This is a genomic window from Clostridium akagii DSM 12554 (assembly GCF_000686725.1).
GTDB lineage: Bacteria > Bacillota > Clostridia > Clostridiales > Clostridiaceae > Clostridium_I > Clostridium_I akagii.
Genome location: NZ_JMLK01000008.1, coordinates 57672 through 173014, shown reverse-complemented (window position 1 = coordinate 173014; position 115343 = coordinate 57672). Strand labels below are relative to the sequence as shown.

General features: G+C 32.0%; 114 protein-coding genes, 2 pseudogenes, 3 riboswitches and 2 other annotated features (2 of these 121 cut by a window edge). Of the genes and pseudogenes, 80 read left to right on the top strand and 36 right to left on the bottom strand.

What is annotated here, in order from left to right; genetic code table 11:
* Positions 1-84: a binding site (T-box leader), on the bottom strand (it extends 182 nt beyond the left edge of the window).
* 216 nt (positions 85-300) lie between these two features.
* The 6 genes and pseudogenes from BR66_RS0104905 to ribH all read left to right on the top strand — a co-directional run bounded on the left by BR66_RS0104905 (position 301) and on the right by ribH (position 5305).
* Complete coding sequence (locus BR66_RS0104905; RefSeq protein ID WP_051624105.1) at positions 301-1002, top strand: HAD-IA family hydrolase; 702 nt, start codon at positions 301-303, stop codon at positions 1000-1002.
* Positions 1003-1077: 75 nt separating this feature from the next.
* Positions 1078-2148 carry a bifunctional diaminohydroxyphosphoribosylaminopyrimidine deaminase/5-amino-6-(5-phosphoribosylamino)uracil reductase RibD gene (gene ribD, locus BR66_RS0104900; protein WP_051624104.1) on the top strand — a complete coding sequence of 357 codons (1071 nt, stop codon included), beginning with the start codon at positions 1078-1080 and terminating at the stop codon, positions 2146-2148.
* A 55-nt stretch (positions 2149-2203) separates the two neighbouring features.
* Positions 2204-2318: riboswitch (FMN riboswitch) on the top strand.
* Positions 2319-2482: 164 nt separating this feature from the next.
* Positions 2483-2917 (top strand): annotated as a pseudogene (gene ribD, locus BR66_RS23125) (bifunctional diaminohydroxyphosphoribosylaminopyrimidine deaminase/5-amino-6-(5-phosphoribosylamino)uracil reductase RibD); the annotation flags it as partial.
* A gap of 14 nt (positions 2918-2931) precedes the next feature.
* Positions 2932-3588 carry a riboflavin synthase gene (locus tag BR66_RS0104890; protein WP_026881912.1) on the top strand — a complete coding sequence of 219 codons (657 nt, stop codon included), beginning with the start codon at positions 2932-2934 and terminating at the stop codon, positions 3586-3588.
* Positions 3589-3602: 14 nt separating this feature from the next.
* A complete protein-coding gene (locus BR66_RS0104885; RefSeq protein WP_026881911.1) occupies positions 3603-4796 on the top strand; it encodes a bifunctional 3,4-dihydroxy-2-butanone-4-phosphate synthase/GTP cyclohydrolase II in 1194 nt (397 codons plus the stop codon).
* A gap of 47 nt (positions 4797-4843) precedes the next feature.
* Positions 4844-5305 carry a 6,7-dimethyl-8-ribityllumazine synthase gene (gene ribH / locus BR66_RS0104880; protein WP_026881910.1) on the top strand — a complete coding sequence of 154 codons (462 nt, stop codon included), beginning with the start codon at positions 4844-4846 and terminating at the stop codon, positions 5303-5305.
* A 63-nt stretch (positions 5306-5368) separates the two neighbouring features.
* Here ribH and BR66_RS0104875 read toward each other — a convergent pair whose 3' ends face one another.
* Entirely contained in the window at positions 5369-6238 is an 870-nt protein-coding gene (locus tag BR66_RS0104875) for an alpha/beta hydrolase (protein WP_026881909.1), read from the bottom strand.
* A gap of 188 nt (positions 6239-6426) precedes the next feature.
* Between BR66_RS0104875 and BR66_RS0104870 the strand changes: the two genes are divergently transcribed.
* The 6 genes from BR66_RS0104870 (at position 6427) to sufU (ending at position 12554) form a co-directional block, all read left to right on the top strand.
* Entirely contained in the window at positions 6427-7401 is a 975-nt protein-coding gene (locus BR66_RS0104870; protein ID WP_026881908.1) for a 2-hydroxyacid dehydrogenase, read from the top strand.
* A 189-nt stretch (positions 7402-7590) separates the two neighbouring features.
* Positions 7591-8346, top strand: coding sequence for a Fe-S cluster assembly ATPase SufC (gene sufC / locus BR66_RS0104865; RefSeq protein WP_026881907.1), 756 nt, complete (start codon positions 7591-7593; stop codon positions 8344-8346).
* 13 nt (positions 8347-8359) lie between these two features.
* Positions 8360-9766 (top strand): Fe-S cluster assembly protein SufB, encoded by a 1407-nt coding sequence (gene sufB, locus BR66_RS0104860; protein ID WP_026881906.1) that lies wholly within the window; start codon positions 8360-8362, stop codon positions 9764-9766.
* An 11-nt stretch (positions 9767-9777) separates the two neighbouring features.
* Positions 9778-10887 (top strand): Fe-S cluster assembly protein SufD, encoded by a 1110-nt coding sequence (gene sufD / locus BR66_RS0104855; protein ID WP_026881905.1) that lies wholly within the window; start codon positions 9778-9780, stop codon positions 10885-10887.
* A complete protein-coding gene (locus BR66_RS0104850) occupies positions 10880-12109 on the top strand; it encodes a cysteine desulfurase (RefSeq protein WP_026881904.1) in 1230 nt (409 codons plus the stop codon). The genes sufD and BR66_RS0104850 overlap by 8 nt, the downstream gene beginning before the upstream one ends.
* A complete protein-coding gene (sufU, locus tag BR66_RS0104845) occupies positions 12096-12554 on the top strand; it encodes a Fe-S cluster assembly sulfur transfer protein SufU (RefSeq protein WP_026881903.1) in 459 nt (152 codons plus the stop codon). Before BR66_RS0104850 ends, sufU begins: the two co-directional genes overlap by 14 nt.
* Before the next feature lie 45 nt (positions 12555-12599).
* On the opposite strand, the gene BR66_RS0104840 is transcribed toward sufU, so the two are convergent.
* The gene (locus BR66_RS0104840; RefSeq protein ID WP_035795504.1) at positions 12600-13658 is read right to left on the bottom strand and encodes a lactonase family protein; all 1059 of its coding nucleotides are present in this window, start codon (positions 13656-13658) and stop codon (positions 12600-12602) included.
* Between the two features lie 194 nt (positions 13659-13852).
* Here BR66_RS0104840 and BR66_RS0104835 point away from each other — a divergent pair, with 194 nt between their 5' ends.
* The 33 genes from BR66_RS0104835 (at position 13853) to BR66_RS0104660 (ending at position 50746) form a co-directional block, all read left to right on the top strand.
* Positions 13853-14491: a GntR family transcriptional regulator gene (locus BR66_RS0104835; protein WP_026881901.1), complete on the top strand. Its 639-nt coding sequence runs from the start codon at positions 13853-13855 to the stop codon at positions 14489-14491.
* 321 nt (positions 14492-14812) lie between these two features.
* Positions 14813-15943 (top strand): betaine/proline/choline family ABC transporter ATP-binding protein, encoded by a 1131-nt coding sequence (locus BR66_RS0104830; RefSeq protein ID WP_026881900.1) that lies wholly within the window; start codon positions 14813-14815, stop codon positions 15941-15943.
* The gene (locus BR66_RS0104825; RefSeq protein ID WP_026881899.1) at positions 15943-17526 is read left to right on the top strand and encodes an ABC transporter permease/substrate-binding protein; all 1584 of its coding nucleotides are present in this window, start codon (positions 15943-15945) and stop codon (positions 17524-17526) included. Before BR66_RS0104830 ends, BR66_RS0104825 begins: the two co-directional genes overlap by 1 nt.
* Positions 17527-17623: 97 nt before the next feature.
* Positions 17624-18787, top strand: coding sequence for an iron-containing alcohol dehydrogenase (locus BR66_RS0104820; protein ID WP_026881898.1), 1164 nt, complete (start codon positions 17624-17626; stop codon positions 18785-18787).
* A 147-nt stretch (positions 18788-18934) separates the two neighbouring features.
* Positions 18935-21073, top strand: a complete 2139-nt coding sequence (locus BR66_RS0104810; protein WP_026881897.1) for a sodium-translocating pyrophosphatase — start codon at positions 18935-18937, stop codon at positions 21071-21073.
* 235 nt (positions 21074-21308) lie between these two features.
* On the top strand, positions 21309-22055 hold the full coding sequence (locus BR66_RS0104805) for a nitroreductase family protein (RefSeq protein ID WP_026881896.1): 747 nt from the start codon (positions 21309-21311) through the stop codon (positions 22053-22055).
* 294 nt (positions 22056-22349) lie between these two features.
* Positions 22350-22457: riboswitch (SAM riboswitch) on the top strand.
* Positions 22458-22583: 126 nt separating this feature from the next.
* Positions 22584-22943 (top strand): NifB/NifX family molybdenum-iron cluster-binding protein, encoded by a 360-nt coding sequence (locus BR66_RS0104800; RefSeq protein ID WP_026881895.1) that lies wholly within the window; start codon positions 22584-22586, stop codon positions 22941-22943.
* 68 nt (positions 22944-23011) lie between these two features.
* Entirely contained in the window at positions 23012-23833 is an 822-nt protein-coding gene (gene nifH / locus BR66_RS0104795; protein ID WP_026881894.1) for a nitrogenase iron protein, read from the top strand.
* A gap of 94 nt (positions 23834-23927) precedes the next feature.
* Positions 23928-24920 (top strand): ABC transporter substrate-binding protein, encoded by a 993-nt coding sequence (locus BR66_RS0104790; RefSeq protein ID WP_026881893.1) that lies wholly within the window; start codon positions 23928-23930, stop codon positions 24918-24920.
* 30 nt (positions 24921-24950) lie between these two features.
* A complete protein-coding gene (locus tag BR66_RS0104785) occupies positions 24951-25733 on the top strand; it encodes an ABC transporter permease subunit (RefSeq protein WP_026881892.1) in 783 nt (260 codons plus the stop codon).
* Positions 25734-25750: 17 nt separating this feature from the next.
* Positions 25751-26527 (top strand): ATP-binding cassette domain-containing protein, encoded by a 777-nt coding sequence (locus tag BR66_RS0104780; RefSeq protein ID WP_026881891.1) that lies wholly within the window; start codon positions 25751-25753, stop codon positions 26525-26527.
* Between the two features lie 32 nt (positions 26528-26559).
* The gene (gene hisC / locus BR66_RS0104775; protein ID WP_026881890.1) at positions 26560-27654 is read left to right on the top strand and encodes a histidinol-phosphate transaminase; all 1095 of its coding nucleotides are present in this window, start codon (positions 26560-26562) and stop codon (positions 27652-27654) included.
* 67 nt (positions 27655-27721) lie between these two features.
* Entirely contained in the window at positions 27722-28810 is a 1089-nt protein-coding gene (locus BR66_RS0104770; protein WP_026881889.1) for an iron-containing alcohol dehydrogenase family protein, read from the top strand.
* 316 nt (positions 28811-29126) lie between these two features.
* Positions 29127-29234, top strand: a riboswitch (SAM riboswitch).
* A gap of 133 nt (positions 29235-29367) precedes the next feature.
* A complete protein-coding gene (locus BR66_RS0104765) occupies positions 29368-30180 on the top strand; it encodes a transporter substrate-binding domain-containing protein (RefSeq protein WP_035795502.1) in 813 nt (270 codons plus the stop codon).
* Positions 30181-30215: 35 nt separating this feature from the next.
* The gene (locus BR66_RS0104760) at positions 30216-31397 is read left to right on the top strand and encodes a M20 metallopeptidase family protein (RefSeq protein ID WP_026881887.1); all 1182 of its coding nucleotides are present in this window, start codon (positions 30216-30218) and stop codon (positions 31395-31397) included.
* 43 nt (positions 31398-31440) lie between these two features.
* On the top strand, positions 31441-32256 hold the full coding sequence (locus BR66_RS0104755; protein WP_026881886.1) for a transporter substrate-binding domain-containing protein: 816 nt from the start codon (positions 31441-31443) through the stop codon (positions 32254-32256).
* Positions 32257-32279: 23 nt separating this feature from the next.
* On the top strand, positions 32280-32966 hold the full coding sequence (locus BR66_RS0104750) for an amino acid ABC transporter permease (RefSeq protein ID WP_026881885.1): 687 nt from the start codon (positions 32280-32282) through the stop codon (positions 32964-32966).
* 17 nt (positions 32967-32983) lie between these two features.
* Positions 32984-33694 (top strand): amino acid ABC transporter permease, encoded by a 711-nt coding sequence (locus tag BR66_RS0104745; protein WP_026881884.1) that lies wholly within the window; start codon positions 32984-32986, stop codon positions 33692-33694.
* 5 nt (positions 33695-33699) lie between these two features.
* Positions 33700-34452, top strand: coding sequence for an amino acid ABC transporter ATP-binding protein (locus BR66_RS0104740; protein WP_026881883.1), 753 nt, complete (start codon positions 33700-33702; stop codon positions 34450-34452).
* Between the two features lie 24 nt (positions 34453-34476).
* A complete protein-coding gene (locus tag BR66_RS0104735; protein ID WP_026881882.1) occupies positions 34477-35928 on the top strand; it encodes a nitrogenase component 1 in 1452 nt (483 codons plus the stop codon).
* 2 nt (positions 35929-35930) lie between these two features.
* Positions 35931-37193 (top strand): nitrogenase component 1, encoded by a 1263-nt coding sequence (locus tag BR66_RS0104730; RefSeq protein ID WP_026881881.1) that lies wholly within the window; start codon positions 35931-35933, stop codon positions 37191-37193.
* Between the two features lie 74 nt (positions 37194-37267).
* Complete coding sequence (locus BR66_RS0104725) at positions 37268-38734, top strand: nitrogenase component 1 (RefSeq protein WP_026881880.1); 1467 nt, start codon at positions 37268-37270, stop codon at positions 38732-38734.
* Positions 38734-40032 (top strand): nitrogenase component 1, encoded by a 1299-nt coding sequence (locus BR66_RS0104720; RefSeq protein WP_026881879.1) that lies wholly within the window; start codon positions 38734-38736, stop codon positions 40030-40032. Before BR66_RS0104725 ends, BR66_RS0104720 begins: the two co-directional genes overlap by 1 nt.
* 17 nt (positions 40033-40049) lie before the next feature.
* Positions 40050-40946, top strand: a complete 897-nt coding sequence (locus BR66_RS0104715) for a radical SAM protein (RefSeq protein ID WP_051624102.1) — start codon at positions 40050-40052, stop codon at positions 40944-40946.
* 193 nt (positions 40947-41139) lie between these two features.
* Positions 41140-41310, top strand: a complete 171-nt coding sequence (locus BR66_RS25090) for a YezD family protein (protein ID WP_084156338.1) — start codon at positions 41140-41142, stop codon at positions 41308-41310.
* Between the two features lie 244 nt (positions 41311-41554).
* A complete protein-coding gene (locus BR66_RS0104705; RefSeq protein WP_026881877.1) occupies positions 41555-41875 on the top strand; it encodes a cupin domain-containing protein in 321 nt (106 codons plus the stop codon).
* Between the two features lie 175 nt (positions 41876-42050).
* Entirely contained in the window at positions 42051-42590 is a 540-nt protein-coding gene (locus BR66_RS23120; protein ID WP_051624101.1) for an HTH domain-containing protein, read from the top strand.
* Positions 42591-42710: 120 nt separating this feature from the next.
* Complete coding sequence (locus BR66_RS0104695) at positions 42711-44918, top strand: DNA topoisomerase III (protein ID WP_026881876.1); 2208 nt, start codon at positions 42711-42713, stop codon at positions 44916-44918.
* A gap of 401 nt (positions 44919-45319) precedes the next feature.
* A complete protein-coding gene (locus BR66_RS0104680; RefSeq protein WP_026881875.1) occupies positions 45320-45997 on the top strand; it encodes a response regulator transcription factor in 678 nt (225 codons plus the stop codon).
* Complete coding sequence (locus BR66_RS0104675; RefSeq protein ID WP_026881874.1) at positions 45994-47364, top strand: HAMP domain-containing sensor histidine kinase; 1371 nt, start codon at positions 45994-45996, stop codon at positions 47362-47364. Before BR66_RS0104680 ends, BR66_RS0104675 begins: the two co-directional genes overlap by 4 nt.
* 179 nt (positions 47365-47543) lie before the next feature.
* Complete coding sequence (locus tag BR66_RS0104670) at positions 47544-48515, top strand: glycosyltransferase family 2 protein (RefSeq protein ID WP_026881873.1); 972 nt, start codon at positions 47544-47546, stop codon at positions 48513-48515.
* A gap of 209 nt (positions 48516-48724) precedes the next feature.
* Positions 48725-49759 (top strand): FIST signal transduction protein, encoded by a 1035-nt coding sequence (locus tag BR66_RS0104665; protein WP_026881872.1) that lies wholly within the window; start codon positions 48725-48727, stop codon positions 49757-49759.
* Positions 49760-49780: 21 nt separating this feature from the next.
* Positions 49781-50746, top strand: coding sequence for a methyl-accepting chemotaxis protein (locus BR66_RS0104660; RefSeq protein WP_026881871.1), 966 nt, complete (start codon positions 49781-49783; stop codon positions 50744-50746).
* A gap of 121 nt (positions 50747-50867) precedes the next feature.
* Here BR66_RS0104660 and BR66_RS0104655 read toward each other — a convergent pair whose 3' ends face one another.
* Complete coding sequence (locus BR66_RS0104655; protein WP_026881870.1) at positions 50868-52640, bottom strand: helicase-related protein; 1773 nt, start codon at positions 52638-52640, stop codon at positions 50868-50870.
* A 6-nt stretch (positions 52641-52646) separates the two neighbouring features.
* A complete protein-coding gene (locus tag BR66_RS0104650; protein ID WP_026881869.1) occupies positions 52647-55334 on the bottom strand; it encodes a sigma-54-dependent transcriptional regulator in 2688 nt (895 codons plus the stop codon).
* A 290-nt stretch (positions 55335-55624) separates the two neighbouring features.
* Here BR66_RS0104650 and BR66_RS0104645 point away from each other — a divergent pair, with 290 nt between their 5' ends.
* From BR66_RS0104645 to BR66_RS0104620, 6 genes are all read left to right on the top strand, one after another.
* Entirely contained in the window at positions 55625-55945 is a 321-nt protein-coding gene (locus tag BR66_RS0104645; RefSeq protein ID WP_026881868.1) for a PTS lactose/cellobiose transporter subunit IIA, read from the top strand.
* Between the two features lie 250 nt (positions 55946-56195).
* On the top strand, positions 56196-56525 hold the full coding sequence (locus BR66_RS0104640) for a PTS lactose/cellobiose transporter subunit IIA (protein ID WP_026881867.1): 330 nt from the start codon (positions 56196-56198) through the stop codon (positions 56523-56525).
* Between the two features lie 12 nt (positions 56526-56537).
* On the top strand, positions 56538-56846 hold the full coding sequence (locus BR66_RS0104635; protein WP_026881866.1) for a PTS sugar transporter subunit IIB: 309 nt from the start codon (positions 56538-56540) through the stop codon (positions 56844-56846).
* 39 nt (positions 56847-56885) lie between these two features.
* Positions 56886-58286 carry a glycoside hydrolase family 1 protein gene (locus BR66_RS0104630; RefSeq protein WP_026881865.1) on the top strand — a complete coding sequence of 467 codons (1401 nt, stop codon included), beginning with the start codon at positions 56886-56888 and terminating at the stop codon, positions 58284-58286.
* 140 nt (positions 58287-58426) lie between these two features.
* Positions 58427-59809 (top strand): PTS sugar transporter subunit IIC, encoded by a 1383-nt coding sequence (locus BR66_RS0104625; RefSeq protein WP_026881864.1) that lies wholly within the window; start codon positions 58427-58429, stop codon positions 59807-59809.
* 112 nt (positions 59810-59921) lie between these two features.
* Positions 59922-60206, top strand: a complete 285-nt coding sequence (locus BR66_RS0104620) for a hypothetical protein (RefSeq protein WP_026881863.1) — start codon at positions 59922-59924, stop codon at positions 60204-60206.
* A gap of 89 nt (positions 60207-60295) precedes the next feature.
* Here the strand turns inward: BR66_RS0104620 and aroQ are convergent, their stop codons facing one another.
* From aroQ to BR66_RS0104555, 13 genes are all read right to left on the bottom strand, one after another.
* Positions 60296-60730 carry a type II 3-dehydroquinate dehydratase gene (aroQ, locus tag BR66_RS0104615; protein WP_026881862.1) on the bottom strand — a complete coding sequence of 145 codons (435 nt, stop codon included), beginning with the start codon at positions 60728-60730 and terminating at the stop codon, positions 60296-60298.
* A gap of 12 nt (positions 60731-60742) precedes the next feature.
* Positions 60743-61237, bottom strand: a complete 495-nt coding sequence (locus tag BR66_RS0104610) for a shikimate kinase (RefSeq protein WP_026881861.1) — start codon at positions 61235-61237, stop codon at positions 60743-60745.
* Between the two features lie 240 nt (positions 61238-61477).
* A complete protein-coding gene (aroE, locus tag BR66_RS0104605) occupies positions 61478-62290 on the bottom strand; it encodes a shikimate dehydrogenase (protein ID WP_026881860.1) in 813 nt (270 codons plus the stop codon).
* Between the two features lie 35 nt (positions 62291-62325).
* Positions 62326-63486 carry a chorismate mutase gene (locus BR66_RS0104600; protein WP_026881859.1) on the bottom strand — a complete coding sequence of 387 codons (1161 nt, stop codon included), beginning with the start codon at positions 63484-63486 and terminating at the stop codon, positions 62326-62328.
* A gap of 26 nt (positions 63487-63512) precedes the next feature.
* Positions 63513-64601, bottom strand: coding sequence for a chorismate synthase (gene aroC, locus BR66_RS0104595; RefSeq protein ID WP_026881858.1), 1089 nt, complete (start codon positions 64599-64601; stop codon positions 63513-63515).
* Entirely contained in the window at positions 64582-65874 is a 1293-nt protein-coding gene (aroA, locus tag BR66_RS0104590) for a 3-phosphoshikimate 1-carboxyvinyltransferase (RefSeq protein ID WP_026881857.1), read from the bottom strand. The genes aroC and aroA overlap by 20 nt, the downstream gene beginning before the upstream one ends.
* A 16-nt stretch (positions 65875-65890) precedes the next feature.
* Positions 65891-66952 (bottom strand): 3-dehydroquinate synthase, encoded by a 1062-nt coding sequence (gene aroB / locus BR66_RS0104585; RefSeq protein ID WP_026881856.1) that lies wholly within the window; start codon positions 66950-66952, stop codon positions 65891-65893.
* Complete coding sequence (locus BR66_RS0104580) at positions 66945-67802, bottom strand: prephenate dehydrogenase (RefSeq protein WP_026881855.1); 858 nt, start codon at positions 67800-67802, stop codon at positions 66945-66947. Before BR66_RS0104580 ends, aroB begins: the two co-directional genes overlap by 8 nt.
* Positions 67786-68817, bottom strand: a complete 1032-nt coding sequence (aroF, locus tag BR66_RS0104575; RefSeq protein WP_026881854.1) for a 3-deoxy-7-phosphoheptulonate synthase — start codon at positions 68815-68817, stop codon at positions 67786-67788. Before aroF ends, BR66_RS0104580 begins: the two co-directional genes overlap by 17 nt.
* A gap of 627 nt (positions 68818-69444) precedes the next feature.
* The gene (locus BR66_RS0104570; RefSeq protein WP_026881853.1) at positions 69445-71457 is read right to left on the bottom strand and encodes an ABC transporter ATP-binding protein; all 2013 of its coding nucleotides are present in this window, start codon (positions 71455-71457) and stop codon (positions 69445-69447) included.
* The gene (locus tag BR66_RS0104565; protein WP_026881852.1) at positions 71454-73229 is read right to left on the bottom strand and encodes an ABC transporter ATP-binding protein; all 1776 of its coding nucleotides are present in this window, start codon (positions 73227-73229) and stop codon (positions 71454-71456) included. Before BR66_RS0104565 ends, BR66_RS0104570 begins: the two co-directional genes overlap by 4 nt.
* A gap of 29 nt (positions 73230-73258) precedes the next feature.
* Positions 73259-73699, bottom strand: coding sequence for a MarR family winged helix-turn-helix transcriptional regulator (locus tag BR66_RS0104560; protein WP_026881851.1), 441 nt, complete (start codon positions 73697-73699; stop codon positions 73259-73261).
* 187 nt (positions 73700-73886) lie between these two features.
* Entirely contained in the window at positions 73887-74771 is an 885-nt protein-coding gene (locus BR66_RS0104555) for an AraC family transcriptional regulator (RefSeq protein ID WP_026881850.1), read from the bottom strand.
* A gap of 173 nt (positions 74772-74944) precedes the next feature.
* Between BR66_RS0104555 and BR66_RS0104550 the strand changes: the two genes are divergently transcribed.
* Together BR66_RS0104550 and BR66_RS0104545 are read left to right on the top strand one after the other, a co-directional pair.
* Positions 74945-75571, top strand: a complete 627-nt coding sequence (locus tag BR66_RS0104550; RefSeq protein ID WP_035795496.1) for a nitroreductase family protein — start codon at positions 74945-74947, stop codon at positions 75569-75571.
* 119 nt (positions 75572-75690) lie between these two features.
* Positions 75691-76386, top strand: a complete 696-nt coding sequence (locus tag BR66_RS0104545) for a response regulator transcription factor (protein ID WP_026881848.1) — start codon at positions 75691-75693, stop codon at positions 76384-76386.
* 118 nt (positions 76387-76504) lie between these two features.
* On the opposite strand, the gene BR66_RS0104540 is transcribed toward BR66_RS0104545, so the two are convergent.
* From BR66_RS0104540 to BR66_RS23115, 3 genes are read right to left on the bottom strand one after another with little or no spacing between them, the layout of a single operon-like run.
* The gene (locus BR66_RS0104540; RefSeq protein ID WP_026881847.1) at positions 76505-77077 is read right to left on the bottom strand and encodes a manganese catalase family protein; all 573 of its coding nucleotides are present in this window, start codon (positions 77075-77077) and stop codon (positions 76505-76507) included.
* A 13-nt stretch (positions 77078-77090) separates the two neighbouring features.
* A complete protein-coding gene (locus tag BR66_RS0104535; RefSeq protein WP_026881846.1) occupies positions 77091-77360 on the bottom strand; it encodes a spore coat protein CotJB in 270 nt (89 codons plus the stop codon).
* 19 nt (positions 77361-77379) lie between these two features.
* Positions 77380-77565: a spore coat associated protein CotJA gene (locus BR66_RS23115; protein ID WP_035795494.1), complete on the bottom strand. Its 186-nt coding sequence runs from the start codon at positions 77563-77565 to the stop codon at positions 77380-77382.
* 350 nt (positions 77566-77915) lie between these two features.
* Here BR66_RS23115 and BR66_RS0104525 point away from each other — a divergent pair, with 350 nt between their 5' ends.
* From BR66_RS0104525 to BR66_RS23110, 5 genes are all read left to right on the top strand, one after another.
* Positions 77916-78845 carry an NAD(P)/FAD-dependent oxidoreductase gene (locus tag BR66_RS0104525; RefSeq protein ID WP_026881845.1) on the top strand — a complete coding sequence of 310 codons (930 nt, stop codon included), beginning with the start codon at positions 77916-77918 and terminating at the stop codon, positions 78843-78845.
* A 2-nt stretch (positions 78846-78847) separates the two neighbouring features.
* Positions 78848-79087 carry a glutaredoxin domain-containing protein gene (locus BR66_RS0104520; protein WP_026881844.1) on the top strand — a complete coding sequence of 80 codons (240 nt, stop codon included), beginning with the start codon at positions 78848-78850 and terminating at the stop codon, positions 79085-79087.
* Positions 79088-79164: 77 nt separating this feature from the next.
* Positions 79165-79701 (top strand): peroxiredoxin, encoded by a 537-nt coding sequence (locus tag BR66_RS0104515; RefSeq protein ID WP_026881843.1) that lies wholly within the window; start codon positions 79165-79167, stop codon positions 79699-79701.
* An 81-nt stretch (positions 79702-79782) separates the two neighbouring features.
* The gene (rd, locus tag BR66_RS25085; protein WP_084156336.1) at positions 79783-79944 is read left to right on the top strand and encodes a rubredoxin; all 162 of its coding nucleotides are present in this window, start codon (positions 79783-79785) and stop codon (positions 79942-79944) included.
* A gap of 236 nt (positions 79945-80180) precedes the next feature.
* Positions 80181-80858, top strand: a complete 678-nt coding sequence (locus BR66_RS23110; protein WP_051624100.1) for an HD-GYP domain-containing protein — start codon at positions 80181-80183, stop codon at positions 80856-80858.
* Positions 80859-80986: 128 nt separating this feature from the next.
* Here the strand turns inward: BR66_RS23110 and asnB are convergent, their stop codons facing one another.
* Positions 80987-82828, bottom strand: coding sequence for an asparagine synthase (glutamine-hydrolyzing) (asnB, locus tag BR66_RS0104500; protein WP_026881842.1), 1842 nt, complete (start codon positions 82826-82828; stop codon positions 80987-80989).
* Between the two features lie 443 nt (positions 82829-83271).
* On the opposite strand from asnB, the gene asnS reads away from it, so the two are divergent.
* From asnS to BR66_RS0104485, 3 genes are all read left to right on the top strand, one after another.
* Positions 83272-84666 carry an asparagine--tRNA ligase gene (asnS, locus tag BR66_RS0104495; protein ID WP_026881841.1) on the top strand — a complete coding sequence of 465 codons (1395 nt, stop codon included), beginning with the start codon at positions 83272-83274 and terminating at the stop codon, positions 84664-84666.
* Between the two features lie 231 nt (positions 84667-84897).
* Positions 84898-85155: a binding site (T-box leader), on the top strand.
* Positions 85156-85237: 82 nt separating this feature from the next.
* The gene (gene ilvA / locus BR66_RS0104490) at positions 85238-86476 is read left to right on the top strand and encodes a threonine ammonia-lyase (RefSeq protein ID WP_026881840.1); all 1239 of its coding nucleotides are present in this window, start codon (positions 85238-85240) and stop codon (positions 86474-86476) included.
* 278 nt (positions 86477-86754) lie between these two features.
* Positions 86755-87342, top strand: a complete 588-nt coding sequence (locus BR66_RS0104485; protein ID WP_156946229.1) for a TetR/AcrR family transcriptional regulator — start codon at positions 86755-86757, stop codon at positions 87340-87342.
* A 332-nt stretch (positions 87343-87674) separates the two neighbouring features.
* Here BR66_RS0104485 and BR66_RS0104480 read toward each other — a convergent pair whose 3' ends face one another.
* On the bottom strand, positions 87675-88439 hold the full coding sequence (locus BR66_RS0104480; RefSeq protein ID WP_026881838.1) for an EFR1 family ferrodoxin: 765 nt from the start codon (positions 88437-88439) through the stop codon (positions 87675-87677).
* A 392-nt stretch (positions 88440-88831) separates the two neighbouring features.
* Between BR66_RS0104480 and BR66_RS0104475 the strand changes: the two genes are divergently transcribed.
* A complete protein-coding gene (locus BR66_RS0104475) occupies positions 88832-89416 on the top strand; it encodes a TetR/AcrR family transcriptional regulator (RefSeq protein ID WP_026881837.1) in 585 nt (194 codons plus the stop codon).
* 424 nt (positions 89417-89840) lie between these two features.
* Here the strand turns inward: BR66_RS0104475 and BR66_RS0104465 are convergent, their stop codons facing one another.
* From BR66_RS0104465 to proB, 4 genes are all read right to left on the bottom strand, one after another.
* On the bottom strand, positions 89841-90344 hold the full coding sequence (locus tag BR66_RS0104465; RefSeq protein ID WP_026881836.1) for a GNAT family N-acetyltransferase: 504 nt from the start codon (positions 90342-90344) through the stop codon (positions 89841-89843).
* 17 nt (positions 90345-90361) lie between these two features.
* Entirely contained in the window at positions 90362-91024 is a 663-nt protein-coding gene (locus tag BR66_RS0104460; RefSeq protein WP_026881835.1) for a YczE/YyaS/YitT family protein, read from the bottom strand.
* 157 nt (positions 91025-91181) lie between these two features.
* Positions 91182-92444 (bottom strand): glutamate-5-semialdehyde dehydrogenase, encoded by a 1263-nt coding sequence (locus BR66_RS0104455; RefSeq protein ID WP_026881834.1) that lies wholly within the window; start codon positions 92442-92444, stop codon positions 91182-91184.
* A gap of 29 nt (positions 92445-92473) precedes the next feature.
* Positions 92474-93289 (bottom strand): glutamate 5-kinase, encoded by an 816-nt coding sequence (gene proB / locus BR66_RS0104450; protein WP_026881833.1) that lies wholly within the window; start codon positions 93287-93289, stop codon positions 92474-92476.
* Positions 93290-93531: 242 nt separating this feature from the next.
* Here proB and proC point away from each other — a divergent pair, with 242 nt between their 5' ends.
* The 9 genes from proC to BR66_RS0104410 all read left to right on the top strand — a co-directional run bounded on the left by proC (position 93532) and on the right by BR66_RS0104410 (position 100231).
* Positions 93532-94341 carry a pyrroline-5-carboxylate reductase gene (gene proC / locus BR66_RS0104445; protein ID WP_026881832.1) on the top strand — a complete coding sequence of 270 codons (810 nt, stop codon included), beginning with the start codon at positions 93532-93534 and terminating at the stop codon, positions 94339-94341.
* Positions 94342-94430: 89 nt separating this feature from the next.
* Positions 94431-95294: an AraC family transcriptional regulator gene (locus tag BR66_RS0104440; protein ID WP_026881831.1), complete on the top strand. Its 864-nt coding sequence runs from the start codon at positions 94431-94433 to the stop codon at positions 95292-95294.
* Positions 95295-95429: 135 nt separating this feature from the next.
* On the top strand, positions 95430-96797 hold the full coding sequence (locus BR66_RS0104435; protein WP_026881830.1) for an MATE family efflux transporter: 1368 nt from the start codon (positions 95430-95432) through the stop codon (positions 96795-96797).
* A gap of 49 nt (positions 96798-96846) precedes the next feature.
* Positions 96847-97509 carry an HD domain-containing protein gene (locus BR66_RS0104430; protein ID WP_026881829.1) on the top strand — a complete coding sequence of 221 codons (663 nt, stop codon included), beginning with the start codon at positions 96847-96849 and terminating at the stop codon, positions 97507-97509.
* 29 nt (positions 97510-97538) lie between these two features.
* A complete protein-coding gene (locus tag BR66_RS0104425) occupies positions 97539-97934 on the top strand; it encodes a thioesterase family protein (protein WP_026881828.1) in 396 nt (131 codons plus the stop codon).
* 57 nt (positions 97935-97991) lie between these two features.
* A complete protein-coding gene (locus tag BR66_RS0104420) occupies positions 97992-98537 on the top strand; it encodes a DUF1697 domain-containing protein (RefSeq protein ID WP_035795489.1) in 546 nt (181 codons plus the stop codon).
* A 172-nt stretch (positions 98538-98709) separates the two neighbouring features.
* Positions 98710-98877, top strand: coding sequence for a hypothetical protein (locus BR66_RS26215; protein WP_207641231.1), 168 nt, complete (start codon positions 98710-98712; stop codon positions 98875-98877).
* Positions 98878-99055: 178 nt separating this feature from the next.
* Positions 99056-99721, top strand: coding sequence for a chromate transporter (locus tag BR66_RS0104415; protein ID WP_242841110.1), 666 nt, complete (start codon positions 99056-99058; stop codon positions 99719-99721).
* A gap of 3 nt (positions 99722-99724) precedes the next feature.
* Positions 99725-100231 carry a chromate transporter gene (locus tag BR66_RS0104410; RefSeq protein ID WP_026881825.1) on the top strand — a complete coding sequence of 169 codons (507 nt, stop codon included), beginning with the start codon at positions 99725-99727 and terminating at the stop codon, positions 100229-100231.
* A gap of 232 nt (positions 100232-100463) precedes the next feature.
* Here BR66_RS0104410 and BR66_RS0104405 read toward each other — a convergent pair whose 3' ends face one another.
* Positions 100464-100994 carry a nitroreductase family protein gene (locus tag BR66_RS0104405; RefSeq protein WP_026881824.1) on the bottom strand — a complete coding sequence of 177 codons (531 nt, stop codon included), beginning with the start codon at positions 100992-100994 and terminating at the stop codon, positions 100464-100466.
* A 138-nt stretch (positions 100995-101132) separates the two neighbouring features.
* On the opposite strand from BR66_RS0104405, the gene BR66_RS0104400 reads away from it, so the two are divergent.
* From BR66_RS0104400 to BR66_RS0104390, 3 genes are all read left to right on the top strand, one after another.
* A complete protein-coding gene (locus tag BR66_RS0104400; protein WP_026881823.1) occupies positions 101133-101498 on the top strand; it encodes a winged helix-turn-helix transcriptional regulator in 366 nt (121 codons plus the stop codon).
* Positions 101499-101827: 329 nt separating this feature from the next.
* The gene (locus tag BR66_RS0104395; RefSeq protein ID WP_026881822.1) at positions 101828-102703 is read left to right on the top strand and encodes an SPL family radical SAM protein; all 876 of its coding nucleotides are present in this window, start codon (positions 101828-101830) and stop codon (positions 102701-102703) included.
* A gap of 78 nt (positions 102704-102781) precedes the next feature.
* The gene (locus BR66_RS0104390; RefSeq protein ID WP_026881821.1) at positions 102782-103309 is read left to right on the top strand and encodes a GNAT family N-acetyltransferase; all 528 of its coding nucleotides are present in this window, start codon (positions 102782-102784) and stop codon (positions 103307-103309) included.
* Positions 103310-103328: 19 nt separating this feature from the next.
* Here BR66_RS0104390 and BR66_RS23105 read toward each other — a convergent pair whose 3' ends face one another.
* Together BR66_RS23105 and BR66_RS25080 are read right to left on the bottom strand one after the other, a co-directional pair.
* Complete coding sequence (locus tag BR66_RS23105; RefSeq protein WP_084156334.1) at positions 103329-104651, bottom strand: MATE family efflux transporter; 1323 nt, start codon at positions 104649-104651, stop codon at positions 103329-103331.
* A 295-nt stretch (positions 104652-104946) separates the two neighbouring features.
* Positions 104947-105186: pseudogene (locus tag BR66_RS25080) on the bottom strand (stage II sporulation protein P); the annotation flags it as partial.
* A 124-nt stretch (positions 105187-105310) separates the two neighbouring features.
* On the opposite strand from BR66_RS25080, the gene BR66_RS0104375 reads away from it, so the two are divergent.
* The 3 genes from BR66_RS0104375 to BR66_RS0104365 all read left to right on the top strand — a co-directional run bounded on the left by BR66_RS0104375 (position 105311) and on the right by BR66_RS0104365 (position 107438).
* Positions 105311-105547: a helix-turn-helix transcriptional regulator gene (locus BR66_RS0104375; RefSeq protein ID WP_026881820.1), complete on the top strand. Its 237-nt coding sequence runs from the start codon at positions 105311-105313 to the stop codon at positions 105545-105547.
* Entirely contained in the window at positions 105548-106018 is a 471-nt protein-coding gene (gene def, locus BR66_RS0104370; protein WP_026881819.1) for a peptide deformylase, read from the top strand.
* 211 nt (positions 106019-106229) lie between these two features.
* Positions 106230-107438, top strand: coding sequence for an alpha/beta hydrolase family protein (locus BR66_RS0104365; RefSeq protein WP_026881818.1), 1209 nt, complete (start codon positions 106230-106232; stop codon positions 107436-107438).
* Between the two features lie 120 nt (positions 107439-107558).
* On the opposite strand, the gene BR66_RS0104360 is transcribed toward BR66_RS0104365, so the two are convergent.
* Positions 107559-107927 carry an HsmA family protein gene (locus BR66_RS0104360; RefSeq protein WP_026881817.1) on the bottom strand — a complete coding sequence of 123 codons (369 nt, stop codon included), beginning with the start codon at positions 107925-107927 and terminating at the stop codon, positions 107559-107561.
* Between the two features lie 121 nt (positions 107928-108048).
* Positions 108049-108603 carry a TetR/AcrR family transcriptional regulator gene (locus BR66_RS0104355; protein ID WP_026881816.1) on the bottom strand — a complete coding sequence of 185 codons (555 nt, stop codon included), beginning with the start codon at positions 108601-108603 and terminating at the stop codon, positions 108049-108051.
* Between the two features lie 282 nt (positions 108604-108885).
* Between BR66_RS0104355 and BR66_RS0104350 the strand changes: the two genes are divergently transcribed.
* From BR66_RS0104350 to BR66_RS0104340, 3 genes are all read left to right on the top strand, one after another.
* The gene (locus BR66_RS0104350) at positions 108886-109314 is read left to right on the top strand and encodes an EamA family transporter (RefSeq protein WP_026881815.1); all 429 of its coding nucleotides are present in this window, start codon (positions 108886-108888) and stop codon (positions 109312-109314) included.
* A gap of 57 nt (positions 109315-109371) precedes the next feature.
* Positions 109372-110124, top strand: coding sequence for an ABC transporter ATP-binding protein (locus BR66_RS23100; protein ID WP_207641230.1), 753 nt, complete (start codon positions 109372-109374; stop codon positions 110122-110124).
* 335 nt (positions 110125-110459) lie between these two features.
* A complete protein-coding gene (locus tag BR66_RS0104340; RefSeq protein ID WP_026881814.1) occupies positions 110460-110768 on the top strand; it encodes a 2Fe-2S ferredoxin in 309 nt (102 codons plus the stop codon).
* A gap of 108 nt (positions 110769-110876) precedes the next feature.
* Here the strand turns inward: BR66_RS0104340 and BR66_RS0104335 are convergent, their stop codons facing one another.
* The 5 genes from BR66_RS0104335 to potA all read right to left on the bottom strand — a co-directional run.
* Positions 110877-111533 carry an MgtC/SapB family protein gene (locus BR66_RS0104335; RefSeq protein ID WP_242841109.1) on the bottom strand — a complete coding sequence of 219 codons (657 nt, stop codon included), beginning with the start codon at positions 111531-111533 and terminating at the stop codon, positions 110877-110879.
* A 100-nt stretch (positions 111534-111633) separates the two neighbouring features.
* Complete coding sequence (locus BR66_RS0104330) at positions 111634-112716, bottom strand: ABC transporter substrate-binding protein (RefSeq protein WP_026881812.1); 1083 nt, start codon at positions 112714-112716, stop codon at positions 111634-111636.
* Positions 112703-113497, bottom strand: coding sequence for an ABC transporter permease (locus tag BR66_RS0104325; RefSeq protein ID WP_026881811.1), 795 nt, complete (start codon positions 113495-113497; stop codon positions 112703-112705). Before BR66_RS0104325 ends, BR66_RS0104330 begins: the two co-directional genes overlap by 14 nt.
* The gene (locus BR66_RS0104320) at positions 113491-114318 is read right to left on the bottom strand and encodes an ABC transporter permease (protein ID WP_026881810.1); all 828 of its coding nucleotides are present in this window, start codon (positions 114316-114318) and stop codon (positions 113491-113493) included. Before BR66_RS0104320 ends, BR66_RS0104325 begins: the two co-directional genes overlap by 7 nt.
* Positions 114319-114320: 2 nt before the next feature.
* A protein-coding gene (potA, locus tag BR66_RS0104315) for a spermidine/putrescine ABC transporter ATP-binding protein (RefSeq protein WP_026881809.1) crosses the window boundary here: on the bottom strand, positions 114321-115343 show its 3' portion. It continues 24 nt past the right edge of the window; 1023 of the gene's 1047 nt are visible here — the last part of the coding sequence; its start codon lies beyond the right edge, outside the window; its stop codon occupies positions 114321-114323.

Sequence of the window (115343 nt, the reverse complement as noted above, 5' to 3'; positions counted from 1 at the left end):
TTCAACGTCGCTTTGCATCTCTCACCAACCGATAACTCTCTTTTAAGCTAAGTAGAATTTACTTATTCTCTTCAATGCTTTAATTTTATTATATAATAGGTTATTATAATTGAGAAACAATAAAATGTCAATGACTAGGGGTTACATGAGCATAAAAAAATTTAAGAAAAAAATCTATGATATATGCGTAAATCTAGTAAATAAATAAAAAATAATTTTAGGAAAATGTATCCAAAAATCTCATTTTGTGTTAATCTAAGAGATAATAATAGATGAACTATACTATGGGGGTTTGTGAATATGAAAATAAAAGCAATTTTATTTGATTCTGGTCGTGTACTTAATCATCCAAGAACGGGCAACTGGTTTATTCCACCTAATTTTAATAATATTGTAAACGTTAAGAATATTAAAATATCAAATTATATCTTAATATTAAAAGCTATTAAAAAGGCCAGCAAATATCTTGATGAGCAGAAAATTGTTCTAACGGAAGAAGAAGAATTTAAACACTTTCTTCAGTTTTATAAAATTATAGCAGAAGAACCGATAGGTATAAATTTAACGGAGCAGCAGATATTCGAAATAGCAAAGGATACTGTGTATAATGACCGGAAGTTTTTATTTCCAAATGAAGTGTTCCAAATCATCCCAAAGCTAAGCGAGAACTATAAGCTGGGAATAGTATCTGACACTTGGCCATCATTAGAACGAGTATTTAGAAATGCAGGATTAAGACGTTATTTCTCATCATTTGTCATGTCTTCAAAATTAGGAGTAAATAAGCCTAATAAATTAATGTTTACCACAGCACTTGAAGAGCTAAAGATAAAACCAGAAGAGGCTATTTTTATTGATGACAACGAAAAAAATGTTGAAGGAGCAAAAGTTCTTGGAATAGAAGGGATTTTGATGTCAAAACAAATGTACTCAAGAGCAAATGAAAATATTTTTAGTATAAGAAATCTAAATGAAATTGAAGCTATTTTGAAAGATGCCTAGATAAGGCATCTAAAAAATGACATATAAATTTTGGACTTTGTATGTTTAATCTGAAAACTAAGGTGGTAATGAGACTTGACTGAACAATATATGCATAGAGTGATTCACCTTGCTGAATTTGGATCAGGATTTGTAAATCCAGGTCCACTAGTTGGAGCGGTATTAGTAAAAGAACAAAATATAATTGGTGAAGGTTATCTTAAAACTTATGGAGCAGAAAACGCAGAAATAGTGGCAATTAGAAGTGCTAAGGGAGAAACTTATGGAGCAGAACTTTATTTGAACATGGAGCCATCCTTAGATAAAGGTGGTATGGAATTAATACTGAAAGCAGGAATAAAAAAGATTAATGTAGGCATAATTAATCCGAAATTTCAAGGCGAAAATCTAAGTGTTTTAAGGGGAAAAGGCATAGAAATAGAACTTGGTCTTTTAAAAGAGAAGTGTGAGGAGTTAAATGAGATTTATATACATTTTATAACCAAAGGTACACCATTTGTATTTACAAAATGGGCAATGACCTTAGATGGAAAACTTGCTACTAGAACTGGGGATTCAAAGTGGATTAGTAGCGAGGAAAGCCTAAATTTCGTTCACAAATTAAGACAAAGAGTGGCTTCAATATTGGTTGGTGAAAATACAGTAAAAATAGATAATCCTATGCTTACAACAAGACTAAGGGTAGATAAAATATCAAATCCACTAAGAGTGATTGTTTCTAAATATGGAAATATACCAGATGATTCTAATGTTTTAAGTGTTGATAAAAATACAAAAACCTTGATTATTTCTTCAAAACATATATCTGAGGACCGCGAGAGCTATTTTTTAAATAGAAAAGTAGATGTATTAAAACTAGAAGAAAAAAATGGGCATATTGATTTTAAAGATATAGTTAGATCCTTAGGTGAAAGAGGGATTGACTCTCTCTACATAGAAGGAGGAAGCAGCATTTTAGGTTCTGCTTTTGATAGTGGAGTTGTTAATGTAGTATATGCTGCAGTTTCACCAAAAATTGTAGGCGGAAAATCTGCGATAACCACAGTGGGTGGTAGAGGAATAGAAAAGATGAGAGATGCTATCGTGCTAAAAAAGGTAACTCACAGAATAGTAGGTAACGATGTAATTTTTAAAGGTTATGTATAATAAAGGTACTTGACAAGCCTATATTATTGTTGTAAATTAGAGATATAATTTAATAACAACTCTTCGGGGCAGGGTGAAATTCCCTATCGGCGGTAAAGCCCGCGAGCCATTTTGGCAGATTCGGTTAAATTCCGAAGCCGACAGTATAGTCTGGATAAAAGAAGATAGAATTGGCGATATTTATATTGCTGTATTTTTGATTTTAAAGCTCTGAAATTTTATATTTCAGAGCTTTTATTTTCAAAAATCACACTTTAATTTAAGTGTTAATTTATTGTGCCCTGGGTATAGCTTTTTATATCTAGGGTATTTTAGTTTTTTGAGGGGTGAAGATATGGATGAATTTTTCATGAAAAGAGCATTAGAACTAGCTAGAAATGGAAGCGAAAGGGTAAAACCTAACCCTATGGTTGGGGCAATAATTGTTAAAGATGAGAAAGTAATAGGGGAAGGGTATCACGAATTTTATGGTGGACCTCATGCAGAAGTCAATGCATTTAGAAGCCTAAATGGAAGTGCAGAAGGATGCACTATATACGTTACCTTAGAACCCTGTTGTCATTATGGAAAAACACCACCTTGTGTAAATGCAATTATTGAAAATAAAATAAAAAGAGTGGTAATTGGTAGCATTGATCCAAATCCAATTGTATCAGGTAGAAGTGTAAACATTCTTAAGGAAAAAGGGATTGAGGTAACAACTGGTGTTTTAGAAAAGGAATGTACTGATTTAAATAAAGAATTCAACAAATATATTTCGGAAAAACAGGGAAAGGAGTAAAAATGTTTACAGGATTAATTGAAGAGATAGGAACAGTTCAGGTTATTGAAACAAATAAAAAATCATCTCGAATAACTGTAAAAGGAAAAAGTATTATTGAAGGAGCAAAGGTTGGAGATAGTATAAGTACAAATGGAGTTTGCCTTACAATTGAAGAACTGCGCCCATCTTCCTTTACGGCAGATGTTATGGCAGAAACCATGAGCAGAAGCAATCTTAGTAACCTAAAAACAGGTCAAACAGTAAATCTTGAAAGATCAGTAAAAGTAGGAGATAGATTAGGTGGTCACATTGTATCTGGGCATATTGATGGAACCGGCATAATAACTAGCTATGCAAAAGATGACAATGCTTTTTGGATAACAATAGGTACTAATGATAAAATCTTAAAATATGTAGTTGAAAAAGGATCGGTAGCCTTGGATGGCGTTAGTTTAACTGTTGCATATGTGGATCATGATTGTTTTAAAGTGTCCATAATACCACATACCTCACAGGAAACTACACTTTTAAAAAAATCCTTGGGCTATAAGATGAATATTGAGTGTGATGTTATTGGCAAGTATGTAGAAAAACTTCTGGGCATCCAAAAGGAGCCGGAAGAAAAAAAACAAAATGTAATAAACTCTGATTTTTTAACAGAAAACGGATTTATATAGGAGGAGAGGAAAATATGTTTAATAAAATTGAAGAAGCAATCCAAGATATAAAAGAAGGCAAAATGGTAATTGTAGTAGACGATGAGAATAGGGAAAATGAAGGTGACCTTATAATGGCCGCTGAAAAGGTAACAGGGGAAGCGATAAACTTCATGGCAAAGTACGCAAGAGGCCTTATATGTATGCCTATGGACGGGGAAATACTTGAAAGGCTAAATATAGAGCCTATGGTAGCAAATAACACAGATAATCATGAAACTGCTTTTACGGAATCAATAGATTATGCAGAGACAACTACCGGGATATCTGCATTTGAAAGAGCTCTAACTATTCAAAAGGTTATAGAAACAGGCGCAAAACCAGAGGATTTTAGAAGACCAGGACATATATTTCCATTAAAGGCACTAGAAGGAGGAGTTCTAAAAAGAATAGGTCACACTGAGGCCTCCGTTGATTTGGCTAAACTTGCAGGACTAAAGGGTGCAGGAGTTATATGCGAAATAATGAAGGAAGATGGCACCATGGCAAGAGTTCCAGATCTATTTATATATGCAAAAGAACACGATTTAAAAATCATAACTGTTGCAGATATTATTCAATATAGAAGGAAACATGAGAATTTAGTGGAGAGAGTTGTTTGTACTAAACTACCTACAAAGTATGGTGATTTCAAAATATATGGATATGTAAATAAGATAAATGGAGAACATCATGTGGCTCTTGTAATGGGTAGCATTGAGAAAGATGAACCCATTATGGTGAGAGTCCACTCAGAATGTCTTACAGGCGATGCACTGGGATCTAAAAGATGCGATTGTGGAGAGCAATATGAAGCTGCAATGAAAAGAATAGGTAAAGAAGGTACTGGAGTTTTATTGTATATGAGGCAGGAAGGTAGAGGTATTGGTCTTATAAACAAGCTTAAAGCTTACGCCCTTCAAGATGAAGGCATGGATACCGTAGAGGCAAACTTGTCCTTGGGATTTAAAGCAGATTTAAGAGAGTACAATATAGCAGCTGATATGCTTAATGATTTGGGAGTGACAAAGGTAAAACTCATGACCAATAATCCTGATAAAATTGAGAAACTAACTGCCCTAGGAATAAACATAGTGGAGAGGGTATCGCTACAAATTGATTATAATAAAAATAATGAATTCTATTTGAAAACAAAAAAAAGTAAACTAGGTCATTTATTAAATTATTAAATTATTAAATTATTAAAACAATAAAAATATATATTGGAGGAATAAAAATGAAGATTTATGAAGGAAAATTAGTTGCTGATGGATTAAGATTTGGTATAGTTGTGGGAAGGTTTAATGAATTTATAGTATCAAAGCTTTTGTCCGGTGCACTTGATGGTTTAAAAAGACATGGAGTAAAGGAAGAGGAAATTGAAGTTGCGTGGGTTCCTGGTGCATTTGAAATACCTCTTATAGCCAATAAAATGGCGAGTTCAGATAAATACGACGTAATAATATGTTTAGGTGCAGTTATAAAGGGATCAACTCCACATTTTGATTTTGTCAGTTCAGAGGTTTCTAAAGGGGTGGCAAATGTAGGGCTGAATTCTGGAAAACCGGTTATATTTGGAGTTTTAACTACGGATTCTATTGAACAAGCAATCGAAAGAGCAGGAACTAAGTCAGGGAATAAGGGATATGATGCTGCAGTTTCTGCTATTGAAATGGGAAACCTTGTTAAAAACTTTTAGAAAAAAGTGGCAAGTTAAGGAGAAAACCTCCTTTTAACTTGTCACTGAATAATGTTGTTTTTCTCATTTTAATAAATATTTTCTAAGTCCATCTATAATCATTTTGTAGGCTTCTTTACTTTGAGCTAACTCTGGATGGGCAATTGTAAAGCCATGTCTTACCCCATAAAATCGTTTTGCAGTTGTTTCAACCCCAGCTTTTACTAATTTTTGCGCATAATTTTCACCTTCATATCTAAGAGAATCCATTTCAGCGGTTATGACTATTGCTGGTGGTAAATTTCTAAGCTCATCATTGGTTGCAGAGACTGGTGAACAATACGGATTCTTAGCATAGGCTTCAGTTGTGTAACATCTGTTAAACAAGTTGGCTGTTTCAACTGGAATGGCACCTTCTATGTAGAATTTTTTCTCAGCAGCTGTAAATAGGTCAAGTGGTGGATAATCGAGGACTTCACATTTAAAAGAGAATTTATTCTCTTTTTTTGCCATCATACATACTACTGTTGAAATATTTGCACCAGCACTATGCCCTCCAATTGCCATATTATTAGCATCTATTCCAAACTCATCACTGTGAGAACTTACGTAACTTATAACATCATAAACACCATTTTTATCTGTTGGGCATTTATATTCAGGGGCAAGTTTGTAATCAATTGAAATAACAGTTATATCTAGGGTATTGCTCACTGCAGAGCAAAAATAATCATCATTTTCTGGTAGTCCTCTTATAAAACCACCACCGTGAAGGTCAAAAAACACCGGTGTTATGGTGTTTATATTTTTAGATCTATAAAATAAAGCACGAGTTTCCCCATTCACTGTAGGAATAAAAATCTCTTTTCCTATTATATCTGATTTTTGTGATTTTAATAAACTTTCTTTTCTCATGTTTTTTACAACTTCAAAAGTTTCCTCATCATTATGCATAAATTAAACTACTCCTTTCAATGATTATAAAATAGTTGCTTCCATATATAGAGTATCTTCAATAATGGATTAATGCAAATGCATTTTAGTACAATCTTTGACTTGTAAGATATTTTTTTATATACTTTTTTGTACATGGAAATGATATAATTTAATAAGAGAAAATCATACAAAAGGGGATGACAAATATGGGAAGATCAAAGGTTTTTGTCGCAAAAAGTGTCAGTGACAGGGTAATAGAATATATTAGTAAATATTGTGATTGCGAAGTGTGGGACAATGAAAAAAGTATTCCTAGGGATGTATTGATTGAAAAGATGAAGGATGTAGATGGATTAATAATAACTCCTGGAATAAAGGTGGATAAAGAATTATTAAATAACTCACCCAAATTAAAAGTGGTAAGTAATATGGCAGTGGGATATGATAACTTTGATATAAGTGCTATGAAAGAAAAAGGTATTATTGGAACGAATACACCCAATATATTAGATGACTCCGTGGCGGATTTGATTTTTGCTCTAGTTTTAAGTACAGCTAGAAGGGTAGCTGAAATGGACAGATATGTTAGGGCAAATAAATGGAAAGCAAGCGACGAAAAAGAATTATTTGGAATAGATGTACACCATAAAACTATGGGAATAATAGGTATGGGTAGAATTGGTGAAGCTGTTGCCAAGAGAGCAAGGCTTGGGTTTGATATGAATGTAATGTATTACAACAGGCATAGAAAACTAGAAGTAGAAGAAAAACTAGACATTAAGTATGCCGGACTAGAAACAATTTTGAAAAAATCTGATTTTGTTGTTTTAATGACTCCTCTTACAAAGGAGACATACAGACTTATGGATCATCATGAATTTGAGACTATGAAAGACACTGGGATTTTTATCAATGCATCCAGAGGTCAAACTGTAAATGAAATGGCACTTATTGGAGCACTGAAAAATGGAGATATTAGGGCAGCGGGCTTAGATGTATTTGAAAATGAGCCAATAAAAAAAGATAATCCACTTTTAGATCTTGAAAATGTAGTCCTTCTTCCACATTTAGGTTCGGCAACTGAAGAAACACGTTTTAACATGGCTATGATGTGTGCTGAAAGTGTAATAAAAGTATTACAAGGTGAAGAAGTTAAAAATATTATTCCTGAATTTAAATAATAGAGAATAAGCATAACCAGTGAGGCTATGCTTATCCTTTTTTTATATAAGTTACATTTAAATGCCTATGTAACCTATATAAAATTAAAACTGTAAATAATAATTATTGACAAATAATAATATGAGCTATAAAATATAATATATCAGAGTGAAATGCTCGGGATTAAAAAAGGTTTAGGAGAGAGTGCGATGATGAAGAAACTTTTGGAAATAAAGGATATATATGCTGAAGCAGAAGGAAATGAAATACTAAAAGGGCTTAGCTTAACAGTTAACAAAGGTGAGGTACACGTAATTATGGGACCAAATGGTGCCGGAAAATCTACTTTGGTTAATGTGGTAATGGGGCATCCTAAATATAAGGTGACTGGTGGAGATATATACTTTGAAGGTGAAAAAATCACGGATTTAAAAACAGATGAGAGAGCTAGAAAAGGATTGTTTCTATCTTTCCAGTCACCAGAAGAAGTTCCTGGAATAACTGTAGAAGGACTCTTAAGAAGTGCAAGATCTGCAGCTACTGGAAAGCCTTTAAAGCTTATGGCATTTAGAAAAGAACTTAAAGAGAAACTAGAACTTTTACAGTTTGATGAAAGTTATGCTACAAGGTATTTAAATGTAGGTTTTTCAGGTGGAGAAAAGAAAAAAAATGAAATAATTCAAATGATGATGTTAAATCCCAAACTTGCTATACTTGACGAAACAGATTCAGGACTTGATGTGGATGCTGTTAAAATAGTTTCAAGCGGTGTAAATAAATTTAAAAATCCAGAAAATGCAGTGCTTATTATAACCCATAATACAAAAATATTAGAGGATTTGAAGCCTGATTTTGTTCATATAGTATTAGACGGCAAAATTGTAAAAACTGGAGATGCTTCCTTAGTTGAAGAAGTAAATAAATATGGATTCGCTGAATTTAAAGACATAGCGATAAATTCATAAGGGGGCTTTAGTTGTGGAAAAGAAAAAGACTGTAGTAGAAGATTCTGATAGAGGAATTTATGATATTAAAAATAAAGATAATTTTAGTTATAAGTCACAAAAAGGTTTAACAAGAGAAATAATATTGGATATTTCAAAAAGAAAAAATGAACCAGAATGGATGAGGGATTTAAGGCTTAAATCTCTTGAAGTATATAATAAAACAGAGCTACCAACTTGGGGTCCATCGCTGGCTGAACTTGATATGGATAATATAGTTACCTATGTTAAACCTAAAACTGATATGAAGGGCGATTGGAATCAAGTACCTGATGATATCAAGGATACTTTTGAAAAACTCGGTATTCCAAAGGCAGAGAGAGAATCACTAGCTGGAGTTGGAGCTCAGTATGATTCTGAAGTCGTATATCACAGTATTAAAGAAGAGCTTGTAAAGCAAGGCGTTGTTTATACGGATATGGAAACAGCAATCAATGAGTATGAAGATATTGTAAAACAGTATTTCATGAAGCTTGTACCTCCTGAGGATCATAAATTTGTAGCACTTCATGGGGCAGTTTGGTCAGGCGGTTCATTCGTCTACGTTCCAGAAGGTGTTGATGTGGAAATACCACTTCAATCATATTTTAGATTAAATTCACCTGGGGCAGGTCAATTTGAACATACACTTATAATTGTAGAAAAAGGAGCTAAACTTCATTTTATAGAAGGATGTTCCGCACCAAAATATAATGTTACAAATTTACATGCTGGATGTGTAGAGCTCTTTGTTAAAGAAGGAGCTACATTAAGATATTCCACAATAGAAAACTGGTCTAAAAATATGCTTAATTTAAATACTAAAAGAGCATTAGTTGAAAAAAATGGTTCCATTGAATGGATTTCAGGATCTTTTGGGTCTAAGATATCAATGCTTTATCCTATGAGTATATTAAAAGGTGAGGGTTCAAAAGCAGAATTCACAGGTATAACTTTTGCTGGAAAAGGACAACATCTTGATACTGGAACAAAAGTAGTTCATGCAGCACCATATACATCCTCAACTGTACATACTAAGTCCATATCAAAAAGTGGGGGCACTGCAGTATATAGAGGGGCAGTTAAGGTAATGCCTAATGCACATCATACAAAATCGTCTATATCTTGTGAATCTTTAATGCTTGATGATATTTCTCGTTCAGATACAATTCCTGTACTTGATATACAAAATGATGAAGTTGATATTGGTCATGAAGCTAAGATAGGAAGAATAAGCGATGAGTCTATTTTTTATCTTATGACTAGAGGTATAAGTGAAGAGGAAGCTAAGGCAATGATCGTAAGAGGTTTTGCTGAACCAATTGCCAAGGAACTTCCACTAGAGTATGCAGTGGAAATGAACAATCTTATTAGGTTAGAACTTGAAGGAAGCATAGGGTAGGGGTGGAGAAAATGAGTGAAAATGCATTAAAAAATATAAATAACATTCCAGTGAGAACCTGGAGATGGCTTGGAGTAAACAATATATCTTTAGATAGCACCATTCCAGAGGTAAAGCCATATAAACTTGATATTATTAAAGATAACAGTCAAGAAGGTTTAAGTGTAATTAGCATGGATAAAAAAAATTCTAATTCGCTTAGATTACTTCATGCTATGGATTATGATGGTGTAGGAAAAGAATTAACTGATCAGGTTAAAAATAGTTATAATTCTGGGTTTTTTATAGAAACTGCACCTCACAAGAAGTTCGAAGTTCCAGTAATTATAAATTATGACTTTGATGCTGAAAACAATGTTGTGGTTGATGATAATATAATAATTGCTGAACAAGGTAGCGAGATAACCGTAGTAGTTAGATATAACTCTAAGGATAACCTTCAGTTTTTTCACAATGGGTTTACTAGAATATATTGTAAAAAAGGTGCTACTGTAAATATTGTTAAAATCCAGACTCTTTCAGGTGAAAGTACTCATCTAGATGCAAATATTGCAAAGGTTGAAGAAGGTGGAACTATAAATTATGTTCTTATCGAACTTGGAGCAAAGGATAGTATAACTAATTTTAGAACGGATTTAGAAGGATATAAGAGTGTAGCAAACATGCATAATGTTTACATTGGTGATAAAGAAAGAAATATAGATATAAATTATCTTATAAATCATTATGGCAAAGAAACCAAAAGTTCAATTGAAGCAAGAGGTGCTTTGATGGATAATAGTAAAAAAATATTTAAAGGGACTCTTGATTTTAAAAAAGGAGCTTCTAAATCTAAAGGTAAAGAAGTTGAATATACAGTATTGTTAAGTCCAAAGGTAAGAAATCGTTCAGTACCAGTACTTTTATGTACTGAAGATGATGTTGAGGGACAACATGCTGCAAGTGCAGGAAAAATAGATGAAAATAAACTTTTTTATCTTATGACACGAGGTTTTACTGAAAAGGAAGCGAAAAAGCTTATAATAGAAGCTTCTATAGGACCTATTATTGACATGATACCTGAAAAAACTGCAAAAGAAGAAATTTATGAATATATTAGGAGGAAGCTAATAAATGAATAATAAATATGTTATAGATTTCCCTGCAATAAACCAGCAGGTGAATGGTCACAGACTTGCGTATTTAGATAGTGCAGCAACAACGCAGAAGCCAGCGTCTGTAATTAAAGCAGTAAATGATTATTATAATCTATTCAATGCTAACCCACATAGAGGGGCTTATTATCTAAGTGTTAAAGCAACTGAAATGTATGAAAATGCAAGAGAAGTTGTAAAGGACTTTATTGGTGCAGATAAAAGCAAAGAAATAGTATTTGTGAAAAACGCAACGGAAGGTTTTAATTTACTAGCGTATTCATATGGAATGAATTTTATTAGCGAAGGTGATGAGATAGTTATATCCATCGCAGAGCATCACTCTAACCTAGTTCCATGGCAACAAGTTGCTAAGGCAAGAGGTGCGGTGCTTAAATATATGTATCTTAATGAGGATGGAATAATATCAGATGATGAGATAGAGAACAAAATAACAGAAAAAACTAAAATTGTGTCCGTTACACATGTATCAAATGTGCTTGGAACAATAAATCCAGTTAAAAAAATAATTGAAAAAGCACATAGTGTTGGTGCTATAGCAATTTTGGATGGCGCGCAAAGTATACCACATATGAAGGTGAACGTTAAAGATCTTGATGCGGATTTTGTTGTGTTCTCCGGTCATAAAATGCTTTCACCAATGGGTATAGGTGTAGTGTATGGTAAGGAAAAACTTTTAGAAAAAATGCCTCCATTTATGTTCGGAGGAGATATGATTGAATATGTATGGGAACAGGAAGCAACCTTTGCTGAAGTGCCATTTAAATTTGAAGGCGGAACACAAAATGTTGGCGGAGCAGTAGGACTAACAGCAGCCATTAAGTATTTAAATGAAGTAGGTATGCAAAATGTAGAAGAGCATGAAAAGGAACTTGTAAGTTATGCTATAGAAAAGTTAAGTGAAATACCTCATGTTACTATTTATGGAACAAAAGATATAGACAAAAAGGCAGGAGTATTATCCTTTAATGTTGATGAAGTACATCCACATGATGTTTCAACTATATTGGATTCTTATGGAATTGCCATAAGAGCAGGACATCATTGTGCTAATCCACTTATGAGACATATGAAGATAAATGCAACATGTAGAGCAAGTTTTTATATATACAATACTAAAGAAGATATAGATGCATTAGCAGAAGCATTAAAAAACACAAGGAAGTGGTTAGGATATGGATCTAAATAACTTATATTCAGAAATTATAACTGAGCACAACTCATCAAAACATAATAAGAGGCATGTTATGGGAGCCGATGTGGTAGAACAAGGGCATAACCCAAGTTGTGGGGATGAAATAGAATTAGAATTAAAGATAGAGAATGGAATAATAGAAGATGCTGGATTTACGGGGGTTGGATGTGCCATATCTCAAGCGTCTACTTCAATAATGATAGATTTAATAAAAGGAAAGTCAGTAGAGGAAGCAAAACATATTTTAGAGACCTTTTTAGGTATGATTAAAAGGGAAATAACTGATGAGAAAGAGCTAGAGATACTAGAAGATGCATTGGCACTTAAAAACATATCCAATATGCCTGCTAGAGTTAAGTGTGCAGTACTTGCTTGGCACACTCTTGATCAATCATTGGAAAAATCAAAAATTAATGATTTTAAAAAAACGACTAGCTAATAAGCTAGTCTATTTTTTATTAATAGTGGAAGATTTTGTGATGCCTTAGTCTAAAAATTTAATGCAAACAGGATTTGGGATATACTCAGATATGTTTAAATCGGTTAACTTTCCTGTTGTTTTATCAACTGAATATAATTCTAGATTGTTACTGTCTTGGTTTACCACAAGCAAAGAGTTACCAGAAGGTGATAGTGAAAAATCACGGGGACTCTTTCCTTTAAGTTTTGTATTGCACAAAAATTCAAGTTTCCCTGAAATAGTATCTATTTTAAAAACTGTTATACTATCATAACCACGATTGGAAGCATATAAAAAGTTTCCATCAGAAGATAAATGCACTGCACCTCCGCCACTTTGAACTAAGCAATCTGAAGGAAGTGAGGATATGTATTGTATTTCCTTAAAAGAACAGGTAATTTTGTTATATTCTAAGGTTATTATTTCTGAACTGAGTTCAGTGATAATATATGAAAAATTACCATTTGGATGAAAAGCCATATGCCTTGGACCTGATCCTGGCTTAAGATACAAACCTTTATCTATATCCTCTTTGATTTTTCCATCTTTGAATTTATATACAGATAACTTATCTAAGCCTAAATCTATTGTGTATAAATATTTTTTATCTGGTGTAAAATCTACAAAGTGGATGTGAGCAGCATCCTGTCTTAATTTATTAGGGCCAAATCCTTTGTGAGTTATCTTATCCGAAGCATCTAGAAGATTTCCATCAGGAGATAATGGATAAGAGATAAGTTCTGCTTTGTGATAATTTGCAGAAAAAACATAATCATTTTCATCATTTAAAATAACATGACAGGGTGACTTTCCAGAAGTAAGTTTAATATTTAAAGGTTTAAGTTCATGATTGGAAGCATCTATTTCAAAGGCTGCAAGGCCACCATTATCATCGTCTTTTACAACAGAATAGAGATGCTTATTATTTTTACTTATTGCTAAATAAGTAGGAAAACTAGCCGCAATAGCTAGATTTATATCTTCAATTTTATGTTCAGTTTCATTAAGAGTAAATTTATAAATACCTTTACTATCACCATAAGTGTAAGTTCCCACATAAGCTATATATTTTATACTTTCCATAATATCATTACCTCCAAATTTATAAATTCATACTGTTATTTAATATTATAACATCAAACTTTAAATTATATGGCAAATAACAGAAACTAGTTATTTACACTTAATTGATAATATTCTATACTGAGGTTGATAAGAAATATAAATCAGCGAGGGAGGGAAACACAAAAAGCTAAAATTAGCTCTTGTGTGTCTAAATGCTTAGTGAATCTAGAGAAAAACCAATTTATCAGAAGATAGCAATTGATATTGCTAATAGGATAATTCAGGGTGACTTTTCCCTTGACCAGAAATTATATGGACGTTCAGTTCTTTCAAGTCACTATAATGTATCGCCAGAAACTATCAGGAAGGCTATGCTGTTACTAAATGAAATGGATATAGTAGAAGTAACAAAAGGAAGTGGAATTGTAATTAAATCTGTTGATAATTGCTTGAAGTTCGTGGATAAATTTAAGGATATACAATCTATTAATTCAATGAAAAAAAGTATAATTAATTTAATGAATCAAAGGAGTAATATAGAAAAAAATCTTGATGAAGAAATAAATAACTTGATGGATTACACAAATAGATTTAACAAGAGTAACCCGTTCATGCCTTATGAATTTGAAATAGGGGATGGGTGCAAAGTTATAGGTAAAACTGTTTCTGAAACAAATTTTTGGCAAAGTACCAAAGCAACTATTATAGGTATAAGGCGTAATGGAAAATTAATGCTTTCTCCAGGGCCATATGCAGTTTTTCAAAGTGGAGATATATATATTTCAATTGGTGACGAGGAGAGTTATTATAGAGTTAAAGATTTTCTTTCTGTAAAAGCCGATGAAGAGTAGTATATAGTAAGTAAAAGGAAACAATATACTGATTAGTTGTTTTTCACATGTCAAAGAAAACCAATATTTAAAGTTAGTTATACGCCAGTAAATTTTACTGGCGTTTATTTTTTTGCATTCTACCATACTAGATTGCCGTGAATAATGCGGGTATTTTTGCAAATAATAATTACTAAGAAGAACCATGGAAACTATATATTTTACAATAATATACAATTTAAAACTAATGTGTAAATTGTAACATAAAGTACTACATTCTTTACCAAGTAACAACTTTGTGTTATAATAAAGTTGTTACTTGTATCAGAAGGAGTGAAGTTTATGATAGAGTTCAAAAATGTTAGTAAAGTGGTAGCCGGTGGCAAGACACTACTAAAGGATATTAATTTAAATATAGAAAAAGGTGAACTTGTAGTATTAATAGGACCAAGTGGATGTGGGAAAACAACCACATTAAAACTTATAAACAAGTTAATTACAGCAAGTTCCGGTGAAATTTTAATTGATGGTAAAAACATTGAAAATGAAGACAAGATAAAACTTAGAAGAAATATGGGATATGTTATACAACAAACAGGTCTTTTACCACATTTTACTGTTAAAGAAAATATAGAACTAATACCGTCTGTTGAAAAAATGGATTCCCAAAAGATATCAGCTAGAACTTTAGAATTATTGAAGATGGTAGATATGGAGCCAGAGGAATATATGGATAAGTATCCAAATCAGTTAAGTGGTGGTCAACAGCAAAGGGTTGGAATTGCAAGAGCTTTTGCAATGGATCCTGAAATAATATTATTAGACGAACCTTTTAGTGCATTGGATCCAATAACTAGGAATCAACTTCAAGATGCAGTATTTAATATACAGCAGAATTTGAAAAAGACAATAGTGTTTGTAACTCATGATATGGATGAAGCTTTAAAGCTGGCTGATAAGATTTGTTTTATTGAAGAGGGACAGATAGTTCAATTTGACACTCCTGAAAACATATTAAAAACGCCAGCTAATGACTTTGTTAAAAATTTCATAGGTGAAGATAGAATATGGAATCAGCCAGAGTTTATAAAAGCAAAAGACATAATGATAAAAAATCCAATAAAAGCAAGTGAAGAGAGAACAATTCTTCAAGCAACTGAGATTATGAAAACAAATTTAGTGGATAGTGTATTAATAGTAGATAAGGAAAATAAACTTAATGGAATAATTACATTAAGGGAACTTAGACATAGTGATGATAAAAAAATGAAATTGAAAGAAATAATGAAAAAAGATATTATTACAGCTTCTGAAGATGATTCAATTGTAGATGTAATAGCTAAGATAGAAAAGGAAAATATTAGTTATATACCTGTGGTTGATAAAAACTTTAAACTAGTAGGGCTTATTACTAAAAGTAGTTTACTATCAGTACTAAGTAATCAGTTTATAAGCAAGGAAGTGAATATATAATGGGTAGTATAAATAGCTTTATAAGCTTTGTAATAGATAGAAAAGGTCAAATAGGTGATCTTCTTTTGCAACATATTGAATTGACACTATTAGCAGTGGCAATTTCTATAATAATAGGAGTACCATTAGGTATATTCATTGTAGGAAGAAAAAAAATATCTACATTCGTACTTGGATTAGCCAGTGTAATGCAGTCTATCCCAAGTATAGCCTTATTAGGATTTTTAATTCCCGTATTTGGAATTGGAAGTAAACCTGCCATAGTAATGGTAGTAGTATATTCATTACTACCAATTATAAAAAACACGTTTACTGGCCTTAATAATATAGATGAAGCAATAATAGAAGCTGGAGAAGGACTTGGTTTAACTAAAAGTCAAATTTTACTCAAAGTAAGATTCCCACTTGCTATGCCTGTTATTATGTCAGGAATAAGAATTTCTGCTGTTACAGCAGTTGGACTTATGACCATAGCAGCTTTCGTTGGAGCAGGTGGCCTTGGATATTTGGTATTCTCAGGTATTCAAACACTTAGCAATAATATGATTTTAGCAGGTGCAATTCCAGCATGTATACTTGCACTAGTTCTTGATTTTGTTTTAGGGAAAGTAGAAGAGGTAGTACTTCCTAGGGGAATGTCCGAAGCTAGCAGTACAAGAAAGAGAAAACCAAATAAAGTTTTAATTTTAGCTAAAAAATATAGAATTGCATTGATTGCATTGATTGTTATAGTTATTGCATCATCAATTGGATATAATTACTATAATAATAGAAATACCATAGTAATAGGCTCAAAAAACTTTAATGAGCAACTGATACTTGGTAATATACTTGGAACGCTTATAGAAGATAATACAGATTATAAAGTTAAAGAAACATTAAATCTAGGTGGAACAAGTGTTGTATTTAATGCACTTAAAGCAGGGGATGTTGATTTGTATGTTGAATATACAGGAACAGGTCTTGTGGATATAATGAAAGAAAAATCAATAGGTGATGCAGATAAGGTATATGATAAGGTGCAAACATATTTTAACAAAGAATATGGCATAGAGTGGTTAAAACCTCTTGGATTTAATAATACTTATGTATTAGCAATGAAAAAAGGAGAAGCAAGTAAATATAATATAAATTCCATTTCTGATCTAGCAAAAGTAAGTAATCAGCTAACTATTGGAAGTACCATGGAATTTTTAAATAGGGTGGACGGATATCCGGGTCTTCAAAAAATCTATGGTCTGAATTTTAAAGCATCTAAGGGACTCGATAGTGGATTAAGATATTCAGCATTAGCTAGTAATGAAACTCAGGTTGCTGATGCATTTTCTACAGATGGGATACTTCAAAAAATGGATCTTAAAACTTTAACAGATGATAAACATTTTTTCCCACCATATTATGCAGTACCAATTGTAAAACAAAGTACCTTAGAGAAATTTCCTAAGATAAAACCACTAATTGAAAAACTTCAAGGAAAGATAACCGATGAAGATATGAGAAAAATGAACTTAAAGGTTGATAATGGAGCGGATCCTAAAGTTGTTGGCGATGCTTATCTTAGGAGTATAAAAATGATTAAATAGTATGTTTTTAATTAGTATACGTAAAAAGCATGTATTTGCTTTTTACGTATACTATAGTAAAATTGTAGTTGTAAAATAATAATTAAGAGGTGAATGCATGTTAAATTTTGATTATTCCATTCCAACTAAAGTATTTTTTGGTAAAGGTAAAGTCAGTGTGTTACCTGAACAAATAAAAGAATATGGTTCAAAAGTACTTCTTGTATATGGAGGAGGTAGCATAAAGAGAAATGGTCTTTATGATGATATAGTTAAAGGATTAAAGACGAATTCCATTGAATTTTGGGAACTTTCAGGTGTAGAGCCAAATCCAAGAATCACAACTGTAAGAAAAGGCGTAGAGATTTGTAGAGAAAATAAAATTGATCTTGTACTTGCTGTTGGTGGGGGAAGTACCATCGATTGTGCAAAGGTCATTGCAGGGGCATTCTACTATGAAGGAGATGCTTGGGATATAGTTAAAAACCCAAGTAAAATATCTAAAGTACTTCCAATTGCCACGGTACTAACACTAGCTGCCACGGGTTCGGAAATGGATGTTTTTGCGGTTATTACAGATGTAGATGCAAATGAAAAACTAGGAACTGGGCATCCTGATATGGCACCAAGGTTTTCAGTACTAGATCCCACATATACTTTTTCAGTACCACAGAATCAAACTGCTGCAGGAACAGCAGACATAATGAGCCATACTTTTGAGGCATATTTTAGTAGTACAAAAGAGGCTTTTCTGCAAGATAGAATGGCTGAGGCAATTCTCAAAACTTGTATAAATTATGGCAGGAAAGCTATGGAAGAACCTGAAAATTATGAAGCGAGATCAAACCTGATGTGGGCTTCAAGTCTTGCAATAAATGGACTACTAAGTTTCGGAAAAGATAAAAACTGGGTTGTTCACCCAATGGAACATGAGCTAAGTGCTTATTATGACATTACACATGGGGTTGGTCTTGCAATTCTAACTCCAAATTGGATGAAATATATTTTGGATGATAACACCGTAGAAAAGTTTGCTGAATTTGGAGTTAATGTATGGGATATTCCTAGAGATGGAGACAAATACGTTATTGCAAATACTGCAATTGCTAAAACTAGAGAATATTTTGTGTCACTTGGAATTCCTACAAAATTAAGTGAAGTTGGAATTGGTGAAGATAAATTAGAGGAAATGGCTAAAAAATCTGTAAGACATGGTAAGATTGGTAGCTTAAAACCTATAGATCATGAGGATGTTTTAAATATATTTAAAGCCTCTTTATAATTGAAAATTAAGATAAGGTGTTGTGCTGAAAATGATTTTAATCATATTCAGCACAACACTTTTTTTGTATAAAAATAACTATATTAATACCAGTTATGAATATTCTCTAGAAAAAGAAAATATATATTTTATGAAGGGGATGATATTATGACAGTATATTTTGGTATTATCTATGGTGTTATTGCAATTGCACTAGTGGTTATTTTTTATCTTGTTAACTATGTATTTAAACAGGATAAAGGAAGCCATGAAATGCAGGAAATATCTAATGCAATTAGAGAAGGTGCTATGGCATTCATAAAGAGACAGTATAGGACCATTGCGGTAATGGCAATTGTGGTGCTGATTATAATCGTTGTTGCAGATTATTTTGCGAATGTAGGTAGTAAAGGATCTTCTGATGCAATAAGCATAGCGTGGTATACAGGTTTTGCATTTATAACTGGAGCAATTTGCTCTGCAGGTGCTGGATATATAGGTATGTATATGGCAGTTAACTGTAATATAAGAACTGCACAGGGTGCAAAAAAAGGATTAAATAATGCACTGAAGATAGCTTTTAGAGGTGGTGCAGTAACAGGACTAGCAGTAACTGGGCTCTCACTACTAGGCATAACAACCTTATTTCTTGTATTTGGCGGAGGAAGTGGAAGTGATGTATTAGTAAAAGATGCACCATCATTGATTATCGGATTTGGATTCGGAGCATCTTTTGTAGCTTTATTTGCACAACTTGGTGGAGGAATTTATACAAAAGCAGCAGATGTTGGAGCTGATCTTGTTGGCAAGGTTGAGGCCGGAATACCAGAGGATGACCCAAGAAACCCAGCTGTTATTGCAGATTTAGTGGGTGATAATGTTGGCGATTGTGCAGGAAGAGGAGCAGATCTATTTGAATCAACTGCCGCTGAAAATATAGGGGCTATGATACTTGGAGTGGCGCTTTATCCGGTATTTGGATTAAAGGGAATATTATTTCCTCTAGTCTGTTGTGCCTTAGGTATAATTGCATCTATTGTAGGGGTATATACTGTAAACGTTAAAGATAAAAATAAAGATCCAATGCTGGCACTAAATAGGGGATATATAATCACTACGGTAATAGTATTGGTACTTTTGTTTTTTAATGTCAAATACATGTTTGGAGATATGCTGATAAATGGCATCAAGGTAAACTATGGACTTTTGTATGGTTGCGTTGTTACTGGAGTGGCATTGGGATTTGCTTTTGTAGTAATTACCAATTATTATACATCATTAAATTCTAGACCTGTTAAGGCGATAGCAAAATCTTGCGAAACTGGAGCAGGAACAAATATAATAACTGGAGTGGCTATGGGAATGGAATCCACAGCTTTGCCCGTCATATTTATAGCTGTAGCTATTTTTATTTCGTATAAACTAGGAGGAGCTGCACTTAATAATATTCCTAATGCAGGCTTATATGGTACGGCCATAGCAACTATGGGCATGCTTTCAACTTGTGCATATATATTAGCAATGGATACTTTTGGACCAATTACAGATAATGCAGGTGGCATTATTGAAATGTCTAATGCTGATGATGCAGTAAGAGTTGTAACGGACAGATTGGATGCTTGCGGAAACACAACAAAGGCTCTTACCAAAGGATATGCAGTAGGTTCAGCTTCACTTGCGGCCTTCCTTCTGTTTTCTGCATATCTAAATCAAGTTAAGACTATTCTTGGAAAGCCATTGAATTCCTGGTATAGTGTTGATGTTGGTAAGCCAGAAGTGTTCATTGCCGGATTTATAGGTGTAATGCTTGTATTTGTATTTAGTTCTACGGCAATAAGAGCTGTGGGAAGAGCTGCTCAATATGTAATTATGGAAGTGAGAACACAGTTTAAAGAAATACCTGGAATCATGGAAGGTACTGCAAAACCTAATTACGCAAGATGTGTTGATATCGTAACTAAAGGTGCATTAAAAGAGATGATTTTACCAGGAATATTAGTTATAACTGTGCCCATACTTGTAGGAATACTTCTTGGAAAAGAAGCTGCAGCAGGGTTTCTAATGATAACAACTGTGGCAGGGGTTGTAATGGCACTGTTTCTTAATAATAGTGGTGGAGCTTGGGATAATGCTAAAAAACTAATAGAACTTGGTCAATATGGTGGTAAAAATTCAGAGGCACACAAAGCTAGCGTAGTAGGTGATACTGTGGGAGATCCTTTTAAAGATACAGCAGGTCCTTCACTTCATGTGTTGATAAAACTAATAAGTACAATAACATTGGTTTTTGTTGCACTGTTTAGATAATAAATATAACTAGCAAGTATTTTAATTTATAGTATATATTATGTAGGGGCTATCTCATAATGATTGGAAAATTATTTTATGAGATATGCCCTTTATTGATAAACATTTAAAATTTTGTTATAATATTTCGTATAATTTCATTTCTGAGTAAGTCATCTCATTACTTTTAAATCTTCTAGTAAGAAATATAAATATTATTAAAAAATAGAGTCTGAAATGAAAGGAGAGAAATACTATGAATGAGGTTTTAGAACAAATAAAGAATAGAAAATCTATAAGAATATTTGAAGATAAGTTAATCGAGGATAACATAAAAAAAGAAATATTCAACGCTGCATTTGAAGCTCCCACTGCAGGTGGAATGATGCTTTATAGCATAATTAATGTTACTGAGGAAATATTAAAAAACAAGCTATCATTGATATGTGATGATCAATCGTTTATTGCCAAAGCACCTTTAGTTCTTATATTTTTAGCGGATTATCAAAGATGGTATGATTCTTTTGAATTTGAAGGCTGTAAACCAAGAAAGCCAGGACAGGGCGATATTCTACTGGCATATTCTGATGCAGTTATAGCTGCCCAGAATACTGTGGTAGCTGCAGAGTCTTTAGGAATTGGTTCATGCTATATTGGTGATATTATTGAAAAATGTGAAGATCTTACAGAATTATTGGATCTTCCTGAGTATGTTATACCGGCCGCTATGGTAGTTTATGGTTACCCTACTGAAGCTCAAAAGAATAGGAAAAAACCAGCTCGTTTTCAAGAACAATATATGGTATTTGAAAATAAATATCATAGTCTATCAAGAGAAGAACATATACAAATGCATGGGGAAAGAAATAAAAAAGCAGGTTTCCCTAATAAAAATATTAGTAAAAATATTATGGAACTTTGTAAACGTAAATATATGTCGGATTTTTCATTGGAAATGAACAGATCAGCGGCAGGGTATCTAAAAAAATTTAATATGAAGTAACTATCTATATCATTATAATAGATTAAAATCCATATAAAATTTAAAAATGGATATAATAAAAGTATCAAATTATTGCCACTACAATAATAAATTCATAATATAAACATGTATTTTATATTAAAATATGAATATATACAAAAAATAATTGACAAAAATAAATTTTGCAATTACAATAAATAAAACAAATAAGAATACTTGGATATATATGCAGAGTTGACTAGAAAAACTAGAGACTATGTTTACCACTATTATAATAGGGTAAATATGGTCTTTTTTTTCATTAAAATTTAATATTTCTTATCTAGAGAAATGGAGGGAATGGCCCAATGAAGTTTCAGCAACCCGTATGTTTCATTTGCATGCATGGTGCTAAATCCAACAGGTATACCTGAAAGATAAGACTAAAGGATTAACAATCTTCATTTAGTCTTATCTAGATGAAGATTGTTAATTTTAGTTAAAGGTTATTTCAATATAAATATATTTAAGTTCAATTTCTAAACATAACTAAAAAAGGAGTGATAAATTATGAGTTATAGAATAGCGGTAGGAAGTGGTGATGGTGTATTTGTAGATCAACATTTTGCTACTGCACTGCAATTTCTTATATATGAAGTAGATGGACAGGAATATGATTTTGTTGAAGCAAGAAAAAATAGGTTAGATTGTGAGTGTAGTGAATATCATAAAAATAAATTTTTACCTCTTACAGAAAAAATCAACGACTGTAGAGCGGTATTAGTGGGGAAAATAGGACCTGGTGCGCAAAATGCACTTAAGGAGTATGGAATAGATGCTTTTGATATTCATGAATCTATTGATGTAGCTTTAGAAAAATTAATTGGTTATTACACTAAAACAGATAGTAAGGCATCATCAAAGAAATAACAAGTCTTTAGACTAGTATTTTTATCCGAGTACTATCATTATATAACATAATTTAGGGGGAATATAAAATGAGACAAATAGCTATTTATGGAAAAGGTGGAATTGGAAAATCAACTACAACACAAAATCTTACAGCAGGCCTTGCGCAAATGGGAAAACAAATTATGGTGGTTGGATGTGATCCAAAGGCTGATTCCACAAGACTTCTATTAGGAGGACTTTCTCAGAGAAGTGTACTGGATACACTAAGGGAAGAGGGCGAGGAAGTTGATCTAAATTCAATATTAAAACCTGGCTTTGGGAATATCAGATGTGTTGAATCAGGTGGACCTGAACCTGGTGTTGGTTGTGCAGGAAGAGGGATAATAACTTCTATCAATATGCTTGAACAATTAGGTGCGTACACAGATGATTTAGATTATGTATTTTATGATGTGCTTGGGGATGTTGTGTGCGGAGGGTTTGCTATGCCAATGCGTGAAGGAAAAGCACAAGAAATATATATAGTTGCCAGTGGTGAAATGATGGCATTATATGCAGCAAACAATATAGCAAAAGGTGTACTTAAATATGCCAATAGTAGTGGAATTAGATTAGGTGGTATCATTTGTAACTCAAGAAATGTTGATAAAGAAATAGATCTTTTAAAAGCCTTTGCTACAGAACTTGGTAGTCAGTTAATATATTTTGTACCACGTGATAATATGGTTCAAAGAGCTGAAATACACAAACAAACAGTAATACAATTTGATCCAGAGCAAGCTCAGGCACAGGAATATAGAAATCTTGCTAAAGCAATTGATGATAATAAGTTGTTTGTAATTCCAAAACCTATGGCACAAGAAAGATTAGAAGAAATATTAATGGAATTTGGTCTTGCGGATATATAAAACTGAGCATTATTGTATTTTTTAAATTAAGGTGTGAAATGGAGTTATAAAATATCAAGTTTTCATAAATTAATAAGTAAAGGGGTAAAAGATGATGAAAAAAATTAAAACTTTATTGGCAGTAATATTGGTATCAGGATTATTAGCAGGCTGTGGTAGTAATTCAAATGTTAAAACTGATAACAAAAAATCATCAGTAGATCTAAGTAAAGTAACATTAAGGGTATCTGAAACTGGTTGGGCCAACCTAGATCTTGGGTTTAAAGCGGCAGAGATTGATAATACGCCATACAAAGTAGAATATAGTGTATTTCAAGGTGGAAATTTAGTTTTAGAAGCTATGGCTGGTAACCATGTTGATTTAGGACTTACAAGTGAGATACCGCCACTTTTTGGAGACAATAGTAATTATAAAATAATTGCTGTAGAACAGGCTAATACGCTTCTACAAGAATTGGTTATTCCTAAAGGTTCTAGTATTAAGACTGTGGCAGATTTAAAAGGTAAAAAAGTTGCTTATATAAGTGGGACAACAGCACAGTATTTTTTATCAAAAATACTAGAAAAAGGAGGCTTAAGCTGGAAAGATATAAATTCAGTGCAAATGACTACATCGGATGGCTTGACAGCTTTAATTGGAGGAAAGATAGATGCTCTAGCCAGTTACGGAAATGGAATAATAACAGCACATCAAAATGGATCTACAACACTTGAAAGTGGTGAAAAAATTTTATCAGGTAACTTTCCATTAGAGGCAACAAATGATGCAATAAAAGATCCAGCTAAACATGCTACAATTACTGATTATCTAAAAAGATTAAATAAGTTTTATGAGTGGACCAGAAAAAATCCAGATAAATGGGCACAGATTACAGCGGACAATACGCATCAAGATAAAGCTCAGGCTTTAGATACCTTCGAAAAAGGCGAAAAAGAAAGACCATCGAAAATAGTAGCGAATTCAACAAAAGCAATAGCATCACAACAGGATATTGCAGATTCATTTGAAAAACTTGGTTTATTTAAAGAAAAACTTGATGTTAAGACAATTTGGAGTGATTCATTTACAAAGGAATTAAATAAATAATATAAAAAAATTATTAATTGAGGTGATTAAATGAACATTAGGAGTATTAATTCTCTTAAAGATAAGCTGTTACCTTTTATATTACCAATTGTTTTGATTGCTTTATGGCAGATATTAACAAGTACTGGGCTAGTGTCAGGGAAGATACTACCGAGACCTTCACAAGTTGTAAAAGTAACAATAACTTTGATTTCCAGTGGTGATTTAGTGAAATATATCGGAACAAGTGCAAGACGTGCAATATTAGGGTTTCTTATCGGTGGAGGTATTGGATTTGTATTGGGATTAATTAATGGATTATCCCATAATGCAGAGCTATTATTAGATTCCACAATACAAATGGTACGAAATGTTCCTCTATTTGCAATATTATCATTAGTAATATTATGGTTTGGTATAGGTGAGGAGCCAAAAATAATATTAATTTCTCTAGGTGTGTTTTTTCCAATATATTTAAATACATACCACGGTATACGTTCCATAGATAAAGGTATTTTAGAGATGGCAAAGGTGTATGAATTAAAGCGGAGTTCTTTATTTTTTAATGTTATTTTACCTGGGGCGCTGCCTTCCATCTTGGTTGGAATTAGATATTCTTTAGGAATTATGTGGCTTACATTAATAGTAGCAGAAACCATAGCTGCTGACTCGGGAATCGGTTATATGATTAATAATGCAAGAGATTTTATGCAGATGGACGTTATTGTGCTTGGAGTTATTATTTATGCATTGCTAGGTAAGCTTTCTGATACTATTGCCAGAATACTGGAAAAATCACTACTGAAATGGAATCCAAACTATATAAAAGAATAAATGTAAGGAGGTTCATTATGCAAATTGTTAAAGAAAAAACTTATATAAGAATTGATAAACTCTTTAAAAAGTATGGTGCCTGTGAGATATTGAATGATATAGAGTTAAATATAGAACAGGGAGAATTTGTAGCAGTAGTAGGTAGAAGTGGATGTGGAAAAAGTACTTTGCTTAGATTAATAGCAGGTCTTGAAAAACCTTCTAGTGGGACAATATATGTTAATGAGGGAGAGGTAAGCGGTATTAATAAAGATACAAGAGTCTTATTTCAAGAGGCACGATTATTGCCGTGGAAACCAGTGCTGAAAAATGTGGAGGTAGGGGTTGGAAATAAGCATAAGGAAGTTGCAAAGCAAGCATTGGAAAGTGTAGGGCTTGGTGATAGAGGAAATGAATGGCCTTATGTTCTGTCTGGAGGGCAAAAGCAAAGAGTGGCTTTAGCACGGGCAATATCAGCAAAACCAAAATTATTATTACTAGACGAGCCACTTGGAGCACTTGATGCATTAACGAGGATAGAAATGCAACAACTTATTGAAAAATTATGGTTTGAACAAGGATTTACAGCTATATTAGTAACACATGATGTCAGTGAAGCGGTTGCATTAGCCGATAGGGTTATCCTAATTGATGAAGGAAAAATTGCTATGAACACGAAAATTACATTAGCTCGCCCAAGACAAAGAAACAACGATTTCATCTATTTTGAAAAACTTATACTTGATAGAGTAATGAAGAAAACAGAAAGTAGCAAAATACCATGTCAGTCAGATAAGCTAGAGTACCATATCTAGAGCAAATTGAATCTTTGAAAGGAATGATTAAAATGCCCGAAGTTAGCTGTAGAAAATCATTAAAAAATATCCAATCATATGCTCCGGCAAAAACTCTTGAAGCAATACAGGAAGAGTTAGGAATTAGTAATATTTTGAGGCTTGCTGCAAATGAGAATACTATGGGATCATCACCACTGGTAGAAATAGCAATTCAAAAGACAATTAGGAATTTATATCTTTATCCAGATGGAATGTGCACTGAGCTAAGGAAAAAACTAGCAGACACTTATAAATTAAATAGTGAACAGCTCATATTCAGTAATGGATCATTTGAACTTATTAGTTTAATTGCACAGGCATACATTAGTGAGCAGGATGAATCTATTATACCTGTACCCACCTTTGGATGGTACAAGGTTGTAACATTAGCTATGGGAGGAAATGTTGTAGAAGTTCCATTAAAAAATCATTCCATAAATTTAGAGTATGTAAAAAATAATATAAATAACAAGACAAAGGTTATATGGTTATGTAATCCCAATAATCCCACCGGAACAATCTTTGATAAAACGCAACTAACAAATTTTTTAAAATCCATACCTAAAAATATATTGGTAGTATTAGATGAAGCATATTATGAGTATGCTACAAGTGAAAATTATCCGGAAACTTCAGATTTATTAGAGTTGTATTCTAATATAATAATTCTTAGAACTTTTTCTAAGGTATATGGATTAGCCGCATTAAGAGTGGGATATGGAATTACTAGTAAGAAAATAATTACAGAATTAAATAAAGTAAGATTACCTATGAACGTAAATGGACTAGCACAAGTTGCGGCCTTAGCAAGTCTTGAAGATCAAAACTTCAGAAAATTATGCGTTGAAAACAATAATAGGGGTAAAGAGTATTATTATAATGTTTTTAAAGAGATGAATTTTGAATATATACCAACATATACAAATTTTATCATGGTTAATATTAAAGAAGATAGCATCCAAGTAGCAAATGAAATTTTAAAAAGAGGTATATCTGTTAGGGCTGGAGTGGAATTTAATATGCCAACTTGGCTTAGAATTACAATTGGAAGAGCAGAAGAAAACATACGATTAGTGGAAGTGTTAAAAGATGTGTTATTAAATTGAATCAGAATCTTTGACTTGTTAGTTCCTTTCAGATGCCTTAAATAACAATATGGAAAGGGTGGATAAAATGATAAGTATTAAAACTCCAGATAAGTACATAAGTGAAGAAAATATTTTAGAAAATGCTGGTGAATACATAAAACAAATTGGAGATTATGCTCTAGTAATTGGGGGTGAAACAGCATTATCAGTTGCAGGAGGAAAATTCTCGAATAGTTTGGATTTGGAGAAAATAAGATATAGTACAGAGAAATTTAGAGGATATTGCACTTATAAAAACATAGATAACTACGCTTTAATAGCTAAGGAGCTAGGAGTAAATGTAATAATAGGAATAGGTGGAGGTCGCGTGCTTGATTTAGTAAAGGCAGTTGGTGAAAAATTAAAATTGCCTGTTATAACTATACCTACTATAGTTGCAACTTGTGCTGCTTGGTCAGCACTGTCAGTTATATATGATGATGAAGGAAGACATAAAGATTTTTTACTACTAGAAAATTCACCTAAACTTATATTAGCAGATATTAAAATAATTTATGATTCACCAAGAAGATATCTACATGCAGGGATAGGTGACACTATAGTTAAGTGGTATGAGGCATTTCCACATAAAACGGTTAAAAAAGATATAACACTTAGAATTGGACTTCAAACATCAAAACTAGCACTTGATATATTGGAAAATTATACTGATTCAATAGAGAAGTCAGAGGAAGTAGCACTTGATGAAAAGTTTCGAGATGTTGTGGATTCTATCATAGTACTAGCAGGTTTAGTTGGTAGTATAAATGGTGGAAACCATATAGCAGCGATTGCACATACGTTACATGATAGTTTAACCCATATATTAGATACAAGGGAAACTTTACATGGAGAAAAGGTTGCCTTTGGATTGATTGTGCAATTTATTTTAGAGGGCAGAGATAAAGAAGAAGTTAAAAAGCTTATTAAAAGATTAAACATATTAGAGATTCCCACTACATTAGTACAGTTAGGAATAAAAGATGATATAGATAATAAAGTACTTAATATTATAGATGATATAAACTTTACAACTGAGCAAAAGAATGATCTCATATTTAAAGTAGATGGAGGATTAATTAAGGAAGCAATTATAAAAGCTGATGAATTTGGAAATGAAGTTTTGGAAGCATAAAGGCCAAAAAATAATGGAACTTTTATATTCTTATCATTTTAAGCTAAACACAATGTAATAGAAAATAACAGAAAAGAAGTATTGTAAATGATAAAGTATTAATTTAAATATGAAATTTTTATCAAATTTATAAAGAAATCAGAATACAGTTGACAAAATAGTATGAGGCTATTATAATAGCAATAACAACAAAACAAGTATGAATACTTGGATATATAATAATAGTTGACTAGAAAAACTAGAGACTATGTTTAACAATGTTTTTTAATAAAGCATTGCTGGGCATGGTCGTTTTTTTATACTAAAATTTAATATTTTCTTATCTAGAGAAATGGAGGGAATGGCCCAATGAAGTTTCAGCAACCAGTTTGTTTCATTTGCATACATGGTGCTAAGTCCAGCAGGTTTTCCTGAGAGATAAGACTAAAAGAGATAAAATCTTCGCTTAGTCTTATATTGGTGAAGATTTTATTTTTTTATAAGTAATTCTGGACAATTAAAAAATATGTAAAAGTGATTAGTTGTCACAGGATGAATAAAAAATGGGGGTAATATTTATGAGCAAAATCAAACTCATCAAACTATTTGCAGTAGGTTTAGCAGTTGCAATTTCGGTTACCGGTTGTGGCTCAAAATCGAGTAGTGATAGCAAATCAAGTACATCAAAACCAAAAACAATAATAGTAGGAACAGGAAATGCATTTAAGCCGTATTGCTATTTAGATGCCAGTGGTAAACCAACAGGGTATGAGGTAGGTGTTTTGCAAGAAGTTAATAAAAGACTTCCACAGTATAAATTTGAATATCAAGCAATGGATTTTTCAAATGTTTTAATTAGCTTACAGTCTGGAAAGGTTGATATTGGTTCACATCAATACGCTAAGAATGCAGAGCGTGAAAAAAACTATCTTTTTGGTAAAGAAGGCTATGCAAATGATATTGTAAAGCTAACAGTTCTAAAATCAAGAAATGATATAAAATCAATTAAAGATTTAAATAATAAGAATGTTCAAGTTAGTACAGGATCTAATTCTGCTAATTATTTGGAGAATTATAATAAAGAGCATGGAACGAAGATTAATCTTATTTACGGATCTCCGGATACCGCTACTTTAATTAAATCAATGGAAGACGGCAAAATCGATGCTTTTTTTTCTTGGGCACAGCAGGTAGATATGTATAATAAAGCTTTTGGAAATGTTTTAACGTTAGAAGGCACACCTATATATAATACCGATGTTTATCAAGTATATAGAAAAAATGAAACAAAGTTGCAGAGTGAAGTAGATAGTGCATTAAAAGATATGAAAAAGGATGGAACATTAGCAAAAATTTCTGTGAAATATTTGGGAGCAGATTATACAAAATAGGATTTATGAATATTAGAAAAAGAAGGTTAGCGGATATGTCAATAAAACAATTGGCTTACGAAGTAGAAAATGAAATTATAGGGATTAGGAGAAAAATACACAAAAATCCAGAACTTGCTATACGTGAATTTGAAACATCAAAACTTGTTGCTGAAAAACTTAAAGAACTAGGGCTTGATGTTACAGAAAATGTTGGCAAGACTGGAGTGGTAGGATTATTGAAAGGAAAAAATAACGGTAAAACAGTTGCGTTAAGAGCTGATATGGATGCACTTCCAATAGAGGAAGAAAATGATTTGGAATTTAGGTCCCTTAACAAAAATATAATGCATGCATGTGGACATGATGCACATACGGCAATGCTTTTAGGTGTAGCTGCAGTATTATCTAAAAGCAAAGATTCTATAAACGGTAACGTTAAATTTATTTTTCAACCTAGTGAGGAAAGTGCATTAGGAGGAGCAGAAGAAATGATAAATGAGGGCGTTTTGGATAATCCAAGGGTAGATGCTGTATTTGGATTACATGTTGATCCCAATCTTTTATCGGGAAGTATTGGATATCGTTCAGGAGAATTTTATGCTTCTGGTGGAGGATTCCAAATAGATATTATTGGAAAAGCAGGACACGGAGCTTTACCACACAAAGCTACAGATGCAATTTTGGTAGCCGCGGAATTAATATTGTCATTACAAACAATTAAATCTTCAAGGATAGATCCATTAGAGCCATTTGTATTGACTATAGGAACAATAAATGGGGGTAATCAAGCAAATATCATAGCTAATAAAGTTACATTAACAGGAACGCTTAGATTATTCAATAAAGAAATAAATGAAAATATTGGTGAAATAATGGAGAATATAATTCAATCTATTACTCATGCATATGGAGCAACTTATAATTTCAAATTAATGCTCGGTGGGACGCCACTAACTAATGATAAAAATATGACAGAAATTGTGAAAAAATCAGCCATAAAAATTGTTGGTGAAGAAAATGTTAGATTGGTGCCAAAAACATTATTAGGAGAGGATTTTGCATGTTATACAAGAATTGTACCCTCAGCATTTGTGTCTTTAGGAGTTGGTTTCAGAGATAAAAAGAATTTTTCACTGCATAGTTCTAAATTTGATATTGATGAAGCATCACTACCAATTGGAACTGCATTATTAGCAGAATCTGCTATAGAATTTTTAAATAAGAATAATAACTAGGATTGAAATATAAAAGAAATAAAGAATACGGGGGTAATTATTTATGAAAAAAATCAAACTTATCAAACTATTTACACTAGGACTAGTGGCGGCAATTTCCTTGACAGCTTGTGGAACAACCACCAGCAGTTCAGAACCAACCAAAGATAAGCCAAAAACTATAGTGATTGGAACAGGAAATGCATTTAAGCCGTATTGCTATTTAGATGCTAAGGGGAAACCAGTGGGTTATGAAGAAAATGTTTTAAAAGAAGTAAACAAAAGATTACCGCAATACAAATTTCAATTTCAATCAATGGATTTTACAAATGTATTACTAAGTCTACAATCTGAAAAGGTTGATATTGGTGCACATCAGTTTGAAAAGAATCCAGAGAGAGAACAAAAATTTCTTTTCTCTAAAGAGAGCTATACAACATTTATTTTAAGGATAACTGTTTCAAAGAACAAAACAGATATTAATTCGATTGATGATTTAAAGGGTAAGAATGTACAAGTGAGCAAAGGTAGTAATGATGCATATGTTCTAGAGCAATATAACAAAACTCATGGAAATGCTATTAATCTCGTATATTCATCAGCGGATATATCAACAACTATAAAAAGCATAGAAGCTGGAAATATAGATGCATTTATATCAATTAAAAGATTGGTGGATCAATATAATAAAACTTTTGGAGATAAACTTAAAACAGTAGGAACGCCTATATCAAGTTCAAACACTTACTATTTATATAGAAAATCAGATACTAAACTTCAAGAGGATATAGATAAAGCATTAAAAGCCATGAAAGCAGATGGAACATTAGCGAAAATTTCAATACAAACATTAGGTGGAGATTATACACATAATGATTAAATAAGCAAAAGGAGGAATGTATAGTGGCTCAGTATTTTGATGGTAAGTTGGTATTTGAGTATCTACCGGAACTGTTATCAAGAATTCATATCACATTGCTACTTGTTTTTACAGCAACTGTATTTGGAATGATTTTCGGATCTGTATTAGCACTAATTCGTATTCACAAAATTTTAATATTAAATCAACTTGTAGCAATATACATATCCTTTGTAAGAGGCACTCCAATAATAGTCCAGATGTTTATAGTTTATTATGGATTTCCAGCCATACTTATGAACTTTGGGATCGACATAAATAGATGGGATAAGCTTATATTCGTAATAATAACTTATGGATTAAATACATCAGCTTTTATGTCAGAAATTATTAGATCAGCAATAACTAGTGTTTCAATAGGTCAGTCTGAAGCTTCATATTCTGTAGGGCTTACTAAAATTCAAACATTTTATAGGATTATAGGTCCACAAGCATTAAAGACTGCTTTGCCAAGCATATCAACCACCATTGTGGGGCTTCTCCAGGATTCAGCTATAGCATTTTCATTAGGAATAGTTGATGTTATGGGGGAAGTACAAGTTTTAGGTGCAAGAACTTATCATACTATTGAAGGATATGTGGCAGCTGGAATTATATTTTTCGTATTAGGCGCAATTGTTGAAAAAGTGAGTGGTTGTATTGAGAAAAATACTTTGTTTAGCAAATTATAGATTAGGTGGGTGCTTAAATGGGGAATCAATTTGATATAAATTTTATGGTTACAATAGCCCTGAAAGCTGCAATAAGGTATGTACCAATCACATTAGAGCTAGCATTAGTACCGTTCGTTATTGGTACCATTTTAGGAACAATAATTGCTCTTGTAAGATTGTATAATATAAAATACATATCAAAAATATTGCAGGTTATTGTAGTGATTATTAAAGGTGTTCCAGTAGTTCTGCAACTTCTAATTGTATATTTTGCGGTGCTACAATGTTTTGATAGCGTGGCTAAAACTTTACATTTATCCATACGTGCAAAAAATATAAATTCTGTTTATATAGGACTAGTAGCCCTAAGCTTTTTCGCAACAGCATATATTTCAGAAGCTATACGAGGAGCACTTACAGCAGTAAAAAAAGGACAATATGAAGCGGGGTACTCTGTAGGGCTTACCAAAGTACAAACGTTAAGACAAATTATATTGCCACAGGCCATTCCAGTTGCTATGCCTATGCTCTGCAGTAACTTAATAGGGCTGGTAAAAGGTTCATCTTTGGTGTTTATGATTTCCGTGACTGATCTTTTAAATGGAGCATTAATAACTGCAAATTCAAACTATAAATTTCTTGAAGCTTATGTAGCAGCGGCAATAGTATATTGGATTTTATGTATAGTAATTGAAAAAATATCTTATGTTTTAGAAAGAAAATTTTATTCATTTAATGGAAGGTGATTTAATTGATAGAACTAAAGGGAATACACAAAGCTTTTGGAAAAAATCAAGTTTTAAAAGGTGTTGACATAAAGATTGAAAAAGGTGATGTGGTTGTAATAATAGGACCAAGTGGTTCAGGAAAAACTACATTGTTACGATGCTTGAATTTTTTAGAAAAAGCAGATGATGGTGAGCTAACCATAGGAGAGACACATGTTGATTTAAAACATTCATCTAAGCAGGATATACTTAAAGTACGAAGGCAAACTGCCATGGTTTTTCAAAGCTATAACCTTTTTAATAACAAAACAGCCATTGGAAACGTAATGGAAGGTCTGGTGACTGGAAGAAAAGTTCCCAAAAAAGAAGCAGAAGAAATTAGTAAAAAAGTACTTGATAAAGTAGGTCTTTCGGATAAATATGATTTTTATCCATGCCACCTTTCAGGAGGTCAGCAGCAACGAGTAGGTATAGCTCGCGCACTTGCTTTAAATCCAGAAGTAATTTTGTTTGATGAACCAACTTCAGCACTTGATCCGGAACTTGTTGGAGATGTACTTGGAGTAATGAAGAAGGTAGCAGAAGAAGGCATAACAATGATAGTTGTTACTCATGAAATGTCTTTTGCCTATGATATAGCCAGCAAAGTTATATTTATGGAGGGGGGAGTTATAGTGGAGCAAGGAACCCCAAAAGATATATTTACAAATGCTAAAGAAGAGAGGACAAAAAAGTTTTTAAAGAGAATAGTTCCAGAGTGGAGTTATACAATTTAATGAGTAAAAAGACGAGGTGGTTAAATGAGCAGTATTATAGCAAAAAATCGTGAAGATAGACCTTATGCCCTTACTGATGGTGGAGGAACTAGTAAAGAACTTTCAAGCAATTTTAAAAAGAGATGTTTAAAAAATGCAGATAGAACTTTTGCACAGGCAACTCAATGTCAAGAAACCAACAGTATTTCAGCACTGCTTTCCATGCAAGATTCGGCATTTGTTGTGCATGCACCAAATGGATGTGTAGGTTGTGTTTCATTTATGAATGATAATTTTAAAGTTGGTCAGTTTCATAGAGGAGTTAAAAATATAAGAAATGCCAGATATATAGTTACTAATGTAGATGAAAAAGATGTAGTACTAGGGGGAGAGAAAAAGGTAAGAGAAGCAATTCTAGAGCTTGAGAAGAGATATAAACCTAATATAATATTTGTATTTACGTCCTGTGCTTCTGGGATTATTGGTGATGATGTTGATGCTGTAGCAAGTACAGTTCAAAAAGAAGTCAATGCAATTGTGGTTCCAATTCATTGCGAAGGCTTCAAATCAAAGGTGCCAGCCACTGGTTTTGATACGGTATTTAGAGCAATTCAAAATTATATAATTAAAGGTGAAAGAATGCAAAAGGAAAAGGGATTAATAAATGTATTTGCAACAACATCTATTGGATATAAGGATCAACTCGAACTGGAAGGACTACTTTCAGTACTGGGTTTGCATGTTAACTATATACCTTTTTACTCGAATGTTGAAAAGCTAAAAAGAATACCGGGAGCAGAATATTCTGTGGCTGTATGCCAAGTATTTGCAGATGAATTTATGGAATACCTTAAAAATGAGTATGATATCCCATATTCAAAAACAGGAATGCCCATAGGAATAAGAAGTACAGATGAATGGTTTCTAAGTGTTGCGAGGCTTGTTGGAAAAGAAGAGGTGGCTTTAAAACACATTGAAAAAGAGCATAGAAGAGTACTTCCTGAAATTGCAAAGATAAGAGAGCGTATTGGAGGAAAAAGGGTATTTATATGTGCAGGTACTGGAAGAGGTGTTGCAGCGGCTACTTTAATAGAAGATTTTGGAATGAAGCTTGTAGGGATACAGACACCCACTTACGAGGAAGCTTTAATTGAAAATTTTGATCAGCTTCAGAAAATTCATGGTGGAGAATTTATTATTGATATTGCAAATATGCAGCCTTTTGAACAATCAAATCTTGTAAATAAATTGAAGCCAGAGTTATTTATTGGAATGTCCACATGGGTAGCAAAATTAGGAATACCATCAACTCATATATTGGAATCTAAAAGGCCCACGTTTGGTTACAATGGATTGTTATATTTAGCTAGAAAAATAGAGAATGCAGTTGAAAATCCAAGTTTTAATATAAAGCTTGCAAAACATAAGAAGCTACCATATAAAGAGTCATGGTATTCAGAAAATGTTTTTAAATATTTCAAGGAAGTAGGTAACTAAAGATGGGTAGATGTATTGAGAATCCAAGAACATCTTGTGCACTAGGAGGAGCTTTAGGGGTAGCATCAGGTATAGAAAGAGTAATTCCTATTTTCCATGCAGGACCTGGTTGTGGACTTCAGGTGTCAATTGGTCAGAAAACTGGATATATAGGTGGAATAGGATGCCCAAGTACAAATATGTTTGAAAAAGAAGTAGTATTTGGAGGAACACAGAGACTTAGAGAAACAATTGAGGGATCTTTAGAAGTTATGGATGGAGATTTATATGTTGTTTTAACAGGATGTACTTCCGGAATCATAGGGGATGATGTTGAAAGCATTGTTAATGAATTTAAAAGAAAAGGGGTTCCTATATTAAATGTTGAAACATCAGGGTTTAAGGGCGACACATATTATGGATATGAGGCTACTTTGGAGGCTATAGTAAATGATGTAGTAAAAGAGGCTCCCAAGGAAGAAAAAACAGTGAATCTTTTTGGAATAGTGCCTCATCAAGATGCTTTCTGGCAAGGCAATTTTGAGGAAATAATACGAATACTAAATAAGTTAGGGCTTAGTGTAAATACATTTTTTACAGAACATCAAGGTATTGAAACTGTAAAAAAATCTTCAGCTGCTGCTCTTAACATTATTTTATCACCTTGGTTATTAAAGAAATTTTCTGCTATTTATAAAGAAAAGCTTGGAGTGGATACATTTAGGTATTCAGGTCTTCCTATAGGGCCAACAGCAACTTCTAATTTTATTAGAGAATTATCACAAAAGTTGAATTTAGATAGAGATTTTGTTGAAAAGGTAATTGAGGAAGAAGAAGATTATGTTTACAGCCATTTTGAAAAAAACATAGGTGTAGTTTCAAATTATAGATTTATCATTGTAGGTGACGCAAATACTGTAATAGGAATAACAAAGTTTTTGGTTAATGATTATAGTCAAGTACCTTTACTTGCAGTTATAACAGATGATATTCCTAAAGTTTATCACGAGAAAATAGAAAATGAAGTTAAAAATTTGGAATATGGTAGAAAACCTAAGGTGATTTTTGAAATAGATAAATGGAAAATAGGTGAACTTGTAAGAGAGTATGAAGATGAAGCTACTCTTCTTATGGGAAGTAGCTTTGAAAAGGAAATAGGTGATGAACTAGATATATTTACAACCCTAGTAAGTAGTCCAATAACAGGATCCTTTATTATCAATAAGGGATATGCAGGGTACAGAGGATGTTTAACATTTCTTGAGGACTTATACAATAATAATTAAGAAAGGTCAGCCATTATACAAAATCACCAAGAGAAATCACTGAGAATGTTTAAAATATAGAGGAGGAATTTTTAATGGCAATCAATATAGATATACCTGATGTTGGAACAAGGGAAAGTAGGCTAGGATCTATTACTGGCTATAATGGTGATCTTCACGATTTAGTGAATAAATCCCAGTGTGGAGGATTAAAAAATCGAGATAGATGTTTCAGTCAGTCAAGTAGTTGTAATGCAGGATGTGCATTAGGGCAGCTTTCAGGGATAAGAGACATAGCAATAATAAATCATGCTCCATCAGGATGTTCAGCCATAGCACCAGACGTAAATGTAGCAAATGCACAACTTTCTGCAAAAAGAGGAGTAACTAATAGCACTGTTTTTATAGGGACAGATATGAATGAAAAGGATACAGTTTTTGGAGCTACAAAAAGTCTTAGAGATATAGTAATCGAAACATATAAAAGGTATAAACCTAAGGCAGTATTTATAGGAACATCTTGCGTTACTGGTATTATAGGTGAAGATGTGGACAGTGTTGTGGAGGAATTAAAGAAGGAACTCCCAATCCCAATAGCAGCAGTACATTGTGAAGGATTCAGGTCTAGAATATGGGCTTCTGGATTTGATGAATGTGATCATGCTGTTCTTTCAACTATTGTAAAACCAGCTAAAACTAAAAGAAATGTTATAAATTTTAAAAACTTCTTTGAGAGTGCGAGAGAAGAAATAATTGATATATTTAAAAATTTTGATGTTGAGCCTTTCTTTTTATATCAAAACTCAACTGTAGAAGAGCTTTCAAGACTTTCAGAATCACTGGCTACTGTATGCATATGTGGAACACTTGGAACATATCTAGGTAATGGTTTAGAAGAAAAATTTGGAGTACCTTACGTAAGAACAATAAATCCACTAGGAATAGCCGGTTTTGAAACTTGGCTTAGGGAGATTGGAAATGTAATAAATAAAGGGACAGAAGTTGAAGATTATATAGCAAGAGAAAGGGAAATATATATACCTCAAATTGACGCTATAAAAAAAGAACTAAAAGGTCTTAGAGCAGTACTTGGTATGGGACCAGGATATACCTTTGAGGTATCAAGAGTTCTTCAGGAGCTTGGGGTTGAAGTTGTGTGGGCAGCGGCATGGCATTACGATAAAAAATATGATAATGGAAAAGTTCCACCAGCACTAGATTATTTATTAGAAAATTCACCAAATAACTTTAAATTAAGCATAGCTGATCAACAAAATTTTGAAATACTTAATATACTTAATAAATATAAACCTGATATATATTTTTCAAGACATCCAGGAACTACAGTGTGGGCAATAAAACAGGGAATACCAGCTTTGTTCGTTGCTGATGAATATATGATTTTTGGTTATAAAGGTACCCTAAGTTTTGCTCGCACCCTTCTAGATACACTAAAAAATAGAAGTTTTGAGAAAAATCTTGCGGCAAGATCGAAACTTCCATACACAGATTGGTGGTACAAACAAGAGAATGGTAAGTTCTTAAGAGAGGAGCGTAAATAATGGCTAAAATATTAGATCAACCAAGATATAAGTGTGCTATGACAGCAATGCAGACAGTTCAGTCAATTACTAGAGCTATACCAATTTTACATTCTGGACCTGGTTGTGCACAAAAATTAAATGGTAGCGTAGGAAGTTCAGGATATTTTTCACCACATATATTTCCATGCACAAATATTAGTGAAAAAGAGGTTGTATTTGGAGGAGAAAAAAGGCTAAAAGAAACTATTGAAAATTCACTTAAGGTAATTGATGCGGATTTATATGTAGTATTAACTAGTTGTACGTCTGAAATTATAGGTGATGATGCTTTTGAAGTGGTACGTTCTTTTAAAGATGCAGATAAGCCAGTAATATATGCATCGACACCAGGGTTTAAGGGTAACAACTACACTGGACATGACTGGGTAGTTAAAGCAATCATTGATCAATATTTAAAACCTTCGGAGGAAAAAATCACAGGACTAGTAAATATATGGTCAGGTCCTCCTATGCATGATCCATTTTGGCTTGGGAACCTAAGAGCACTAGAAAAACTTGTTGAAGAGCTTGGATTAATTCCTAATACAATATTTGGTCAAGGTAGAGGACTAAAAAATATAGATAAAATCCCAAAAGCAGATTTTAATCTATTAGTATCACCTTGGGTAGGACTTGAAAATGTTAAGCTTCTAGAAGAAAAATTTGGAACACCATATTTGCATTATCCTACTATTCCAATAGGTGCATTCGAAACAAGCAAATTTTTAAGATCAGTAGCTGAATTCGCAGAGATAGACAAGGGGAAAGTACAAAAAATTATAGACAAACATGAAGAAGAATATTACTACTATATTGAACGTTTTGCAGATGTTTTCCTAGAAACACGTGTAATGTCAAAGAGATTTGTAGTCGTATCAGATGCACAATATACACTTGCGGTTACAAACTTTTTAGTAAATGATTTAGGGCTTTTTCCATCGAAGCAGTATATAACAGATGACACGCCTAATGAGTACAGAGATTGGATTAGCAATCAATTTAAAACTTTGAGCTATGATATAGAGGCAGAAGTTGAGTTTGCTACCGATGGTTATTTAATTCATGAAGAAATCAAAAATACAGATTTTTATGGTTATCCGCTTATTTTAGGAAGCTCATGGGAAAAGCAAGTCGCTAAAGAAACCAATGCTCACTATCTTACAATTTCCTGGCCTATAATTGAGCGACTAGTCATAAATGGGACGTATGTAGGATATGATGGGGGACTTAAACTTTTAGAAGATATTTATTCAGTAGTATTAACCAGATTTAATTAGGGAAAGGAGGAAATATTATGCAAAATACAATCAAACGGGATAAAAGTGAAAAATTCACAAAGTTATCAAATATACATCCATGCTTAGGTGGAGAAGCTCATACGAAATTTGGAAGAGTTCATCTTCCTGTAAGTCCTACATGTAACATACAGTGCAAGTTTTGTAAAAGAGAGTGCAATAGTAATGAAGACAGACCAGGGGTAGCTAATGGAATTTTACTTCCTAAAGATGCGGTTAAAACAGTGAAAAGAGCATTAGAACTTTGCCCTGAAATAACTGTGGTGGGAATAGCAGGCCCTGGAGATACTTTAGCAACTGGGTTTGCTATAGAAACTTTTAAGCTTGTAAATAAAGCATATCCAGATCTAATATTATGCCTCAGTACAAATGGACTTCTTCTTGAAAAATATGCCCAGGAGTTATTTGAAGCTGGGGTGAGTACTATAACTGTTACCGTTAATGCAGTGGATCCCAAAATACAAAGTCAAATAATATCAAATATAATATTAGACGGAAAGGCATATTATGGGGAAGAAGCAGCGAAGATTCTTATTGATGCCCAACTTAGAGGCATAAAAAAAATAAGCGATCTAGGAGTATTAGTAAAGGTAAATACAGTATTAGTACCTGGAATTAACGATAAACATATAGAGGAAACAGCAAGAACCGTTAAGGAGGCAGGAGCTACGCTATATAATATTATACCTCTTATACCTCAACATGATCTTAGTTATGTAACAGCACCAACCTGTGAGCAGCTTGATAATGCAAGAATAGAGGCAGAAAAATATTTAGAAGTATTTAGGCATTGTAAACATTGCCGTGCAGATGCGTGTGGGATACCAGGAAAAAAAGATCTTTCTAGTCTTTTGTATGGAACTAGAAGTGATCTTGAAACTTTTTCACATGGTTGATAATAAATTTTCGTAAATTATAAATATAATAAATTACTTGGAATTATGTCTTGTATATTGACATATTAATATGTATAAAGTAAAATATATTTAACAAATAGGATTAGTATGATTAATTATTGATAACTTATAAATCATTGTTTTGTGTACGGACCCCATAGTGAACAGATCATTTTAATTGAGGAGGTTAGATATGGTTGAGGATATAAACAGAGATTACAAAAGGAAGGAAACTGTTTCAAAATGTGATATAGAAAAAATATTACAAATAGCAAAGACCATAAAATATGGCTCAATAACATTGGTCATTCAAGATGGCGTCCTTATCCAAATTGAAACTAGTGAAAAAATAAGACTCAAGTAGAAAAATTAATGTGAACCTATCCGTATTAAATATAAAAAAATATATAATGAAACTTACTCCCATAGACTTTTCCTAAAAGATAAACTGAAATAGTTTGATCTTTGTTTGGTTAAATCTAAGTGGAGTTTTTTTGCATTAAGGCATCTAAAATCCTAAGGCATTTGAATTTTCTTTCATAGGTATAAGTGAAAATTGAGGAGAAATGAGTTAAAATATAATTATTAAAATAAAAGGGGCTGTAACTATGATAGTTAAAAAAAGTGATGCTAAGATTGTAAGTGGACCCGAAGGGTTTGAACGAATATTTTTTGCTGGTGGGGGAAAACTTATGTCTACTCAGGTTAACATGAAAAAGGGGATAGTTGGTCCAAGCCATTCTCATCCACACGAGCAAGTAAATTATATTTTATCTGGAAGCCTAGAAGTGACTATAGCTGGTGAGAAGAATGTGATAGAGGCTGGTGATTCCTATTATGTTGAACCGAATGTAGAGCATGGAGCTGTAGCAATTGAGGATACTGTGATGTTTGAGACTTTTACACCAGTAAGAGAAGATCTTCTTTAAGTGACAAGACAATGAAAAATCCGTGTGAGGATATGTTCTCCACGGATTTTAGGGTTTAGGATAATACTATTAATGGGATAATCGAGATACTATTATTATTAGCCAAAATTAAAATATTATACATATAAACACGTAGTTTTAGAAATATATATAATTATTAAGTAGATAGAGCAGTATGGAAAGTAGAGAACTCTATTTATTAGTAAAAATTCAATTGAGTGTGAGAGGTAAGGTAAAATATATGATAAAAGATTTGTTTAGAGAAAAGCTACAAACTATAGTTGGGGATTATAAAATCACACTGAAAACCTTGAGCCAAGTAACTGGAATAAATTATGTTTGGCTGACAGACTATATAAATGGGAAAGGTAATTATAATGATTTGTCAGTTCCAGATCGTTCATCTCTGTGGGATATGCTTATGATGCTATCAGATGGAGTACCAGCAGTAAAGGAAGATAATAGAATTAAAGCTGTAATCCGAGTATTAGTAGCTAAGCTTGAAATTAGCCATGAAACTTTAGCAATCTATGCAGGAATTGAAATAGAAGATGTGCAAAATTTTATGGAAAACCCCGATTCTGTTTCATATGAAAAAAAATATAAACTAGCAACTGTAGCTCTATTTTTGCATTATTTATTTAAGAAAACAAAAGATTTTTCAATAGAGGAAAATGATAAGTGGAAGGTAATGCCTGAAAAAAACAACCTATAACAAAACTGGTTTTAGCTTGAAACGTGTAATTTGCCTTAGTCTGGGTGAAGTTATAACACATATGTTATAATCTATGTATAAGTATAAAGAGATGAGGCAAAGAGAAAGGAGCAAAATATTATGACTAAATCAGTTATACTGGCAGAAAAACCTTCCGTTGGAAGAGATATTGCCAGAGTTTTAAAATGCAGTAAAAAAGGAATGGGATATATAGAAGGGGATAAATATATTGTTACTTGGGCATTAGGACATCTTGTAACTTTAGCAAGTCCAGAAGTTTATGATGAAAAATATAAGGCGTGGAAGATGGAAGACTTACCTATGCTTCCAAAAACTTTAAAGCTTGAGGTTATAAAGCAGAGTGGTAAGCAGTATAAAGCAGTTAGGGAACAAATGATTAGAAAAGATGTTAATGAAATTATAATAGCAACAGATGCAGGACGTGAAGGTGAACTTGTTGCTAGATGGATTATTGAGAAGGCACATATAAACAAGCCATTAAAAAGATTGTGGATATCTTCCGTTACGGATAATGCAATTTTAGAAGGTTTTAAAAAACTTAAAAATGGGAAAGACTATGAAAACCTGTTTGCAGCGGCAGAAGCGCGCTCAGAAGCAGACTGGTTCGTTGGGTTAAATGTTACAAGAGCATTAACATGTAAATATAATGCACAGCTTTCAGCAGGAAGAGTTCAAACCCCAACACTAGCTTTGATTGTGGAAAGAGAAGAAGAGATAAAAAGATTTATACCAAAAGATTATTATACTGTTTCAGGGAAGGCAAATGGAATTAACCTTCAATGGCAGAAAAAAGATGGAAAAATAAGTACTTTTGAAGAACAAGAGGCAAAGAATATAGTTACTAAAGTTACTGGGAAAAAAGGCGAAATTGTAGATGTACATGAAAGTGATAAAAAAACTTATGCACCAGGGCTTTATGATCTAACAGAGCTACAAAGGGACGGAAATAGGATGTTCGGATTTTCGCCTAAAGAAACTCTTTCCATAATGCAAAGATTATATGAGAGTCATAAACTTTTAACTTATCCAAGAACTGATTCAAAGTTCATTCCTAGGGACGTTGTTGCAACTCTACCTGTAAGATTAAAGGCAATATCAATAGGTCAGTATTCTAGGTATGCTAGTGAAATACTTAGAGGTACGATAAAGACAAGTAAAAGTTTTGTTGATGATAGTAAAGTAACAGATCATCATGCAATAATTCCTACAGAGCAGAGAGTTAGTTTGTCAACTCTTAGCAGCGAGGAATTAAAGATTTATGATTTGGTTATAAAAAGATTTTTAAGTGTTATGCTACCACCTTTTGAGTTTGTGCAAACAACGGTAAAAGTCGACGTCAATGGTGAAAGCTTTATAGCCAAAGGTAAGGTTGTAAAAGCCAAGGGATGGAAAGCTGTTTATGATAGGCAAGAAAATTTTGAGGATAGTCATCATGATCATAATGAAGATGTTAAGGAACAAATGCTGCCAAAGGTTAATAAAGGAGATAGCATAAGCTTTTCTTCAGTTGACATACATAAAGCACAGACAAAACCACCAGCAAGATTTAATGAAGCCACATTACTATCTGCCATGGAAAATCCACAAAAATATATTAAATTAAAAAGTGAATATGCAAAAACTCTTGGAGAAACAGGTGGACTTGGAACTGTTGCTACGAGAGCAGATATAATAGAAAAATTATATAAAACTTTTTATATAGAAAAAAAAGGTAATGATGTACATCCAACATCTAAGGGAAAGCAGGTTATAGAACTTGTGCCAGAAGATCTGAAATCTCCAATACTTACAGCTAAGTGGGAAAAAGATCTTGATGCCATAAGTAAAGGAACTCTAAATAATAAAACATTTATAGGGAATATGAAGGAATATGCAATAAAACTTGTGGATGATGTAAAAGGAAGTAAAGACAAATTTAAGCACGATAATTTAACTGGTACCAAATGCCCTACTTGTGGGAAATATATGCTTGAAGTTAGTGGAAAAAACGGTAAAATGCTTGTATGTCAGGATAGAGATTGTGGTTATAGGGAAAACTTAAGTAAAGTAACTAATGCTAGATGCCCAGAGTGTAAAAAAAGATTAGAGCTTAGGGGACATGGCGATGGTAAAATTTATGTATGCCCTGGAGCTAATTGCAATTTTAGAGAAAAAGAATCTCAATTTAGAAAGAGATTTGATAATGCAGGTAAAGTAGATAAAAGAGATGTTCAAAAGTATATGAAAAAGATGAAAAATGAATCGGAAAATTTTAATGATAATCCTTTTGCAGCGCTTTTAGGGAATATGAAATTTGATGATAAATAATAGATGTAGTAATTGGAGGCCATAATGATTTTTAAGGATGAAAACTTTAAAGCAAAATTACTTATGTCTGTAATATTTTCTACTGTGCTATTTTTAACCATATTTATATGTGGAAAAATTACAAAGACTATGTAAGGCACGTGGAGTAATAACGAGTGAAAGCAAGATGATACTAATCACCTTGCTTTCACTCGTTATTAGTTAAATAATACGAATAAAATTTTTTGAGCTAATGGCTAAGGTATTCATGGTAAAATGTAAAGCGGTAATTAGGAGACTAGTTTACTAAACTTTGGATTTTTCACATATTTTTCACACGATTAATTTACAATATATTAAAAAAATTGTGATAGAATATTCAGTAGGCACAATGAGTGATAATTTTAGTAGAGGTGATAAAGTTGACGAAAAAAATATATCTGGTTGAGGATGAGAAAAGTTTGAATTTGTTACTTCAAAAATATCTAGAAAAAGAAGGTTATGAAGTAATTACTTTTTCAGATGGAAATTCCGCGAAAGATAAAATAAAAGATATGCCAGATCTTTGGGTATTGGATATAATGCTTCCTGGGATAGATGGATACGAACTTATTAAATATATTAAACAGAACAATAAGGATACTCCTGTAATATTTATGTCTGCTAGAAATGAAGAATTAGATAGGGTTGTTGGACTTGAACTTGGAAGTGATGACTATTTGTCAAAACCGTTTTTACCAAGGGAACTGGTTATAAGAACTAATAAACTTATAGAGAGAATTTATGGTGAAAATAAAGAAGGAGAGAATAAAGACATAAAAATAGGGGAATATCTTATTAATAAAAATCAAAGAATGGTTTTCTTTAAAGGAGATGAAGTACAACTTACTAATAAGGAATTTGAGTTATTAAATTATCTTGCAGAAAATAGAAATAATTTAATATCAAGAGAGCAAATTTTGATTAAGGTTTGGGGAGATGACTATTTTGGATCTGACAGAGTGGTGGATGATACAATACGGCGACTGAGAAAGAAAGTAAATAAATTAATCATAGAAACTGTATACGGATATGGGTATAAATTGGTGATTAGAATATGAAGATGTTAAAAAAAAATTCACTAATGATGAGAATATGGATGACATTTACAATTATGATTCTAGTAATAGTATGTTGTATTTCACTAATATATATATTTGCCTTTCGCGCATTAGAAGAAAGTTCAAAAATGCAGGATCTCAAGACATTTCATGAAACTTTGCAAAAAAGCGGTAATTTGAATCATGCCTTAGGGTTTAATAACTTAAGGAGTTTAAGGCAAAGCCAAAATTTCACAGTGAATATCAATGGAGCTGAAACTAAAATTGAAGATGTGAATAAACCACAGGGGATGCCACCATCACCAGATAATGGAGATAGAAAATGGATGGCCCAGTTTGTGAATAGAGCTAGAAGTTCAGAAATGGAATTTACTGAATATCACAATAATATGAAGCTTTTATTTGTAATAAGTGAAATAAAAACTAAAGATGCTGGAAAATCATATTTAATAACCTACATGCCAGATCTTGTGGATAATAGCATATTATATTATGTTGTTATTATAGGTATTATTTTTATAATTATAGGATTTTTCACAGCAAAATTAGTTGCAGGATATATATCAAAACCATTGAAAGAACTTGAGGATTATACAAAGAGAATAGCAAATAAGGATTGGAAAGAACCAATTAAGGTTAAAAATAATGATGAGATTGGAAGTCTTGCTAATTCCATGAACATTATGCAAAAAGAACTTATGCATGCAGAGGAAAATGAAAAGATGTTTCTTCAAAGTATATCTCATGATTTGAAAACGCCGGTTATGGTTATTATGAGTCATGCACAGGCTATTATTGATGGCATATACATAGATTCCGTTGAAAAAACAGCGCAGATTATAAAGACTGAATCAGAAAGTCTTGATAAGAAGATTAAACAAATGTTGTATTTAAATACACTTGACTATGTGCTTGAAAATAACATTGAAAATGAAAATATAAAATTACAAGAGGTTATTAATAATATGGTGGATAGATTTGAAATGATTAACAGCGATATAAACTGGGAGCTTAGCATTAACAGTGGAGATGTGTTTGGAAATAAGGAAAAAATAATGGTTTCCATTGAAAATGTATTGGATAATGCACTTAGGTATGCAAAAGAAAAAATATGTGTAACGCTAAAAAGAAAAGATGAATTTACTGTGCTTGAAATTTATAATGATGGGGATAATATTGACAATAAAAATATAAATCGAATATTTGATAATTTATATAAAGATAAGACTGGAAACTTTGGACTAGGACTTGCTATTTCAAAAAAAATAATTGATTATTATCATGGAGAAATTAAAGCTATAAATAGAAAAAAAGGTGTGAGTTTTATAATCAAATATCCCATTAAACCATACGAAAGCAATCAATAATAAAAATTGATTGCTTTTTTTTATTTAATTCACATAGATTTCACATAACTTTTCCATATTGTAACTGTAATTATTATTTATAATTATTTTAAGCAGAGAGATTGGTATATTAGAAAATATAATGCTAGTATGCCAATATCATATAGTAATTAAGATCTATAAAGGAAGGTGAATATGCAATGAATAATAAAATAATATATAGTATTGTAGTTCCTTTGTATAATGAAGAACTTGTGATTATGGAAAGTTACAGAAGGCTAGAAAATGTTATGAACAAAACAGGAGAAGAATATGAAATTATATTTGTAAATGATGGAAGTATGGATAGTACAAGAAAAAAAGTTGAGCTTATATGTGAAAAAGATACGCGAATAAAACTTGTAAATTTTTCTAGGAATTTTGGACATCAGGCAGCGATAACCGCAGGAATGGATGTGTCCATGGGAAGCGCTATTGTGGTAATAGATGGGGATTTACAGGATCCACCAGAGACTATTATTAAAATGATAGAAAAATGGAAACAAGGGTATGAAGTGGTTTATGGTAGGAGATCTAAACGACAAGGGGAAAGCTTCTTAAAAAAGTTAACTGCCAAAACTTACTATAGACTATTAAAAAGTATGACAAGTATTGATATGCCTGTAGATGTTGGTGATTTTAGACTTATAGATAAAAAAGTATGTGATGCTTTAGCCTCATTGCCAGAAAAAAACAGGTATATAAGAGGGCTTGTAAGTTGGGTTGGATATAAGCAGACCTATGTAGAATTCATAAGGCAGGAGAGGTTTGCAGGTGAAACAAAATATCCACTTAGCAAGATGGTAAAACTGGCATTGGATGGTATAACCTCACTTACATATAAACCACTTACGTTTGTAAATTACATTGGAAGTTTTTGTTTAGTTGGAGGATTGGCTTCATCTATAGTAATAATTGCAAAACATCTATCAAATAAGCTTAGCATTTTGAGTTTAGGGTTGATTTTATCAATTGTTATTATTATGTTTGGCTTGTTATTCATAAGTCTTGGAGTAATGGGGCAATACATAGGTAGAATTTTTGACGAAGCAAAGGATAGACCTATGTATATAGTTGATAATATTGTAAACTTTAGAAAACCTAATGCTAAATATGAATCTGGACCTAAATAATATTGTTACATTTTTATATAAATATGTTGCAAAATCACATTGGTATATATATAATTAAGAAATAAGAGCAACAATTAAATAATATGATTTTAGGAGTGTTCAAATTATGTGTAGAATTATTCACGTTAACATATAATATGGAACACTTTTTTTACTAAAAGGCAAACGTATACACTAATGTAACATAATAAGTAATGGAGGATGAGTTTATGAGGGCTATAAGTTTTTCTAATGTTCAGGAAGCCATTAAATACACTGAGAATGAAAAGAACAAAAGTTTTATACTACTTTCAAGTGATGAGAAGGTTAAGGAACTGTCATTAGGTGTATCAGAAAAGGTGGTATTATGTTCTACTGCAGGAGAGTATACATCAAGTGGATATAAAAACGGCGTTATATCAGGTTTTGAATATGAAACTGATATGGCAAAAACTGTTGAAATATTGTCTCCACCAATTAAAAGCATAGCGAGTTTAAAATCTGAATATCATGAGATAGAAAACAATAAAAATGCATTTATCTTATTATTTTGTGATGGACTAAATGGAATGGAAGAAACAATAATTACTACATTATATTTTGTGAAAGATGATTTTAAGATTATAGGGGGAAGTGCAGGGGATAATCTTAAATTTAAAGAAACGTACATATATATTGGCAAAAAGAGAGTTAGTAGTGTTGCACTATTTTTTAATACAAAACAAAGAACTCATATAACCAAGGAAAATATATATATACCATCCGGAAAAAGATTGTTAATTACAGAGGCTGATACAATTAATAGAATCGTAAAAAGTTTTAATAATAAACCTGCAAGTACTGAATATGCAAGAGTTCTCGGGGTGAAAGAATCTGAACTTGAAAAATATTTTATGAATAATCCATTAGGTAAAATTTATAAAGATGATATATTTATAGCGTCACCTATGAAAATAAATGAGGATAAGTCAATAACTTTTTATTGTCAACTACTTTCAAATACTTTTGTGCAAGTTTTAGAGCCAATAGACCCACTGCAACAACTTAGAACAACAGTAAGCAAGCTTCCATTTAAACCAAATTTTGTTTTTGTAATAAATTGTATTTTAAGAAGTCTTAAATTTGAAAAGGAAAACATGTGGAAGCAAGTAGATAATGAAATACTTAAAATATGTAATAATAACACAACTGGATTCATTAGTTATGGTGAACAATTTTATAAAATGCATGCAAATCAAACAATGGTAATGCTTATAGTAGAGTAATTTATAAGAGGGGGAAGTAGCATGTTTAATGATAAAAAATTAAAATCAGAAAAAAAGATAGTAACTGAAGAAGACAATATAAGAGATAGAAAAAAAGAAAAATGTTTTCTTTACATACATGAGATAGTTGAATTAAATGGGCAAATTGATAAAAATATAAAAAAATTATTGAACGAAGAAGGCACAATGACTTATGGTCTTAATGAGCTACTTGATGGTGTTGAATACACTACGGAGCAGACAGAAAAGGTAAATAGATTTTTAGGAGTATTAGGTTCAAATAGCGAAAAAGCAAATGCCCAGGTAGATGGTGTATTCACAAGCTTAAATGATTCATTAAAACAAATTGAGAATGGTAAAAAAGATTTTTCCAATTTAATTGGTCAGATAAATGAAGTATCAAATGTATTTGAGGAATTTTTTAAATTATTTAAGGAAATACAAGATCATTATAATAGTATAGAAAGTTTTGCAGGGGTAATTACTGGTATAGCAAGTAAAACTAACTTGCTTTCACTTAATGCTGCTATAGAGGCGGCTAGAGCTGGAGAAGCAGGCAAAGGCTTTGCTGTAGTTGCTAACGAAATAAAAAAATTATCTACTGTTACTCAGAAAAATACTAAAGATATTATGGAAGCTTTAAAAAAGATGACTTCAACTATAAATCTATTGAATTCCAAATCTAACCAAGGTAATGAAGTTGTAGCTAAAACCATGGACCTTGTTAATAAAACTGAAACAATATTAGATAGTATAGCTTATGCTGAGACAGAAGTTAGAAAACATGTAGAAATCGTTAAAGATTCTCAAAATGAAAATATGATAGGGATTAATGAAATTTCATCGAATTTAACAAATCTTGTTAATAAATCAAAAAATGAAAACGAGCAATTTGAGGAATTAATTATGAGTATTCAGAAAAAAGCAGATAATTACATTTATATATTAAATAACTTAAACCAAATTAGAATATTAGAAGATGAATGAAGGTTGTTTAAAATAATAAGTTCCACAGGCTCTGGAATTATTCAATATAATAGGGGTAGTTGATAGATTCAAACAAATCTACTACTCCTATTTTTAACTATACCAGTGCTAGTTATTGCTACTAACTGGTACTAAAGGAGGAGGTTCTTAGGAGATTATTAATTTTTTCACTTACATTAATTCTTTCATCATATACAAAATCTTTATCAAAATCTAAATTGAAAGCCTTTGAGAAAGAGTAGTAGAGATTTATTTTTTGGTAGTGAATTTCATATTGACTTAGATTTTCGATGTTACAACTAGGTTTAGAAATAGTATTTTTTTTAGCCACAAACAGTTCGTCAATATAATTTAGAAACCAATTTAGCATAGCTGTATTTGATACATCAAAAGGTATACTTAAAAGTCTCCATTGGATTTTTTCTTCTAATTTATAATTTTTTATATAATCTAGTATTATTAAATATTCGTTTATGTCCATTTTCCTATAGTATGGTGTTTTTTCTGGTTTGGTGCTCCAAAGTGCTAGCTTCTCTCTGAGAGATAGTTCTTTTATTTTTAAAATTTCATCACTGGGTCCAACAACCGCCTGCTCTAGTTCTTTATCTTTTGCTTTTATATTTTCACTTATGAAATTTTGAACATTGTTAAAGGTGGCAATGTAACCAACATTATAAATACCACGTCTACCGGCCCTACCAGCAATTTGTTTTACTTCACTAGATTTTAGATATCTCACTTCATATCCATCAAATTTTTTGATATCCATAAATATAATCCTTTTTATAGGAAGATTTACACCCATGCCAATAGCATCTGTGGTTATTAATATTTTAGTTTCTTTAGATGTAAACTCTTCATATTGTTTTTTTCTCACCTCGGGAGGAAGATCTCCATATATTATGCTTGCTTTAATTCCAATGCTAGAGTAATAAGCGGCTAGATTCAGTACGTTTTTTCTAGAAAAAGTTACAAGTGCATCACCTTCAGTGGCGCTACTATAGGAAAAGGTTTTATAATCAATTTCAAGAGGTACACTACGTTTGTATTCTTTGATTTCGTATTGGTCACCGCAATCTGCTAGTATATCTATGAGCAGTTTCTTTGAGTTAAGAGCACCACAAACATGAATTTCAGTACATTTTAAACCTAAAAGAGCTTTTGTCCATGCAGAGCCCCTTTGATCATCATCTATCATTTGGATTTCATCTATTACTGCTAAATCATAATACTTTCTTAAATCCAATTTTTCTATGGTGCAAGATGTATGATTAGCTCCATGGACTATTATCTCTTCTTCACCAGTAAGTAAATTGCATTTAATACCCTCATTGTTTAGTTTCTCAAAGTTTTCAAGAGCAAGAATCCTTAGTGGAGAAAGATAAATTCCATTTGAAGCTGATTTTAGCTTTTCAATAGCATTGTAAGTTTTTCCAGTATTAGTTTCGCCTAAATGTAAAATAAATTTTCTATCTAAACTTCGTGCTACTTTATATTCATTCTTGGGGTTTGATGGAAAGACCTTATTAAACTTATTAGATATAATATCTGGAATGTATTTTACAATTAATACATTTATAATACCTAACTCTAAATAGCTGTCATAGTTGTTTTCAATTATATTTTTAAAAACGAACTTAGTATTATTTTGAGTATTATAATTTTCTAGTAATCTATTAGAAATAAAATTTAAAAGGCTTGTATAATCAGCATAAACTTGATCATAATCTTTTAAGTTTGAATTTTCAAATTCTCTTAAAAGCTTAAGCTTTTTCCTTACAGCGGATTCATGTTCCCAAAGAGCACTGGGTTTTGTATGTTTAGCAATTTCAGTAGCTTGATTAAGTTGATTTTTTATTTTTCTAAAATTACGTTCTACCGCAGAAGTTTTCATTAAGATTTACACCTCCAATGATTCGTAATCAGGGTGAGAGAAAAATTTCATAATATAGCATATTTCATTATCAGAAATATTAATAAAGTATTTGTTATATATATATATTAAGTTCTCTTTTATAATTTCATATAAGGTTAAGTTTTCATTTATATACTGTGTTTTATCTGGATATTCAACAGTACTATCACCACTTTTTATACGGCTAATGGCAAATGCCATATGAAGGCTTAGACCAATAAGAGTCTCGTCATCTAGTTTAATACTTATACCAGCCTCAGCACTATTAATGAATTCAGTTATATCTTCGTATAACTCATCACCATCAATATTGTCAATATTTTCTTTAATAATTGAAGGCATCTTTAATATAACTGTTCTTGAATCAACTATTGATTGTATTTCTTCCATAACCTTCATACTTATTACATCATAAATATTATACTGTTTTATTTCTGATTTTATAGGGAATGAAGTTACTATAAATAAAATATCTTGCTCATTTTGTATTTTCATTAGTTGATCAGCAAAAAAAGTTTTATCTAAACAGTTTAAGGGGATAATTTCAAATTCATCTTTATCATAATTCAAATTATTGTTTAAAAAGCTTTTTACAGCTAGTGCACCACCTTCACCAGTAAGGCATGCAGTTATCATGCATATTTTAGGTTTATCCATATTTTCATCTTTTAGCTTTTTATTTACGTACACATATGAATTTACTAATTCTAAATCCCTATAGATCTCATCAAGAGAAAAACCTAGAAGAGCCTTTCTGGTAGCTTCAATTACATGTAAGGTTGAAGTTAATGGGAAAACTTGAACAGGAATTTTAAATTCTTGTTCAATAATTTCACCAAAGGTTGTTAGTGAACCCATATCTACAAGAAGGATATAACCGCTTGTTGTATAATTTTCTTTTACTGTTTTCCTTAGTTCTTCTAATATTATAGAAGGCTTAACTTCAATAGGAGAGTTAATCCCTATAACAAAATTTTCACCAAGAAGTTCGTTGGCTACATCAGCCATGGATGTAGCTGTGGATTTACCATGAGCAATTAATATTACATTAACTTTATCGATACCCTTTTGTGAATATTTATCATCATTAAGTAAAAATAGTGTTAAATAACCAGCTTCATCATCGGGAATAGATATATGTACATATTCCTCAATGCTAGTTTTAGCCTCAAGTGCTATTTTATATTCTACAGGATAAAGCTGTTTTATTTTACTAAGCTGAGGATTAACAATATTTTTATTGTTGTATACTCTTATAATTAATGTGTTAATATGAAGTGCTATGGCAGTGTATACATTATTGTTTAGATTTCTTTTCAATGAAGTAACTATTTCATAAACTATTTTATCTATGAAGTTTAGTATATCCTCACCAAGTATATTTAATAGATTTTTTCTATTTATATCTTCTGAAACACCACTGATATATTTCTCGAAATATTTTGTTATATCTTTTTCTAAAATATTTTCTATATCGATATCTGGTATGCCTTTGTATTTTAATTTTTCGATTTTTTGTTCCATAATATCATATATATTGGTGTTTTCAATTTTTGTTGCTCCCTGGTTATTGTCATCTTTACTAGAAAATTTGAAGAATTCAACTTCTTCACTAACAAGTTTATTCCATAATATTCTATGCTCTTTTTCTTTATATAAACCCTCTCTTATATAGCTTGGAATGCTGTGACTATTTATTCTTACATCTGATTTGATTTTCGTTAAAAATTCCGAATAGGCTTTTGCACAAACAAGCTGGACATCACTTTTTAATTGGCCAATATTATTAGGACAATCATAGGAGAGAAAGGCCCTCATAGTATTTAATGATACTAGAATGTCCATATTAAGTTTTTCACTTTCGTGTTTGAAAAAACTTTTTATTAAGTAAAGCCTTTCTTCCAGGGTTCGCTCACCAAGTGTAGGAAGAGTTATACACATTGGTATTCTTCTAGTAAATGTTTTCAAAAGTGCGGAATTTGGATTTTCTGTTGTAGCTGATATTATTAGAACATCAGATTTTCTCGATGTGTCATCACCCATTCTCCTAAATAAACCTGTATCAAGAAATACAAAAAGAGCTTCTTGACCTTCAGGAGGTAACCGGTGAACTTCGTCCAAAAATAATATTCCACCATTTGCTTTTTCTATTAGGCCAACTTTATCACTATCGGCACCAGTATAAGTACCTTTTTTTACACCGAATAATTGAGAAGTAAGAAGTTGAGGATTATTTGTATAGTCAGCACAATTAAATATGATGAAAGGTGAATCAGCTGATTTTATTCCCATTTCTACGGCATAATCATACATTAATGAAGCAAACATTGATTTACCCACTCCGGTATTACCAAGTATTAGGCAATTCATACCTTTAGGTGGATATAACACGGCTGCTTTTACTTGTTCAACGGCTTGTTTTAGGCTTATATTATCATTTACAAGTTCATCCAATTTCGATTTATGAATTTTAGTGATTTCAGTGTTTGAAATAAAAAATTTAACTGGTCTTCCAAAAGTCTTGAAAACTTTTCCTTCTTTGCAAAGATTATTAAGTTCGTGGCTAACATTAGATCTACTTATGTTTAAAATTGCGGACAAACTTTGAGCGTCAATACCGCTTTCATCAGTTATTTCTAATAGTTTATTATATATTAGTTCATTTCTGTTCATTAATTGACCTCCTCATATGATAGCCTAATAATTACATTATATAATATAAAAAATAATAATTCTACATAATATATAAAATGTGTTTGGACACTATAGCATTATCACGAAACACTAGCTATAAATATGAAACACTATAGATATTAACATAAAGAGGTATAAAATATAACGTTATAGCTGGAAAATAGTGTTTTGGCATGAATATTGCTATATACATTAGTGTAAAACAAAATTTGAATTTGTTATGACTGGAGGACAGGAAAATGGATGTAGAAGAAACAGTTGAGAAAGAAATGAGTATAGAAGAAACCATAATGTACATTATCATCTATTCTGGAGAAGCTAAAGGCTATTTGTATGAAGCACTTAGTAAATCAAAAGAAGGAAAGTATGATGAGATAGATGAACTAATCGAGAAAGCAAATGAATCAATAGGGAAAGCTCATGATATACAAACATCAATGTTACAAAAAGAAGCCAGTGGGGAGCCAATAGATGTTACTATATTGTTTGTTCATTCACAGGATCATTTGATGACAACTATATCGGAAAAAAACTTAATCTTGGAAATAATTGAACTAAGAAGGCTTATTAATCCTTTGCTAGGTATATAGATAAATATATAAAGTGAGGATGAATTATGAAATATGAAATAGTTATATCGTATATTTGTTCTATGTGTTTGAACACTAGTAAATTCCATTCAAAACACTATGTAAAATACTTAAACACTATATGATAGTGTATAAATATAGCGATTATTATTATTAATACAAGATATGATAGTGTTTTGGCATGGTAATTGCTTGTATATAGATATAAAGTAAAAATAAGATATATATGTTATATAAAGGAGGAATGCAGATGGATATAGAACAAATAGTAATGGATATAATTATTTATTCTGGTGAGGCGAAGGGATATTTGTATGAAGCTCTTAGCAATGTAAAAAAGGGACAATATGATGAAATAGAAGTTTTAATTGAGAAGGCAAATGAAGCAATAGGAAAAGCACATGATATTCAAACTAAACTGCTACAACAAGAAGCTAGTGGTGAACCATTAACAGTTACTATATTATTTGTGCATTCACAAGACCATCTTATGACAACGATATCAGAAAGAAACTTGATACTTGAAATGATTGAACTAAGAAAAGCTATAAATCCGTTACTAAATAAATTGATTAATTAAGGAGGAAGTTCAATGACTAGAATTTTATTATTTTGTAATGCAGGTATGTCAACGAGTATGTTAGTTTCAAAAATGAGAAAAGAGGCTGCAAGTAAAAGCATTGAAGCTACTATTAATGCATATCCAGAAGCACAGATGTCTAAATATATAGGTGAGGCTGATGTAGTATTATTGGGACCTCAAATTAGATACGTATTACCAAAGGCAAAGATTTTATGCGAGAAGAATTCTGTACCAATAGAAATGATAAATAGCGCAGATTATGGAATGATGAATGGTGCTAAAGTATTGCAGCAAGCATTAAAACTAGCTAGCAAATAACCAAAACATAAATTAACTAATGTGAAGAGGAGGTTCTATATGAAATTTCCAAAAGATTTTTTCTTCGGCGCAGCGTCTGCATCATATCAAGTAGAGGGTGCATGGAACGAAGATGGGAAAGGTGTTACTAATTGGGATGTATTTTCAAAAATCCCGGGTAAAACTTTCGAAGGTACTAATGGTGATGTTGCTATAGATCATTATCACAGATATAAGGAAGACATAAAGCTTATGGCAGAAATGGGACTAGATTCCTATAGATTTTCTATTTCATGGGCAAGGATAATACCTGATGGCCATGGAGAGGTAAATGAAAAAGGAATTGAATTCTACAACAACCTAATCGATGAATGCTTAAAATATGGCATTGTTCCTTTTGCAACATTATACCATTGGGATATGCCACAAATTTTAGAAGAGGAAGGAGGTTGGTTAAATAAGAATACAATTGATGCTTTTGTAAAATATGCTAAAGTATGTTTTGAAGCATTTGGGGACAGGGTTAAACATTGGATTACATTTAATGAAACAATCGTATTTTGTGGTCATGGATATCTAGAAGGATCACATCCACCAGGAATAAAAAATGATCCTAAAAAATATTTCATGGCAACACACAACGTGGTAACTGCTCATGCTAGGTCCGTTGAGACTTATAAAAAGTTAAGACAATTTGGCGAGATAGGAATTACTCATGTATTTTCACCAGCATTCCCAGTAGATAACAAGGAAGAAAACGTATTCGCTGCTTACCATGCAAATCAGTATGAAATAGCATGGTATTATGATCCAGTACTGAAAGGCACTTATCCTGAATATGTGGTGAAACAACTTAAAGAGCAAGGAATAGTTCCTGATTGGACTGATGAAGAACTAGCTGTAATAAAATCGGCTGCTCCTAAAAATGACTTTATAGGTTTGAACTATTATCAGCCTAGAAGAGTTATTAAAAACAATGATGTTGGAGAAAGTTCTAAGCAAATTAGAGATGGAGCTCCTGGAAGTGCATCTTTCGATGGTGTATATAGGACAGTTACTATGCCTGATAAGAATTATACAAAATGGGGCTGGGAAATAGCACCTGATGCATTTTTAGAAGGAGTAAGATCATTAAAGTCAGATTATGGTGATATTAAACTTTATGTTACCGAAAATGGCTTAGGTGATGCAGACCCAATAATAGAAGGCGAAGATGTAGATGTTGCTAGAATAAAATTCATAGAAACACATTTAAAAGCAATTAAGAAAGCAATTTCAGAAGGAATTAATCTAAAAGGATATTATGCATGGTCTGCAATTGATTTATTAAGTTGGCTAAATGGATATAAAAAACAATATGGCTTCATCTATGTGGATCAAAAGGATAACCTAAAAAGAAAGAAAAAGCTCTCATTCTATTGGTACAAGAAGATTATTGAAGAGAGAGGCGAAAACATTTAACTTTGTAGGAAGGATTACTCAATGTGAATTTCGCAATAATAGATATATTTCACGAAATATAGAGATCCTTTTTTCAATCAGTTAATGTATGTCTTAAGGTTTTTAGGCAAATAAACATATATTTAAGGGGGAATTATAAAATGAGTAGTAAAGTTGATGCGTTTCAAGAGAAAATATTGCCACCAGTGATGAAATTTGCTAATTCTAAAGTTATCATGGCAATTTCACAGGGATTTATGATGACTATGCCATTTACGTTAATTGGTTCCATTTTCCTATTAATTGCCAATTTTCCAATACCAGCATGGAGTACTTGGATGACAAACATATTTGGTGCAGGCTGGGCAGCTCCACTAAGTCAAGTTTCAGATGCAACTTTTAATATATTGGCTATTATAGCTGTATATGGAATAGCTTCGCAATATGCAAAAAATGAAGGATGTGACTCACTTTCAGCAGGAATGCTTGGAATTGTAACCTTCCTAATTGTTTCACCTTCTTACCTAGCAGTTGCCGTTGGTGATAAAGTAGGCGGAGTTGTAATGAAACATGCTGATAAACTCGGAAATGCTATTCCTACTGGATGGACTGGTGGAAAAGGCATGATCGCAGCTATTTTAGTTGGGTTATTTGTAGGATATGTTTTCACATGGTTTATTAAGAGAGATATAAGAGTTAAGATGCCGGACAGTGTACCAGAAGGTGTTGCAAATGCATTTTCTACACTTATACCTGCTGCTGTACTTATGACAGCTGGAGCATTAGTTTATATCCTATTCAGTGTTGTTTCTGGAGGTACTTTCATTGAATGGGTTTACAAAGTACTAGAAATCCCTATGCAAGGTATTACAGATTCACTTGGTGGAGCAATTGCTATACCATTCGTAATTTCTTTCTTCTGGTGGTTTGGTGTTCATGGTGCAGTTCTTGTTGGTGGTGTTATGGGTGCAATATACCAGGCAAATGATCTTGGAAATCAAGATGTTGTTAAAACTGGTGCAAAACTCGTTGCTTCAGGTGCAGGAAAAAATGCTCACATAATTGCTCAACAATTCCAAGATAATTTTCTTACCATGGGTGGTTCAGGTATAACTTTAGGACTTGTTTTAGCAATGTTCTTATTCGCTAAGTCAAAACGTCTAAAAACATTAGGTAATTTGGCATTAGTTCCAGGTTTATTTAATATAAATGAACCAGTGCTCTTCGGTTTTGCCATAGTACTTAATCCGTTTATGTTTGTACCATTTATAATAGTTCCAATAATTTCTGGTTTACTTACCTACTTTGCAATATATAGTGGTTTAGTACCATGTTTCACAGCAGTACAGGCAATATGGACTACTCCACCAATAATATCAGGACTTATAGTTGCAGGTTGGAGAGGTGCAGTACTTCAGATTGTTATAATTGTAATCGCAACAGCAATATACTTACCGTTCTTTAGAATTCAAGATGCTGTGTATGCTAAAGAAGAACGTGAAGGTGAATTAGCTATTGAAAGTGATGATAATTTAGAAGTTTAAAAGAGTATAATTTAGCTTTGAAACAATTTTCCTAAAATAATGTAACGCACATGGATTGATGAAAATCAGATCTATGTGCGCTTCATTAGTTAAAAATTTTGGAGGTGCAAAAGTGAAAACATTTAAACTAAAAGTTACAGGTACAGGAAATGATGATTTTAACATTGAATACAATTATTCAACAAATTTTGGCTTTAATTTTGATATTTGTAAATATGAAGGTAGTGAGCAGGAGAGATATGATAAGTTTCTTGTTGATTTAAAAACCAATGGTGAATCTGGACCAGTTAATATAAAAGTTAATATGACCACTCAAAATACTGGGAGAGGTTTTAAGAAAAATGATATTTTAGAAATTAAAGATGTTAAGGACTTTATTGAAAGACTGGCACGATGATATAGCAGTTATTAGGTTATAGTTAACAAACTAAGGAAGACTTTTCTGCTGGCGCAGAAAAGTCTTCCTTAGTTTGCCACTTGCCACATTTAACTATTAACTGCTTCTATCAGTGCCATCATAGCCATTATATAACCATAAAAACCAAAACCACAAAGTTGGCCTTTACAGGCTGGAGCTGTTACAGATTTTCTTCTGAATTCTTCTCGCTTATGTATGTTACTTATATGTACTTCAATTATATCGATGTCTACAGACAGCAGTGCATCGTAAATAGCAATGCTGTAATGGGTATAGGCACCAGGGTTTATGATAATACCGTCATATTTACCGTAAGAGCCTTGTATAAAGTTAATTATCTCACCTTCAATATTGCTTTGAACAATATCTACGTCAACCTGTAACTTTTCAGCCTCTTGTTTTATATAATTGCAAAGATAATTATAATCTTTAGATCCATAAATAGTTTTTTCTCTAATGCCCAAAAAATTAATATTCGGTCCATTAATAACTAATAGTTTCATAAAACATCACTCCTACTTTAAAATCAAATTACTAATCTGATCGCAGACTAGATTAATATCTTTGTCATTAATAATTTCATAATCACAATATTTCTTATACAAAGGGTATCTTTCTTGGTATAGTTCGTATATTTTTTCTTTACCATTTTTTAATAGTGGTCGGCTTTCAGTATCTATGTCAGCGATGATATCATTTAGTGGTCGGCTTATAAATATTATCAAACCATGGTCTCTTAGCATTTCCATATTATGAGGTGATTTAATAGTGCCACCACCAGTGGAGATTATAACTTTATTATAAGATGATATAATTCCTATAGCTTTTGTTTCTATAGCTCGGAAGTATTCTTCCCCAGTTATAAATAGTTCAGAAATACTCCTACTTTCAGTTTTCTCTATAAATTGATCAACATCATATAATTTTAAGCCTAACAATTTTGACAGTAGTTCACCTATAGTGCTTTTACCAGAACCAGGCATTCCTATTAATACAATATTTTTGTCCATTTCAAATCCATCCTTTAAAGGCATGCAGCAAAATAGACCAGAATAATCACTAGCTATTTTTTTAGCACTCCTAAATGATTATAATAATAAGGCATTATCAAAGAAATAACAATTCAGTATTCTGGTATATTTTGTGGTATGCTTCGTCAGCATTACCATTACATAGCCCGCACTATGCGCAGGTAATGCCTCCTCGCCTGCCGCAAAATATCCTCAGAATCTTTGACTTGTTATTTCTTTTCAGAATGATGTTTTTAAATCATGAAATATGTCATCAATTACAGCATCATCCACATGAATTTCATTCCATAATTCTTCTGAATAGATTGCCTGACTAACAAGCATATATAATCCATTAATAGCCTTTAACCCATTTTTTTTAGCAATTTTTAAAAATAAAGATTCGTAAGGATTGTATATTAAATCTATTGCTACAGAAAAATTTATCAAGCAGTTTTCACTTACAGGACAGTTGCTAGTATTAGGATACATTCCTACAGGTGTACAGTTTACTATTAAATGAGCATTGCTAACTTCTTCAAGTTCTTTATAGTCTATTATTTCAACGTCTTTAAAGCTTTTAGCAGCGCGATAAGTATCTCTAGTAACCAAAAATATTTTTTTAGCATTACTATCAATCATATATTGAATTACAGCTTTTGCAGCACCACCAGCACCAAGTACAACCACTGTCTTATCCTTGATTTCAATAGCATTTTTATTTAGCATTCTAGCAAAACCAAAATAATCCGTATTATAACCTACTATTTTGTTTTTGGAGAAACAAATTGTATTTATTGCTCCGATTTTTTCTGCCTCTTTTGAAATTTCATCCAAAAAGCTTATGGAATCCACTTTATAAGGAATAGTAACGTTTAGACCTTCAATTCCAGCATCTCTAAGCTCATAAAATCTGGTTTTAAGTTCTGATTTTTCAATTTCAAAAAGTTTATAATCAGAATCCATATTCAATTTTTTAAATAGATTTAGATGTATCCTTGGGGAAATGCTATGACCAAGCTTTTCTCCAATAAGTCCATATAAATGTGACATTTAATATCTCCTTCCGGATGTATTATGTGAATCCATTAAGTTGTACATGTATAATTTCCTAAAAGTTTAAAATAGCTGGAGTTTCTTTCTATTAGAGCTACAGCCTTTTTTATTTCAGGGTTAATTAGATTACCTTGAAAATCAATATAGAAGAAGTATTCCCAAGGTTTACCTTCAATTGGCCGGGATTCAATTTTCATCATGTTTAGATTGTTATGAGCAAAATTGCTTAAAATATTATACAAGGATCCAGTTTTGTGAGGAACAGTTATAACTACACTTATTTTGTTACAGTTTTCGCTGACTTCAACATTTTTACTTATAACTATAAACCTTGTATAGTTCTGTGTGTTATAGTTGATATTTTTTTCAAGTATATCTAAATTATAAAGATCAGCAGCTTTTTCGCTGGCCACTGCTGCAATGGTATTACTGTTCTTTTTCGACACAAGTTCTGCACTTGTAGCTGTATTATAGTAAGGCACAAGATTTAGATTAGGATAATTTTTAAAAAAAACATTACTTTGTTGAAAAGCTTGAGGATGTGAATAAACTTCGGTAATGTCTTCTAATTTAGCACCTTTAATCCCAAGAAGATTATGGGATACTTTTATACATTTTTCACCTGTAATATATAAACCATATTTTCGTAGAAGTTCATATACTTCGGTTATGCCACCAGTTGAGGAATTTTCTACAGGTAACACACCATAGTCTATTTTTCCGTTTTGCAATGCTTCGAATACATCTTGGAATTCACTAAAACTTCGAGAAATTGTATTGCTGCCAAAGTATTGGATTAAGGCCTCTTCACTGAATGATCCAGGAACGCCTTGAAAACCAACACTATATTTTTTTTCATCATCATCTTTTTTTAATTCATATTCTAAATCCATTATTGAAGATTTATCTCGTTTTTCAGCTAAGGCAAATATCTTACTGGACTGATAATCCCTGCTAATATCCATTATTGTTTTTAGTAGCTTTTCCGTTGGGATTAAGTAGTCCTTGTTTTTTAATAAGTTAAGATTTCTTTCTATAACTTCATTCTCCCTTGAAGAATTAAGTATAGGAACAGAATTCTTATTTTTATAGGCCGCAACGCCTAGAACTGCATCCATTCGCTTTTCATAAAGAGCGACTATTTCCTTATCTATAACATCAATCTCATTTCGTAGTGTTTTTAAATCTTTCATAGGATACTCCTTTCTCAGCTATTTTTTCAAGAAGTCTTGATATCTAAAAATAAATCAAGTATAGCAATAGCAGCACAGGCTTCTATTACTGGGATTGCTCTTGGAACTATGCATGGATCATGTCGCCCTTTTATTATTAGCTCTGAATTTTCACGATTTTTTATATCAATGGTGTGTTGAGATCTTGAAATTGAAGCTGTAGGCTTAATCGCAGTTCTAAACACAAGAGGCATTCCACTTGTTATGCCGCCAAGTATGCCACCGTTATTGTTAGAACTAGTTTTAATTATGTCATTTTCAATGTAAAATTCATCATTGGCCTGGGAACCTTTTAACTCTGTTATATCAAAACCTTTTCCAAATTCAATTCCCTTGGTGGCAGGAATTGAAAATATAAGCTGTGACAAGTGGGATTCAACTGAATCAAAAAAAGGAGAACCAATGCCAGCAGGTAAATTTAAAATGGCAGTTTCAACTATGCCACCTACAGAGTCTAAATCTTTTTTTACTTGTAGTATCAATTCCTGCATCTTATCACCAATTTCTTTTTTTAGTACGGGAAAAGCATCCTTAGAAAGTTTTTTTAGGACTTCATTAGTTAAATGAATATCTTCAAAAGAAGATTCATGAATTTTTTCGATGCTAATTATATGACTTCCAATCACAATCCCCTTAGAGGCTAAAATTTGTTTTGCTATAGCTCCAGCAAAAACTAGTGGGGCAGTAATTCTTCCGGAAAAGCTACCACCACCTCTATAGTCATTAAACCCATTATATCTTATGTTTCCAGTATAATCAGCGTGACCTGGGCGCATCAATGTTTTTAAATTACTATAATCCTTTGAATGTTCATCTGTATTACGAATCATGGCACAAAGTGGTGTACCAGTAGTTCTATCGTTAAAATAACCTGAAAGGATTTCAAAAGTATCGCTTTCTTTTCTTGCCGAGGCAAGAGGACTTCTACCAGGAGCACGTCTATCCATTTCTGCTTTTATAGCATCTATGTCAAGTAAAATACCTGGTTCTAACCCATCTATGGTTATTCCAATAGCTCTTCCATGGGATTCCCCAAAAATCGAAAGTTTAATATTTTTACCCCAAACTCCACTCATTTATTTTACCCCCAAGTTTTTTAAAGTCTTGCCAAAAGGTAGGATAGGATTTATTTATGCAACTGCTATCCTTTATAATTACATCATTTTTGCATCTAAGAGAAGCAATTGCAAGGGACATGGCTATTCTATGATCATTCCAACTGTCCACTTCTCCACCATTTAACTCATTTTTACCACTTATAATAAGACCATCTTGTTTTTCAGATATATCTGCACCTAATTTTTTTAGTTCTGTAGTTATTGCAGTTAATCTATCGGATTCTTTTATTCTAAGCCTTCCTGCATTTATAATTTCAGTAGTACCTTCACTTAATGATGCTAGAACTGCAAGCACGGGAATTATATCAGGACATTGCGAACCATCAATAACTGTATGTTTTGTTTTTGAAACTTTAGTACATATGCTATCACTACTAATTTTAACAGTAGCATTCATTCTTTTAAGGACGTCTATGACCTCTTTGTCACCTTGAAGTGATTGGGAATTTAAATCTAGGCAATTAATTTCTCCACCAATTGCGCCAGCTACAAGCCAAAAAGCAGCTTGTGAAAAATCACCTTCAACGCGTAGGTCCCTGCTTTTATATTCTTGATTTCCGCTTATATGAAATTTTTTATAGTTATCATTTATTATATTGATGGAAAATTTATTTAAAATATCTAAAGTTAAATCAATATACCCTTTTGATTCAAGATTACTAGTAATACTAATAGTAGAGTTATCTTTAAGAAGTGGCAAAGCAAAAAGTAGTCCAGTTATAAACTGTGAGCTCACGTTTCCAGCTATTTCAAGCTGATCTGATTTAAGAGATCCATTTACCTTTAATGGAAGGTTACCAGAAGTTGTTGAATATTCAATTCCTTGTTTGTCAAAAATTTTGTAGTACTCTTTTAAAGGTCTTGAAATAAGTTTACCTTTTCCTTTAAAAGTAACGTTGTTTTGGTGAATTAACGAAATAGGGATGAAAAATCTTAGGGTTGAACCTGATTCACAGCAATCAATTTCATTTTGTAGAAGTTTTAAATTGCTACTTCCAGTTACTTTTAACGTATAAATGTTAGTACTGGTTTTTATTTTTTTTATAATAACACCAAGAGCCTCCATACAGGCACAGGTGGCAATTATATCCTGTGAGAACATAACATTCTCAATAATGCTAGTGCCTTTTGATAGGCCTGAAGCAATAACAGCCCTATGACTTAAACTTTTGGATGGAGGAATTATAACTTCACCCTTAAGCTTTGATGGACTTATTGTTACATAGTTCATACTCGTATCCACCTTTCTAAATATAGTCATTCATTAAAGAACTATTTATATTTTTAATAAAAGCATTACCTAATTTTTTTAGAAGGATTATATTAATAGTATCTTTATCATTTTTTTTATCAAGGCTTATAGCTTGGAGTATTTTATCTCTATCTAAACCTAGAACTTCATAAGGAAGATTATATTTAATAAGTATTTTTTTTATTCTTTCAGCTGAGCCTACTTCGGTTAAGCCAAGTTCCTCGCTTTTTCTTGTTATGGAATACATGCCAATTCCAACTGCTTCCCCATGAGTGTATTTTTCATAATTAAAATATTTTTCTATTGAGTGACCTAATGTGTGCCCGAAGTTTAGCATCATTCTATCCCCAGTATCTTTTTCATCTATTTCAACAATATCTTTTTTTATATTGCAGCACTGATAGATAATATTATCTATGTTAGCTAATACGTCATCATCGTCTTTTAAACTTTCTAGTTTTAAGAATAAATCTATATCTTTTATGGCTCCATATTTTATAACCTCAGCTAAACCATCGTGCAAAAATGTTTTACTTAATGTTTTTAATACGTTAGGGTCAATGAATACAGCCTGTGGGTGATAAAAACTTCCAATTAAATTTTTACCCCTTGCTAAATCAACGGCTACCTTTCCACCAATACTGCTGTCAACTTGAGCTAGTAATGAAGTTGGAATCTGCACAAAGGGTATTCCTCTTAATAATGTTGAGGCTGCAAAACCAGCTAAATCACCGACTACTCCACCACCTAATGCTATGATTAAATCGCCTCTTGTGACTTTAAAATCAAGAAGGTCGTTATATACGTTTAAAAGGACATCAACGGATTTACTTTTTTCACCAGGTTCTAGTACAATGGTATCAACATTAAAACCGCTAATTTTAAGGCTGATTTCCACAGTTTTACCATATAATTTGTTTACATTTTCATCGGTTATAATAAGGACTTTTTTGCCAGTATATATTTTTGCTATTTCTATACCAATTTCATTTATTAAACCTCTTTTAATATATATAGGGTAAGTTTTATGAGAAAGATTTACTACAATACTATTCATTATTGTTTAGTTCACTCCTCTTTTTACGCGCTACATTAAAAATATCTTCTATTTCACAAATATCTTCATTTTCAATGGCGGATTTTAAAACTGATAAATTATTTTGAAATTCTTCTATTTGATTTATAACATTTGATTTATTTGATATAAAAAGTTCAGACCAAAGCTCTGGATTAATTGCTGCGATTCTTGTGGTATCCCTAAAGCCACCACCTATAAATGATTTGCTTTTCTCGTTAAAACTGTCGCAGCCCACTAAGGCTATAGCAATTAAATGTGGAAGACCGCTAGTGTAAGCAATGATTTTATCATGAGTTTTAGGGTCTACAGAGACTATGTTTGTGCAACCAATACTTAGAGCAATATCTTTTATTAATTGTATGTTTTCAACTTTGTTTTTTTCTGTTGGTGTTAATATATAATTTGTGTTTTTAAATATATCCTTTGAAGCAAAGGCTAGACCTTTTGATTCCTTGCCAGCCATTGGATGGCCACCAAGAAAATCAACATAGTCTGGTAAGAAAGAAGAAACTTCATTTACTACCTTGCTTTTTATACCAGAGGTGTCAGTAATAACTGAACCTCTTTTAAAATTATTAATATTATTTTTTATAAATTGTACCGTAAGGTCTGGATATAAAGAAACAATAACTATATCAGATTTGCTTAACGGAATAGCAGCATCAGTATAACCTTTATCAATGATACCCATTTTTTCAGCAGATTTAATTGTTTCACTATCTATGTCAACACCCCATAAATTTTTGGGATTAAGCTCTTTGAGAGCCATGGCATATGAACCCCCAATTAGCCCAAGGCCAATAACGGTAATATTAAAGTCCAAGTTCACTTATATCAAATCTCCATTTGAATTTTTCGATTTCTTTTAAAGATGCCATTAGGGATTCGAATTTTTTAGGTTTTATGGATTGTTGACCATCACATAATGCATTTGCAGGATCGTTGTGAACTTCGATTATTAGTCCATCAGCACCAGCTGCTACGGCAGCTTTTGACAATGGTTCAACCATCCACCATAATCCAGCAGCGTGGCTAGGGTCAATAATAATAGGTAGGTGACTTTGTCTCTTTATTGCAGGTATTGCACTTAAATCCAAGGTATTTCTTGTGTAAGTTTCAAAGGTTCTTATACCTCTTTCACACAATATGATTTTTTCGTTTCCACCTGCCATGATGTATTCTGCAGACATTAATAATTCTTCTATAGTTGCGGATAAACCTCTTTTTAATAGAATAGGTTTATCGATTTTACCTAGTTTTTTTAGTAGATCAAAGTTTTGCATATTTCTTGCACCTACTTGAATTACATCAACATCTTCTGCAAAACGATCAATCATGTCAGTTGACATAATTTCTGTTACTATTGGAAGACCTGTTTTCTTTCTGGCAACTTTTAATAGATCTAAACCGTCTGTTCCTAAACCTTGAAAACTGTAAGGCGAGGTTCTTGGTTTGTAAGCACCACCTCTTAAAAGACCCGCACCAGATCTTTTTACATCTTCTGCTATTCCTACAATTTGTTCCTCACTCTCTACTGAACAAGGACCGGCGATTACAGTGAAGTTTCCACCACCAATTTTTGTACCATTAACATCAATTATAGTATCTTCAGGATGGAATAATCTATTTGCTTTTTTGAAGGGTTCTTGAACTTTTATTACTTTTTCAACAATATTGTAAGCACCAATTTGCTTAGGATCAATACTTGTAGTATCCCCAATTAATCCTAGTATACAGTATTCTTGACCAAAATCCTCATGAACTATTAGCCCTCTTTGTTCTAATTTTAGTTTGAATTCTTCAATTTCTTTTTTTGCTACGCCTGCTTTAATTACAATTATCATAATAAATGCCCCCTTATATTTTGGTATTAAAAAAGTTAGAGTGTAAACAGTATTTTAAGGTAAATTGTAAAAAAAAGGAGAAGACCCCAAATGAGTCTTCTCCTTTTAACCAATGTTAAAATTACCTTATGTATTAAACAAATTGTAATTCACGGAACTCATTATGAAAGTGATTATTAAGTTTTTTTGGGTAAAAGTAATAGCCTGCGCTAAAATAAAAGCTCAAGCTAAAATAGAAACCATATATTGTTGTTACACTTTTCATAATTGAGTTTGACATTACAATTCACCAACTTTCCTCGTTAATAAAGTTTAAATAACTTTTCACTAATTATATCAAACTGAATATGGATGTCAATGGGGGTGAAGATATTCCTAGTAAAATCTTAGAAAAATTATGATATTGTATAATTTAACTGCGTTAAATTGATAGATTGATAAGAATATGTTGCTAAAATCTATTATGAAAGGATTTAATAATATTTTTTTATCTTTGAGAAGAAAATATTATTAAAAATAAGAAGAACACAATTATAATCGTGTTCTTCTTATGCAAAAGTTGTTGAAATTTCTTTTAAAACCAAATAACCTTATTCTTCTGTCTAATAATATTCATACTATCTTAATTTATACTACCTCATTATCTAAGTTTGCTCCAGAAAATTGACTATTATAAAGATCTTCATAGAAGCCTTTCTTAGCAATAAGTTCATCATGATTACCCATTTCAATAATGCTTCCTTTATTCATAACTAGTATTAATTCCGCATCTTTAATTGTAGAAAGTCTATGTGCAATTACAAAACTTGTTCTGTTTTGCATAAGTTCTGACATAGCCCTTTGTATATAAACTTCTGTTCTTGAGTCAACACTACTTGTAGCTTCATCTAGAATCATAATAGTTGGATTTGCAAGTATTGCCCTAGCAATAGTAAGAAGTTGTTTTTGACCCTGTGATATATTTGAAGCTTCTTCATTTAATATTGTGTTATACCCATCAGGAAGGGTCTTAATAAAGTGATGTGCATGAGCAGCTCTAGCAGCCTGCATAGTCTCTTCTTCTGTAGCACCTTTTCTACCGTAGGCAATATTTTCCATTATAGTACCATTGTATAGCCAAGTATCTTGAAGTACCATACCAAACATATTACGTAATTGTGCACGTTTCATGTCTCTTATGTCAACTCCATCAACTGTAATTTTACCAGCATCTATCTCATAGAATCTCATAAGTAAGTTAACAAGTGTAGTTTTACCAGCACCAGTAGGTCCAACGATTGCGATTGTATGACCTTGTTTTACATCAATGTTCATATTCTTAATAAGAGGTTCCTCTGTTTTATAGCTAAAGTCAACATTTTCAAATTTAACTTCTCCCTTAGGAAACTCAATTAACTTGCCATCTACAGATTCTGGAAGTTCTTCAACCTCATCTAGTAATTCAAAAATACGTTCAGCTGATGCTACAGTTGATTGAATAATATTTGCGATATTTGCAGTCTGAACTATTGGTTGAGTAAACTGATTGGAATATTGAATAAAGGCTTGAATATCACCAATACTAACCTTACCTTGGGTTGCTAGGAGTCCTCCAACAATACAGACTACTACATAACCTAAATTACTAACAAATCTCATCAAAGGCATTATTATTCCTGATATGAACTGAGCTTTCCATCCTGCAACATATAATCTGTCATTGATATTTCTAAACACTTGTATTGAATCCTTCTCATGTCCAAAAGATTTAACAATCTTGTGGCCCGTATACATCTCTTCAACATGGCCATTGATTTCTCCAATTTCCTTTTGTTGAGCAGCAAAATATTTTTGAGACCTTTTTGCAACAAAAGCAGTCACAAAAATATATAGTGGCAAAGTCAAAATTACAACTAATGTCATTATTGGGCTTATTGTAAGCATCATAACGATGATACCAACGATTGTAACAAATGAAGTAATCAGTTGTGTTAGACTTTGCTGAAGCGTTGTTGATATATTATCAACATCATTTGTAACACGACTTAATATCTCACCATGGGTTCTTGCATCAAAGAACTTAAGTGGTAACCTTGAAAGCTTTTCATCAACATCTCTGCGTAGGTTGTAAACTGTTTTCTGTGCAACTCCAGCCATAATATATTGTTGAAGAAATCCAAAAATTGTACTTACTAAATATAACCCAATTAAAAGGACTATAATATTTAGTATATATGTGAAATCTATCTTACCACTATTTACATTCATTACCTTAGAAATTCCAGCTTTAATTTGCGCAAGACCTGCAACAACTTTAGGACTCTTTGCAGCTGCTGGGTTAGCCTTAACTAAAGTTGCTATCTTTTCTTGCTGAGCATGTAGACCAATTAGCGTATATTTATTCATTATACCTTCAACCAATTTATCTATGGCTTTTGCAGAAATCTTAGGTCCTACTATTGTGAAAATCGTGCTGATAATTGCAAATATAAAAACTAAAATAAAATTAGTTCTTTGTGGCTTCAAATACCCTACCAGTCTTTTTAATGTTCCTTTAAAGTCTTTGGCTTTAACTACTGGTCCTGATGCGAATGATCCCATTGGTCCACCAGATCGACCCATATTACCACCGGATTTTTTGCTCTTGTTGTTTTCACTCATGATAATTCCTCCTCTGAAAGCTGTGAAGATACAATCTCATGATATACCTTACAACTAGTTAAAAGCTCTTTGTGAGTTCCTATTCCTGCGATGGCGCCATCATCTATTACTATAATTCTATCAGCATCCATAACTGTGGCAACTCTTTGAGCAATTATTATTACTGTAGATTTTGCAGTCTCTTTTTTAAGTGCTGCACGTAGTTTCGCATCGGTTTTAAAATCAAGTGCTGAAAAACTGTCATCAAAAATATATATTCCAGGTTTTCTAACTAAGGCACGTGCTATAGATAGACGTTGCTTTTGTCCACCAGATACATTTGTTCCCCCCTGGGCAATAAGGTGATCATATCCTTCTTTCATTCCATTAACAAAATCTGTAGCTTGTGCTACTTTAGTTGCATGTTCAATTTCTTCAATTGTAGCATCATCCTTACCATATCTAATATTTTCGGCAATAGTTCCAGTGAAAAGTACGGTTTTTTGAGGAACAAAACCAATCTTTGCACGAAGTGCTTCCTGACTCATTTCACGTACATTTACCCCATCTACTAATACCTCACCACTAGTTGCATCATAAAAACGTGGTATTAAGTTAATCAGTGTTGATTTACCAGAACCCGTACCACCAATAATAGCAGTTGTCTCACCTGGTTTTGCACTAAATGTTATATGACTAATTGCAGGTTGATCTGCACCGGGATAGCTAAAAGTTACATCTTTAAACTCAACATATCCACTTTGTTTATCGGCCAATTTAATAACCTTTGGATCAACAATTTCAGGTTCCATTTCTAATACTTCGTTTATTCTTATTGCAGATGCTTGAGCCCTTGGTATCATTATAAATACCATAGCAAGCATTAAGAATCCGAATAAAATTTGCATTCCATATTGCATAAATGCTATTAATGAACCAACTTCCATACTACCAGTATCTATTCTTTTAGCACCGAACCAAATTATAGCAACGGTTGTGAGATTCATAATTAACATCATTATGGGTAATAAAAATGCCATAATCTTATTTACTTTTATAGCATTATCCATAAGGTCAGTGTTAGCATCATTAAATCTATCTTTTTCGGTATCAATACGATTAAATGCACGTACTACCCTAATACCAATAAGAGATTCACGTAATACAAGGTTCAATTTATCAATTTTAACTTGCATTAATTTAAACAATGGCATTGCGAATTTAAGAGTTATTCCAATGATAATTCCAAGGAGTGGAATTACAACAGCAAAAATCCAGGTAAGTGTTTTATCTTCTCTTAAAGCCATAACAATGCCACCAAGAGCAGTTAAAGGAGCAAAAAGCAAAATAGAAAAAATCATTATTGTTGCAGCTTGAACCTGAATAACGTCATTGGTAGTTCTTGTTATAAGAGTGGCCGTACCAACTTTATCAAATTCGTGAAGGGAAAATCCTTCAACTTTAGTAAATAACTTATTACGCACAATCCTACCAAGGCCTACAGCAGTTTGTGACGACAAGAAGGCAGATATAATTGAGCATATAACACCACCTGCTGAAATTATCAGCATAATTATGCCAATCCTAAAAATATAATCCATACCTTTATAAGTTCCACTGAATCCTAAAAATGAAATAGTTTGAAGTGTATTTTTTTGTACTATACCTTTATTAATTATATCAGCCATCAAAGTTGGTAGATATAAATTTGCAAGTACTTGAGTAAAAATCAATATAAATATTGCTATTATCTGTAATGTAAATTGTTTTAGAAATCTAAATAATTTAATCAAAAGTGTCATCTCCATTCATTGTAATTATTTTATTTTTTTTCAATACTCAAAAGCCGCTTAAGTGTGCCTAATCCTTCAAATATTTTATGAATTTCTTCCTCGCTTCCTCGGCTCATTATATCTTCAACGCTTTTTTCAACCTGATTATGAAAAATTTTATGCATACTCTTGAAGTTAGGAGCTATACTAACGTAAACTACCCTTCTATCTTCTTCGCTTCTCTCCCTCACTACCATTTCACTTTTTTCAAGTCTGTCTATAATTCCGGATACTGTACTATTGGATAAGCAAAGTTCATTACTTAATTCTGTTATCTTCATCTTCTTTTTTTTGCCTAAAAGTCCAATGACCATACCTTGAGGCATAGACATACCTGTTTCTTCAAGCAGTTTGCTCATATTATGTTTAAATAACTGCATCACTTCTTGGAAAAGTTTTGCCACTTCGATACTTTCGTCTAATGTTTCCACTTAATCACCACCTTGAAGTATATTTCGCCTTCGTATATTTCGTATTCGTATATTTATATCACGAATTATATTATAATCCCATGAATATTTTATGTCAATATATTTTTGAGCAGGTTGCAAGTAAAATGTAGACAAATTTAGTTTTGGATTTATTTTATTTTGGAACTTACAAAAAGATAGATATTTTTCATCTATCTTTTAGCTTGTTGCAACTCATAATTAACTTGGAATAGTTTCTTGGGGATAATTGAAACATTTTTTTAAAGGCTCTCATGAAGCTGGAATAATCACCAAAACCACAGTCTAAATAAACACTTGTTATCTGGTTACCTTTTTTTATTAAAGAGGCTGCATAGAGTAATCTTTTTTGCTGAATGTAACTATGAAGGGTAAATCCGGTTTGTTCTTTAAATTTATGCATCAAATAGTATTTATTTATATAAAAATTTGAAGATATATTATTGATTGTTAGTGTGCTACCTAGATTCTTATTTATATAGTCTATTATTTCAACTATCCTTTCATCATACTCTACATCCAAAGTACTATCATCAATTTTGTTTTCAATAAATAGTCGGTTCATATATACTAGCAACTGAATAATAAGGGAATTTTTTAAAATATGACTAGCAAAAGCTACACTATTATTTTCAACTCCTAAAGCTTGTAATATTAATTTTACCTTATTTATATTATTAGCATCCAAACGTAACATGTTATGTTTTCTGTCTGCGGCTAGTTTAAAGCAAGTCAATAAATCACTATCAATTGTATTATGTTTTTCCAGAAAATTTTTATTTATCCATATTATTATTCTTTCATAGGCCTCATTAGGACTTATTATAGGTCTATGCACCTCGTTACTACTAACAAAAATAATATCCCATGGCTTTAATTTATATGATTTACCTTCGATTAAGTAGGTTACTGTACCAGATATAAATATTATAATTTTATTAAAGTCATGATAATGGGATTCAAAATCCATGTTTTTTTTATCTTTGAGATGGAAATATTTAAAGTCTTCATTAAGGTAGCCTCTTTTAATTTTTAAAATTGCCTCTTCATTCATAATTATCACCAACCAATATATACTTCTTATAGATTATAATAAAGTAGTTTTTACAAACTTACAAGATACAAGATACAAGTTAATAATGATGAAATAACTTGACATTATGAAGTTACTTTTAGTATGATGGTTATATAAAATAAGTATCATAAAATATATAGAGGTGATTAATTGTGGCATATTCAAGTTTCAATGAGTTAATTAATGCTAGAAAGTCTTCTAACAATTTTTTAGAAGGCATAGAAATAACAGAGGAACAGTTAAATGAAATATTTACTGAAGTAATGCTAGCGCCGTCTTGTTTCAATTTGCAACATGTTAAATATTTAGTTATAAAAGACAAAACTATGAAGGAATTATTTCGGGACAAGGCATCACCACAATATAAAGTGCATACGTCTTCGGCCGCAATTATTGTGCTTGGAAACAAAAAGGCTTATAAGGATGCTGAGAGAATATATGAGCCAATGAAAATGCTTGGGATGTTAGATGAAATATCTTATGCAAAAACAATTCAAGACATATATGCAATGTATGAAGGCAGAGGAGAAAATTTCATGAGAGATGAAGCCATAAGAAATGCTTCAATTTCAGCTATGATGTTTATGCTTATAGCAAAAGATAAAGGATGGGATACTTGTCCAATGATGGGATTTAATGCAGAAGTAACAAAAAAATTATTTCACATAGAAGACGATTATGAACCTGTGCTACTAATAACAATAGGTAAGGAAGATCCTAATAATATAAGATTAAGGGGATATAGAAAACCGGTTGGGGAGTTTGTGGAATACATTTAATAACCCACAATACATACAAAAGACTGTGATTTTATGATAAACTTAAGAAAAAATTATTTTGACATCTTAAAAACTTATTACATTTTTTAGGATGCATTATAAAAGGATGGTTACTACATATGAATTCTAGAGGAAACGAAGAAGTCAATATTTTAGTTGTAGATGATGAAGAAAGTATTGTTGAATTTATAAAGATGGGTCTAGAGGCCGAAGGGTACATTGTTCATGTAGCTTACGATGGTGATTCTGCAATTTCAATGGCAATAGAGCTAAATCCTGACATAATAATTTTAGATATCATGTTACCTGGTAAGAATGGTTATGAGGTTTGTTTAGAAATAAAAAAGTATATTGAAGCTCCAATTATTATGCTTACTGCTAAGGATGATATCGATGACAAGGTAAGAGGACTGAATATAGGTGCTGATGACTATATGATAAAGCCTTTTAGCTTTAGAGAGCTTCTAGCTAGAATAAATGCTAGACTCAGAAAAATACACAGAGATAAAAATGAGGTTATGAAAGTAGGAAAATTTTCTATAGATGATGGTGCTCATGAGATATATTTTGGTGTAAGGCTTTTGCAATTATCCCCTACTGAATATAATCTTCTAAAATATTTAATTATAAATAATGGGCTTGTAATGAGTAAACAGGTTATATTAGAAAAAGTCTGGGGTTTTGATTTTAATGGTGAAGAGAATATTGTGGAAGTTTATGTAAGATATTTGAGGGATAAATTAGATGATAAGGAGCACGATATTATAAGGACAATAAGAGGGGTTGGGTACAAGATAGTGACAAGTGACAAGTGATAAGTTAATAGGGAGAGTACATAAGTGTGATTCATGGCAAATATATGTACATCACCCCATCAGTAAGTAAATCTTTTTTTCATTTTAAATGTAAATCTCTTTTTTTATGTGAGTAAAATTAATAACATTTCTTGTTATCTACTAAATCATAAACGCTCATTAAGGCTTCGCCAAAGCGCTGATAGTGAATGACCTCTCTAGACCATAAAAATTTAAGCACATCCTTAACGTCGTAATCATCTGTAAGTTCAATTAAATGTTCATAGGTAGATTTTGCTTTTTGTTCAGCTGCCATATCATTATGAAGGTCTGTAACGGGATTGCCAAGGGTTGAAGTATAGGCTGCTGTCCATGGAACGCCATTTGCGTCTGTTGGAAATACAGCATTATCATGTTGAGCATAGTTACCACCAAGACCTGCTGCCTTTAATTCATCTGGAGTTGCACCTTTTAATAATTGGTAAACCATAGCACAAATAATTTCTACGTGTGCTAATTCTTCTGTACCTATATCGGTAAGGAGTCCTTTTGTTTTACCAGTTGGCATTGTATAACGTTGGTTAAGGTATGTGATAGCAGCACTGAGCTCTCCATCGGGACCACCATATTGTGTTACAAGGAATTTTGCCATGTTTAAATCCTTATTTTTAATTTTAACAGGATATTCTAATTTCTTATCATAATTCCACATATTTTTCCTCCTATTATCCAATCTCCCAAGGCCATGGTTCATCTACCCATGCAAATGGATATGTGCTTTGTGAACCGCCAAAGTTTGATAGTGGACCAAATTTAAGCTGGTAAATATCTATAACTTCATTTAATCTTGTACTCACAGTGTTGTAATCGTCTAAAGCCCTTTTATTATCAGGATTGTTGTCAAGAAATAAATTCAGATCAACTGCTGCAAACTTCAGTTGATAAATTTTGTTCATTAAATCTTTTTGAGACAAATCGTTATAACTTCTTTCCATTTTATTCACTCCAATTACTTTAATATCTTGGGTAATCAACATTTATATTAGGAAAAACAGTACCTCTTTTTAGAGCTAAATCTAGAGGGAGTAGCCCAACAAAGGGTTGAATTGGAACATATGCTCTAGCAAAACCAGTAAATGGTGGTCTATTCTGAAAGTGAGAAGAATGTTTCCTCAAATTTGAATTTGAATCTTCATGCATTATAATTCACCTCGCATTTTAACTTACAATAATATGTTATTCATGAAAAGAAAATTAGTGTTAAAAATTTAAGAATAACTTGACACTGTGATTACTTTGTGATAAATTGAAGATAGTTCAATTGTATACAATTCAATTGTAATAAATTCAATTGAAATAATTTTATGGATATTAGATAAATTGAAGTAAATACTAATAAAATAATAAACATGGTATTGCATTTAGTTATCATAAGTTATATAATTAAATCAGTGATAAACAATAATTATTATTAATTAAGAATAATAATTAATACAATCTAATCTAATATGTACTGAATTATTTTGGTTTAAAAAAATGGGGTGTATGTTATGAAAGAAGAAAGAGCCATTGACCTAGTAATAATTGGTGCTGGAGCAGCAGGATTAACAGCTTCAATATATGCAGTGAGAGCTAAACTAGATACTATAGTTTTAGAAAATGAGATAGTAGGTGGACAAATAAAAAACAGCTACAGCGTGGAAAATTTCCCTGGATTTGATGTGATATCCGGAGATGAGCTAGCTAGTAAAATGGAAAATCATGCTTTGAAACTTGGAGTAGATATAAATGAATTTGGGTATATTAAATCCGTTAAATTAACCGATGAAGAAAAAATAATAGAAACTGACGATGTAATTTATAAGGCTAAGGCAGTTATTATAGCAACAGGAGCTAAACCAAGAGAACTCCCAGTACCAGAAGAAAAAGATTTGCACGGCAAAGTAATTCATTATTGTGAGCTTTGTGATGGAGCATTATATGATGGAAAAGATATTGTTGTGGTAGGTGGAGGGAATTCAGCCATAGAAGCAGCAACTTACCTTACAAGATACGCTAAAAGTATAACTATAGTTCATCAATTTGATACACTCCAAGCAGAAAAATCAGATCAAGATGAATTATTTAAACACAAAAACGTTAATGTTATTTGGAACAGTGAAATAAGAAATGTTGTTGGAGATAATAAAATAGAAAAAATAATAATAGAGAATGTTAAGACTGGTGAAAAGAGTGATATTCACTCTGACGGTATCTTTGTATATATAGGATATGTTCCAAAAGCTGATATAGTTAAAGATTATGTAACATTAAATAAGTGGGGCTATATTGAGGCTGATGAAAACATGGGAACAAATGTAAAAGGAGTTTTTGTAGCAGGAGATGTTAGAGACAAAAAAATAAGACAACTTACAACAGCTGTAAGTGATGGTACTATTGCAGCCTTAAATGCAGAAAAATATATTTCAGGAGGTCGTTAATTATGGTAAAAATTTATTCAACACCAGATTGTTCATGGTGCAAAAAGACTAAGTCATATTTAAAATCTAAAAATGTAGAGTTTGTTGATGTAAATGTTGGTGCTGATTTAGAGCAAAGAGAAGAAATGTTTAAACTATCAAATCAAAAAGCAGTACCAGTATTAAATGTGGATGGTAAGATTGTATTAGGGTTTGATAAAGCCAAGATAGATGAGCTTATCAAGGATTTAGTAGTACAATAAAATTAAATGGATATGATAGAATTTGATTATTTATGTTTCACGAATTTAGATTATGATATAAGGGGGAGATATTTTTTATGGAGAGATTAGTAGGTAAACTAGCACCAGAATTTAAAATGAATGCCGTACAGGGAGATGGAAGTGGTTTCACTGAAATAAGCCTTGATGATTATAAAGGCAAATGGCTCGTTTTATTCTTTTATCCTTTGGATTTCACATTCGTTTGCCCAACAGAAATAACTGGGTTTAGCAAGAGATTTGATGAATTTAAAGCTTTAAATGCAGATGTATTAGCAGCTAGTTGTGATAGTCAATATTCACATGAAGCTTGGATTAATAAGGATGTTTCTCATGGCGGTCTTGGAAAGATAAACTTCCCAATTGCTTCAGATAAAACTTATGAAGTAAGCAAAAAATATGGTATTCATATTGAAGAGGAAGGAATAGCTTTAAGAGGATTATTTATTATTGACCCTGAGGGAATTTTGAAATACTCAGTTGTTCATGATTTGAATGTAGGAAGAAGTGTGGATGAAACATTAAGGGTACTAAAGGCCTTTCAGTCTGGTGGTATGTGTGCAGTAGATTGGAATGAGGGAGACACTAACCTTTGAATTAAATATGGTCACAATGATAAATCATTGTGACCATTTTAATAAATAAAGCAAAAAATTAAAAGTTGGAGGCGATTTAAAATGAAAAGTTATGTTTGTACAGTTTGTGGTTATATTTACAATCCTGAAGATGGAGATCCAGATAATGGTGTTAATCCAGGTACTGCTTTTGAAAGTATTCCAGAAGATTGGGTATGTCCTCTCTGTGGAGTTGGAAAAGATCAATTTGAGGAAGTTAAATAATAGAGTTAACCTCGAAACCATGAGAATATTAATTTTTCATGGTTTTATTTATTTACTGTCAATGATTAGTTCTATCTTAGGAATATGAAAAAATCAAATTATATACCAAAAAAAGTATAAAAACTGAAGTTTGGGTTATAATTTTATTCATAGTACTCAATGCAAACAATAAGGTATCATGAATATATAATCAGTATTGTAGAGCCTAAAAATGGAGGTTTAAACGGAGGGTTAATATGTACAGTAATTACGGTAAAGAAACTAAAATAGAAATCCCCTTAGAAAATATAAAGATTGTAGGAGATAAATTTACCCAGCTTCTTCATAAAGAAAATAAAACAACAAGTGCCAATTTTAATACCATTAAGGCTTTTGCAAATGCTATAGAAGCGAAAGACACATATACAAGATCACATTGTGATAGGGTTACAAAATATTCAGTTTTGATAGGTGAAAAAATGCAGCTTAGCTATGAAGAACTTGTTAATCTTCAATATGCAAGTATATTACATGATATAGGGAAAATCGGCATTCCTGATGTTATATTAAATAAGGAGGGTCCACTTACAAATGAGGAATATGCAATAATAAAAAAACATCCTGAAATTGGATACGAAATTATTAAGGATGTTAAGTTTTTAAGAAAGATTGCTGAAATTTTATTAGAGCATCATGAAAGAATTGATGGAAATGGATATCCTAAAGGACTTATAGGGAATGAAATAGACAAACTTGCTAAAATTATTTCCGTAGCAGACTCTTTTGATGCAATGACTAGCAAAAGAAACTATAGAGGAAAACCCCTACTTAAAAATGCTGCAATTAAAGAACTAATGGATAATAGAGGTACACAATTTGACCAACAGGTTGTGGATATATTTGTTCAGATAGTTGTGGATAAAAAAATAAGTTGAATATTAAAATACCTACCTAAGAATAATAATTAAGATTATTTTTAGGTAGGTATTTTAATACAGTTCAAAGGAAATAGGCTAGCAAAATTACTAGCCATTTTGATTATGATTAAGTTATATAGCGCAAGTCAAATTTGTATTTCAACGTTATATAACCTTAACCATGTATCTATTTGTATAAGGTAGGCCATAAGTTGGGGACCGGTCATAAGCTGACCATACCAAGGTTTCAAGTATGATTTTCCTCCAGTTTCAACTATTTCAGATACCACGGGGATATCTATAAGTTCAAGTATAGGAGACGTTGGATCATTTAAAATCCCTTTAAGCCACTTTTGAACTATTACAGTATATTTTGGGTTGTGCGTCTTAGGGTAAGGACTCTTTTTTCTATCCACAATATCCTTAGGTAATATTCCAGTCAATGCTCTTCTCAGAATGCCTTTTTCTCTATCATCACAAAAACGCATTTCTGGGGGGATATTAAAGGCATATTGAACCAACCTGTAATCCGCAAAAGGAACTCTTACCTCAAGGCTGTTAGCCATACTCATTCTATCTTTTCTAGTTAGGAGGGTAATCATAAACCATTTAATATTAAGATAAAAAAGCTCACGCATTCTGCTAGCATATTTACTTTCACCATTAATATGTGGAACTTCCTTAAGAGTATTTTCGTAGTGCTCTTTTACAAAACTGTCCAAATCCAACTTTTTCAAATCACCACTTAGTATTTTATTTCGCTCACTTACAGATTTCGACCAAGGAAAGGTATTTGCATTGATATCTTCTTCTCTTCTGTACCAAGGATATCCTCCGAATATTTCATCAGCGCATTCACCTGATAGTGCAACGGTTTTATCCTTTCTGACTTCTTTGCAAAACAGGTATAAAGATGAATCTATATCAGCCATGCCAGGTAAATCATTGGCTTTTACTGCATCCACTAGAGTATTTGCTAAATCTTCATTGGAATTGATTATGCCTTTGTGATTACTTCCTATATAGTCCTTCATTTTTAAAGCCCAAGCTGAATCCGAGTTAGGTTGAAATTCATTTGCTTTAAAGTACTTTTCGTTGTCCTCATAGTCAATAGAATAAGTATCTAATACTTTGCCCTGCTTTTTAAATTCTTTTGCTGCAATAGCAGAAATAGCACTTGAATCCAGACCGCCAGATAAAAAGGTACCCACAGGGACATCGGCAACAAGTTGTCTTTTAATAGCATCATATAAAAGGGTTTTTACGTGTTCAGCGGTTTCATCCAATGTTTCTGTATGAATTTCACATTTTACTCGCCAGTATTCCTCCACTGTGAAATCATATGGAGTAAATATTCCGCAATGAGCAGGGGGAAGTTCATATATATCTTTAAACACACCACTTCCAATAGCACGACCTGGTCCTAGTCCAAATATTTCTGTAAGCCCTTGTTTAGTTAAAATAGGTTTAACTTCAGGATGGGCAAGAAGAGTTTTAATTTCGGAACCAAATATGAAGGAGTTATCTTTAATAGTATAAAATAATGGTTTCACGCCAAGGGGGTCACGAGCTAAGAATAAACTTTTGTTCCTCTCGTCTAAGATAGCAAACGCATAAATTCCATTAATATATTCAATACACTTATATCCCCAGTGAATATAAGAAGTTAATAATACTTCGGTATCAGAGTATGAATCAAAGCTATAACCTTCTTTTATTAATGTATTTCTTATTTCATCTGTATTATACAATTCACCATTATAAACAAGTATAAACTTGTTTCCATTTATACTTTTAATCATGGGTTGCTTTCCACCCTCAGGATCAACTACAACAAGACGCCTATGACCTAAAAGTGAATGCTTGGAAAAATAGTAACCCGAATCATCGGGTCCTCTTTTCTTAAGTGTGTCAGTCATGTTTTCAATTACATATTTATTATATAGTATATTCTCTTTAAAGTTAATCCAACCTGCAATTCCACACATAGTTCAATCTCCAAATATAAGTAATATAATATAGAATATGATTTATTTATAACAAGGGTTACCCAAAAAATGAAGCTCAGCTTCTCTGAATATTTTGTTTGGTTATATTTTAGGTCATTATGCATTTATTTACCCCTTCCTATAATTATTTTCTGATATTTAATAATATCATTTTATACAATGCATTTCCATTGTATAATTGTAGAATAGTTATCTATGTTATAATGATTTAGTGTAAACAATATGAAACAACAATTAGTAAAATGTTGACATAAATTCAAAGTAAGATTATAATTCTCGTGTAAATACCCTTCATAATTAACAAATGCTTAAAAAATACTATGCTAATTTACACATTGCAATGGTTAGTATATAAAATTAAGTTTTCATATAGATAAGTTTCATTTTATTTAAAATTATATGTAACAGGAGGAATAATGTAAATGTATGATTGTATACTGGTAAAAAAAATATATAGGGAGACTAAAAGTTTTAGTGGTAAAGAAGTTAAAATATCAGGTTGGGTGAGAACTGTAAGAGCATCTAATGCTTTTGGTTTTATAGAGATAAACGATGGAAGTTTTTTTAAAAATGTTCAAATTGTATTTGAAAAGGACCTTGAAAATTTTAAAGAAATATCAAAAATAACTATAAGTTCTTCATTAAGTATAGAAGGCGTTGTTGTACTAACCCCAAACACGAAACAACCTTTTGAAATACATGCGAAAAAGATAGTTATAGATGGAAATTCAAATGCAGATTATCCCCTTCAAAAGAAAAGGCACAGTTTTGAATATTTAAGATCTATAGCTCATTTAAGGCCAAGAAGTAACACTTTTTCGGCTGTATTTAGAGTTCGTTCAATAGCGGCTTTTGCTATACATAAGTTTTTTCAGGAAAGGGATTTTGTATATACCCATACCCCTATAATTACAGGTAGTGACTGTGAAGGCGCAGGAGAAATGTTTAAACTTACAACCTTAGACCTTAATAATGTGCCTAAAGATGAAGAAGGAAAAATTGATTACAAAAAAGATTTTTTTGGAAAAGAAGCAAATCTTACTGTTAGTGGTCAACTTTCAGCTGAAGCTTTTGCCTTGGCTTTTAGAAATGTATACACTTTTGGACCAACATTTAGGGCAGAGGATTCCAATACAGCAAGACATGCTGCAGAATTTTGGATGATAGAACCAGAGATAGCTTTTGCAGATCTTGCAGATGATATGGATCTTGCGGAAGAGATGGTTAAATACGTAATAGAATACGTATTAGAGAATGCACCTGAAGAAATGGCTTTCTTTAATAGTTTTATAGATAAGACTTTGCTTGAAAGATTAAATAATGTGGTAAACTCTGACTTTGGGAGAATAAGTTATACTGAAGCAGTGGATGTACTTGAAAAGTCCGGTGAAAAATTTGATTATCCAGTTGAATGGGGAATTGATCTTCAAACTGAACATGAAAGATACTTAACTGAAAAAGTATATAAAAAACCTCTGTTTGTAACAGATTATCCAAAAGATATAAAGGCATTTTATATGAGAATGAATGAAGATGGAAAAACAGTTGCAGCAGCAGATTTATTAGTGCCAGGAGTTGGAGAAATAATCGGTGGAAGCCAAAGAGAAGAAAGAATAAACGTTTTAGAAGGACGAATGGAAGAACTGGGACTTAAAAAAGAAGACTATTGGTGGTATTTAGAACTTAGAAAATACGGCGAGACAAAACATGCTGGATTTGGTTTAGGATTTGAGAGAATAATAATGTACATCACAGGAATGGCAAATATACGAGATGTAATTCCATTCCCTAGGACTACAGGAAGTTCGGAATTCTAATATGTACAAAGTTTTCCACTGGTGTGCATTAAATATTATCAACACCTGTGGATAAGTTCTATTTCATTATTTAAATTTCCTGTTAACTTTGAATTATGAATTTTATCTTGACAATTTCTAGTTTGAGTAATATACTTTTATAAAAGTTAAACGGATAAAGCATAGATTAATAGGGCTAGACCATAGAATAAAGGTGTTAGTCTTACTGATTGGGCATGATAATGTAAAAATCAATAAGCAAAGATGGAGAAAAAATATTCCATTCATTAACTGTAGAGAGCTAACATTTGGTGAAAGTTAGCGTTAATGTGAATATGCATAATCACTCCGGAGCTTCCAAGTAGAAAGACTTTTGTCAAGTAAACAAGGACGGTTACTAGCGATATATAGTTAGGGTTTACAAGAGGTTGACCTGAAAAAAGAGTGGCAATTAGTATATCTAATTGCAAATAAGGTGGTAACACGGAATTTTAATCTTTCGTCCTTATAAACATATAAAATTATGTTTATAAGTGCGGGGGATTTTTTTATTTGTATTACATTTTAAAAATTAGAAGGGGAGTTTTAAATTATGAACAAAAATTTAGCATTACATGAAGAAGAGGACTATTTAACATTAAATGATGTATTAGAGGCTAGAGAAAGAATAAGAGATATATGTGTATATACCAAATTAATATATAGTACAGAATATAGTAAAGAAGGCGGAAATGAAATATATATTAAGCCAGAAAACCTTCAACTTACTGGGGCATTTAAAATAAGGGGTGCATTAAATAAGATTGGTAAGTTAAGTGATGAGAAAAGGAAAAAAGGATTAATTTCAGCATCGGCTGGGAACCATGCTCAAGGGGTTGCTTATGCAGCAAATAAGCTTGGAATTGAGGCAACCATTGTTATGCCTGAAACTACACCACTTATAAAGGTGCAAGCCACGAAAAGCTATGGTGCAAATGTTGTGCTAAAAGGAAATGTTTATGATGAAGCTTATGATGAAGCAAAAAGATTAGAAAAAGAAAATGGGTATACCTTCGTTCATCCCTTTAATGATGTAGATGTAATGGCAGGACAGGGAACCATAGCTCTTGAAATTATAGAAGAGTTAAAGGATGTTGACGTTATAGTGGTACCAATAGGTGGAGGAGGACTCATAAGTGGTATTTCTGTAGCTGCTAAAGCAATTAATCCCAATATAAAAATAATAGGAGTTCAGGCTGAGGGAGCAAATTCAATGAAGCTTTCCTTTGACAGTGGAAAACTAACCTTTGCAGAGGGAATTGATACAATTGCTGATGGAGCGGCTGTAAGAAAACCTGGAGACATCGCCTTTGAAGTAATAAAAACGCATGTGGATGAAATTGTAACAGTGAGTGATAAAGAACTTATGGAAGCTGTATATATATTACTCGAAAAGCACAAACTAGTGGCCGAAACAACGGGAGCAATGTCACTTGCTGCATTAAAAAAATTAGATTTTAAGGGTAAAAAAGTTGTCTGTTTAATAAGTGGCGGGAATATTGATGTGGTAACAATGGCCGCACTTTTAAATAATGGATTAGTTTCAAGAGGAAGAATGTTTTGCTTCTCAGTTAAACTTCAAGATACACCAGGACAGCTTCTTCAAATAGCTAAAATTTTATCAGAGCAGGGCGCAAATGTAATAAAATTAGACCATAATCAGTTTAAAGCTATTGATAGATTAAAACATGTAATGTTAGAAGTAACAGTTGAAACAAATGGAAATGATCACATAGAACAGATTGTTAAAGCCTTAAATATAAGCGGATATAATGTGGAAAGAGTCTATTAAAAGCAGTTGACAGATACCAGATGCCAGTTTACAGAGGTCAGATACCAAATACCAGTTTATAAGATACCAGATAACTAATTAAATCAGTATGGGGATTTAGATTATTCCTATGCTGATTTTTTTATTATGTATAAGATATTGATACTTATTTAATTATATACATTATATTGAAATAAATGATATAATTATAGCATTAATTAAGTAGAAGTTTTTGCATATATTTACTTTTAATTCAGTTACAATTGATGCAACTTGAAACATAAAATAAGAAAGTGGTGATGAATTTGGATAAGATCTCGTTAGATAAAGAAATAGTCCTCAATGCAACAGAAGAAGTCATTCGCCGTTTCGGACCAGACAAAGCGAATATCTCCGACGTTGCAAAATCATTAAAAGTAAGCCACACTGCTATTTATAGATATTATAATGGAAAAGCAGCCCTATGGAATGCTGTTACCCAGCGCTGGCTTACACATTTGAATGCTCCATCAAATGACATTTTAAAAGAAGATAGTCCTGCTGATATTAAACTTTGTCATTTGCTCGAAGACTTTGCGGAAGCTAAACGTCGTAGCGCCACTGATGATCCAGAAATGTTTGCAAATTATATAAAACTCGTCCAAAGTTCAATGGAAGTACTAGAAAAAGGTATAGCGGATGTAATTAATAGTATTGAGAAAGTTATAGTACAAGGAATTACAGAAGGTATATTTTTCACAGAATTTCCGCATCAAGCGGCAAGATCTATATATCTTGCAACTAGTGTTTTTATGCACCCAAACTCATTCGAAAATCCTGACCGAAAACAGAACATAGAATCTGTTGTAAATCTTCTGATAAGAGGACTTAAAAATCCTAATGAGTGAATGCTTTACATATGATAAATGGAACCCTTTTAATCTTTTGCTTCATATCCATGATGATGAATACCTTACAATTGCACGCAAAATATACTTATTTGCATCTTTTAGAAAAGGCGCACTAAATATGTTCAGATTCAAATATTGAATCGATAAAAGCTATCACCTTAAGCATATACTTAAACGATGATAGCTACAAAAATTGCTCAATTTAAATTGTTTTAAAGAAAAATTTTCTTTATCATTGAAATAAAAGGTTCATAACCCTGAGTTTATCTTATATCAATAAGCTGTTTTGCATCTGCACCAGCTTTGATTTACTGTCAGTAATCTCATTTCTATTTTCGGTTAATCATCTCCGCAAGTGTTATTTCTGGATGATGATAACGGCCACGGTCTTGTGTTTTATTCTTAAGGTTGATAGCTTGTTTAGGACACCACTGAACACAAGCCATACACTGCTCGCAGTGATGCAAAAATATCGGCTTGCCGTCTTGCATTTTTATATTTTCCACAGGACACACCTTGCTGCAGGTTGTGCATCCGTTGCAAGCTTCACTTACATTGAACCCTTTGTCCTTGTTTGCAAACGACTTTATAAAAGGTCCATGAATTAGTGCCATTGGGCTGTCTTTAGCAGGTGGCTTTACAGCGAGACTTTGAATGTCCTTAATAACCTGCTTTGTGGCCTGGCTTTGTGCCTTTGCTTTATTATCGGCATCGCTTCCCATGGCGTACAAACCGACATAATTAGAAAAGCACCTAATGCTTTCACCGTAGCTCAGTTTGCCACCCTTGCCACCAATAATTTTGCTGATATTCGTTAAACCGCCGGCACTCCCGCTTCCGCTTGTACAAACAGCAAAAATAAAGCTGTTTGTATTTACTAAAAGGTCAAGTGATTTTACAAATCTCTCAACTGCAACCGGCATACCACCAACGTAAATAGGATACACAAAGCCAATTCGTTCGTATGTACCTCTTAACTTGTGCGACTTCCCCATTGAAATTAGCTCACAGTCTTGAATAGCACTTGCGATATCTTTTGCCACTTTTAGACTGTTACCTGTACCTGAAAAATAGAATATGATATTCTTTGACATTTTACATCCTCCTAAGTATTTATTATTTTTCAAATCCCGATTTGTACCAGCGGTATCATTAGCAATAATGACAAGAATATGGATATGGGCTTATACCTCTTTTTATCAATAAATTTAATTTTTTTATTTTCTCAGTGGCATAACTTTTTCCAGTGTATTTTTCTGGTAGGAACTAATTAATTTGTTGTTAATCTATATTAAACCATTTAAAGAATTTGCCTTCATAAAAACAATTCCACCTCGTCTTTATATTTAGCTTAAATTTATTATATCACTATAACGTACAAGATTCAATATCTGTAATATGTAATTTGTAATAAATATATTTCGTGTATTAGAAATATGATATAATCATTATATTAGAACAATTTTTATATGGATGGTGAGCTATCATGGCAAAGTTGCATTTAACTAAAGAAATGATTTTAAATTCAGCAGAAGAAGTTCTTCTGCGATTTGGCCCTACAAAAGCTAATGTACTGGATATAGCACGTGCACTCAATGTCAGTCACCCTGTCATCTATCGACATTATGATAGCAAAGCTAAGCTATGGGATGCTGTTGTAGAGCGTTGGTTACAGCGAGCATCAGCACCACTAACCGATATTCTTAATGAGCCCCTTTCTCCAGATATTAAGCTTTATCGTTGGCTTGAGACCTTATTTAAAGGTAAGCGAGAAAGTGCAATTAATGAGCCTGAGTTATATGCGATTTACACTACTCTTGTGGCACAATCCGGAGAAGTATTACATCAACATATTACCCATCTTATTGAAGATGTTATTAAGATTATTAAACAAGGTGTTGACGAAGGAGTCTTTGTAAAAGATAACCCTGAACAGACAGCTTTGGCTATATTAAACGCATTCACTCGATTTTATCACCCTGCACATGTTAATGAATGGCAGAATCCTAATATTGATAAAGAGTTCAATGTGCTTTGGGAGATATTATTAAAAGGTATAACTTATCACTAGTATTTAACTTAATAGAGTATTAACCAAACTAAGTCATTTTTATTGGATTATGCTAAAACTAACTCTTTATAAACTGCTTGAGGTAGCATATATTGTATTTATTAATGCATACATATAAGGAAGTGTTGTATATGAATGAGAGGACAGTTATCGTAGGAAACAATTCGACTACTACAGAATTGCAAAATATTATTATAAAGATGATTCTGGAATCCAATAATAAAATTAAATAATAATTTGTAGGGTTGATTTAATTCGCAACTTTCTCAAAAGACGAAGCAAATAATTGAAAACATTGTATGATCCACCATGATTATGCATACATACTAAAAATCATGGATAAGTTTCAAAATATGAATTTTCATATTCACTTTAATAAAGTCAGTATGAAAATTCTCAAAAATAAATGGTTTAATAGATTTTTTTATAGTGTCTTTTCAAAGGCTATTCTTTTACTTTTATCTTCTAAATAAATTGTTCCACAAAACTTAAAATTGTTTTTTTTGAGTAGCTTTTGCATCGATATGTTTTCTTTATGGGTATCTATTTTGATACTATGCACATCATTATTTAAACAAAGCTGCTCTACATTTTTTATAATCTCCGATGATAATCCAAGGCCCTTATAAGTATTGTCAACAGCTATTCTGTGAATAACCACATATTGGTTATTAGTAATCCATTCACCATCATAAATAGAGTCATATGTTTTTTCTCTATCAAAAGAAACTGCTGCAGTTGCAATGATATTATTATCTTGTAACAATACATAGCTATTATTACAAGTAATATCATTGATTATTGTTTCTAAGCGTGGATAATTATCTTGCCATTGGTTAATTCCCTGATTTTTAAAGTAAATTTGTGCCTGTTTAATAATGTTCATTATATTATTAACATCTGCTTTAACTGATTTTCTAAATTCCATTTGGGGCCCCCTTTGTATTAAAATGTTTTATTGGTTATACACTGGCCTATAAATATAAATCCTTGTTTTAAATTTCTATGTTTTAGTGAATTTACATCAAAATCAAATATTTTATAAACTATTTGAACACAATAGCCTATTCCAAATGCAGTAACTAATGTTCCAATTCCAACAAAACCACCTAACATCCATCCGATAATTAATGCACTCATTTCTATACAAAATCTTATAATACTTACTGGTTTACCTGTAATCTTCATTAATGCAATCATAAGTCCATCTCTAGGACCACATCCCATTTCACATCCTATATATAAATAACTACCTATAGCGGTGACAAGTAGACTACCAATCATCATTAATATACCTGTAAATAAATTACTAGAAACGGGAATAATTTTAGAGTATATTATAAGATCTATGAAACACCCAATTACTATCATATTAGCTATAGTTCCAAGTCCTACTTTAAGTCCGATTATACTAGTAATTATAACTACAACAATTCCAACAATAATGCTAGCTTGCCCAATAGTTATACCAGTTACATTTGTTAAACCTTGATGAAATACATCCCATGGACTTAATCCTAAATGTGAATTAAGAGCCAATACAGTTCCGGATGCACATAAAAAAAAACCAAGTGCCATTTTTATTATAACGCCAAATATTTTATTCATAATACCTCTTTTTTAACTTATTTTTTAATAAATACATAGTGAGCACATTTTGAAACATGTAATTAGAGTAGAAGAAAAGCAGATTTGTGTCAACAAATCCACTTCTCTTCTACTCTAATTGATTTTTAAGCGCTAGCAGAAAAATCTTTATTAACTGTTACTTGTCTTTTCTCACTTGTCCTTGTCCATACACAATATACTTTGTAGTTGTAAGTTCATTAAGTCCCATTGGGCCTCTTGCATGAAGTTTTTGAGTGCTTATGCCTATCTCAGCGCCAAAGCCAAATTCACTGCCATCGGTAAATCTTGTAGAAGCGTTAACGTAAACTGCAGCGGCATCAACCTCTTTAAGGAAACGCCTGGAATTAGAATAATTATTTGTAATTATAGCTTCTGAATGTTTTGTGCCGTATTTATAAATATGATCCATAGCAGCATCTATAGAATCAACAATTCTTATAGCGATAATTAAATCCAAAAACTCTGTTTCATAATCGTCTTCAGTCGCTGGAATAATATTTGGGATGAATTTTTGGGTTTCACTGCAACCTCTTATTTCAACTCCAAGACTCTTTAGAGTTTCACCTAAATGAGGAAGAAAACTTTTAGCAATATCCTTGTGAACAAGAAGAGTTTCCATGGCATTACACACAGCTGGTCTTTGTGTTTTAGCATTGATTACTATATTTTCAGCCATTTCAGTATCTGCACCATTGTCAACATAAACATGGCAGTTACCAACACCAGTTTCAATTACTGGTACTGTAGAATTATTAACCACATTTTTAATTAAACTAGCGCCACCTCTTGGAATTAAAACATCCACGTATTGGTTTAGCTTCATTAAAATATCAACTATTTTCCTATTGGTATTATCTACAAATTCAATGCAGCCTTCTGGGAGTCCAGAGTCTATTGCAGCTTTATATATTGTGTTGTATATTTCTAAATTGGAGTTTATAGCTTCACTTCCGCCTCTTAGAATAACTGAGTTACCGCTTTTTATACATAGAGCAGCCGCATCAACAGTTACATTTGGTCTTGCCTCATAAATTATGCCTATGGTGCCTAGAGGAACTTTTATTTTATCAATAGTAAGTTCATCAGCAGTATTCCACATTTTTGTGCCCTCGCCTATTGGATCAGGAAGAGCCGATACAGCAATAAGACCATCTGCCATAGCGTTTATTCTGCCGGAATTCAAGGATAACCTATCTATAAAGGCTTTATTTTTACCGTCTTTTTCTGTAGCAGCTATATCTTTTTTGTTTGCCATTAAAATAGAGCTTATATTAGAGGTAAGAGCATCAGCCATATTTATAAGTGCTTTATTTTTGATGCTTGTGCTACATGTAGCAAGAGTTCTAGCTGCTAGTTTTGCATTTTTAGCTTTGGCTATAATATATTCGTTAATATCCATTTATAGTTTAGTCAGTATTTTGAAGCTGACTAAAGTTCACCTCCCTTATTTTTCCCTAAAAACAGGGTACCAATCTCTCTATTTGATATTATATCTTTTATAATAGTATCATTTGATCCATTTGCTATAATCATGGATACACCATTTTCCACAGCAAGCTTGGCTGCTTTTAGTTTTGTGGACATGCCACCAGTGCCAAGCTTTGATTTGGTTATTCCTGCACAACTCTCCACTTCTTTTGTAATATGGGGTATGTAGGTGAGTAGTTTTGCATTGTTATTTATTTTTGGATCTGAGTCATATAAACCGTCGATATCAGAAAGTAGTATAAGGAGGTCTGCATTTACTATAGTCGCTACAAGTGCAGAAAGTGTATCATTATCTCCAACTTTTATTTCATGCACGGCAACTGCATCATTTTCATTTACTATGGGAATTACGCCATGTCTTAGGAGTTCATTAAAAGCGTTTGTTGCATTGTTATATCTGGCTTTATTTGTTATATCATCTTTTGTAAGTAGTATTTGAGCAACAATTTCACCATATTCTGAAAAAAATTTCTCATAAATATGAAGTAGTATTCCTTGACCTATGGCTGCAGCTGCTTGTTTTTCTGGAATTGTTTGTGGTTTTAATTTTAGACCTAACTTATTAGCACCAACACCAATGGCACCTGAGGTTACTAAAATTACATTTTTCCCTTGGTTACGAAGGTCAGATAATTGCCTTACTAATTTCTCTATTCTATCAAAATTTAATAGACCACTTTCATGGGTTATGGTTGAAGTACCAACCTTTACAACTATTGTTTTCGCATTTTCTAAATGTGTTTTTCTTGTTTTCATATATAAACCTTCAAAAGCAAAAGAGCTTTTATCCTTTCTTAAGTATGTGGAATAAAATAACAAGTCAGTGTGATAGTCTATTTTAGACGTCCTAATTAAATTTTAAATTACATGTAAAATTTAAAAATCACTATGATATAATTAAATTAATTATATCATAGTGACAAGAAACTTTTCAATAAATTAAGGATATTGAACAATTAATAGTTGTCCAGTATTAAATAGGAATTTGGAGGTATAAAATGACAAAGAATATTGGTTTTATAGGATGCGGGAATATGGCAAAGGCAATGATTGGTGGTATAGTTACATCAAAACTATATGCTCCGCAGAAGATAATGGTTAGCAATCCATCAAATCCATCATTACAGTACATAAAGGAAAAATTCAATGTAATAACTACTAATGATAATATAAGGGTGGCTGAATTTGCGGATATATTGATACTTTCAGTTAAACCAAATAAATATATGCATGTAATAGATAAAATAAAAACATCAGTAAAGCAGGGTACAATTATTGTATCAATTGCTGCAGGAATGAGCTCTGAAAGCATAGAAGGCTATTTTGGCAAAGAAATAAAACTCATAAGGAGTATGCCTAATACACCTGCAATGGTAGGAGAGGGTATGAGTGGATTAAGTAGAAATAAATATATAAAAGAAGAAGATATGGTAGTAGTTGAACAAATTTTTAAAGCCTTTGGAAAGGTAGAAGTTATTGAGGAAAGACTTATGGATGTAGTATCAGGAGTTTCAGGCTCATCTCCAGCCTTTGTATATATGTTCATAGAGGCACTAGCAGATGGAGCTGTACTTGAAGGTCTCCCAAGAGATAAAGCATATAAAATGGCAGCTCAAGCAGTCCTTGGTTCCGCAAAAATGATTCTAGAAACAGGTAAACATCCTGGAGAGCTTAAGGATGAAGTATGTTCCCCAGGAGGCACCACAATTGAAGCTGTATACGGACTAGAAAAAAGTGGATTTAGGGGAAGCATAATTGAGGCAGTTAGGGCTTGCACGGAAAAAGCTAAGGTTATGGGTAAAAAATAAAAATATGTCTGTCCATTATAAGCAATTCAAAACAGTAATTATTCTTTCTATAATAATATAATTAATACATGGAAAGAGGTGGATAAAAGATGAATTGGATTAAGGACATGAACCAAGCTCTTGAGTATATTGAAAAAAATCTAGAGAAGGATATATTTTCAGAGGATGTTGCAAGAGAGGCGCATCTCTCTAAATTTCATTTTCTAAGGATTTTTAATATACTAACAGGGTTAACATTAGGAGAGTATATTAGGCAAAGAAGACTATCGCTTGCAGTTAAACAGGTAGTTTCAACAAAACGTAAAATAATAGATATAGCACTTGAATATGGTTATGAAACACCTGAGGCATTTACTAAAGCATTTAAAAAACTTCATAATATGTCTCCATCAGAGGCTAGAAAAACTAAAGAAAATCTTAAAGCTTTTATGCCACTCTCATTTCAAATAATTGTTAGGGGAGAAGAAAAGATGAATTATAGGATTGTAAAAAAGGATCAGTTTAAGGTTGTAGGAATAAAAACCCATGTTACTAACAAGAATGGTGAAAATTTCAAAATAATACCTAAATTTTGGAACGAACTTTGTGAAAACGGGAAATACTCTATACTTGATAAAAATAAAGGGAAATTAGGAGTTATGGGAATTTGCTATAATTTTGATATGGAAACAAATGAGTTCGATTACATTATAGCAATAGAAGGAGATAGCGTGCGAAGCCTTGAAAACTATGATGTTGTAAATATTAAAAGTCATACCTTTGCCATATTTGAAAGTATTGGACCAATTCCAAACTCAATTCAAGATACTACGAAGAGAATCTTCGCAGAATGGTTTCCAGCTACTAAATATGAACATGCAGACGGACCAGAACTGGAGGTTTATTATCCAGGGGATTCAAGTAGTGAAGACTATAAAAGTGAAGTTTGGATACCAATAATAGCTAAAGAATAAAGAATTAAAAACTATCAGCAGGATATATGTTATCACGCTGATAGTTTTTTATATACCTAAAAAACAATCTAGATATAATTTTAGTATTGAGTTATCATAGAATAGTCACAAAATATTTTAAGTTGAGGATAACCTATGAGGAAATTTAAGTTTAGACTAGATAAAAAAACGGATAAAAAAATTATAAGTATGGCATGGCCATCAATAATGGAACAAATACTTGAAATGATGGTTGGAATGGTATCCATCATATTTATGGGTAGAATAGGGACAGATGCAGTTGCGGCAGTTGGAATGGTTAATATGTTAATGGGATTTTTGCAGACAGTATTTTTTGGACTTTCAATGGGAACAACAGTTATTGTAGCAAGGGTAATCGGTGGAGGTGACAAGGAAGAGGCCAAAAGAACCTTAATACAATCAATATATATGGCAGCAATAGTTGGTATATTTTTATCTGTTAGTGGTAAAGTATTCGACGTGCCTATATTAAAGCTATTTTTTGGAGGAGCAGATGTAAAAGTATTTAATTTGGGAATTAGTTATTTTGGTATAATACTTATAAATTTACCGTTTTTCGTTATTGATATAGTTATCTCCGGAGCCATGAGAGGTGCTGGTGATACTAAAACTCCAATGATAATAACGGGGTTAGTTAATATTTTAAATGTTATCTTAAATACAATGCTTATATTTGGTGTTCCAGCTTTACATATACCTGCTATGGGGATAATAGGTTCTGCTATGGCTGTTACGATTTCAAGGATAGTTTCAGCAGTACTAAGGGTTATAGTATTATTTGCACATAAAGGACTTAAGCTTAATCTTAGCTTAAAAGATGATTACAGTATTAAACCTAAGTTAATGAAAAGAGTTATAAATATAGGTATTCCAGCATTTATTGAGCAAGCAGTAATGCAGGGAGGTTTTCTTATACTTGAAGTTGTAATTGTAACTATGGGAACCACTGCTATGGCATCTTATCAAGTTGCAATAAATGTTAATTCTATAGCGTTCTTCCCTATCTTTGGGTTTTCTATAGCAAATACCACACTTGTTGGACAAAGCCTTGGGGAGAGAAGATACAGAAAGGCTGAGCATTATGCATATGAAAGTCTTAAGATCACAATGATAGTTGCTTTTGTAATAGGAATGCTTATGGTGATTTTTGCAAGACAGCTGGCATCCATATATTCTAACGATCCTGGTGTAATAAAAGAGGCTATGGGACTTATATATACATTTGGTATAATTGAACCAATGCTTGCCATTCTGAATATATGTTCCGCAACTCTTAAAGCAGCAGGAGATATTAAATATGTTATGGTTACTTCTTTTGTTGGGTTATGGAGTTGTAGGGTGTTTTTATCCTTTGGGCTTAACAAGTGGATGGGAATAGGAATGCTTGCAGTAATGATTGGAATATTCTTTGACTTTGCATCAAGATCAGTGATGTATTTAATTAGAATGAATAAGGGAGAATGGAAGTATTTAAAGGTTTAGGATGGCGCAAACTTTTTTTACTTAGACACATATATGAAAGGATATGAAAATGGATAGAAATTTAATTATAGAGGCAACAAAAAAATATGCAAAAGATAAGCTAGATGGAGAAGCAACGGGACATGATTTTTTGCATATATCGAGGGTTTATATTGCGGCTAAATATATTGCAGAAAAGGAAGGTGCAGATCTATTTATAGTTGAAATCACAGCGCTTTTACACGATATAGCAGATTGGAAGTTTAATGATGGCAATGTTGATCTAGGACCAAAACTTGCCGGAGAGTGGTTAAAATCTCTTGATGTGCCAATAGAAGATATTGACAAGGTAACTAAGATTATTAGGACCATGTCTTTTAAAGGCGGAACAACGGATTCTAGCCAAGAAACTATGGAAGGAAAAATAGTGCAAGATGCAGATAGATTAGATGCACTAGGGGCTATAGGAATTGCTAGAGCTTTTGCTTATGGTGGTTTTAAAGGTAGAGAAATTTATAATCCTGATATTAAGCCAGAAAATTTTAAAAGTTTTGAAGCGTATAAAAATAATAAAGGCACAAGTATTAATCATTTTTATGAAAAACTTTTATTGTTAAAAGATCTAATGAATACAAAAACAGGAAAAGCTATAGCAGAGGAAAGACATGAGTTTATGGTAAACTTTTTAAAAGAATTTAATAAAGAAACAGTGGCAAGTGACGAGCTAAGTTAAAAGACTTTATAGAGAGTGGAGTGATTGAGATGGAAGTTAATTTAGAGGTAGGGCTTAAACACCAGGTTGAAAAGATGGTAAGTGACCAGGATACAGCAAAAAAATATGGATCTGGAGATCTAGATGTTTACGCTACACCAGCTATGATAGCACTTATGGAAAATGCTTCAACTAATTGTGTTAAGGGGCAATTGCCTCTGGGTTTTACAACAGTTGGCATAGAAATTAATGTTAAACACCTAAGGGCAACACCTGTTGGAGTAAAGGTTAGAGCTGAAGCAATATTGGAAAAGGTAGATGGAAAAAGGCTATTTTTTAAAGTAGAAGCTTATGATGATTTGGGTAAAATAGGTGAAGGAATCAATATAAGATACTTGGTTAATGCTGAGGAATTTGTTGGGAGAACAACGAGACCAACACAATAAACAGTTAAAAGATAAGAGAGAAGAGTTAACAGATAAAAGATAAGGAGGGATTTAAAAATGCGATATATAACATTTCTAAGGGGAATTAATGTTGGTGGACAAAGGTCAATAAAAATGGTAGATTTGAGAAACATTTTTGAATCTCTTAACTTTAAAAATGTAAAAACTTATCTTCAAAGCGGTAATGTGGTTTTCGACTATGAGTCTTCAGATGGTATTGAGATTTCTATTGCAATAGAAAAAAAGATTAATGAAATATTGGGGTTGTCGGTAAATGTAATCATTCGCACAGATGAAGAACTTAGAAACATAATAAATAATAATCCATTTGTAAAAAAACATGACATAGAATTTAATAAATTATATGTCACTATTATGTTGGATAAAAAAGAGCCAAACACAATACGTTTATTAGATATAAAGAAAGAAGAAAACGAAAACTTTTTAGTAACTTCAACCGAAGTATATTTGTATTGCCCCAATGGCTATGGAAGAACAAAATTAAGTAATAATATGTGGGAGAAAAAATTAAACACTGTTGCTACAACGAGGAATTGGAGAACTATAAATACTTTATTTAAGATATCAAGTGAAGTGAAATAATAAAATGGAGTTTTTCCTGAGGATATACTAGGTACTACTATGACATTTAATTGTTCCTATAGCTATTTTAGCACCATTATTTGCAGGGGCTGGATTTAAAAAGCTTAAAAATTTTAAATGTTTTTCCGTTTATTCTATAATCACATCCATAACTATATTTGTCTCAGGTGAAATGTCAGTTATTATTATGTCGAATAAAATACACATCTTTGGTGTTATAGAAAGAATTAATATAGGATCTTTGGAGTTAGGGTTTATTGCTTTTGTTTTGATGTTATTCACCATTGATGTAGAAAGCATTACAATAAAAGATAAAGATAAGCGGGAGTACTTTAATTAAAATATTTAATTCATTAATTTAAATTTACATATAAGGTGTTTAGTTGTGAGTAAATTAATTTACTCACAACTTTTTTGTTTATGAAAATCTATTCCAACTTATTCCTAGCAGTGATAGCATTATATAGTATAACTTAATTACAATTTAAGATGAATTAAACTAGAATGGGGGAAATCAAATGAAAAAAAATAAAGGATTATTATATAATCACAATAATAAATATGAATTTAAAGCCATGAGTAATGGTGAAACTACTGAATCCGACACTTTCACCATTGCTCGGCTATTTTTAACGTGGATAAAGATTGGTGCTACATCATTTGGTGGCGGTGCAACTACTCAATATCTTATTCAAGAAAACTTTATTTATAAGCATAAATGGATAACAGCTGAAGAGTACGCTAACATCATAGGAATGTGTCAAATTACACCCGGTATGAACATTATTGCATATACGATACTCATAGGTAAAAAGTTGTCTGGACGGGTAGGTATAGTTGTATCTTTAATAGGACTTATACTTCCTAGTGCCACAATTACTGTTGCAATATCTATTATCTATGCCAATGTTAGTAAATTTTCAAGGGTACACTCTGCATTGCGTGCAGTATTTGCAGCTATTTTCGGTATAGCACTAGCAACTAACTGGAGAAATGTGAAACCTATTATTGCAAAAAACCGCAAACGCGGACCATTGGCTTTTGGCATAACACTTGGGATATTGCTAGGTAGTGGAATTATATATGTACTTCTAAATCCCTCTGTAATTGTATTATATCTTCTGGGTGGATTGTGCGGGGCATTTGCGTATTGGTATATTTCTAGAAAAACTCAGGAGGCTTAGCGGATGAATGGGATTATCTTCTTTTGGGTTGTACTTAAATCAATTTTATTCTCTACAGGAGGATTTGGTCCGCTGCCTAGTTTGCACACTGATTTTATAGCTTATGGGTGGGCTAGTCAAAAACAGTTTACTGAAGCATTGTCAATCGGGCAAATTACCCCTGGTCCTAATGGACTTTGGGTGGTAAGTTTATGCTATTTAGTTGATGGAATACCAGGGGCAGTAATATCATGTATTGCGCTGCTGCTGCCACCGCTACTAATTTTAATTGTGCAACATTGTTATAAACGCATTGCTAATCATCCTGCAACACAAGGTCTACTTGATGGTGTAGTGCTTGTCATAGCTAGTTTTAGTGTAATAGTTTTAGCAGGGATGTTTCGAGGCAATGGTATGGATATAGGTATGATAGCTATTGCTGTAGTAAGTGCCATACTTGCAATATCAAGACGGGTATCTACTAATGTTATATTGATAGTTGCAGTTTTAATAGGTATAATATTTGGCTAAATAGAGGCTGGTCTAAAAATAAGAAAGCTAAGAAATGAAAGAGATAAAGCAGAGGATTACTAATAACAGAAGAAACACTTTTTTCTGTATTGGATCTAGAGTCAAAATGGCAGACGTTGATTAAACCAATTGAACAATTAAGGGTTGTAAAAAAGAACTTACTCCCGCATGGAATAAGCTCTTTTTCATATTTTATTCAGTTGAAATCAAATCGGATCTTAATTTCACGTATCTACTTAATAGTGTTAAGTGTTATAGTTTGTTTCAATTCTTCTTCTTTAGTTAATGCTTCAGTTGGGTGACCTAATAAAAGACCAGCGGCAGGAACAAAACCTTCAGGTAAATTTAAATCTTTTAGTAACTCTTTATCCGTGTTAAGTACAATTACAGGACCCATTACATATACACTTCCTAAATTAAGATTAGTAGCAGCAAGGGTCATATTTTCAACAATACAAGATGCATTAGCAATTTCAATATTAGGAGCTTTAGCATTTGGTTTACCAGAAACAATTACTAGTGTTGGTGCGCTATATAATGGGTTCGCTTTTGGATTACCCATTAGATTTGCAATTGCTTTTGAAATTCTAGCTAACATGTCAGGATTTTGGATAACTGTAATGTGAACTGCATTATAAGCACCCATTCCTATGGGCGCAGCGCATCCAGCAGTAAGTATAGTATTTAAGTTTTCATCATTAATTTGTTCAGATTTGTAACTTCGAGTAGATTTACGCATTGCTATTGTTTTCATAAATTCCATAGTTAATATCTCCTTTTGAATATATATTTACTGAAGTAAATATACTTGGTATAATTAGTATACCTAAATAAATTTATAATGACAAGTACGCATAATTTTGTGATTAGGTATCACTTTTCGTACCAAGGAGGAATAGATGTGGCAAGCAAAGAGGAATTAGAGCTATACTTAAATTTAATCAGAGAATCTGATAATACCAAAGACAAAGAATGTCCATTAAAAAATGCTTTGGAGATAATCGGTGGAAAATGGAAATTACGCATATTAAGACAGTTATTAAGCCAAGAAGTGGTGCGGTTTAATGAGTTGAAAAGGGCGATATCAGGAATAACAAATACAATGCTATCAAATTCATTGCATGAACTTTGTAATGATGAATTAATTACTAGAAATCAATATAATGAAATGCCTCTAAGAGTAGAATATTCATTAACTGATAGGGGAAAAAGTCTGCTACCATTATTTTATGAATTAACTATTTGGTGGAAAAAATTTGAAAGGTAGGTTAGATTGAATCCTCATAAAATATAAATGAATAGAATATAATGCAGGGTTAGTTAGTTAGTTAGTTAGTTGCTAGTCTAATATGGTATCTCTTCTACATCAAAAGGCGAAGACTTATAGTACCTATGTTAGGACACTGCATGATAAATTTGATCACGATAATATTAAGTCTATTTATATATAACATCATAGCTAGTTATGATGCCTAAGATCAACAATACTTTTAATTGCTACTTTTATCTAATATAATAGTAAATATAAAATTATTTGAATTGTTAATTGAATAGTATCCTAGGTATGAAATAAAATATTATTTGTAGGAGCGCGCCATGCATGAAAAAGAAGTAAAAGGTATCTTATCTGCACAGAATGGAATGAATATATATCGTGGATGTACACATGGCTGCATATATTGTGATTCAAGAAGTAAATGCTACCAGATAAATCATGATTTTGAAGATATAGAAGTAAAGATAAATGCACCGGAATTATTAGAGAATTCCCTGCGAAAAAAAAGAAAAAAATGTATGATAGGCACTGGTGCTATGTGTGATCCATATATTCAATTGGAAGAAAAACTTGGAAACACTAGAAAATGCATTGAAATTATTAATTCTTATGGATTTGGTTTTGCGATACAGACAAAGTCTTCAAGAATCTTAAGAGATCTTGATTTACTTAAAGAAATTAATAAGAAGACAAAGTGCGTGGTACAGATGACACTAACTACATACGATGAAGATTTGTGTAAAATTATAGAACCTAATGTGAGCACCACAAAAGAACGATTTGAAGTGTTAAAAATAATGCGTGATAATGGGATTCCTACGGTAGTATGGTTGAGCCCTATTTTGCCATTTATCAATGATACAGAAGAAAATATCCGGGGAATTCTGGATTATTGTATAGAGGCGAAAGTACATGGGATTATTTGTTTTGGCATGGGACTTACTTTGAGAGAAGGAAACCGTGAATATTTCTATAAAAAACTAGACGAACATTTTCCCGGAATGAAAGCCCGATATATAGAAAAATATGGATACACATATGAAATAACCAGTCCGAGCAATGATAAACTTACTAATATGCTGAAAACAACATGTATATCCAATGATATATTATATGATATTGGAGAATGTTTTAATTACCTTCATAAATTTGAGGATAAGAGTGAGTATGAGCAGTTAATGCTTCCTGGACTATAAAAAATACATTACTGATTATAAGCGAATAGCAACATCCAGAGGGGATCAGTGGGTGTTTACATTAATAGGAGGAACGATATGAATATAGTTTTTGATTTAGGAAAAACAAATGATATTGATGAATTAGAACAGCTCTATAACGATTTAAATGATCATTTGGCAAAAGGAGTAAACTATCCTGGATGGATAAAGGATATATATCCTGTTAGGCAAAATGCAATTGATGGAGTTGAAAATGGTAATCTCTATGTATCAAAATATAATGGTAAAATCATTGGTTCTATAATTTTAAGCCATGAACCTGAACCAGAATATTATAAAGCTAAATGGCAATTTGAGTCTGACTACTCAGATGTTTTTGTAGTGCATACATTTGCAGTACATCACGAATTCATGAAATGTGGTGTGGGCAAAGCATTAATTGACTTTTCAATTGAACATAGTATTAAGTCAAAAGCTAAATCAATTAGGCTAGATGTTTATGAAGGCAATATACCTGCTATTAGATTGTACGAAAAATGTGGTTTTAAATATATTGATACAGTTGATTTAGGACTTGGAAATCATGGGCTCAATTGGTTTAAACTATATGAAAAATTATTATAATGAACTTTTATTCATTGTTTTATAGTAACTTTTCCCACCTATTGCTTTTATATCTTATAAAGCAAATGATTGTACCTAAGACCCAAGATGCCATTTCACTGTAAGCAATAATTCTGAAGCCAATCAAATTTGCCAAGGAATAGGACAAAAATATTCTTAACATTAAAGAAACAATATTGCTTATAGCAGGCACAATAACATCTCCATTTCCTTGTAAAAATCCAACATAAGCATTTTGAATGCCAAATATAGGATAGAATATTGAGCAGCAAAATAAAAATTGTTGACCCATTACTATAACTTCCTTTGATACACCAAAGAGACGCATAAAGGTTGGAGCTCCAAAAACCACTGCAAGTGTAGTAATAATAGACATAGGAAGAATTATTTCAATGCCTTTTTTTAGGCCTAGTTTGGCTCTTTCCATGTTGCCTGCTCCCTTATTTTGGGCAACAAAAGTTGATATGGCAGAAGCTACATTTATAACAGGAAGAATTCCTATAGTATCTATTCTATATGCAGTAGTAACAGCTGCAACGGTTTGTGTACCAAAGGAGTTCATGACATTTTGTAGTAGTAAACTGCCTATTGCCATTATGCTAGACTGAATTGCAATAGGAAAACCTAACGTAAGACCTTGTTTAAGTATTTGTAAGCTAATAATATCTTTTTTAAATTTAAACCGTAAAACAGAATATTTTTTATAAACGTAAATAATCAAATATATTCCTGAAACAGCTTGTGCCAAAACAGTTGCAATTGCAGCCCCTGAAACACCCATATGGAATACACCAACAAAAATCAAAGCAAGTATTCCATTAGTTATGGTTGATACTATAATTGCATAAAGTGGGGTTCTACTGTCACCTATACCTCTAAGCATTGCTCCATAAACATTGTATATGGTAAGAAAGGGCACACCTACAAAAATTATTGACAGATAAGATTTTGCAAGGTTTATTATATCTGTGGGAGTATTCATCAAAAGAAGAATTTTTTTAGTAAATACTATTCCTAAAAATGAGAAAAAAATAGAAAGCAATACTAAAAAAACTACAAAACTACCGGCTACTTTGGTTATATCTTTATAGTTTTTAGCACCGTATTTTTGGGATATAAGTATGGTTACGCCTATAGTCAATCCTGATATTATGCATATAAAAAGATTAGATACGGTAGATGTGACACCGATGGCTGCAAGAGATGATTGTCCAACCAAATTACCTACAATCACTGCATCAACCCAATTATACAGTTGTTGAAGTATTCCACTGAGTATAAGTGGAATTGAAAATAATAAAAGTACTTTAAATATGTTACCTTTTGTCATGTTTTTATTCATAGTACAAACTCCTTTGCCAGTTCTAAAATACTAATGACTGCAACTCTTTGGCATGTCACCATAGAAATAAATAAAGTCGTCACTTTGAAAATCAAAGTGGCAACTTCAAGCAAATTTATTCGCTTTAGCTTCTCACATATTTCTATACTATTTAGGTAAATGGTCTAATATATTTTTGCTTTTCTAAAATCCATAGTTATGTAATTAGATTTACTATCTATAGTTTATCACATCATTTGCCATAACTCCAAAATTATAATATAGATTTCATTATTTAATTAGATGAAATTCAGAGCTATTTAACCTTTAAATATTCCGCAATTGCTCTTGCGATATAATGCGATGTTCCTTTCGCTTCATCTAATGTACCAACCTTTATAAGCATATTTTTATCAAAATGTGGATTAGTTTTAACCATAACAAACATAATTTTTCCTAGAGACTGTACATTTATTGTAGTAGCAAGATTTCTATTAGTAGTAAAAGAATTATCTTTACTTGATGAATCTCTATGTAAATCAATTATGAGTTTAAAGTCACCATAGTTATATTAATTATGCTTATGGTAAATAAAATATGGGATGTAAGGTTAACTTGACATAAAAATACAATGATGATATATTAATAATGTAAGGTTAACATTACAGAGGTGATTAATAATGAAAAATAAGTTGAAAAAATTTCGTGAGTCCCTTGGATTAACACAAGAACAATTGGGAGAACTATTAGGGGTATCAAGACAAGCAATTAATGCTATCGAAATGGAAAAATGTGAACCATCCATATGGCTAGCCTATGATATTTCTAAAATATTTCATAGTTCTATAGAAGAGGTCTTTATTTTTGAAGAGAGTGAAAGAAAATCAAGGGCACAGCAAAGTAGAGGTGTTGTTTAAATGGCATTAAGACAGATTAGACTTAGTGATGATGAACTACTCAGAAAAAAGAGCCGAGTAGTTGAAGTGGTAGATAATAAAGTAAGACAACTACTAGATGACATGGCAGAAACTATGTACAATACAGGAAATGGTGGAGGATTAGCAGCACCACAAGTTGGTATTTTAAAGCGACTAGTAGTAATAGATATGGGTCAAGGACTTATAAAATTAGTTAATCCAAAGATAATTAGTCAAGAAGGAAATCAAGAAGTTATAGAGGGGTGTTTGAGTATTCCTAATACATTTGGAAAATTAATAAGACCATCTAAAGTAACAATAGCGGCATTAAATGAAAATGGGCAGGCAATTGAATTAACAGCTGCAGGAGATTTAGCAAAATGTTTTTGCCATGAAATAGATCATTTGGACGGTATCCTATTTACTGATTTAGTTACTGAATATATAGATAGTGATATGGTAAATGTTTAATTTGAACTCAAAAATAATAAAAAAAGCATTATCACAATAAAATAAGTCGTGGTAATGCTTTTTCTATGTTGAAAAATGGTATTAATAGTGATATTATACATTTAATCAATGACATGATTATATCCTAAAGAATCTGCCGAATATATTTTAGTAGCTACTAAATTTATGTTTGATCCTGTATTATGTGTTTTTTGAAAGGAGAAGATCAGTTATGAAAGTAATTTTTAAAGACAACCAATTTTCGTTTCAGGTTTTAAGACTTCTTGGAGGAGCGACTTCTGGAGCTTCTGATATAGGAGAAGTTATTTCAACTGCAAAAAAAATAGGAGAAGGTGATTTCGAAGGTTGGTGCAGAGAATGGACTAATTTAGCAAAAAAAATTCATGGATTTGCTGATGAATACTATGCAAAGGAACATTTTGTTAGCGCAAAACATGCTTATCTTAGAGCTTCTAATTACTATAGGGCAGCTGAATTTTACCTCCATGAAAATCCAAATGATCCTAGAATAGATGAATTATATAATGCAGGTATTGAGTGTTTTTCATATGTTATGAAACTCAATAAACCAGTTATTGAAGCCGTTAAAATATCCTATGAAAATACAACACTGCCAGGTCACTTTTACCACGTTGAAAATGGAAATAATCCAAGGCCAGTTTTGGTCCTTGTGAATGGGTACGATGGGACTAAAGAAGAATTTTATGGATTAGCAATGTCGGCGCTGGAACATGGTATGAACTTTTTTACGTTTGAAGGTCCTGGACAGGGAGAAACAGTACGCAAGCAGCATTTATTCTTCAGACATGACTATGAAAAAGTTGTAACTCCCGTTATAAACTATCTTCTTTCAAGAAAAGAAATAGATTCTAACTGCATTGTATTGATGGGCGAAAGTCTTGGAGGATATCTTGCACCTAGGGCAGCCGCATTTGAACATCGTATAGCCGCTTGCATTGCTAATGGTGGCGTATATGATTTTATGGGATTTAGAAGACCTGCTAATTTTTCTAGAGCTGATTTTTATGAAAATTTACGCTGTAAACCGGAAGAATGTAATAATCTTTTGTATGAAGAAATGAAAAAAAGTTCAGAAATTAGGTGGGCAATGACACATGGAATGTACGTATTTGGCGAAAAGACTCCTGCTGCCTTGGTTTTAAAGACAGAAAATTTTTACCTTAAAGGAGTAGCAGAAAAAATTAAGTGTCCTACACTTGTAATTGATTCTGAAAATGAAGGATTCTTTAAGGGACAAGCTAAGATGGTTTATGATGAACTAAAATGCAAAAAAGATTTTATGCTTTTTACTAAAGAAGATGGCGCTGAAGAACATTGCCAGGTTGGTGCTAAATTAATTGCAGGTGAACGTATTTTTAATTGGATTGAAACAATTCTAAATAATAAAGCCTTAGTATAAGAGTGCCAATCCTTCATATTTTCGAATTATCCACATTTTATATATAAGTAAAGAGACAAGGCAACAGTCAAGATGCTTGTCTCTTTACTTGTTTAGTTAAACTATTTGTATTTCTTATTTTTAGTGGGAAGCACCAAAAATTGCTCCTGAAATAAAAGGTATTAACCAAATAATCCACACAATAATACTGAATTTGTGAAAATTTGTTTTAGCATCATCATTATTTTCAAATAAAACCAGGGTTGCCCAAAGTGCATGTAAAAGCATTAGACCAATTGCAAGTAATCCTGTTATACCATGAAAATTAAAATGAAAACCACCAATAGCGATTTTACTCATAAGGGTTGTCCCTATGGTATCAAATACAAGTCCTAGGTAAAACATAACCAGATGCCACTTTTTTAATTTACCCTGAAATTTTTCACTCCATACGCCGATGGTGTAAAATATTAGTGCTGATGTAATAGATGAAATTGCATAAATTAACATAATAATAACCTCCCATTGTATAATATTTTTGTAATCACATATTGTATGAACGATGTTCATATGAAACTAAAATTTTTATTTATTATTCACAAAAGTAATATTTAAAAAGTGTAAGTGAGCATTAAAGTAATTCCTTTAAAAACATTTCAAAAGATGAATATTTAAACATTGGCATCTGAATCATAGTAATATAATTCATTAATACAAACTTTGCTGTTTCATAGGAATTTAGCTTAAGAGTAATTTTATTATTTTCTGCTTCTTTTAGTAAAATGGTTTCAATGATTTTTACTAATTTCTCCATATAAATATTTTCCTGTATTAGACTATCTTTGACGCAATTCGGATTTTTGTAAAGTTCAGGTTTAAGCCATATATCTTTAAAAGTTTTAACAAAAATGCTTAACTTATTAAATATGTCATTTAATTTAGTATACAATACATCATCTGAATTTATGATATTTTTAAGTACATATAAGTTATTTTTCCAATAGTCAGTCATCAGTTCAACAATTAGGTCTTCTTTAGTTGAATAATAATTATATATGGTGCCAAGTGCAATATTACATTTCTTAGATAAAGTTCTCATGGAAAACTTTTCTAGACCTTCATTATATAAAATTTCTTTTGCACCGTTTAATATAAGTTGCTCTGGATTTTCAATTATTCGTGACAATTACAACACTTCCTAAAATTGATTATAAAACTTATATGAACACTGTTCATTATAAATTCAGTTAGGGCGTTTGTCAATATACAACGGTAAAATAATTTTCAATGATTTGGACATTGAGTATAAATAGTAATACTATGATAAATATTGAAATTATCCATAGTTTCGGATATAATTTATAATATATAAACGGAAGGATAAGCCCGAGAAGTCATCTATATGATATTCTTGGGCTTATCTATTTTTTTGTGAGATTAAAATTTATATGATAAGTGAGGTTAGTGTATGTCTATGTACATGTTTTCTATTATAATTATTGTAGTGTCCAACATAATGTATAATATATGTTCCAAATCAATTCCGGCTAAGGCTAACCCTTTTTCATCATTGCTCATAACATATTTGACTGCAGCAATTATAACTATGATTGCACTTAAATTTTATAAAACCGATAATGGACTTGTAAAATCATTTCAGGATTTAAACTGGGCAAGTGTAGCACTTGGTTTTAGTATTGTTGGTCTTGAGCTTGGATACATAATGGCATATAGGGCAGGATGGAACATAAGCCTAGGTTCTTTGGTAGCCAATATTATCCTTGCAGTAATGCTTATTCCAATAGGTATATTGTTTTTTAAAGAAGGATTTGGTTTAAATAAAATATTTGGAATAGTGCTTTGCATCCTTGGATTAATACTTATAAACAAAAAATAATCGATGAACTCTCAAGCGATGATTGCATATAATTTCATGCTAATTATATTGTATAAAATGGAGATAATAAGTATAATTATATTTATAGAGGGCAATATAAATTTTAAAAATGTATGTTTTTCCTATGATGAAAAGAACATATTTAATGATTTATCTTTTGATATTACTTCGGGGAGTTCGGTGGCATTTGTAGGAGAAAGTGGCTCAGGAAAATCAACCATTGTTAAGCAAATCATAGGTCTACTTAAGCCAGATTCGGGCAAAATCTGTATTGGTGAAAATGATTTGTCAAAGCTTAACTTAAATAATTTTTATAATTATATTTCATATACATCACAGGAATCCCCTGTTTTTGACGGAACACTGAGAGAAAATATGATTTTTGACAAGAGTATTCCAGACCAGAAAATTATTGAGGTGCTAAAGCAGGTTGAACTAACAGAATTTTATTATAATCTCCCCAAAGGACTTGATACAGAAGTTGGAGAAAGAGGAATAAAGCTTTCAGGTGGAGAACGTCAAAGATTAGCATTAGCCAGGGTGTTTTTTCAAAAAACACAAATTGTTATATTGGATGAAGCTACTTCAGCTATGGATAATGTTACGGAAGAAAGTGTAATGAAAAATTTGATGTCATTTTTAAAGAATAAAACCATTATAACTATTGCACATAGACTGAGTACAATAAAGAATGCAGATAAAATATATGCATTTAAACATGGTAAAATTGTTGGTGAGGGAAGTTTTAAAGGACTTCTAGAACACAATCAATATTTTGGTGAGTTATGGAATGATAGAATGGAGGATTGATAAAATCAAAAGGGAAATATAAATTTTACTACACCTAAAGATGGAAAATATATTATTAGAATCGTTGGAGCAGGCGCAAGTGGTAATTTTAATATAAAAGTAAGTTCGGGTCATAATATAGATATCACCCATAAAGATTTTATCTGATTCTATGATGATTATACGTAATTTTTATAAGCAAAATGTTGGGTCCAGGTAATCTAGGTTAGTGATACAAAATGTATAAATATCAGTTAAAACCACCATTTAATGATATAACATCAATAAAAGTGTTGATATTATATAAATTTAATGGTAAAGTTGATATATATTTATCAATTCGGGAGGCTGATTCAATGATTAATCCTAAGTATCATCTTTTCATTTGTACAAGCTGCAGAGTTAATGGAAAACAACAAGGCCTTTGTTATTCAAAGGGATCTGTAGATATTGTAGGTTCAGTAATGCAAGAAATTGAGGAAAGAGATTTATCTGGAGAAGTTATGGTAAATAATACTGGATGTTTTGGAATTTGTGATAAAGGTCCAATAATGGTAGTGTATCCTCAAGGGGTTTGGTATGGTAATTTAACAAGTGACGACATAGAAGAAATCTTTGATAAACATATCGAAGGTGGAGAAGTAGTTACTAGATTGCAAATATGAAAATAATGCCACAACAAAATTTTGCATTTTGTTGTGGCGTTATTTGTTGAAAAATTTTTTATCAATTGGCTTTTTTCAATAGGTATAACAGTACACATTTAACAAATATCAGGATATGGTGACCTTTTTAATAAATTCAAGTTGAAGTAAATATTGAAGTACATCTTTATTTGATTTGTTTGAAGGAAGTTCCGTGGTCATAATTATAATGATATTTTTTTTATCTTCAACATTGATATCCGTGGTTATAATTCGTATATTTTTGTCTGTAATAGTAGAGGTAAGAAGGTCAACTTTATTTGTACTATCTTGACTGCCATCCAAAGTTAACTGAAATTCACAGAAATTGTTATTTCTAATTTTTCTATCAATATGAAATACATCTTGAAGGATAAAATAAATAATAACAGTAGCCATTATTGCCGGAATGTATAAACCACTTCCAACAGCAAGACCAATGCACGCAATAAACCACATACTTGCAGCAGTGGTAAGCCCAACAATATTCCTACCATCTTTGATTATACTGGCCATGCCTAAAAAGCCTATGCCGGAAATTACTTGAGCACCTAATCTCATAACATCAATATTTGATTTATTTATTAAGTTATAGTCTATGGAAATAATCTGAACTAATGCAGCACCAACACAAACAACTATGTGGGTCCTTAGTCCAATGGACATACCTCTTCGTTGCCTTTGCTGTCCGATTAATCCACCTAAAACACATGCTGTTAATATTTTTATTAAATCTTGTAAATACAATATTTTCTCACATCCATATAGCCTATAGCTATTTAATATATATCTATAAATGTTTCTTGAATTTGTAAAATAATCTAGCTTCCATGTAATTTAAATATTTTTACTTTGCTGTAACCGTAACCCAAGCATCACTATAAGCTTTTCTTGTGGTATCGCCAAGGTCAGTGAATACATCAGAATTGCTAAGGGATGATTCATCAGGATAGGAAGCCTTATTGTTTTTTTCTTTGTCACTTAAAGTGTTAAATGTAGCCTTGTTCGGGGTGCTATATCCAATAAAATCAACGTTCTTTTTATTAACCTTTGCATCTAGCAAAAAGTTAATGAATTTTTCAGCAGCATCTTTATTTTGTGAGCTTTTAGGGATTACCCAACTGTCAAACCATTTGTTAGTTCCTTCTTTTGGTATTACATATTCATATTTACCGGGTTTTTCATTCATAAGTACAGCAGCATCACCAGAGTAAATTACTGCCATTGGTTTTTCACCATTTCTTAGAGCATCTTTAACTTCATCACCAACATATACAGGATTTATAGTTTGTCGCTGGGTAATCAATGCATCTGTAGCTTTTTTTAGTTCGTCGCTGTTTGTGGAATTCATAGAATAACCTAATCTTTTTAAGGATATACCTAATGAATTTCTCATATCATCTGACATGAATATTTTGTTTTTATATTTTGTATCCCATAGTGCATTCCAACTGTCTATTTTATCTTTAATTTGAGTTTTATCATAGATTATCCCTATGGTGCCCCACATATATGGAACTGAATATTTATCTTTAGGATCATAACTTAAATTTTTATATTTATCATCTATATTTTTATAATTTGGAAGCTTTGAAAAATCTAAAGTTTGTACAAGATTCTCCTTAATCATTCTGTCCACCATGTAATCAGAAGGACAAACTAAATCATATTTATTTGTACCGGATTTTACCTTTTCATACATCTCTTCATTTGTTGCAAATGTAGAATAATTTACTTTAATTCCAGTTTGTTTAGTAAAATCTTTTATTATGCTAGTATCTATATATTCACCCCAGTTGAACACGTTAAGTGTACTTGATGATTCGGATGAACCACTACTGGACTTTCCTGGAGCATAGCAACCAGTAAAGGCAGAAGCTGAAATAGCAGTTATCATTGCAAGAATTATAAATTTTTTAGTAATTTTCATTTTTTCTCTCCTTTTTAAATAGATCTTTGCCATTAGCAAGGAACAATAAAATTAAAATAGTTATGAACATCAAAGTTGATAGTGCATTAATTTCAGGACTTATACCACGCCTAGCCATAGAGTATATCTCAATGGAAAGGTTTGTTACATTGGAACCTGTATTAAAAAAACTTATTACAAAATCATCAATAGACATTGTGAAGGCAAATAAAAAGCCAGCCATTATTCCAGGCTTAATTTGAGGTAGTATTACTTTTCTCATTGTATAGCTTGGAGTGGCACCCAAATCAAGGGAAGCTTTAACTATGTCAGTAGGTAGCTGTTTTAATTTTGGAAGTACTGATAGAATCACATAGGGCACAGAAAAAGCTACATGTGCAATAATAAGAGTAATTAGTCCAAAAGGAACTTTAAAAAATATAAACAATGTCATTAAGGAAACAGCTGTAACTATATCAGGATTTAGAACAGGAAGGTTATTAACACTTAATATTGTTTTTTTACCTATTCCTTTTTTCATTTTATCAATTCCAATGGCAGTGATTGTTCCGAATATAGTGGAGATTATTGAAGAAACTATGGCTACAAGTACAGTATAGTACAGTGCAGTTAGTATTCGATCATCACTTAATAACGTACTGTACCACTTTAAAGAAAAATATCCCCACTTAGAAGAAAATTTCTCTGAGTTAAAAGAAAATATTATCAAAAACATTATAGGAGCATACAAAAATATATATGTTAGAGCAAGATATAGCCTTTTTAGATGTTTACCTACCACAGCCGTCCACCACCTTTTACATCATCTTTATCAAACCTCGTAAGCACAGCCATGGAAAGAAGTATTATTATCATCATTAAAATTGAAAGTGCAGAACCAAAATACCAATCGCCAACTGTGGTGAACTCAGATTCTATAAGGTTACCTATAAGCATAAATTGACCACCACCAAGAAGCTGAGATATTACAAAGGTTGAAACTGCTGGCATGAAAACCATAGTTATACCTGACATGACTCCAGGAATACTTAAGGGTAGTATAATTCGTTTAAACACAGTAAGTTTATTTGCGCCTAAATCTCCAGCTGCTTTTATAACATCTTTATCAATTTTAATTAAAACTGTGTATATTGGTATAATCATAAACGGAAGAAAATTATATATCATTCCAAGAATGACTGCTGCATCAGTGTACATTATATCCACTGCAGGGAAACCAAGTGTAGTGATTATAGTATTTATAATTCCGTTCTTGCCAAGAATGGACATCCACGCATAGGTTCTAAGCAGAAAGTTCATCCACATTGGAATAACTAGAAATAGCATTAATATATTCCGGGTTTTGCTTATTGACTTTGAAATTATATAGGCAACAGGATATCCTAAAATTAGGCATATAGCTGTTGAAATTAAAGCAAGTTTTATAGAATTTAAGAAAACCAGCATATACAGAGAATTAAATAGTTTTGTGTAGTTAGAAGCAGTAAGGTTTCCATTACTATCAATAACACTAAAGTATAATACAAGAAAAATGGGAACTACTATGAAAAGTATGCTCCATACTATGTAAGGATAATGGGCTATTGTTCCTTTCTTTTTCATAGTTATTCACTAGCCTTTCTCATAATATGAATATCATTAGGGAATATATTTATTCCTATATTTTCACCAACCTGCGCATGCAATGTGTTATGAATCACCCATTCAGTGTTAGCAATTTGGACTTTCATTTCATAGTGTACACCTCTAAATACAACTGAAGTAATTTTCCCTGAAAGCATACCATGATTGCTTTCAGTAATTTTAATATCTTCAGGTCTTATAACAACTTCAACTTTTTCGTCTTTATTAAAACCTTTGTCTAAACATTCAAATGCCTTTTCCTGAAAATGGACTTTAAAATCTTCCTCCATAACACCATCAATAATGTTACTTTCACCAATAAAATTTGCAACAAAACGATTTTTAGGCTCGTTATATATATCCTCAGGAGTACCAATTTGTTGAATTTTGCCTTTGTTCATCACCACAATTGTATCTGACATAGTTAGTGCCTCTTCTTGATCATGGGTAACGAATACAAAGGTGATTCCAAGTTGCTTCTGAATATTTTTAAGCTCAATTTGCATTTCTTTTCTAAGTTTTGAATCTAAAGCACCAAGCGGTTCATCCAAAAGCAGTAGTTTTGGTTCATTAACAAGAGCTCTAGCAATGGCCACTCTTTGTTGTTGACCTCCACTTAAAGAATCTGTAGACCTTTTTTCAAAGCCATCAAGTTCCACCATCTTCAGCATGCCTTGAACCTTTTTTTTAATTTCCTTTTCAGGAAGTTTTTTGATTCTAAGACCAAAGGCAACATTTTCATATATATTCATGTGAGCAAACAATGCATATTTTTGGAATACCGTATTTATCTGTCTTTTATATGGAGGTACTTCGTTTATCACTTTATCCTCAAAAATAATGCTGCCGGTATCCACAGTCTCGAAGCCTGCAATGATGTTAAGAGTTGTTGTTTTTCCACAACCGCTTGGACCAAGTAATGTGATAAATTCATTCCTCCTAACTTGTAAGTTAAGACTTTCTAGTACAGTATTATCATCATATTTTTTTGTTATGTTGTTAAG

What these genes read in the sequence shown, in the direction of transcription:
- ilvA (WP_026881840.1), top strand. Translation starts at nt 85,238, where the DNA reads ATGAACAAAAATTTAGCATTACATGAAGAAGAGGACTATTTAACATTA.
- BR66_RS0104365 (WP_026881818.1), top strand. Translation starts at nt 106,230, where the DNA reads ATGAAAGTAATTTTTAAAGACAACCAATTTTCGTTTCAGGTTTTAAGA.
- BR66_RS0104755 (WP_026881886.1), top strand. Translation starts at nt 31,441, where the DNA reads ATGAAAAAAATCAAACTTATCAAACTATTTACACTAGGACTAGTGGCG.
- BR66_RS0104650 (WP_026881869.1), bottom strand. Translation starts at nt 55,334, where the DNA reads ATGAACAGAAATGAACTAATATATAATAAACTATTAGAAATAACTGAT.
- BR66_RS0104780 (WP_026881891.1), top strand. Translation starts at nt 25,751, where the DNA reads ATGCAAATTGTTAAAGAAAAAACTTATATAAGAATTGATAAACTCTTT.
- BR66_RS0104485 (WP_156946229.1), top strand. Translation starts at nt 86,755, where the DNA reads ATGAATTTGGATAAGATCTCGTTAGATAAAGAAATAGTCCTCAATGCA.
- BR66_RS0104375 (WP_026881820.1), top strand. Translation starts at nt 105,311, where the DNA reads ATGAAAAATAAGTTGAAAAAATTTCGTGAGTCCCTTGGATTAACACAA.
- BR66_RS0104600 (WP_026881859.1), bottom strand. Translation starts at nt 63,486, where the DNA reads ATGAAAGATTTAAAAACACTACGAAATGAGATTGATGTTATAGATAAG.
- asnS (WP_026881841.1), top strand. Translation starts at nt 83,272, where the DNA reads ATGTATGATTGTATACTGGTAAAAAAAATATATAGGGAGACTAAAAGT.
- BR66_RS0104840 (WP_035795504.1), bottom strand. Translation starts at nt 13,658, where the DNA reads ATGGAAAGTATAAAATATATAGCTTATGTGGGAACTTACACTTATGGT.
- BR66_RS0104905 (WP_051624105.1), top strand. Translation starts at nt 301, where the DNA reads ATGAAAATAAAAGCAATTTTATTTGATTCTGGTCGTGTACTTAATCAT.
- BR66_RS0104405 (WP_026881824.1), bottom strand. Translation starts at nt 100,994, where the DNA reads ATGGAATTTATGAAAACAATAGCAATGCGTAAATCTACTCGAAGTTAC.
- BR66_RS0104395 (WP_026881822.1), top strand. Translation starts at nt 101,828, where the DNA reads ATGCATGAAAAAGAAGTAAAAGGTATCTTATCTGCACAGAATGGAATG.
- BR66_RS0104635 (WP_026881866.1), top strand. Translation starts at nt 56,538, where the DNA reads ATGACTAGAATTTTATTATTTTGTAATGCAGGTATGTCAACGAGTATG.
- BR66_RS0104835 (WP_026881901.1), top strand. Translation starts at nt 13,853, where the DNA reads ATGCTTAGTGAATCTAGAGAAAAACCAATTTATCAGAAGATAGCAATT.
- BR66_RS0104870 (WP_026881908.1), top strand. Translation starts at nt 6,427, where the DNA reads ATGGGAAGATCAAAGGTTTTTGTCGCAAAAAGTGTCAGTGACAGGGTA.
- BR66_RS0104610 (WP_026881861.1), bottom strand. Translation starts at nt 61,237, where the DNA reads ATGGACAAAAATATTGTATTAATAGGAATGCCTGGTTCTGGTAAAAGC.
- BR66_RS0104850 (WP_026881904.1), top strand. Translation starts at nt 10,880, where the DNA reads ATGAATAATAAATATGTTATAGATTTCCCTGCAATAAACCAGCAGGTG.
- BR66_RS0104440 (WP_026881831.1), top strand. Translation starts at nt 94,431, where the DNA reads ATGAATTGGATTAAGGACATGAACCAAGCTCTTGAGTATATTGAAAAA.
- BR66_RS26215 (WP_207641231.1), top strand. Translation starts at nt 98,710, where the DNA reads ATGTCAGTTATTATTATGTCGAATAAAATACACATCTTTGGTGTTATA.
- nifH (WP_026881894.1), top strand. Translation starts at nt 23,012, where the DNA reads ATGAGACAAATAGCTATTTATGGAAAAGGTGGAATTGGAAAATCAACT.
- BR66_RS0104350 (WP_026881815.1), top strand. Translation starts at nt 108,886, where the DNA reads ATGTCTATGTACATGTTTTCTATTATAATTATTGTAGTGTCCAACATA.
- BR66_RS0104790 (WP_026881893.1), top strand. Translation starts at nt 23,928, where the DNA reads ATGAAAAAAATTAAAACTTTATTGGCAGTAATATTGGTATCAGGATTA.
- BR66_RS0104660 (WP_026881871.1), top strand. Translation starts at nt 49,781, where the DNA reads ATGTTTAATGATAAAAAATTAAAATCAGAAAAAAAGATAGTAACTGAA.
- BR66_RS0104480 (WP_026881838.1), bottom strand. Translation starts at nt 88,439, where the DNA reads ATGTCAAAGAATATCATATTCTATTTTTCAGGTACAGGTAACAGTCTA.
- BR66_RS0104330 (WP_026881812.1), bottom strand. Translation starts at nt 112,716, where the DNA reads ATGAAAATTACTAAAAAATTTATAATTCTTGCAATGATAACTGCTATT.
- sufD (WP_026881905.1), top strand. Translation starts at nt 9,778, where the DNA reads ATGAGTGAAAATGCATTAAAAAATATAAATAACATTCCAGTGAGAACC.
- aroA (WP_026881857.1), bottom strand. Translation starts at nt 65,874, where the DNA reads ATGAACTATGTAACAATAAGTCCATCAAAGCTTAAGGGTGAAGTTATA.
- BR66_RS0104420 (WP_035795489.1), top strand. Translation starts at nt 97,992, where the DNA reads ATGCGATATATAACATTTCTAAGGGGAATTAATGTTGGTGGACAAAGG.
- BR66_RS0104435 (WP_026881830.1), top strand. Translation starts at nt 95,430, where the DNA reads ATGAGGAAATTTAAGTTTAGACTAGATAAAAAAACGGATAAAAAAATT.
- BR66_RS0104715 (WP_051624102.1), top strand. Translation starts at nt 40,050, where the DNA reads ATGCAAAATACAATCAAACGGGATAAAAGTGAAAAATTCACAAAGTTA.
- BR66_RS23120 (WP_051624101.1), top strand. Translation starts at nt 42,051, where the DNA reads ATGGAAAGTAGAGAACTCTATTTATTAGTAAAAATTCAATTGAGTGTG.
- BR66_RS0104425 (WP_026881828.1), top strand. Translation starts at nt 97,539, where the DNA reads ATGGAAGTTAATTTAGAGGTAGGGCTTAAACACCAGGTTGAAAAGATG.
- BR66_RS0104800 (WP_026881895.1), top strand. Translation starts at nt 22,584, where the DNA reads ATGAGTTATAGAATAGCGGTAGGAAGTGGTGATGGTGTATTTGTAGAT.
- BR66_RS0104340 (WP_026881814.1), top strand. Translation starts at nt 110,460, where the DNA reads ATGATTAATCCTAAGTATCATCTTTTCATTTGTACAAGCTGCAGAGTT.
- BR66_RS23110 (WP_051624100.1), top strand. Translation starts at nt 80,181, where the DNA reads ATGTACAGTAATTACGGTAAAGAAACTAAAATAGAAATCCCCTTAGAA.
- BR66_RS0104460 (WP_026881835.1), bottom strand. Translation starts at nt 91,024, where the DNA reads ATGAATAAAATATTTGGCGTTATAATAAAAATGGCACTTGGTTTTTTT.
- BR66_RS0104520 (WP_026881844.1), top strand. Translation starts at nt 78,848, where the DNA reads ATGGTAAAAATTTATTCAACACCAGATTGTTCATGGTGCAAAAAGACT.
- BR66_RS0104640 (WP_026881867.1), top strand. Translation starts at nt 56,196, where the DNA reads ATGGATATAGAACAAATAGTAATGGATATAATTATTTATTCTGGTGAG.
- BR66_RS0104890 (WP_026881912.1), top strand. Translation starts at nt 2,932, where the DNA reads ATGTTTACAGGATTAATTGAAGAGATAGGAACAGTTCAGGTTATTGAA.
- BR66_RS0104705 (WP_026881877.1), top strand. Translation starts at nt 41,555, where the DNA reads ATGATAGTTAAAAAAAGTGATGCTAAGATTGTAAGTGGACCCGAAGGG.
- BR66_RS0104720 (WP_026881879.1), top strand. Translation starts at nt 38,734, where the DNA reads ATGGCTAAAATATTAGATCAACCAAGATATAAGTGTGCTATGACAGCA.
- BR66_RS0104810 (WP_026881897.1), top strand. Translation starts at nt 18,935, where the DNA reads ATGACAGTATATTTTGGTATTATCTATGGTGTTATTGCAATTGCACTA.
- BR66_RS0104320 (WP_026881810.1), bottom strand. Translation starts at nt 114,318, where the DNA reads ATGAAAAAGAAAGGAACAATAGCCCATTATCCTTACATAGTATGGAGC.
- BR66_RS25090 (WP_084156338.1), top strand. Translation starts at nt 41,140, where the DNA reads ATGGTTGAGGATATAAACAGAGATTACAAAAGGAAGGAAACTGTTTCA.
- BR66_RS0104625 (WP_026881864.1), top strand. Translation starts at nt 58,427, where the DNA reads ATGAGTAGTAAAGTTGATGCGTTTCAAGAGAAAATATTGCCACCAGTG.
- BR66_RS0104785 (WP_026881892.1), top strand. Translation starts at nt 24,951, where the DNA reads ATGAACATTAGGAGTATTAATTCTCTTAAAGATAAGCTGTTACCTTTT.
- ribH (WP_026881910.1), top strand. Translation starts at nt 4,844, where the DNA reads ATGAAGATTTATGAAGGAAAATTAGTTGCTGATGGATTAAGATTTGGT.
- BR66_RS0104820 (WP_026881898.1), top strand. Translation starts at nt 17,624, where the DNA reads ATGTTAAATTTTGATTATTCCATTCCAACTAAAGTATTTTTTGGTAAA.
- def (WP_026881819.1), top strand. Translation starts at nt 105,548, where the DNA reads ATGGCATTAAGACAGATTAGACTTAGTGATGATGAACTACTCAGAAAA.
- BR66_RS23100 (WP_207641230.1), top strand. Translation starts at nt 109,372, where the DNA reads ATGGAGATAATAAGTATAATTATATTTATAGAGGGCAATATAAATTTT.
- BR66_RS0104360 (WP_026881817.1), bottom strand. Translation starts at nt 107,927, where the DNA reads ATGTTAATTTATGCAATTTCATCTATTACATCAGCACTAATATTTTAC.
- rd (WP_084156336.1), top strand. Translation starts at nt 79,783, where the DNA reads ATGAAAAGTTATGTTTGTACAGTTTGTGGTTATATTTACAATCCTGAA.
- BR66_RS0104465 (WP_026881836.1), bottom strand. Translation starts at nt 90,344, where the DNA reads ATGGAATTTAGAAAATCAGTTAAAGCAGATGTTAATAATATAATGAAC.
- BR66_RS0104525 (WP_026881845.1), top strand. Translation starts at nt 77,916, where the DNA reads ATGAAAGAAGAAAGAGCCATTGACCTAGTAATAATTGGTGCTGGAGCA.
- BR66_RS0104830 (WP_026881900.1), top strand. Translation starts at nt 14,813, where the DNA reads ATGATAGAGTTCAAAAATGTTAGTAAAGTGGTAGCCGGTGGCAAGACA.
- BR66_RS0104415 (WP_242841110.1), top strand. Translation starts at nt 99,056, where the DNA reads ATGAAAAAAAATAAAGGATTATTATATAATCACAATAATAAATATGAA.
- BR66_RS0104765 (WP_035795502.1), top strand. Translation starts at nt 29,368, where the DNA reads ATGAGCAAAATCAAACTCATCAAACTATTTGCAGTAGGTTTAGCAGTT.
- BR66_RS0104735 (WP_026881882.1), top strand. Translation starts at nt 34,477, where the DNA reads ATGAGCAGTATTATAGCAAAAAATCGTGAAGATAGACCTTATGCCCTT.
- BR66_RS0104570 (WP_026881853.1), bottom strand. Translation starts at nt 71,457, where the DNA reads ATGAGTGAAAACAACAAGAGCAAAAAATCCGGTGGTAATATGGGTCGA.
- asnB (WP_026881842.1), bottom strand. Translation starts at nt 82,828, where the DNA reads ATGTGTGGAATTGCAGGTTGGATTAACTTTAAAGAGAATATACTATAT.
- BR66_RS0104545 (WP_026881848.1), top strand. Translation starts at nt 75,691, where the DNA reads ATGAATTCTAGAGGAAACGAAGAAGTCAATATTTTAGTTGTAGATGAT.
- aroQ (WP_026881862.1), bottom strand. Translation starts at nt 60,730, where the DNA reads ATGAAACTATTAGTTATTAATGGACCGAATATTAATTTTTTGGGCATT.
- BR66_RS0104770 (WP_026881889.1), top strand. Translation starts at nt 27,722, where the DNA reads ATGATAAGTATTAAAACTCCAGATAAGTACATAAGTGAAGAAAATATT.
- BR66_RS0104630 (WP_026881865.1), top strand. Translation starts at nt 56,886, where the DNA reads ATGAAATTTCCAAAAGATTTTTTCTTCGGCGCAGCGTCTGCATCATAT.
- BR66_RS23115 (WP_035795494.1), bottom strand. Translation starts at nt 77,565, where the DNA reads ATGCATGAAGATTCAAATTCAAATTTGAGGAAACATTCTTCTCACTTT.
- BR66_RS0104695 (WP_026881876.1), top strand. Translation starts at nt 42,711, where the DNA reads ATGACTAAATCAGTTATACTGGCAGAAAAACCTTCCGTTGGAAGAGAT.
- BR66_RS0104725 (WP_026881880.1), top strand. Translation starts at nt 37,268, where the DNA reads ATGGCAATCAATATAGATATACCTGATGTTGGAACAAGGGAAAGTAGG.
- BR66_RS0104515 (WP_026881843.1), top strand. Translation starts at nt 79,165, where the DNA reads ATGGAGAGATTAGTAGGTAAACTAGCACCAGAATTTAAAATGAATGCC.
- BR66_RS0104730 (WP_026881881.1), top strand. Translation starts at nt 35,931, where the DNA reads ATGGGTAGATGTATTGAGAATCCAAGAACATCTTGTGCACTAGGAGGA.
- aroB (WP_026881856.1), bottom strand. Translation starts at nt 66,952, where the DNA reads ATGAATAGTATTGTAGTAAATCTTTCTCATAAAACTTACCCTATATAT.
- BR66_RS0104555 (WP_026881850.1), bottom strand. Translation starts at nt 74,771, where the DNA reads ATGAATGAAGAGGCAATTTTAAAAATTAAAAGAGGCTACCTTAATGAA.
- BR66_RS0104885 (WP_026881911.1), top strand. Translation starts at nt 3,603, where the DNA reads ATGTTTAATAAAATTGAAGAAGCAATCCAAGATATAAAAGAAGGCAAA.
- BR66_RS0104745 (WP_026881884.1), top strand. Translation starts at nt 32,984, where the DNA reads ATGGGGAATCAATTTGATATAAATTTTATGGTTACAATAGCCCTGAAA.
- BR66_RS23105 (WP_084156334.1), bottom strand. Translation starts at nt 104,651, where the DNA reads ATGAATAAAAACATGACAAAAGGTAACATATTTAAAGTACTTTTATTA.
- sufC (WP_026881907.1), top strand. Translation starts at nt 7,591, where the DNA reads ATGATGAAGAAACTTTTGGAAATAAAGGATATATATGCTGAAGCAGAA.
- BR66_RS0104455 (WP_026881834.1), bottom strand. Translation starts at nt 92,444, where the DNA reads ATGGATATTAACGAATATATTATAGCCAAAGCTAAAAATGCAAAACTA.
- proB (WP_026881833.1), bottom strand. Translation starts at nt 93,289, where the DNA reads ATGAAAACAAGAAAAACACATTTAGAAAATGCGAAAACAATAGTTGTA.
- BR66_RS0104430 (WP_026881829.1), top strand. Translation starts at nt 96,847, where the DNA reads ATGGATAGAAATTTAATTATAGAGGCAACAAAAAAATATGCAAAAGAT.
- sufU (WP_026881903.1), top strand. Translation starts at nt 12,096, where the DNA reads ATGGATCTAAATAACTTATATTCAGAAATTATAACTGAGCACAACTCA.
- BR66_RS0104645 (WP_026881868.1), top strand. Translation starts at nt 55,625, where the DNA reads ATGAGTATAGAAGAAACCATAATGTACATTATCATCTATTCTGGAGAA.
- BR66_RS0104805 (WP_026881896.1), top strand. Translation starts at nt 21,309, where the DNA reads ATGAATGAGGTTTTAGAACAAATAAAGAATAGAAAATCTATAAGAATA.
- BR66_RS0104655 (WP_026881870.1), bottom strand. Translation starts at nt 52,640, where the DNA reads ATGAAAACTTCTGCGGTAGAACGTAATTTTAGAAAAATAAAAAATCAA.
- proC (WP_026881832.1), top strand. Translation starts at nt 93,532, where the DNA reads ATGACAAAGAATATTGGTTTTATAGGATGCGGGAATATGGCAAAGGCA.
- aroE (WP_026881860.1), bottom strand. Translation starts at nt 62,290, where the DNA reads ATGTCACATTTATATGGACTTATTGGAGAAAAGCTTGGTCATAGCATT.
- BR66_RS0104535 (WP_026881846.1), bottom strand. Translation starts at nt 77,360, where the DNA reads ATGGAAAGAAGTTATAACGATTTGTCTCAAAAAGATTTAATGAACAAA.
- BR66_RS0104875 (WP_026881909.1), bottom strand. Translation starts at nt 6,238, where the DNA reads ATGCATAATGATGAGGAAACTTTTGAAGTTGTAAAAAACATGAGAAAA.
- BR66_RS0104475 (WP_026881837.1), top strand. Translation starts at nt 88,832, where the DNA reads ATGGCAAAGTTGCATTTAACTAAAGAAATGATTTTAAATTCAGCAGAA.
- BR66_RS0104760 (WP_026881887.1), top strand. Translation starts at nt 30,216, where the DNA reads ATGTCAATAAAACAATTGGCTTACGAAGTAGAAAATGAAATTATAGGG.
- BR66_RS0104540 (WP_026881847.1), bottom strand. Translation starts at nt 77,077, where the DNA reads ATGTGGAATTATGATAAGAAATTAGAATATCCTGTTAAAATTAAAAAT.
- BR66_RS0104390 (WP_026881821.1), top strand. Translation starts at nt 102,782, where the DNA reads ATGAATATAGTTTTTGATTTAGGAAAAACAAATGATATTGATGAATTA.
- BR66_RS0104675 (WP_026881874.1), top strand. Translation starts at nt 45,994, where the DNA reads ATGAAGATGTTAAAAAAAAATTCACTAATGATGAGAATATGGATGACA.
- aroF (WP_026881854.1), bottom strand. Translation starts at nt 68,817, where the DNA reads ATGATAATTGTAATTAAAGCAGGCGTAGCAAAAAAAGAAATTGAAGAA.
- BR66_RS0104825 (WP_026881899.1), top strand. Translation starts at nt 15,943, where the DNA reads ATGGGTAGTATAAATAGCTTTATAAGCTTTGTAATAGATAGAAAAGGT.
- BR66_RS0104665 (WP_026881872.1), top strand. Translation starts at nt 48,725, where the DNA reads ATGAGGGCTATAAGTTTTTCTAATGTTCAGGAAGCCATTAAATACACT.
- BR66_RS0104670 (WP_026881873.1), top strand. Translation starts at nt 47,544, where the DNA reads ATGAATAATAAAATAATATATAGTATTGTAGTTCCTTTGTATAATGAA.
- aroC (WP_026881858.1), bottom strand. Translation starts at nt 64,601, where the DNA reads ATGAGTGGAGTTTGGGGTAAAAATATTAAACTTTCGATTTTTGGGGAA.
- hisC (WP_026881890.1), top strand. Translation starts at nt 26,560, where the DNA reads ATGCCCGAAGTTAGCTGTAGAAAATCATTAAAAAATATCCAATCATAT.
- BR66_RS0104410 (WP_026881825.1), top strand. Translation starts at nt 99,725, where the DNA reads ATGAATGGGATTATCTTCTTTTGGGTTGTACTTAAATCAATTTTATTC.